The organism is Brevundimonas sp. VNH65 (assembly GCF_049445955.1).
Lineage (GTDB): Bacteria > Pseudomonadota > Alphaproteobacteria > Caulobacterales > Caulobacteraceae > Brevundimonas.
On record NZ_JBMSDX010000002.1, the window covers coordinates 7,501 to 120,896 of the forward strand.

General features: G+C 69.2%; 102 protein-coding genes, 1 tRNA gene and 1 pseudogene (2 of these 104 only partly in view). 56 read left to right on the forward strand and 48 right to left on the reverse strand.

Annotated features, from left to right (window positions below; all coding sequences use genetic code 11):
* Positions 1-4 carry the beginning of a rhomboid family intramembrane serine protease gene (locus ACO2Q1_RS03955; protein ID WP_423328247.1) on the reverse strand. It extends 686 nt beyond the left edge of the window, so 4 of the gene's 690 nt are visible here — the first part of the coding sequence; it begins with the start codon at positions 2-4; the stop codon falls past the left edge of the window.
* Between the two features lie 119 nt (positions 5-123).
* Between ACO2Q1_RS03955 and hfaA the strand changes: the two genes are divergently transcribed.
* The 4 genes from hfaA (at position 124) to ACO2Q1_RS03975 (ending at position 5,778) form a co-directional block, all read left to right on the forward strand.
* Positions 124-573: a holdfast anchoring protein HfaA gene (hfaA, locus tag ACO2Q1_RS03960; RefSeq protein ID WP_423328248.1), complete on the forward strand. Its 450-nt coding sequence runs from the start codon at positions 124-126 to the stop codon at positions 571-573.
* A complete protein-coding gene (gene hfaB / locus ACO2Q1_RS03965; protein ID WP_423328249.1) occupies positions 566-1,576 on the forward strand; it encodes a holdfast anchoring protein HfaB in 1,011 nt (336 codons plus the stop codon). The genes hfaA and hfaB overlap by 8 nt, the downstream gene beginning before the upstream one ends.
* Positions 1,536-2,756, forward strand: a complete 1,221-nt coding sequence (gene hfaD / locus ACO2Q1_RS03970) for a holdfast anchor protein HfaD (protein WP_423328250.1) — start codon at positions 1,536-1,538, stop codon at positions 2,754-2,756. The genes hfaB and hfaD overlap by 41 nt, the downstream gene beginning before the upstream one ends.
* Positions 2,757-2,886: 130 nt before the next feature.
* The gene (locus ACO2Q1_RS03975) at positions 2,887-5,778 is read left to right on the forward strand and encodes a M16 family metallopeptidase (protein WP_423328251.1); all 2,892 of its coding nucleotides are present in this window, start codon (positions 2,887-2,889) and stop codon (positions 5,776-5,778) included.
* A 186-nt stretch (positions 5,779-5,964) separates the two neighbouring features.
* Here the strand turns inward: ACO2Q1_RS03975 and ACO2Q1_RS03980 are convergent, their stop codons facing one another.
* Entirely contained in the window at positions 5,965-7,068 is a 1,104-nt protein-coding gene (locus ACO2Q1_RS03980) for a hypothetical protein (protein ID WP_423328252.1), read from the reverse strand.
* Between the two features lie 158 nt (positions 7,069-7,226).
* Between ACO2Q1_RS03980 and ACO2Q1_RS03985 the strand changes: the two genes are divergently transcribed.
* Positions 7,227-7,757, forward strand: a complete 531-nt coding sequence (locus tag ACO2Q1_RS03985) for a PAS domain-containing protein (RefSeq protein ID WP_423328253.1) — start codon at positions 7,227-7,229, stop codon at positions 7,755-7,757.
* Positions 7,758-7,902: 145 nt separating this feature from the next.
* Here ACO2Q1_RS03985 and ACO2Q1_RS03990 read toward each other — a convergent pair.
* Positions 7,903-8,295: pseudogene (locus tag ACO2Q1_RS03990) on the reverse strand (gamma carbonic anhydrase family protein); the annotation flags it as partial.
* Between the two features lie 377 nt (positions 8,296-8,672).
* Here ACO2Q1_RS03990 and ACO2Q1_RS03995 point away from each other — a divergent pair.
* The gene (locus ACO2Q1_RS03995; RefSeq protein ID WP_423328254.1) at positions 8,673-9,437 is read left to right on the forward strand and encodes a PhoH family protein; all 765 of its coding nucleotides are present in this window, start codon (positions 8,673-8,675) and stop codon (positions 9,435-9,437) included.
* A gap of 56 nt (positions 9,438-9,493) precedes the next feature.
* On the opposite strand, the gene ACO2Q1_RS04000 is transcribed toward ACO2Q1_RS03995, so the two are convergent.
* The 3 genes from ACO2Q1_RS04000 to gyrA form a co-directional block, all read right to left on the reverse strand.
* Positions 9,494-10,735: a cation:proton antiporter gene (locus ACO2Q1_RS04000; RefSeq protein WP_423328255.1), complete on the reverse strand. Its 1,242-nt coding sequence runs from the start codon at positions 10,733-10,735 to the stop codon at positions 9,494-9,496.
* A gap of 114 nt (positions 10,736-10,849) precedes the next feature.
* Positions 10,850-11,644, reverse strand: coding sequence for an aminotransferase class IV (locus ACO2Q1_RS04005; protein WP_423328256.1), 795 nt, complete (start codon positions 11,642-11,644; stop codon positions 10,850-10,852).
* Between the two features lie 4 nt (positions 11,645-11,648).
* On the reverse strand, positions 11,649-14,429 hold the full coding sequence (gene gyrA / locus ACO2Q1_RS04010; protein WP_423328257.1) for a DNA gyrase subunit A: 2,781 nt from the start codon (positions 14,427-14,429) through the stop codon (positions 11,649-11,651).
* Positions 14,430-14,592: 163 nt separating this feature from the next.
* Between gyrA and ACO2Q1_RS04015 the strand changes: the two genes are divergently transcribed.
* The gene (locus tag ACO2Q1_RS04015) at positions 14,593-15,105 is read left to right on the forward strand and encodes a superoxide dismutase family protein (RefSeq protein ID WP_423328751.1); all 513 of its coding nucleotides are present in this window, start codon (positions 14,593-14,595) and stop codon (positions 15,103-15,105) included.
* A 94-nt stretch (positions 15,106-15,199) separates the two neighbouring features.
* Here ACO2Q1_RS04015 and ACO2Q1_RS04020 read toward each other — a convergent pair whose 3' ends face one another.
* On the reverse strand, positions 15,200-16,123 hold the full coding sequence (locus ACO2Q1_RS04020) for a DMT family transporter (protein WP_423328258.1): 924 nt from the start codon (positions 16,121-16,123) through the stop codon (positions 15,200-15,202).
* Positions 16,124-16,243: 120 nt separating this feature from the next.
* On the opposite strand from ACO2Q1_RS04020, the gene ACO2Q1_RS04025 reads away from it, so the two are divergent.
* Positions 16,244-16,507, forward strand: coding sequence for a hypothetical protein (locus ACO2Q1_RS04025; RefSeq protein WP_423328259.1), 264 nt, complete (start codon positions 16,244-16,246; stop codon positions 16,505-16,507).
* Positions 16,504-16,887, forward strand: coding sequence for a type II toxin-antitoxin system VapC family toxin (locus ACO2Q1_RS04030; protein WP_423328260.1), 384 nt, complete (start codon positions 16,504-16,506; stop codon positions 16,885-16,887). Before ACO2Q1_RS04025 ends, ACO2Q1_RS04030 begins: the two co-directional genes overlap by 4 nt.
* Positions 16,888-16,933: 46 nt before the next feature.
* Here the strand turns inward: ACO2Q1_RS04030 and ssb are convergent, their stop codons facing one another.
* The 16 genes from ssb to ACO2Q1_RS04110 form a co-directional block, all read right to left on the reverse strand.
* Entirely contained in the window at positions 16,934-17,437 is a 504-nt protein-coding gene (ssb, locus tag ACO2Q1_RS04035) for a single-stranded DNA-binding protein (protein ID WP_423328261.1), read from the reverse strand.
* A 151-nt stretch (positions 17,438-17,588) separates the two neighbouring features.
* Complete coding sequence (locus tag ACO2Q1_RS04040; protein ID WP_423328262.1) at positions 17,589-18,011, reverse strand: hypothetical protein; 423 nt, start codon at positions 18,009-18,011, stop codon at positions 17,589-17,591.
* 3 nt (positions 18,012-18,014) lie between these two features.
* Positions 18,015-18,698 carry a hypothetical protein gene (locus tag ACO2Q1_RS04045; protein WP_423328263.1) on the reverse strand — a complete coding sequence of 228 codons (684 nt, stop codon included), beginning with the start codon at positions 18,696-18,698 and terminating at the stop codon, positions 18,015-18,017.
* 109 nt (positions 18,699-18,807) lie between these two features.
* Complete coding sequence (locus ACO2Q1_RS04050; protein WP_423328264.1) at positions 18,808-21,537, reverse strand: transcriptional regulator; 2,730 nt, start codon at positions 21,535-21,537, stop codon at positions 18,808-18,810.
* Between the two features lie 83 nt (positions 21,538-21,620).
* The gene (locus tag ACO2Q1_RS04055; RefSeq protein WP_423328265.1) at positions 21,621-22,445 is read right to left on the reverse strand and encodes a flagellin; all 825 of its coding nucleotides are present in this window, start codon (positions 22,443-22,445) and stop codon (positions 21,621-21,623) included.
* 161 nt (positions 22,446-22,606) lie between these two features.
* On the reverse strand, positions 22,607-22,897 hold the full coding sequence (locus ACO2Q1_RS04060; RefSeq protein ID WP_423328266.1) for a hypothetical protein: 291 nt from the start codon (positions 22,895-22,897) through the stop codon (positions 22,607-22,609).
* Between the two features lie 84 nt (positions 22,898-22,981).
* Positions 22,982-23,677: a flagellin gene (locus ACO2Q1_RS04065; RefSeq protein ID WP_423328267.1), complete on the reverse strand. Its 696-nt coding sequence runs from the start codon at positions 23,675-23,677 to the stop codon at positions 22,982-22,984.
* A 111-nt stretch (positions 23,678-23,788) separates the two neighbouring features.
* The gene (locus ACO2Q1_RS04070; protein ID WP_423328268.1) at positions 23,789-24,493 is read right to left on the reverse strand and encodes a flagellin; all 705 of its coding nucleotides are present in this window, start codon (positions 24,491-24,493) and stop codon (positions 23,789-23,791) included.
* A 111-nt stretch (positions 24,494-24,604) separates the two neighbouring features.
* Positions 24,605-25,330, reverse strand: a complete 726-nt coding sequence (locus tag ACO2Q1_RS04075) for a flagellin (protein ID WP_423328269.1) — start codon at positions 25,328-25,330, stop codon at positions 24,605-24,607.
* A 389-nt stretch (positions 25,331-25,719) separates the two neighbouring features.
* Positions 25,720-26,202, reverse strand: coding sequence for a hypothetical protein (locus ACO2Q1_RS04080; protein WP_423328270.1), 483 nt, complete (start codon positions 26,200-26,202; stop codon positions 25,720-25,722).
* Complete coding sequence (locus tag ACO2Q1_RS04085) at positions 26,199-26,582, reverse strand: M15 family metallopeptidase (RefSeq protein ID WP_423328271.1); 384 nt, start codon at positions 26,580-26,582, stop codon at positions 26,199-26,201. The genes ACO2Q1_RS04080 and ACO2Q1_RS04085 overlap by 4 nt, the downstream gene beginning before the upstream one ends.
* On the reverse strand, positions 26,579-26,860 hold the full coding sequence (locus ACO2Q1_RS04090) for a hypothetical protein (protein ID WP_423328272.1): 282 nt from the start codon (positions 26,858-26,860) through the stop codon (positions 26,579-26,581). Before ACO2Q1_RS04090 ends, ACO2Q1_RS04085 begins: the two co-directional genes overlap by 4 nt.
* The gene (locus ACO2Q1_RS04095; protein ID WP_423328273.1) at positions 26,857-27,018 is read right to left on the reverse strand and encodes a hypothetical protein; all 162 of its coding nucleotides are present in this window, start codon (positions 27,016-27,018) and stop codon (positions 26,857-26,859) included. Before ACO2Q1_RS04095 ends, ACO2Q1_RS04090 begins: the two co-directional genes overlap by 4 nt.
* Positions 27,019-27,021: 3 nt before the next feature.
* Positions 27,022-28,287, reverse strand: a complete 1,266-nt coding sequence (locus ACO2Q1_RS04100) for a hypothetical protein (RefSeq protein ID WP_423328274.1) — start codon at positions 28,285-28,287, stop codon at positions 27,022-27,024.
* Complete coding sequence (locus ACO2Q1_RS04105) at positions 28,176-28,484, reverse strand: DUF2793 domain-containing protein (protein ID WP_423328275.1); 309 nt, start codon at positions 28,482-28,484, stop codon at positions 28,176-28,178. Before ACO2Q1_RS04105 ends, ACO2Q1_RS04100 begins: the two co-directional genes overlap by 112 nt.
* A gap of 122 nt (positions 28,485-28,606) precedes the next feature.
* Complete coding sequence (locus ACO2Q1_RS04110) at positions 28,607-29,080, reverse strand: DUF4112 domain-containing protein (protein ID WP_423328276.1); 474 nt, start codon at positions 29,078-29,080, stop codon at positions 28,607-28,609.
* Between the two features lie 100 nt (positions 29,081-29,180).
* On the opposite strand from ACO2Q1_RS04110, the gene ACO2Q1_RS04115 reads away from it, so the two are divergent.
* Positions 29,181-30,140 carry an endonuclease/exonuclease/phosphatase family protein gene (locus ACO2Q1_RS04115; RefSeq protein ID WP_423328277.1) on the forward strand — a complete coding sequence of 320 codons (960 nt, stop codon included), beginning with the start codon at positions 29,181-29,183 and terminating at the stop codon, positions 30,138-30,140.
* Here ACO2Q1_RS04115 and ACO2Q1_RS04120 read toward each other — a convergent pair.
* The 3 genes from ACO2Q1_RS04120 to ACO2Q1_RS04130 are packed head-to-tail and all read right to left on the reverse strand — an operon-like array spanning position 30,121 to position 32,590.
* Positions 30,121-31,350: a CCA tRNA nucleotidyltransferase gene (locus ACO2Q1_RS04120; RefSeq protein WP_423328278.1), complete on the reverse strand. Its 1,230-nt coding sequence runs from the start codon at positions 31,348-31,350 to the stop codon at positions 30,121-30,123. The two genes, ACO2Q1_RS04115 and ACO2Q1_RS04120, sit on opposite strands and share 20 nt — an antisense overlap.
* Positions 31,347-31,991, reverse strand: a complete 645-nt coding sequence (locus ACO2Q1_RS04125; RefSeq protein ID WP_423328279.1) for a CoA pyrophosphatase — start codon at positions 31,989-31,991, stop codon at positions 31,347-31,349. The genes ACO2Q1_RS04120 and ACO2Q1_RS04125 overlap by 4 nt, the downstream gene beginning before the upstream one ends.
* Positions 31,988-32,590 (reverse strand): DUF1285 domain-containing protein, encoded by a 603-nt coding sequence (locus ACO2Q1_RS04130; RefSeq protein WP_423328280.1) that lies wholly within the window; start codon positions 32,588-32,590, stop codon positions 31,988-31,990. Before ACO2Q1_RS04130 ends, ACO2Q1_RS04125 begins: the two co-directional genes overlap by 4 nt.
* A 66-nt stretch (positions 32,591-32,656) precedes the next feature.
* Between ACO2Q1_RS04130 and ACO2Q1_RS04135 the strand changes: the two genes are divergently transcribed.
* Both ACO2Q1_RS04135 and ACO2Q1_RS04140 read left to right on the forward strand, forming a co-directional pair.
* Positions 32,657-32,968 carry a type II toxin-antitoxin system RelE/ParE family toxin gene (locus ACO2Q1_RS04135; RefSeq protein ID WP_423328281.1) on the forward strand — a complete coding sequence of 104 codons (312 nt, stop codon included), beginning with the start codon at positions 32,657-32,659 and terminating at the stop codon, positions 32,966-32,968.
* Positions 32,968-33,264, forward strand: a complete 297-nt coding sequence (locus ACO2Q1_RS04140) for a HigA family addiction module antitoxin (RefSeq protein WP_423328282.1) — start codon at positions 32,968-32,970, stop codon at positions 33,262-33,264. Before ACO2Q1_RS04135 ends, ACO2Q1_RS04140 begins: the two co-directional genes overlap by 1 nt.
* A 27-nt stretch (positions 33,265-33,291) precedes the next feature.
* Here the strand turns inward: ACO2Q1_RS04140 and ACO2Q1_RS04145 are convergent, their stop codons facing one another.
* From ACO2Q1_RS04145 to ACO2Q1_RS04155, 3 genes are all read right to left on the reverse strand, one after another.
* A complete protein-coding gene (locus ACO2Q1_RS04145; protein WP_423328283.1) occupies positions 33,292-33,789 on the reverse strand; it encodes a GNAT family N-acetyltransferase in 498 nt (165 codons plus the stop codon).
* A gap of 117 nt (positions 33,790-33,906) precedes the next feature.
* Complete coding sequence (locus tag ACO2Q1_RS04150; protein ID WP_423328284.1) at positions 33,907-34,674, reverse strand: enoyl-CoA hydratase; 768 nt, start codon at positions 34,672-34,674, stop codon at positions 33,907-33,909.
* The gene (locus tag ACO2Q1_RS04155; RefSeq protein ID WP_423328285.1) at positions 34,671-35,789 is read right to left on the reverse strand and encodes an MBL fold metallo-hydrolase; all 1,119 of its coding nucleotides are present in this window, start codon (positions 35,787-35,789) and stop codon (positions 34,671-34,673) included. Before ACO2Q1_RS04155 ends, ACO2Q1_RS04150 begins: the two co-directional genes overlap by 4 nt.
* A 154-nt stretch (positions 35,790-35,943) precedes the next feature.
* Here ACO2Q1_RS04155 and ACO2Q1_RS04160 point away from each other — a divergent pair, with 154 nt between their 5' ends.
* The 8 genes from ACO2Q1_RS04160 to ACO2Q1_RS04195 all read left to right on the forward strand — a co-directional run bounded on the left by ACO2Q1_RS04160 (position 35,944) and on the right by ACO2Q1_RS04195 (position 45,696).
* Complete coding sequence (locus ACO2Q1_RS04160) at positions 35,944-36,921, forward strand: hypothetical protein (protein ID WP_423328286.1); 978 nt, start codon at positions 35,944-35,946, stop codon at positions 36,919-36,921.
* A gap of 88 nt (positions 36,922-37,009) precedes the next feature.
* Positions 37,010-37,816: an exodeoxyribonuclease III gene (xth, locus tag ACO2Q1_RS04165; RefSeq protein ID WP_423328287.1), complete on the forward strand. Its 807-nt coding sequence runs from the start codon at positions 37,010-37,012 to the stop codon at positions 37,814-37,816.
* Between the two features lie 16 nt (positions 37,817-37,832).
* Positions 37,833-38,357, forward strand: coding sequence for a hypothetical protein (locus ACO2Q1_RS04170; protein ID WP_423328288.1), 525 nt, complete (start codon positions 37,833-37,835; stop codon positions 38,355-38,357).
* 234 nt (positions 38,358-38,591) lie between these two features.
* On the forward strand, positions 38,592-39,500 hold the full coding sequence (locus ACO2Q1_RS04175) for a cobalamin biosynthesis protein CbiG (protein ID WP_423328289.1): 909 nt from the start codon (positions 38,592-38,594) through the stop codon (positions 39,498-39,500).
* A 59-nt stretch (positions 39,501-39,559) separates the two neighbouring features.
* On the forward strand, positions 39,560-40,267 hold the full coding sequence (locus ACO2Q1_RS04180; protein ID WP_423328290.1) for a DUF969 domain-containing protein: 708 nt from the start codon (positions 39,560-39,562) through the stop codon (positions 40,265-40,267).
* Positions 40,264-41,232 carry a DUF979 domain-containing protein gene (locus ACO2Q1_RS04185; protein ID WP_423328291.1) on the forward strand — a complete coding sequence of 323 codons (969 nt, stop codon included), beginning with the start codon at positions 40,264-40,266 and terminating at the stop codon, positions 41,230-41,232. Before ACO2Q1_RS04180 ends, ACO2Q1_RS04185 begins: the two co-directional genes overlap by 4 nt.
* The gene (locus tag ACO2Q1_RS04190; RefSeq protein ID WP_423328292.1) at positions 41,232-42,248 is read left to right on the forward strand and encodes a DUF2891 domain-containing protein; all 1,017 of its coding nucleotides are present in this window, start codon (positions 41,232-41,234) and stop codon (positions 42,246-42,248) included. The genes ACO2Q1_RS04185 and ACO2Q1_RS04190 overlap by 1 nt, the downstream gene beginning before the upstream one ends.
* A gap of 76 nt (positions 42,249-42,324) precedes the next feature.
* Complete coding sequence (locus ACO2Q1_RS04195; RefSeq protein ID WP_423328293.1) at positions 42,325-45,696, forward strand: amidohydrolase family protein; 3,372 nt, start codon at positions 42,325-42,327, stop codon at positions 45,694-45,696.
* 21 nt (positions 45,697-45,717) lie between these two features.
* Here the strand turns inward: ACO2Q1_RS04195 and ACO2Q1_RS04200 are convergent, their stop codons facing one another.
* Genes ACO2Q1_RS04200 through ACO2Q1_RS04210 form a run of 3 tightly spaced genes read right to left on the reverse strand, consistent with a single transcriptional unit; the run spans position 45,718 to position 48,810 of the window.
* Positions 45,718-46,470 carry a LytR/AlgR family response regulator transcription factor gene (locus tag ACO2Q1_RS04200; RefSeq protein WP_423328294.1) on the reverse strand — a complete coding sequence of 251 codons (753 nt, stop codon included), beginning with the start codon at positions 46,468-46,470 and terminating at the stop codon, positions 45,718-45,720.
* Positions 46,467-47,657, reverse strand: a complete 1,191-nt coding sequence (locus ACO2Q1_RS04205) for a sensor histidine kinase (RefSeq protein ID WP_423328295.1) — start codon at positions 47,655-47,657, stop codon at positions 46,467-46,469. Before ACO2Q1_RS04205 ends, ACO2Q1_RS04200 begins: the two co-directional genes overlap by 4 nt.
* Complete coding sequence (locus tag ACO2Q1_RS04210) at positions 47,650-48,810, reverse strand: sensor histidine kinase (RefSeq protein ID WP_423328296.1); 1,161 nt, start codon at positions 48,808-48,810, stop codon at positions 47,650-47,652. Before ACO2Q1_RS04210 ends, ACO2Q1_RS04205 begins: the two co-directional genes overlap by 8 nt.
* Before the next feature lie 217 nt (positions 48,811-49,027).
* On the opposite strand from ACO2Q1_RS04210, the gene ACO2Q1_RS04215 reads away from it, so the two are divergent.
* The gene (locus ACO2Q1_RS04215; protein WP_423328297.1) at positions 49,028-49,468 is read left to right on the forward strand and encodes a DUF3592 domain-containing protein; all 441 of its coding nucleotides are present in this window, start codon (positions 49,028-49,030) and stop codon (positions 49,466-49,468) included.
* Positions 49,469-49,486: 18 nt separating this feature from the next.
* Positions 49,487-50,005, forward strand: coding sequence for a hypothetical protein (locus ACO2Q1_RS04220; RefSeq protein ID WP_423328298.1), 519 nt, complete (start codon positions 49,487-49,489; stop codon positions 50,003-50,005).
* Here the strand turns inward: ACO2Q1_RS04220 and ACO2Q1_RS04225 are convergent.
* Positions 49,948-50,874 (reverse strand): WecB/TagA/CpsF family glycosyltransferase, encoded by a 927-nt coding sequence (locus ACO2Q1_RS04225; RefSeq protein ID WP_423328299.1) that lies wholly within the window; start codon positions 50,872-50,874, stop codon positions 49,948-49,950. The genes ACO2Q1_RS04220 and ACO2Q1_RS04225 overlap by 58 nt on opposite strands.
* Positions 50,875-50,999: 125 nt before the next feature.
* Between ACO2Q1_RS04225 and ACO2Q1_RS04230 the strand changes: the two genes are divergently transcribed.
* Both ACO2Q1_RS04230 and ACO2Q1_RS04235 read left to right on the forward strand, forming a co-directional pair.
* A complete protein-coding gene (locus tag ACO2Q1_RS04230) occupies positions 51,000-51,749 on the forward strand; it encodes a glutamine amidotransferase-related protein (protein ID WP_423328300.1) in 750 nt (249 codons plus the stop codon).
* 30 nt (positions 51,750-51,779) lie between these two features.
* Positions 51,780-52,256: a hypothetical protein gene (locus ACO2Q1_RS04235; protein ID WP_423328301.1), complete on the forward strand. Its 477-nt coding sequence runs from the start codon at positions 51,780-51,782 to the stop codon at positions 52,254-52,256.
* 18 nt (positions 52,257-52,274) lie between these two features.
* Here ACO2Q1_RS04235 and hemF read toward each other — a convergent pair whose 3' ends face one another.
* Positions 52,275-53,153, reverse strand: coding sequence for an oxygen-dependent coproporphyrinogen oxidase (gene hemF / locus ACO2Q1_RS04240; RefSeq protein ID WP_423328302.1), 879 nt, complete (start codon positions 53,151-53,153; stop codon positions 52,275-52,277).
* A 68-nt stretch (positions 53,154-53,221) separates the two neighbouring features.
* Here hemF and ACO2Q1_RS04245 point away from each other — a divergent pair, with 68 nt between their 5' ends.
* From ACO2Q1_RS04245 to argF, 5 genes are all read left to right on the forward strand, one after another.
* A complete protein-coding gene (locus ACO2Q1_RS04245; RefSeq protein ID WP_423328303.1) occupies positions 53,222-54,523 on the forward strand; it encodes a M20/M25/M40 family metallo-hydrolase in 1,302 nt (433 codons plus the stop codon).
* 24 nt (positions 54,524-54,547) lie between these two features.
* Entirely contained in the window at positions 54,548-55,792 is a 1,245-nt protein-coding gene (locus ACO2Q1_RS04250; protein ID WP_423328304.1) for a dipeptidase, read from the forward strand.
* Positions 55,793-56,041: 249 nt separating this feature from the next.
* Entirely contained in the window at positions 56,042-57,235 is a 1,194-nt protein-coding gene (locus ACO2Q1_RS04255; RefSeq protein ID WP_423328305.1) for an aspartate aminotransferase family protein, read from the forward strand.
* Positions 57,236-57,262: 27 nt separating this feature from the next.
* Positions 57,263-57,670: a GxxExxY protein gene (locus tag ACO2Q1_RS04260; RefSeq protein ID WP_423328306.1), complete on the forward strand. Its 408-nt coding sequence runs from the start codon at positions 57,263-57,265 to the stop codon at positions 57,668-57,670.
* An 88-nt stretch (positions 57,671-57,758) separates the two neighbouring features.
* On the forward strand, positions 57,759-58,673 hold the full coding sequence (gene argF / locus ACO2Q1_RS04265; protein WP_423328307.1) for an ornithine carbamoyltransferase: 915 nt from the start codon (positions 57,759-57,761) through the stop codon (positions 58,671-58,673).
* A gap of 3 nt (positions 58,674-58,676) precedes the next feature.
* On the opposite strand, the gene ACO2Q1_RS04270 is transcribed toward argF, so the two are convergent.
* From ACO2Q1_RS04270 to ACO2Q1_RS04280, 3 genes are all read right to left on the reverse strand, one after another.
* On the reverse strand, positions 58,677-59,402 hold the full coding sequence (locus ACO2Q1_RS04270; protein WP_423328308.1) for a hypothetical protein: 726 nt from the start codon (positions 59,400-59,402) through the stop codon (positions 58,677-58,679).
* 157 nt (positions 59,403-59,559) lie between these two features.
* Positions 59,560-60,069 carry a pyridoxamine 5'-phosphate oxidase family protein gene (locus ACO2Q1_RS04275; protein ID WP_423328309.1) on the reverse strand — a complete coding sequence of 170 codons (510 nt, stop codon included), beginning with the start codon at positions 60,067-60,069 and terminating at the stop codon, positions 59,560-59,562.
* A gap of 74 nt (positions 60,070-60,143) precedes the next feature.
* On the reverse strand, positions 60,144-60,353 hold the full coding sequence (locus ACO2Q1_RS04280; protein ID WP_423328310.1) for a hypothetical protein: 210 nt from the start codon (positions 60,351-60,353) through the stop codon (positions 60,144-60,146).
* Between the two features lie 223 nt (positions 60,354-60,576).
* On the opposite strand from ACO2Q1_RS04280, the gene ACO2Q1_RS04285 reads away from it, so the two are divergent.
* The 3 genes from ACO2Q1_RS04285 to ACO2Q1_RS04295 all read left to right on the forward strand — a co-directional run bounded on the left by ACO2Q1_RS04285 (position 60,577) and on the right by ACO2Q1_RS04295 (position 65,274).
* Positions 60,577-63,438, forward strand: coding sequence for a hypothetical protein (locus tag ACO2Q1_RS04285; protein ID WP_423328311.1), 2,862 nt, complete (start codon positions 60,577-60,579; stop codon positions 63,436-63,438).
* A 97-nt stretch (positions 63,439-63,535) separates the two neighbouring features.
* Positions 63,536-64,459, forward strand: a complete 924-nt coding sequence (locus tag ACO2Q1_RS04290; protein WP_423328312.1) for a sulfite exporter TauE/SafE family protein — start codon at positions 63,536-63,538, stop codon at positions 64,457-64,459.
* Positions 64,459-65,274 carry a TIGR02186 family protein gene (locus ACO2Q1_RS04295; RefSeq protein ID WP_423328313.1) on the forward strand — a complete coding sequence of 272 codons (816 nt, stop codon included), beginning with the start codon at positions 64,459-64,461 and terminating at the stop codon, positions 65,272-65,274. The genes ACO2Q1_RS04290 and ACO2Q1_RS04295 overlap by 1 nt, the downstream gene beginning before the upstream one ends.
* A 217-nt stretch (positions 65,275-65,491) precedes the next feature.
* Here ACO2Q1_RS04295 and ACO2Q1_RS04300 read toward each other — a convergent pair whose 3' ends face one another.
* On the reverse strand, positions 65,492-66,781 hold the full coding sequence (locus ACO2Q1_RS04300) for a PQQ-dependent sugar dehydrogenase (RefSeq protein WP_423328314.1): 1,290 nt from the start codon (positions 66,779-66,781) through the stop codon (positions 65,492-65,494).
* Between the two features lie 120 nt (positions 66,782-66,901).
* Here ACO2Q1_RS04300 and ACO2Q1_RS04305 point away from each other — a divergent pair.
* Positions 66,902-66,978 (forward strand) — tRNA-Met (locus ACO2Q1_RS04305).
* A 27-nt stretch (positions 66,979-67,005) separates the two neighbouring features.
* On the opposite strand, the gene ACO2Q1_RS04310 is transcribed toward ACO2Q1_RS04305, so the two are convergent.
* The 3 genes from ACO2Q1_RS04310 to ACO2Q1_RS04320 all read right to left on the reverse strand — a co-directional run bounded on the left by ACO2Q1_RS04310 (position 67,006) and on the right by ACO2Q1_RS04320 (position 73,597).
* The gene (locus tag ACO2Q1_RS04310; RefSeq protein WP_423328315.1) at positions 67,006-67,548 is read right to left on the reverse strand and encodes a hypothetical protein; all 543 of its coding nucleotides are present in this window, start codon (positions 67,546-67,548) and stop codon (positions 67,006-67,008) included.
* An 83-nt stretch (positions 67,549-67,631) separates the two neighbouring features.
* A complete protein-coding gene (gene gltB / locus ACO2Q1_RS04315) occupies positions 67,632-72,158 on the reverse strand; it encodes a glutamate synthase large subunit (RefSeq protein ID WP_423328316.1) in 4,527 nt (1,508 codons plus the stop codon).
* Complete coding sequence (locus ACO2Q1_RS04320) at positions 72,155-73,597, reverse strand: NAD(P)-dependent oxidoreductase (protein WP_423328317.1); 1,443 nt, start codon at positions 73,595-73,597, stop codon at positions 72,155-72,157. Before ACO2Q1_RS04320 ends, gltB begins: the two co-directional genes overlap by 4 nt.
* A 265-nt stretch (positions 73,598-73,862) precedes the next feature.
* Here ACO2Q1_RS04320 and ACO2Q1_RS04325 point away from each other — a divergent pair, with 265 nt between their 5' ends.
* Positions 73,863-76,682 (forward strand): M16 family metallopeptidase, encoded by a 2,820-nt coding sequence (locus ACO2Q1_RS04325; protein WP_423328318.1) that lies wholly within the window; start codon positions 73,863-73,865, stop codon positions 76,680-76,682.
* Between the two features lie 73 nt (positions 76,683-76,755).
* Here ACO2Q1_RS04325 and ACO2Q1_RS04330 read toward each other — a convergent pair whose 3' ends face one another.
* Genes ACO2Q1_RS04330 through ACO2Q1_RS04340 form a run of 3 tightly spaced genes read right to left on the reverse strand, consistent with a single transcriptional unit; the run spans position 76,756 to position 82,698 of the window.
* On the reverse strand, positions 76,756-78,201 hold the full coding sequence (locus tag ACO2Q1_RS04330; protein ID WP_423328319.1) for an efflux transporter outer membrane subunit: 1,446 nt from the start codon (positions 78,199-78,201) through the stop codon (positions 76,756-76,758).
* Positions 78,201-81,476 carry an efflux RND transporter permease subunit gene (locus tag ACO2Q1_RS04335; RefSeq protein ID WP_423328320.1) on the reverse strand — a complete coding sequence of 1,092 codons (3,276 nt, stop codon included), beginning with the start codon at positions 81,474-81,476 and terminating at the stop codon, positions 78,201-78,203. Before ACO2Q1_RS04335 ends, ACO2Q1_RS04330 begins: the two co-directional genes overlap by 1 nt.
* 4 nt (positions 81,477-81,480) lie before the next feature.
* Positions 81,481-82,698, reverse strand: coding sequence for an efflux RND transporter periplasmic adaptor subunit (locus tag ACO2Q1_RS04340; RefSeq protein WP_423328321.1), 1,218 nt, complete (start codon positions 82,696-82,698; stop codon positions 81,481-81,483).
* Between the two features lie 162 nt (positions 82,699-82,860).
* On the opposite strand from ACO2Q1_RS04340, the gene ACO2Q1_RS04345 reads away from it, so the two are divergent.
* The 11 genes from ACO2Q1_RS04345 to ACO2Q1_RS04395 all read left to right on the forward strand — a co-directional run bounded on the left by ACO2Q1_RS04345 (position 82,861) and on the right by ACO2Q1_RS04395 (position 94,508).
* Positions 82,861-83,430 (forward strand): TetR family transcriptional regulator, encoded by a 570-nt coding sequence (locus ACO2Q1_RS04345; RefSeq protein ID WP_423328752.1) that lies wholly within the window; start codon positions 82,861-82,863, stop codon positions 83,428-83,430.
* A 193-nt stretch (positions 83,431-83,623) separates the two neighbouring features.
* Positions 83,624-83,785, forward strand: a complete 162-nt coding sequence (locus tag ACO2Q1_RS04350; protein ID WP_423328322.1) for a hypothetical protein — start codon at positions 83,624-83,626, stop codon at positions 83,783-83,785.
* A gap of 94 nt (positions 83,786-83,879) precedes the next feature.
* The gene (locus tag ACO2Q1_RS04355) at positions 83,880-85,649 is read left to right on the forward strand and encodes a dihydroxy-acid dehydratase (protein ID WP_423328323.1); all 1,770 of its coding nucleotides are present in this window, start codon (positions 83,880-83,882) and stop codon (positions 85,647-85,649) included.
* Positions 85,650-85,652: 3 nt separating this feature from the next.
* On the forward strand, positions 85,653-86,660 hold the full coding sequence (gene ilvC / locus ACO2Q1_RS04360; protein WP_423328324.1) for a ketol-acid reductoisomerase: 1,008 nt from the start codon (positions 85,653-85,655) through the stop codon (positions 86,658-86,660).
* Between the two features lie 21 nt (positions 86,661-86,681).
* The gene (gene ilvG, locus ACO2Q1_RS04365; RefSeq protein ID WP_423328325.1) at positions 86,682-88,397 is read left to right on the forward strand and encodes an acetolactate synthase 2 catalytic subunit; all 1,716 of its coding nucleotides are present in this window, start codon (positions 86,682-86,684) and stop codon (positions 88,395-88,397) included.
* Positions 88,394-88,648 (forward strand): ACT domain-containing protein, encoded by a 255-nt coding sequence (locus ACO2Q1_RS04370; RefSeq protein ID WP_423328326.1) that lies wholly within the window; start codon positions 88,394-88,396, stop codon positions 88,646-88,648. The genes ilvG and ACO2Q1_RS04370 overlap by 4 nt, the downstream gene beginning before the upstream one ends.
* Before the next feature lie 144 nt (positions 88,649-88,792).
* Positions 88,793-90,196 (forward strand): 3-isopropylmalate dehydratase large subunit, encoded by a 1,404-nt coding sequence (gene leuC, locus ACO2Q1_RS04375; protein WP_423328327.1) that lies wholly within the window; start codon positions 88,793-88,795, stop codon positions 90,194-90,196.
* A gap of 149 nt (positions 90,197-90,345) precedes the next feature.
* A complete protein-coding gene (gene leuD / locus ACO2Q1_RS04380; protein ID WP_423328328.1) occupies positions 90,346-90,951 on the forward strand; it encodes a 3-isopropylmalate dehydratase small subunit in 606 nt (201 codons plus the stop codon).
* Complete coding sequence (leuB, locus tag ACO2Q1_RS04385) at positions 90,951-92,054, forward strand: 3-isopropylmalate dehydrogenase (protein WP_423328329.1); 1,104 nt, start codon at positions 90,951-90,953, stop codon at positions 92,052-92,054. Before leuD ends, leuB begins: the two co-directional genes overlap by 1 nt.
* 349 nt (positions 92,055-92,403) lie before the next feature.
* The gene (locus tag ACO2Q1_RS04390; protein ID WP_423328330.1) at positions 92,404-93,732 is read left to right on the forward strand and encodes an ammonium transporter; all 1,329 of its coding nucleotides are present in this window, start codon (positions 92,404-92,406) and stop codon (positions 93,730-93,732) included.
* 89 nt (positions 93,733-93,821) lie between these two features.
* Positions 93,822-94,508, forward strand: coding sequence for a TorF family putative porin (locus tag ACO2Q1_RS04395; RefSeq protein ID WP_423328331.1), 687 nt, complete (start codon positions 93,822-93,824; stop codon positions 94,506-94,508).
* Between the two features lie 83 nt (positions 94,509-94,591).
* Here ACO2Q1_RS04395 and ACO2Q1_RS04400 read toward each other — a convergent pair whose 3' ends face one another.
* Genes ACO2Q1_RS04400 through ACO2Q1_RS04410 form a run of 3 tightly spaced genes read right to left on the reverse strand, consistent with a single transcriptional unit; the run spans position 94,592 to position 96,346 of the window.
* The gene (locus tag ACO2Q1_RS04400; protein ID WP_423328332.1) at positions 94,592-95,224 is read right to left on the reverse strand and encodes a DUF1190 domain-containing protein; all 633 of its coding nucleotides are present in this window, start codon (positions 95,222-95,224) and stop codon (positions 94,592-94,594) included.
* Between the two features lie 2 nt (positions 95,225-95,226).
* Positions 95,227-95,640 (reverse strand): DUF350 domain-containing protein, encoded by a 414-nt coding sequence (locus tag ACO2Q1_RS04405; protein ID WP_423328333.1) that lies wholly within the window; start codon positions 95,638-95,640, stop codon positions 95,227-95,229.
* Between the two features lie 46 nt (positions 95,641-95,686).
* Positions 95,687-96,346, reverse strand: coding sequence for a YjfK family protein (locus ACO2Q1_RS04410; RefSeq protein ID WP_423328334.1), 660 nt, complete (start codon positions 96,344-96,346; stop codon positions 95,687-95,689).
* A gap of 143 nt (positions 96,347-96,489) precedes the next feature.
* On the opposite strand from ACO2Q1_RS04410, the gene ACO2Q1_RS04415 reads away from it, so the two are divergent.
* From ACO2Q1_RS04415 to ACO2Q1_RS04435, 5 genes are all read left to right on the forward strand, one after another.
* Complete coding sequence (locus ACO2Q1_RS04415) at positions 96,490-97,164, forward strand: YjfI family protein (RefSeq protein WP_423328335.1); 675 nt, start codon at positions 96,490-96,492, stop codon at positions 97,162-97,164.
* Positions 97,165-97,178: 14 nt separating this feature from the next.
* Positions 97,179-97,919, forward strand: coding sequence for a PspA/IM30 family protein (locus ACO2Q1_RS04420; RefSeq protein WP_423328336.1), 741 nt, complete (start codon positions 97,179-97,181; stop codon positions 97,917-97,919).
* Between the two features lie 155 nt (positions 97,920-98,074).
* Positions 98,075-99,238 carry a glutathionylspermidine synthase family protein gene (locus ACO2Q1_RS04425; RefSeq protein ID WP_423328337.1) on the forward strand — a complete coding sequence of 388 codons (1,164 nt, stop codon included), beginning with the start codon at positions 98,075-98,077 and terminating at the stop codon, positions 99,236-99,238.
* Positions 99,239-99,389: 151 nt separating this feature from the next.
* Positions 99,390-101,714 carry a beta-glucosidase BglX gene (bglX, locus tag ACO2Q1_RS04430; RefSeq protein ID WP_423328338.1) on the forward strand — a complete coding sequence of 775 codons (2,325 nt, stop codon included), beginning with the start codon at positions 99,390-99,392 and terminating at the stop codon, positions 101,712-101,714.
* A gap of 80 nt (positions 101,715-101,794) precedes the next feature.
* On the forward strand, positions 101,795-105,583 hold the full coding sequence (locus ACO2Q1_RS04435) for a hydantoinase B/oxoprolinase family protein (RefSeq protein WP_423328339.1): 3,789 nt from the start codon (positions 101,795-101,797) through the stop codon (positions 105,581-105,583).
* On the opposite strand, the gene ACO2Q1_RS04440 is transcribed toward ACO2Q1_RS04435, so the two are convergent.
* Positions 105,528-105,977 (reverse strand): tRNA (cytidine(34)-2'-O)-methyltransferase, encoded by a 450-nt coding sequence (locus tag ACO2Q1_RS04440; protein ID WP_423328340.1) that lies wholly within the window; start codon positions 105,975-105,977, stop codon positions 105,528-105,530. The two genes, ACO2Q1_RS04435 and ACO2Q1_RS04440, sit on opposite strands and share 56 nt — an antisense overlap.
* Before the next feature lie 194 nt (positions 105,978-106,171).
* On the opposite strand from ACO2Q1_RS04440, the gene petA reads away from it, so the two are divergent.
* The 6 genes from petA to murJ all read left to right on the forward strand — a co-directional run.
* Positions 106,172-106,726 carry a ubiquinol-cytochrome c reductase iron-sulfur subunit gene (gene petA / locus ACO2Q1_RS04445; RefSeq protein ID WP_423328341.1) on the forward strand — a complete coding sequence of 185 codons (555 nt, stop codon included), beginning with the start codon at positions 106,172-106,174 and terminating at the stop codon, positions 106,724-106,726.
* A 14-nt stretch (positions 106,727-106,740) separates the two neighbouring features.
* Positions 106,741-108,045 carry a cytochrome b gene (locus ACO2Q1_RS04450; protein WP_423328342.1) on the forward strand — a complete coding sequence of 435 codons (1,305 nt, stop codon included), beginning with the start codon at positions 106,741-106,743 and terminating at the stop codon, positions 108,043-108,045.
* 5 nt (positions 108,046-108,050) lie between these two features.
* Entirely contained in the window at positions 108,051-108,911 is an 861-nt protein-coding gene (locus tag ACO2Q1_RS04455) for a cytochrome c1 (protein ID WP_423328753.1), read from the forward strand.
* A 114-nt stretch (positions 108,912-109,025) separates the two neighbouring features.
* Positions 109,026-109,610: a DUF1579 domain-containing protein gene (locus tag ACO2Q1_RS04460; protein ID WP_423328343.1), complete on the forward strand. Its 585-nt coding sequence runs from the start codon at positions 109,026-109,028 to the stop codon at positions 109,608-109,610.
* A gap of 97 nt (positions 109,611-109,707) precedes the next feature.
* The gene (locus ACO2Q1_RS04465; protein WP_423328344.1) at positions 109,708-111,393 is read left to right on the forward strand and encodes a M28 family metallopeptidase; all 1,686 of its coding nucleotides are present in this window, start codon (positions 109,708-109,710) and stop codon (positions 111,391-111,393) included.
* A gap of 997 nt (positions 111,394-112,390) precedes the next feature.
* Positions 112,391-113,396, forward strand: the 5' portion of a protein-coding gene (murJ, locus tag ACO2Q1_RS04470; protein WP_423328345.1) for a murein biosynthesis integral membrane protein MurJ. Its footprint extends 587 nt past the window's final position; 1,006 of the gene's 1,593 nt are visible here — the first part of the coding sequence; it begins with the start codon at positions 112,391-112,393; its stop codon lies off the right edge, out of view.

Sequence of the window (113,396 nt, forward strand, 5' to 3'; positions counted from 1 at the left end):
TCATCACCGGCCCGAAATGAGGGGACAGCCGCACAATCTCAAGCGGTTCTTAATAACCCTATCCCATTTTGGCACGCGGGTTGCTTGCCGACCCTCGACCGGTTCGGAGTGCGGAGTCCCGCCATGACGTGTGCCAGAAGTTTCCATATCGCCCTTGCGACGGGCGCAGCGGTCGCCCTGACCGGCGGCGCGGCCGTCGCCCAGACGTCCGGCTCGAACAGCGCCGCCCAGTTCCAGTCGGGCTGGGGCAACTCCCGCTACAGCACGGCCCAGAGCCAGACCGGCTCGACCCGTGACGCCAACGGCAACCGCCTGATCGTCGACGGCATCATCCAGACGGGCGCCTCCAGCTACGCCAGCCGCAGCTCGGGCGTCTCCACCTCGGGAACCTGGTCCGGCTCCGGCTCCAACGGCTCCGGAACGACCATCGGCGGCGCGACCGCCATCGGCAACAGCCTGAACGTGGTGGTTCAGGGCAACCACAACACCGTCATCGTCAACTCGCGACAGACCAACAACGGCAATGTCACGGCGGGAACGGTCCTGAACGGGACGCTGAAACTCAATGACTAGGATCACATCCATCGGCCGCCTCGGCGCCGTCGCGGCCCTGGCCGTCTCCACCGTCCTGGCCGGATGCGGCGGAACGGGCGTGGCGGGCCGCAACGGCCTCTACGCCACCCCGATCGGCAACGCCCCGGTGACGTCGAACCCGACGCCCTATTCCCAGGCCCTCTACTGCATGGCGGACTACGCCCGGCGCTACAACCTGCCGTCGCCCCGCATCGCCATCGGCCGGGTCAGCGACTACACCGGCACCATCGCCGCCGACGGCGGCCGCCAAATCACCCAGGGCGGTTCGCTGATGGCCTATTCGGCCCTGGCCAAGGCCGGCGCCCGCATGGTCGAGCGGTACGACACCTCGATCTCGGAGCTGGAGCTCCGCTACGCCAACAACAAGCTGATCGGCGACGAGAGCCCGGATCCCAACGACCCCGGCTACCGCCGCATCCTGGCCGGCCAGGTGCCGGGCTCCGACTTCTACATCGTCGGCGGCATCACCGAGGTGAACTACAATATCCGGTCGGGCGGCTTCGACATCGGCCAGGGCGAGACCGATTCCGCCCGCCCCGGCTCGGCCCTGCTCCAGCGCAAGGTGTTCGTCATGAACATCGCCCTGGACCTGCGCCTGGTCCAGACCACGACGATGGAGGTGGTCGACGTCATCTCCTACCAGAAGCAGGTCATCGGCAAGGAGATTTCGGCCGGCGTCTTCGACTTCCTGGACGGCAACGTCTTCGACATTTCGGCCGGCACCGGCGGGATGGAGCCGGTCCAGCTGGCGGTGCGCGCCCTGATCGAGCGCGCGACACTCGAGATGATGGCCAACCTCTATGGCGCCCCCGGGCCCCAGATCTGCCTGGACGCCTCCCGTGACCCGCTGGGCCCTGTCGGCCCGACCGGCGGCTACTACCCCGCCTACGCCAATACGGATCAGAACAATGGCCAGACGCGCGCGGACCCGAACCGCTGGAATGCTAATCGCGATCGCGACGTGCGCCGCAGCCGCTACTGAGGCTTCCAGCCAGGACCGTTCGCTGGTCCTGAACAACCAGCTTCAGCTGGGCGACGTCATCGCCGGCCAGACCCTCGTCGTCGAGGGCGCGGACGAACAGGTCACGGTCTCCAACGCCGCGACCGGCAACAGCGTCGCCGGCGCGGTCGTGGGCGGCGGCATCGAATTCCGCAACGTCCAGCACCTGAACGCCAACGTCCGGGCGGTCACCACGCCCGCGCCGGGCGGCGGAGAGATCGGCGGCGTTGTCAACGCCACGACCCAGGCCAACGGCAACTACGCCTCGGCCGCCGGCTACGGCGCCGATGTCGCCGTCGATTCGGACCAGCGCGTCGGCCCCTACGAGATAGAGGCCGCCACCAGCATCACTGGCGGAACCTCCCGCCTGTTGTCCGGCGCCTATGTCAACGCTGCGGCCACGGCAAACACCATGGCTCTGGGCGGCGAGAACACGCATGTTTCGGGCGCCGTGCATCAGTTGAACGAAGCCTCCGTCCGCGCCTCGAACCTGGCCGAGACCCAGTACATCCCGGCCGAAGCCGTGTTCCAGAGCCAGGCCGTCGGCAATTCCACCACTTCGAACGGCACCGGCGCCTCCAGCGCCTATCTCTATGTCGGTCAGCGGTCGACCGGCGACGTCATCATCGCCGACACCAGCGCCAACGCCGGCAACGCCTGGGATCTGAGCGGCGCCGCCGCCGCCACCGCCAACCAGGCCGTCCTGTCCAGCGCCGGCGGTTCGGTCGTGGCTCGCACCCAGCAGGAAAACGCCAGTCAGGTCGTCTCCCAGGCCGTGGTCACCAGCTACGACTACGGCGTGGCCCGCTCGGCCGCGCGCGGCGCCGCCAACGCCGTCTCGATCGGCAACCAGGACCTGCATCTGGAAATCGACAACAGCCAGATCAACACCGGCGGGGTCGAGGTCCGCGCCAGCTTCGCCGGGACCAACGGCTATGACGCCTATGTCTCGGCCGAGGCCGTCGGCAACACCGTCACCGGCTACGCCTGCGCCGAATGCCAGGCGACGATGACCGTGAACAACAGCCAGATCAACGAAGGCGCCGTCTCCGCCACCGCCAACGCGGTCATCAATGCGCCGGGCCGCGCCGTCATCGTCGGCACCAACGCGGTCGGCAACGCCGCCAACTTCTACGTCAGCCGCCCCAACGGCGGAAACTGACCCCGGCACGCAACCTGACCTCGAATTCATTGGAGCGGGGTCGGGCCTGTCTCTAGGCTCGCGCCGGGCCGCGCTGGGGCGGCCCGCAGTTTCCGGCCCGGGCGTCGCGCGGGTCCGCGCGGAGTCCGTCATGAGATCGAATCGCCACCTGTTCGCCGCCGCCTCCGGCGCGGCCCTTCTGCTCGCCACCGGACTGGCCGGAACGGCCCAGGCCTTCGCCCCGCCGAGCGCGGCCCCGGCGGCGACCGCTATTCAAGCCTCGGACGCCCCGGCGCCCTGGGCCCAGGACGCCAGCGACATCCCGGCGGACGCGGCCGTCCGCTACGGCCGCCTGTCGAACGGCATGCGCTACGCCCTGATCCGTAACGCCACCCCTCCCGGGGCCGCCTCGATCCGGCTGCGCATCGCCGCCGGCTCGCTGATGGAAGAGGACAACCAGCTCGGTCTCGCCCACTTCATGGAGCATATGGCCTTCAACGGCACGACCAATGTGCCCGAGAACGAAATGCTGCGCATTCTCGAGCGCCTCGGCCTGGCCTTCGGCGCCGACACCAACGCCTCCACCGGCCTGGACCAGACGGTCTATATGCTGGAACTCCCGAACACCCGCGACGAGACCGTCGATCCCAGCCTGAACATCCTTCGTGAAATGATGTCCGCGGCCCTGATGGAGCCCAGCGCCATCGACGAGGAGCGCGGCGTCATCGAGGGCGAGCTGCGGACGCGCGACACCCCCGGCCTGCGAGTGGCCAAGGCCCAGTTCGCCCTTCTGGCGCCTGGCCAGCGCATGGCCAATCGCCTGCCGGGCGGTGATCTGAACATCATCCGCACCGCCCCGCGCGACCGGTTCGTCTCGTTCTACCAGGCCTACTACCGTCCCTCGCGCGCCACGATCATCGTCGCCGGCGACTTCGACATCGAGGCGATGGAAGCCAAGATTCGGCAGAATTTCGAAAGCTGGGCCCCGGCGGCGCCGAACGGACCGGAGCCGGACCTGGGAACCGTCGCGCCGCGCGAGCCGGAAACCCGGATCTTGGTCGAGCCGGGCATTCCGTCCTCGATCCAGATCAACTGGATCAAGGCCCCCGATCTGTCGCCCGACACCGTCGAACGCCGCACCCGCGCGATCAAGCGCAACATCGGCCTCTCGATTCTCAACCGGCGGCTCGGCGAAATCAGCCGCCAGGACAACGCCCCCTTCATCGGCGCCGGCGGCGGGTATCAATCCCTGTTCGACAGCCTTGACCTCGGCGTCCTGTCCGTCTCGTTCAACCCCGGCGCCTGGAAGCCGGCGCTCGAGGCGGCCGAACGCGAACAGCGTCGCCTCGTGCAGTTCGGCGTGACCGACCAGGAGCTGCAGCGCGCCATCACCGACACCCGCACCTCGCTGCAGAACGCCGTGGCGGCCGCCGCCACGCGCTCGACCCCGGCCCTGGCCAGCGGTCTGGTCAATGCGATCAACAACGACTCGGTGTTCACCTCGCCCCGGACCAATCTCGACATCTTCAACCAGGCCGTCGAAGGCCTGACACCCGCTGCGGTGCTGGCCGAAACCGCCAGGGTGTTCGACGGCCAGGGCCCTCTGGTGCTGTTTGTCAGCCCCGTCCCGGTCGAGGGGGGCGAGGCGGCCGTGACGGAGGCCTTGACGGCCTCGCGCGCCACCGCCGTTACGGCCCGCGCCGCCGACGCCGAACTGACCTGGCCCTACACGGACTTCGGAACGCCGGGCGTGCCGTCGTCTCCGGTCCAGATCGCCGACCTGGGCCTGACCACCGTCGCCTTCCCCAACGGCGTGCGCCTGAACATCAAGCCGACGGACTTCCGCGACGACCAGATCCTGATCAGCGTCCGGACCGGGATCGGTGAACTGGGCCTGCCCACCGACCGGTTCTCGCCGATGGCCCTCGCGTCATCGGTGATGGGGCCGGGCGGTCTGGGCAAGCTGTCGGTCGATGAGCTGAACCGCGTGTTGTCGGGCCGGACCTATTCGGTCAACGCGGGCATGACGACGGACGGCTTCACCTTGTCGGGCGCCACCAAGCCCGAGGACCTGCAGCTGCAGATGCAGATTCTCGCCGCCTCCCTGACCGACCCCGGCCTGCGCGCTGCGCCGCTGGAACAGCTCAAGGGCTTCTTCCCGCAGATTCTCGCCCAACTGGCGGCCACCCCCGGCGGCGCTTTCCAGCGCGATTCGGGCGTTCTGCTCGCAGGCGGTGATCAGCGCGAGGTGACGCCGACGGCGGAACAGGTGGCCGCCGTCACCATCGACCAGATCCGCGAAGGCGTGCGCGCCGGGCGCGCTTCCGGCCCGATCGACATCACCATCGTCGGAGACGTGACCGTGGACGCCGCCGTCGCCGCTGTGGCCTCGACCTTCGGCGCCCTGCCGGCGCGCGGCGAGGCCCCGTCGCCGGCGCCGGGTTCGGACCAACGGCGCTTCCCGGCGGCGACATCCGAACCGGTGAAGATCTTCCACACCGGCCCGGCCGAACAGGCCATGGCCTATGTCGCCTGGCCGACCACGGACCAGATCGGAGACCGCACGACGGCGCGCCGCCTGTCTATCCTCGCCGACGTGCTGCAACTGCGGGTCAACGAGGAGATTCGCGAGAAGCTCAGCATCGCCTATTCGCCCGGCGCCGGCGCCTCGTCGTCCGATGTGTTCGAGGGCTACGGCTCCATCTATGCGGCGGCGGAGACCGCGCCGAACAACATCGGCGCCTTCTTCGAGGCCATGGACCGCATCGCCGCCGACCTGCGCGACAATCCGATCAGCGAGGACGAACTGAACCGCGCCCGTCGCCCGGCCGTCGAGCAGTTGAAGAAGAGCATGGCCGACAACGGCTACTGGCTGCTTCAGGTTGCGGACGCCCAGCGGGATCCGACGTCCCTCGACCAGACCCGCAACCATGTCGCCACGCTCGAAGCGATCACGGCGGCCGATCTCCAGGCCCTGGCTCAGCTGTACCTGCGCCCCGACCGCGCCTGGCGCGCCGAGGTGATCAAACAGCCTGGGACCTGACCAGAAAAAGACCCCGGAGGTGAAACCTCCGGGGTCAGTCGTTCCTCAGGATCGCCGGCGATGAACCGACGCTCGCAATCTGCATCAGCGCGCCTGACGGCAGGCTGAACGACGCAATTCGGCGATTGTCAGCTTTCGCGCGCCAGAGCTCAGGACTGGACGACGTCCAGCCCGACCGATTTTGCTCTAGAACGCCCGGCCGCCCACCCCGCCGTCCAGCGTCAGGCTGTAGCTGGTCGCCGCCGCCGCCGCGGCCTGAACCACCTGCTGCTGGTATTCGGTGTAGTATTCCTCGCGCCACAGCGTCAGCACCTTGATCCCGGCGCCGTAGCGACGCAGCAGCGACCGCTCGTTGCAGTCGCGTTCCGGCTTCTGGGGCGCACAGACCATGACGCCGCCGCCATGGCCGCCGTAGCCGTATCCGCCGGCCATCTCGACGCCGTGGCCGCCTTCCGTGCGAACCGTGACCTGACCGGGCATTCCGCCCTGGCCGGCGTACATCTGGCCATAGGCCTCGGCGTACATCTGGCTGTACTGCTCGGCCGAATAGCTGGCGGCCTGCTGGGCCATGTGGCCGCCGCCGCGCCGATACCAGAGGCTCTCGCCCTTGGCGCACATCATGGTCTCGCCGCGATCGAAGTTGATCGCCGCCTCGTTCACATAGTCAGCCCACGACACCTGCAGCCGCGTTCCCGCGAGGCAGCGGTACAGTTCGCCTTCATAGCCGTCGGCGACGTCGCGGCCCGGCTGCACCTGGCTGGCCGGATGCGGCACGTTGCGGTCGTCGATGCAGACGGCGCGGATCACGACCCGGGCGGCGACCCAACGGGCCATCGTCACGGGAGTCTGAATGACCTGGGCGGCCGCGGCGGCCGCGCCCTCGACGTTCAGACCCTGGATCACCGTCGGATAGGGCTGGTCGACGTTGAAATAGGCGCCGCCGCCTCCGCCGTAGCTGCCCGACAGGCTTGAGAAGCCCCGCGCGCGCAACAGGTTCTCGTTGCTGTTCGCGTTCGCATTGGCGTTCGCATTGACGTTGACGTTCAGATTGAAATTGCCGCCGCCGCTCGGATAGTCCGGCGCGGGCGGCGGGCGGCAGCAGGCCGACGGCGGCTCCGGCGGCGACGGCGGCGCGGGCGGAGGCTGGCAGCAGGCCGGGGAGGGAGGCGGCGGTGGCGGCGGAGTCGGGGTTCCACAGCCCGAGCCGCACTGGGCCAGCGCCTCGCCGCCGGTCGCCAGGGCGGCCAGGCCGATCGCCGCCGGCAGCCATGTCGTGGTCCTGAGCTTCATGCGCCCGGCTCCAGTCTGCGTCATGCGGTCGCCAAACGCGGACCGCTCCAGTGGATCAACCTGGGTCAAAACCCTTGAAAATCTGTTGCCGAGAGGGTGAACGCGACCCGATTCGGGGCGGCGCCGCGCTTGCGGGTCGGGCCGGGAAAGGCGACCCCATGTTCCATCCCGGCACATCCGCCCTGATCGACGCCTGGCGCGCGCTTCCCGACGCCGAGCGCGTGCCGGCGCGCGCCGCCTTCGACCCCATGGTCCTGGGCCCGCAGTTGCCGCGCGTGTGGAGCGCCGGCCGAGCCGACGGCGACCGTTGGCCGCTTCGCCTGGCCGGCGGGTGGATGGAGCAGCTGCACGGAGCGGCGCTTGTCAACGTCGACTGGCTCGACCTCTGGCGTGCGGACAGCCGCCCCCTGATCCTGGCGACGATCCAGAGGGCCGTGCGCGAGGCGCGCCCCTATGTCGTGGTGGCCGATTCGCCGCTGCTGGCCGGACCGATCGAGGTGGCCCTGGCGCCGTTCCGCGATCGAACCGGCGCCGCCGACCGGCTGATCGGCTGCTACCAGCCGGTGCACGCTTCGGATCTGGCGGCCGAATCGATCGGCGCCCTTTCGGCCCGGTTGGCCACGGCGACGGGGGATGTCCGCCGCGCCCCCCTTGCCCTGGCCACGCTCGACGGCCGCCGCATCGCCTGAAGGGGCGCCGTCAGAGCGGTTTCAGCCCAGCCGCGAAGCGTTTCCAGTTCTGGACATAGTGTTCGGCGCTCGCCGTCAGGGCGGCGATCTGACCGTCCGTCAGTTCACGGATCACCTTGCCCGGCTGACCCATGACCAGGCTGCCGTCCGGGATCTCCTTGCCCTCGGGAATCAGGGCGTTGGCGCCGATCAGACAATTCCTGCCGATCCGCGCCCCGTTCAGAATCACCGCCCCGATGCCGATCAGGCTGTTGTCGCCGATGGTGCAGCCGTGCAGCATCGCTTTGTGGCCCACGGTGACGTCGCGCCCGATCGTCAGCGGCACGCCCGCGTCGGCATGCAGGACGCTGAGATCCTGGATGTTCGAGTTCTCGCCGACCGTCAGACGATCGGTGTCGCCACGCAGAACCGCGCCGAACCAGACGCTGGCGTTGCGGCCCAGCACCACATCGCCCAGCACCACGGCGGTCGGCGCCACCCAATATTCGCCTTCGGGAGGCAGGCTCGGGCTCTGGTCGCCGAGGGTGTAGAGGGTCATCGCCGTGTCTCCTGATCGCTTCACGAGGCCGTGTGAAATCGGACCTTTAAGCCTTCATAAACCACGATAGCATCTGATTGTCGGGTGATTCGGGGGCGCTGAATCCGCGCTGTCGTCTCACTCGCCGGACCGATTCCGGTCCGGGTTGCCAGGAGGACGTGAGTGGCGCGTTCGATTCGGCGGCGGGATCTCCCGCTCATCGCAGTGTCGCCGGGCGGCTTCGCCCCCGATGCACCGCCCGCCGATCCCGGTCGCGCCGTCGTCGGCCTCCTCCTCTCCTCCCCCGCCGCCCGAGGCGATGTCGTTCCGGCATCGCCTTTTTTCTTGTCCGACGACCGCCGCACCGCCCGGCCGTCGTCACCTCTTCGGAGATCGTCATGACCAAGCGTTCCGCCCTGAAGCGCCAGGCTCGCGAAGGCGTTCTGGATTCGCGTGAGTTTTCCCAGGACGCCAAGGTGCGGCGCCTGCCGACCCACACCGGCTGGTCGCCCTATCCGTCCAATGACGATCGTGACCAGGCCTATCTGAAGACGCTCAAGCCCAAGTCCGAGGGCCAGGCCGCATTGCTGAACGCCATCGACACCGCCAGCCTGTGTCTCGCGCTTGGCCCGGCCGGAACCGGCAAGACCTATCTGGCCGTCGCCAAGGCGGTCGAAGCCCTGGAGGCCGGCCGCGTGGGCCGCATCGTCCTCAGCCGGCCGGCGGTCGAGGCCGGCGAATCGATCGGCTTCCTGCCCGGCGCCATGGAGGACAAGCTCGCCCCCTATCTGCGCCCCCTCTACGACGCCCTGTCAGATCGGCTGTCCATGAAACGGGTCGGCGCCCTGATGGCCGAGGGTCTGATCGAGATCGCCCCGATCGGCTACATGCGCGGCCGGACGCTGAACAACGCCTTCGTCGTCGTCGATGAAGCCCAGAACTGCACCTACACCCAGCTGAAGATGCTGCTGACCCGGCTGGGCTGGCATTCGACCATGGTGGTGACCGGCGATCCGCACCAGTCGGACCTGCTGCCGGGTGTTTCCGGCCTGGCCGATATCGCCGAGCGACTGGAGGCCGTGCCCGAGATCGCGGTCGTCCGTCTGGCGGAGCGCGACATCGTCCGCCACCCGCTGGTCGCCAGCATGATCGGCGTCCTCTGACACCATCGACGGCCGACTGAAACGACGAAGGGGCGGGATTTCATCCCGCCCCTTCTTCACATCACCTCGGCCAGGGCGGCCGGCTTGTCCTCGATCTTGGGCGGCGGCGGCGCAGGCGGTCGCGCGCCCATCCTGTCCATGAAGCGGAACACGAAGGGATTGAGCGAGATCGACAACAGGGCGGCGGCCAGGACCAGATCATGCGTCTGCTGGCTCATGGCGCCCAGCGACACGCCCAGCGCTGCCAGGATGAACGAGAATTCCCCAATCTGGGCCAGACTGGCCCCGACCGTCAGGCTGGTGGCCCGATCCAGCTTGAACGTCGTCGTGATGGCCAGGGCCGCGACGGTCTTGCCGACGATGATGATGGCCAGGACGCCCAGCACCGCCAGCGGCTGCTCGACCAGGATCATCGGATCGAACAGCATGCCGACCGAGACGAAGAACAGCACCGCGAAGGCGTCGCGCAACGGCAGGGACCGCTCCGCCGCATTGTGCCCCAGGGGCGTGCCATTCAGCACCAGCCCGGCCAGGAAGGCGCCCAAGGCGAATGAGTGGAAGAGCCGGTAGGCGATCCAGGCGATCCCGAGGGCGATCGCCAATACACCCAGGGTGAACAGTTCGCGCGACTTGGTGTGGGCGATCCGAACCAGCACCCAGGGCAACACCTTGCCCCCGATGAACAGCATGGCGGCGACGAATCCCGCCACCTTCAGCAGGGTGACGCCGACGCTCAGCCCCAGGGCCCCCGCGTCCGTCTCGCCACCGGCCGGCGAGAGCAGCATCGGAAGCATGACCAGGGCGATGACGATCACCAGGTCTTCGACGATCAGCCAGCCGACCGCGATCCGTCCGACCTCGCCCTTGTTCTGTTTCCGCTCCTCCAGCGCCCGCATCAGGACCACGGTCGACGCCACCGACAGGGCGAAGCCCATCATCAGGGCCTCGACGTCCGACTGACCCAGCAGGAAACGCCCCAGGGCCCAGCCCAGGATCGTCGCCGAGGCGATCTGCACCAGGGCGCCGGGCACGGCGACCTTTCGGACCTTCATCAGGTCCTGGGGCGAAAAGTGCAGCCCCACCCCGAACATCAACAGGATGACGCCAATCTCCGCCAGCTGCGGCGCCAGTTCGACGTCGGCCACATAGCCGGCGGTATGCGGCCCAACCACCACGCCGGCGACCAGATATCCGACGAGGGGCGATAGCTTCAGCCGATTGGCCAACATGCCGAACACAAAGGCGAGGACGAAGCCCCCGACCAGGGTGGTGATCAGGCTGCTGTCGGCATGCGGCATCGGCGCTCCTTGCGTCGGGCGTCAGGACTTTCGTTCGGGCAGACTGCGGAACTGGGGCTCGGCTCAACGAAAATCAAGGCGACTCAATGCCTCGCCTCGCTGAAACTTGGCCGTTCAGGGTTTTTCCGGCGGCTCGGCGGCCCAGGCGGACTGAAGCCGCGCGATCCGGATCGGATCGACGGCCCAACTCACGCCGTCGATCGCACAAACCCCGGCCGCCGGGGTGGCGCTGTTGCAGATGAAGGCGCCGTCGAACCCGCCGAGATCATCCAGGCGCACCGGCCGTCGCGCTTCGGACATGTCGACGCTCGCCAGATGTCGCCGGATCAGGGCCTGGGCGACGCCGTCCAGCATCGGCGCCTGGGGCCAGACCACATGATCGCCCTTCAGGAAGCCGATGTTCCAGACGCTGCCTTCCGAGATCAGGCCCGACGAATCCGCGAACAGGGCGTCGTCATGACCGGCCGCCCTCGCCTGGCGTCGCGCGCCCATCAGGCCGAAGGTCGCCACGTGCTTGAGATGCGGCGTCTCCCGCTCATGAACCTGCGCCTGGAGGGAGAGTTCGCCGGCCAGGGGCGGCGGCGCATCAAAGACGCCGACCATGACGCTGGGCGCGCCGACGAAATCGGCGTTCCGCATCCGGATTTCCCGTGAGAACAGACTGACCCGCAGCCAGGCGTCGCCGCTGTCCGGCGCAGCCTGACGGATCAGCGTCCGCAGGCGACGCGCATCGACCGGCTCCCCGAACAGGTCGCGGGCGGACGCCTCCAGGCGCGACAGATGCAGGTCCAGGCCCCGAACCGCCCCCTCCTCGACGCGAAATGAGGTGAAGGCGCCATAGGGATGCAGCAGTTGATGGATCAGATCGGCTTCGACAGCCGGTTCACCGTCGATCCAGAGGCGCTGCAAGACCCTAGTCCTCGCCGCCCCCGGCCTCGCCGTCGCCCGCATCGTCGTCGCCGCTTTCCGGCAGGCGCTCGACCGACACCACCTTCTCGCCGTCCGCGGTGCGGAAGATGGTCACGCCCTGGCTGGCGCGGCCGACGATGCGAACCTGCTCCATCCGGGTACGGATCATCTGGCCGCCCGAGGTGACCAGCAGGAGATCGTCCGTCTCCTCGACCGGGAAGGCGGCGGCCAGACGTGCGCCCGCACGCCCGCCCAGGCCGTGGGCTGTCAGCCCCTTCCCGCCCCGTCCGGTGCGACGATATTCATAGGCCGAGGACCGCTTGCCGAAGCCGGTCTCGGTGACCGTCAGAATGAACTGCTCGGCGGCCCCCAGTTCAGCGATACGCTCGACGGACAGGGCCGTTTCGGCCACGACCTCATCGTCGCTCTCGACGCCGACCGGCTCCTCGTCGCCGCCCTCGCCCTGATCCAGCGCGGCGCGCCGCATGGCGTTGGCGTGCTTCACATAGGCGGCGCGTTCTTCCGGCGTGGCGTCGACGCGGCCCAGGATGGCCATGGAGATGACCGCGTCGCCCTCGGCGAGACGCACGCCGCGCACCCCGGTCGAATCGCGGCCCTTGAACACCCGCACGTCGTCGGCCTTGAAGCGGATCGCCTGACCGAGGGCCGTGGTCAGCAGCACATCGTCCTCGCCCGTGCACAGGGCGACGCCGACCATGCTGTCGCCGTCCTCCAGCTTCATGGCGATCTTGCCGGCGCGATTGACCGTGGCGAAGTCGCTCAGCTTGTTGCGACGCACGTCGCCCGAGCGGGTGGCGAACATGATGTCGTAGTCGCCCCAGGTCGCCTCGTCCTCCGGCAGGGGCAGAACGTTCATGATCGAATCGCCGGGCTCGATCGGCAGCAGGTTCACGAACGCCTTGCCGCGCGAGTTCGGCGCCCCCAGCGGCAGGCGCCAGGTCTTCAGCTTGTAGGCCTTGCCGTTGGTGGCGAAGAACAGAACCGGCGTGTGGGTCGAGGCCGAGAACACGCCGACCACGGCGTCCTCGTCCTTCATCGCCATGCCGGACTTGCCCTTGCCGCCGCGATGCTGGGTCCGATAGGCGTCCAGGGCCACCCGCTTGACGTAGCCCCCGTGGGTCACGGTGACGACCATGTCCTCGCGCGGGATCAGGTCCTCGTCTTCCATCTCGGCGTCGCCTTCGCCGATCAGGGTGCGACGCGGCACGGCGAACTGGTCTTTCACCGCGATCAGGTCCTCGCGGATGATGGCCAGGATATTGGCCCGGTCCGACAGGATGGTCAGATGTCCCTGGATCGTCTCGGCCAGCGTCCGGGCCTCGCCGAAGATGTCGTCACGGCCCAGGCCCGTCAGGCGGCTGAGGGTCAGGGCCAGGATGGCGCGGGCCTGTTCGTCCGTCAGGTTCAGCTTGTCGCCGTCGATCAGCATGGAGCGCGGATCGGCGATCAGCTCGACCAGGGCGATCATGTCGCCCACCGGCCAGCTCTTGGCTTGCAGCCGTTCGCGCGCCTCGGCCGGATCGGCCGACGAGCGGATGATGTGGATGACCTCGTCGATATTGGCCACCGCCACGGCCAGGCCGACCAGGACGTGGCCGCGATCGCGGGCCTTGGCCAGCTCGTACTTGGTGCGCCGGACCACGACTTCCTCGCGGAAGTCGAGGAAGGCCTCCAGCAGGGCGCGCAGGCCCATCTGTTCCGGCCGGCCATGGTTCAGCGCCAGCATGTTGACGCCGAACGACGACTGCAGCGCCGTATAGCGATACAGCTGGTTCAGGATCACGTCGCCGGACGCGTCGCGCTTCAGCTCGATGACGATCCGCATGCCCTGACGATCGGATTCGTCCCGGACGTCCGCGATGCCCTCCAGACGCTTCTCACGCACCATCTCGGCGATGCGCTCGATCAGGGTCTGCTTGTTCACCTGGAACGGCAGTTCCGTGATGATGATGGCGTCGCGGTCCTTGCGGATCTCTTCCACCGAGGCCTTGCCGCGCACGATCACCGATCCGCGCCCGTCGCGCAGGGCGTTGCGCGGCGCCGTCCGGCCCATGATTTCGCCGCCCGTCGGGAAATCTGGTCCCGGCACGATGTCCAGCAGGGCGTCGTCCGAGATGTCCGGCGCGTCCAGCAAGGCCACCGCCGCGTCGATCACCTCGCCCAGGTTGTGAGGCGGAATGTTGGTGGCCATGCCCACGGCGATGCCGCCGGCGCCGTTGACCAGCAGGTTCGGAATGCGCGTCGGCAGGACCGACGGCTCCAGCTCCTTCTCGTCATAGTTCGCCTGGAAATCGACCGTATCCTTGTCGATGTCGGCCATCAGGGCGACGGCCGCCGGGGCCATCCGCGCCTCGGTGTATCGCATCGAGGCCGGCATATCGCCGTCGACCGAGCCGAAGTTGCCCTGACCGTCGACCAGCATCAGCCCCATGGAGAACGGCTGGGCCATACGCACCAGGGCCATATAGACCGAGGCGTCGCCGTGCGGGTGAAACCGGCCCAGCACGTCGCCGACCACGCGCGCGCACTTGGAATAGGACTTCTCGGGCGACATGCCGAGGTCGTGCATCGAATACAGGATCCGCCGATGCACCGGCTTCAGACCGTCGCGCGCATCCGGCAGGGCGCGGCTGACGATCACGCTCATGGCGTAGTCGAGATAGGAGCGTTTCAGCTCCGTCTCGATCGTGATGGTCGAAATGTCTGATCCGCCGCCCGCGCCCGAAGGAGGGAATGCGGCGTTGTCGTAGCTGTCGTCGGTCAAGGAAATCGGGCTTTGAATGGCCGGAATCGGAACGTGATCCGCTGCTTCGGTTTCTATCAGCTACAACCGATTCAGGCAAAATCGCCGGGCCGGATCGCGCCCTCCCCATACGGAACGAAAAGGACACCCCATGCGCACCCTCGCTTTCGCCGCCGCCGCCGCCCTGATCGCCGGTTGCGCGGTCGCCCAGACCGGCGGCCATGCCGGCCATGCGCCCGCGCCGGCCGCAGCCACGGCGGCGACGCCCACGCCTGTCGCCACGGCGGCGCTCAAGACGGCCGAGGGCGGCGACGCCGGGACCGTCACCGCCTATGCCGGTCCCAAGGGCACGCTGTTCGTCGTCGAGGGCAAGGGTTGGCCGAGCGGCTGGCACGGCGTCCACCTGCATGCCGTCGGCAAGTGCGAAGGACCGGGCTTCACCTCCGCCGGCGCCCACGCCAACCATGCCGAGGGCCCGAGCCCGCACGGCTTGCTGAACCCGTCAGGCCCTGACCTGGGCGACCTTCAGAACGTGCATGCGGCCGCCGACGGATCGGCCCATGCCGAGGTCTACGCCGCCAATCCTGGGCAGACGATCACCGGCCTGTCCTTCCTGGTCCACGCCAGTCGCGACGACCACGCCAGCCAGCCCATCGGCGGCGCCGGCGCCCGTATCGCCTGCGGCGTGTTCGAATAACGCCTAGGTCCATCTCTCGGCTGACAGCGCGGCGAATCCACAAGGCCGCGTCGGGTCGGGAGGTCCCGAAGGGCCGACGATCGCGGCCCAATCATCAGGCCTTCGCGCCGCCGGCGCGGAGGCCGCGCTCGGCCAGGGCCACCACCGCCACGCCTGCCAGGGCGATCGCCGAGCCGGTCAGGATCTGCGGCGTCAGCACATCCCCCATCCAGGCCCAGCCGATGAACATGGACACGACCGGCGTGGCCAGCAGATAGGGCGTCACCCGTCCGGCCTCGCGCCTTTGCACCAGCCAGAACATCAGGGTGGTGGCCACGACCGACGACACTACGCCCGCCCAGATCAGGGCCAGCCACACCAGCGGCGGCGCAGTGGTGAGCGCCTCGACCTGACCGTGCTCGAACACCGCCGAGCCGAAGGCCAGCATCGGCAGAGTGCCCGCCGCCAGCAGACCCTGCATCTTCACCGGCGGGATCGACGTCGTGCGCCGCGCCACCACCGTCGTCAGGGCCCAGGCCGCGCCGGCCGCGATCCCCACCAGGATCGCCCGCCAGTCCTCCAGCGCATGGGCGTCCAGCATCATCCAGCCGATGCCGACGAAGGCCACCCCCATCCCGACCAGGGCGCCGCGCTTCAACCGCTCGCCCAGGATCAGGAAGGCGAACAGGGCGGTGAACGGAATCCACAGCTGGTTGGCCACCGTCACCGGGCTGACGTCCTGCGCCAGCCAGTAGGCGACGTACAGCAGACCATACTGCAAGGCGCCGCCCACCAGGACGATGATGGTCAGGCTGCGCCAGTCGGGAAAAGGCGGCCGGATGAACGGCGCCAGGCAAAGGGTGGCGATCAGAAACCGCAGCGCCCCGACCAGCAGCGGCGACAGATGCTCTGTCGCCACCTTGGCCGCCGCATTGTTGATCCCCCAGATGAGGATGATCGCGACGATCGCCGCGATCTCCAGCGGCGCCAGCGGCTGGGGACGGGAAACGTCGGACGTTGGCGCAGCGGGAGGGGTCACAGGCCGTTCATGCCACGAACCCGAAGCCGCTGCGCGTCAAGGTCGGTGACGAGGTGTTTCATTGACACGTACGCTTTTCAGAGCGACCATGTACATATGAATGAATGGACCATCACCGAGATGCGCAAGGACCTGTTTCGCATCATCGACCAGATGATCGAAGACGGGGAAACGATCCGCATCCGTCGCGGCAAGCTATCCGTCGAGTTGACTCCCAAGATCGTGGCCGGCCCGGCCAATCAGCAGACGCGGGCGGAACGGTTCGACAGGATGATGGCTGAAGGCCCTCGAGCGGGTTCCGGGATCTTGGATTATGATCCGGCCGATGACAGCCACTGGGAATGGGATCCCGAAGCCAAGTTCAAGGATCTCGCCGGGCAGTGATCCATCTCGACACCCATGTCGTTGTCTGGCTGTACCTTCGCCTGAACACGAAACTGTCCGCCGCCGCGCGCCGAGAGATTCGTCAGGCGGACGACATCCGGATTTCGCCCATGGTGATGATCGAGCTCGAGGACCTCATCTCCATTGGCCGAATAAGAGTCCCTTCGCCTGAAGCCGTTCTGGGCTATCTGGACGAAGCGTTGAACGGCGTGACGCTCTCCCGGACATCCTTCGCCGACGTCGCACATCACGCGCGCACCATAGGATGGACCCGCGATCCGTTTGACCGACTGATCGTCGCCAATGCAGTCGTCGATCAGGCCCGGCTGGTGACCGCCGACGCGCGGATAAACGAACATTTCCGAAAGGCTGTCTGGTAAGGGCGGCGCCCGTCGAGCCCGACCTTGCCGCCGAGTTCGGGCGCCGTCAGAACGGAATGTCGTCGTTCAGGTCGTAGCTTTCCTTCGGGCCGCTCGGCTTGTTGGCGCCGCCGGTGGAGAAGCCGGACGAATAGTCGTCGTCACGACCGCCGCCATAGCCGCCGCCCGATCCGCCGCCCTGCGAGGCGCCGCCGCCGTCGCGGCCGCCCAGCATGGTCAGCTGGCCGTTGAAGCGCCCGATCACCACCTCGGTCGAATATTTCTCGACGCCCTGCTGATCGGTCCACTTCCGGGTCTGCAGCTGGCCCTCGACATAGATGGTCGAGCCCTTCTTCAGATAGTTCTCGACCACCTTGACGATGTTGTCGTTGAACACGACCACGCGGTGCCACTCGGTCTTTTCCTTGCGTTCGCCCGACTGGCGGTCGCGCCAGGTCTCGGACGTGGCCAGCGACAGATTGGCGATCCGGTCGCCGTTGGGCATGGACCGAATCTCCGGGTCCCGGCCCAGATTGCCGACCAGAATGACCTTGTTGACGCTGCCCGCCATGACGACCTCTCGAAAAATCCGGGCGCGGATCGACGCCGCGCCGTGCGGAACGGGCCTAGCGCGCCCCGTCCCCGTTGGAACCCTGTTTAACGCAATCTAAACGAAAGCCTGTGGATGTTCCAGTTTTGTTCCTGGCGTGCGGCCGCCGGCCCTATTCGGCTGGAGGCGTCGCAGGCGCCTCGGGCGTGGCCTCTCGCTGGATCGCGCCCGGCACCGCCAGCCGCCCGTCGCCGGTGCGCGCCAAGGCGAAGAAGCGCGTGCCTTCCAGCGACTGACCGAAATAGACGCCGGCGCGGTCGATGAAGATGAAGCGACCCTGATAGGCGCCGACCAGATCACGGCGCGACCCGCCCATCCGCAGGAAACGCAGACGCATCTGCTCCAGCTGCGCCGCGCAATGTTCGATCTGAGGCTGGTCGCGCGCCACGACGTGAAACTCCGGTTCGCCCTTCGCCCCGGCCTCAGGCAGGGTCACGCTGTAGCAGACGCCCGCATCGGTCGGCGCCTTGGTGCGGCTGGAGCAGGCGGCCAGGGCGGCCGCCGCGACGGTCACGGCGATAAGGGTTCCACGCATGGCTTAAAGTCCCGGGAAATGGCAGCTGCGATCCTGTTCGGCCAGGACGCGGAAGCGGTTGTTGTCGTTCGACTGTTCGACGCGGCGCGGCACCAGACGCAGGGTGGTGTCGCCCCACCGTCCGTACTGGGCGTCGCCCGGCCGTTGCACGCAATAGCCGTCGTACAGGGCCTTGACGCAGGCCGCCTGGCTGGTCGAGCCGGACACTGTCCGCCATTCCGAACCGGTGTAGCGCAGGCAGGGCGATCCGGCGGGCGCCGGCGCCGCCGCAGGACCGGCGCGATCGGTCTCGACGATGGTCGGTTCGGCGCTCGCCCCGTCGGCGGGCTTGTCCATCGGCAGGGTCGGGGGCGGCGCAAAGGCGGCCGTCGGGGCCGCGGCCAGGGCTCCGGTTTCATCCAGACCCACGTCCAGGGCGTCGGTGGCCAGGCCGTTGCGCTGGGCGCAATCCGCCAGGGTGGCCAGCCCCACGAACTGTCCGTCCACGAAACAGCGCAATTGCCGCGTCGGCTCCAGGCTCGGCGCCTCGGCCAGATCGATGTTCAGCCCGCCCATGGCGGCCGGAGGCGGCTCCGTCGGTTCCTGACGGCGTCCGCCGCCGAAGATCAGGGCCAGCACGACGGCCGCGACGACCGCGAGCACGGCGCCGCCCGCCAGAATGATCCGATTGTCCGTCGGCAGTCGCATTCAGATCTCGCACAGACTTTCAGACGTCTTCCGACCCGGGAACAGGCGCGTCCGCCCCCAATAACCCCGGCCGGGCCTCGCCCGTCAACCGCCCTGCGCCGGACAGCGATCAGCCGACGAGACGATCCAGCGCCGCCTGATAGTTGGCGATCTGGGCGGAAATATAGGCGGGCGCCGCTCCGCCGACCGTCTTGGGCAGGTTGGGGTTCATCGCCGCATAGACGCTGCGCACCGTACGGAGCGCGGCCGCAAGCTTTTCCCTGGCCGTCGCCACCGAGCCCGCGTCGTTCAGATTCAGATTGGCCGGCAGGTTCAGCCCATAGGTGGTGCGGATGTCGTCGCCGCTCTTGGCCCCGATATACCCCGGCGTCAGGCCCAGCCCCGCCAGGGCGTCGCGCCCGGTCTCTCCGGAACTCAGCACCGCGCCGCGCTCGGGATTGCGTGGCGTGATGCTCAGGCGCGAAAAGCCTCCGGCCGTCGCCGCTTCGTGTCCGGCCAGATCCTTGTCGTGAGATTCGGTGGTCACCTTGACCACAAGCCGCCCGCCGGACGCCGCCTGGATCTTGCGCGCCAGACTGGTCAGGGTCTCCCCGGCCGCGATCGACACGGCCACCTTGCGCCCGCCTTCGCCGGACGAGACATACAGGCGATCGCCGGTCCGCAGCGAAGTCGCCGCCGTCAGGGCCTCGGAATCGCTCTGATCGATCTCGCCCTGGGGCAGACCCAGCCGATCCAGCACGCTGGCCCCGCCCGAGGCCACCGCCAGGGTCGAGGCCCGGGCCTGATCGCCGGTCCCGAACCACTGCCGCTCGTATTCCACCGCCCCGCTGAGCGGATCCAGCCGGGCCAGATAGGCGCGCGTGGCGTCCGTCTCCTTGGCGCCGATCGCGCGATCGGCGACGCCGGTGATCCAGACCTTGCCGTCGTGGACCTTGACGTCGGCCGCCGTGTCGTCGCCCTCTCCGCCGTACCACGTCAGACGATCGTCGCCGGACGCCGCCAGATCGGCGCCCAGGGCGGCGACAAAGACGTCCGATCCCCCGGCGTGGGCGCCGTTGGTCGTCATGCCGGACGCCAGTTCGGCGTTCCTCGACGTCCCGGTGACGATCACCCGGCCGTCGGCCACCGCCACGCCCGAGATTTCCCCGCTCAGCGGCCCCAGATCGCGGGTCTCGGCCAGACTCGGCGCCCCGGCGCCGTCCAGGGTGAAGCGCCGGATCACCGCACGGCCGTTCTCGACGCCGGCCGTATAGAGGTTCGATCCGTCCACCGTCATGGCGTCGACCTGGTCCGCGCCCGTCGTGCCGAACTGGCTGACCCCGATCTGGGTCACCAGGGTCTTGGCGCCCTCATAGGGGGTGTAGGTGGAGAACGCCTGGACGTAGGAATCCCAACCCCCGACGCCGAACGTGCCGCTCATCGCCGACTGCGACCGACCGGCCACATAGACCTTGCCGTCCGCGCCGAAGTTGACCGACGTCGCCTCATCGGCCGCCTTGGCCCCGCGGCGCTGGGTCCACATCTCCTCGCCCTGGGCATCGAACACGGTCACGAAACTGTCGGCCAGCACCGGCGACGCCACCGTGGCGCCGGGCTCCAGGGCCCCGGTCACCGAGCCGGCCACCGCCACACGCCCGTCGTCGGACACGGCCAGGGCGTAGCCGCTGGCGCTGTCTGCGGCGCCGAGCGTGCGCGTCATCAGCAGCCGCCCGGCGCTGTCGAACTTCATCAGGGCGACGTCCTGGACCCCCTTGATCGGCTGATTGTCGACCGCCGCCACATCAGCGACCATCCACACCGATCCGTCCGGGCCGACGGCGCTGGCGCGAACCGTCTTCACGCCTTCGGGCAGGGCGCCCTGGGACACCCGGCCCTCGACCCAGATCGATTCGCCGGGCGCGGCGCCGGTCGGGGGCGCCGCCGTTCCGCCGTCGCTCTGGAACTTCAGCAACTCCGTCGACGCCGCATCCTTGCCGGTCTGCTGCACCACATAGACGGCGTCCGACACGGCGGGCGCGGAGAAGCCGACGGTCTCCGACGACGCCCCCTTGATCGCCAGCGACCACTGGTCGGGACCCGCGGGCAGGGTGGTGGTCCGGCCGTTGGCTGTCACCGTCTTGGGCTCGGGCTTGACCAGTTGCTTCTCGAGGCGGGTCGCGACGTTCTGGGCTTCCAGCTTGCCGTTGATATGGGTCACGACGGCGTCCATCGTCCGCGCCGCGCCGCCCATTTCCGACAGGTCTATGGCCACGGTCTTGGTCGTCGTGGTCGATCCGATCTTCGTCTTGATCGTGATGTCGAACCGCACATCGCCGTCAAAGGCCGCCACCGCCGTCGACAGATCGCCTTCGTGGACAGCTCCTGTCACGGAGGTGGTGCTCTCTCGTGCCACGCCCGCCGTCGTCTTGCTGGTGGCGCTGGTTCCGCCCTGCACGACCCGCACGTCCTTGAGGTTCGTCGAGGTCAGATAGGCCCCGATTTCGGACATGCCGGCGGCGAACCGCCTGGCCAGATTGGCCTGTTCGCTGGCTGACAGATTCTTGACCGACGCCCGGTCCGCCACGGCGCTCAGCGTCTCCAGACCGCTGTAGAGGGCGAACAGCTTCTTGTAGTCGGCGGACACTCCGCCCAGGTCGATCTTGACCCCGGACTCGTTGATGAACTTGCGCCCCGCCAAGGCGGCCGTGACCAGACTGTTGGTCGAGGGCTTGGCGTCTGCGGCCAGGGCCCAGGGCGCGGTCGGCTGTCGGCGGATCGCCGTGGCCGCAGAGCCGCTCGAGCCCGTCGAGAACGTCGACGTACCTCCGAACAGGCCGAGCAGATGGCTCTGGTTGATCACGGTCGCCTCCGCGCGTCAGCCTAGACCGCAAACGGCGCCGAAACCTTAAGAGGCCTTCACGGCGACGCGCCGGGCCCGTCCGATCAGTTCTGGAACAGCGACAGGATCATCTGCGGCGCCTGGTTGGCGATGGACAGCGACTGCACGCTCAGTTGCTGCTGCACCTGCAGGGCCTGCAGACGCGCGCTTTCCTTGGCCATGTCCGCATCCACCAGATTGCCGACGCCGACTTCCAGCGAATCCATCAGCCTGGAGACGAAGATGGTGTGATTGTCGATCCGGGTCGCCTCGGCGCCCAGCTCCGCCAGTCCGGCGTTGACGGTTCCGAGAGCGGCCGTCACGGCCGTCAGGGCGGCCGTCGCTCCCGCAACCGTCGTCAGGTCGGGCGCCGGATCGAGACCCAGGCCGTCGAGGGTGAAGTCCTGACGGTTCAGGTCGATCGTCGAACTGGCGTCGGCGTTGGCGAGGAATTGCAGCGCCGTGGCCGATGAGCCGTCGAGAATGTTCTGGCCGTCGAAGGTGGCATTGGCGGCGAATCCGGCGATCGACTGCAGCAGGGCCTGAAACTCGTTGTTGTAGGCGGTGCGCGTCTCCAGCGTGCCGCCCGGATCCGCGGCGGCGGTGGCCTTCTGCTTCAGCTGGGTCACCAGATCGGAGATCTGCTCGCCCGCCGCGATGCTGACATCGGCGATGGAGGTGGCGCGGTTCAGGCTGTTGCTGACGGCCTCATAGGCCTTCATGTCGGCGCGCTGGTTCTGGGCCACGGCCCAGACGGCGGCGTTGTCCTTGGCGCCCTGCACCTTCAGACCGGTCGACACGCGGTTCTGCGTCAGGGTCAGGCGCTCCCCGATCGCATTCATGTTCTGAAGCGCGACCTGGGCGGCGGCGTTGGTGTTGATGCTGGGCATACGGGATTCTACCCCTCGACGATTCGATTCGAGACTAGGGTTAAAACCGTATCCTTATGGTTAACAGCCGATAACCATGATCGCCGCGCCGGGATGACCCGCGCGGTTCATATCGAGCTCAGGCCCCTTCGCAGGTTTCGCGAGGGCGCTGTTTTCGTCGCTCAGGCGCGGGTGGAGGTCACCTGGCCGGCGACATAGCCGGGGTCGCCGCTGAGCTTGACCAGTTCCTCCCGAGGAAACTGGCGGATGGTCTCGCCGGTGGAGCGGTCCACGGTCTTGTAGACGAAGACTCCCGGACGCGGCCCTTCCTCGATCACCAGGCGATAGTCGGGCGCCTGTGGAATCGCGGTCTGCGATCCGGCGTTTCGCCCACCGGGATTCTGGGGCGCGCTTCCAAAGGAGGCCAGGGATGCGGCCGATACGGCGCTTACGGCGTTCGTGTCGTTTGGCATGTCTCCTTACGTCCCGCAGGACGTCTCCTGATGAAGACCGGACGTCCGGGCGGGGCCTTTCGACCCCGCCCTCGCGTTTCGGTCTTAGCGGAACAGGCTGAGCAGGATGCTGCTCGACGAGTTCGCGATGGACAGGGCCTGCACACCCAGCTGTTGCTTGGTCTGCAGGGCCGTCAGTTTGGCGCTTTCCTTGGCCAGGTCGGCGTCGACCAGATTGCCCGCGCCGGCTTCCAGGGAGTCCTGGAGCTTGGAGTTGAAGGCGATCTGACGTTCGTACGACTTGGCGTTGGTGCCGATGGTCTGCAGCGCGCCGGCCCAGGTGTCGATCGTCGTCTGGACGGCGGCGGCCGTCTGACCCGGAGCGGTCCAGGTGGTCGAGAAGGCGGCCGTGCCGTCAAAGCTGGCGGCGGTGACCGCATTGCCGATTTCGGTCGCCAGAGCCGTGAAGTCGGCCTGATACGAAGCGACACCCGTGCCGCCCGCCTCGATGGCGGCCGCCAGGGTCTTCATCTCGGTCAGGGCGGCCATGATCGATTCGCCGGCCGCAAGGCCGACTTCCGCCACGGACTGCTGACGCTGCAGGTTGTTGATCGTCGCGTCTAGGGCCTTGGCGTTGGCCTTCTGGGTCGTGGCGATGGCCCAGACGGCGCCGTTGTCCTTGGCCGAGGCGACCTTCAGACCGGTGGTGACGCGGTTCTGGGTCTTGTCCAGTTCGCGGCTCGTGGCCGACAGCGACTGGGCGGCGACCATGGCGCCGTAGTTCGTGTTGATGCTGGCCATTTTGGCCTCCTTGTCTTCGACATTCAAACCGCCGTTTTGGCGGCCGTGAGCGTTTTGCTCGGGGTTTCGGGATCAGGCGACGGCCGCAGCCGCCGCCCTCAGCCGATGGGGTTAGCGGAACAGGCTGAGCAGGATGCTGCTCGACGAGTTCGCGATGGACAGGGCCTGCACGCCCAGCTGTTGCTTGGTTTGCAGGGCCGTCAGCTTGGCGCTTTCCTTGGCCAGGTCGGCGTCGACCAGATTGCCCGCGCCGGCTTCCAGGGAGTCCTGGAGCTTGCCGTTGAAGGCGATCTGACGCTCGTACGACTTGGCGTTGGTGCCGATCGTCTGCAGCGTGCCCGACCAGGCGTCGATGGCGTCCTGAACGCCGCCGGCCGCCACCGTCGCCGGCGGAATGCCGTCGGTCGGGGTGGTCAGGGCGTTGGTGCCGTCGAACACGGCGGCGGTGACGGCGGCCGTGATTTCCGCGGACAGGGCGTCATAGTCGGCCTGATACGAGGCGGTGCCCGTTCCGCCGGCCAGGATGGCGGCTTCCAGGGACTTCATCTCGGTCAGGGCGGCCATGATGGTGTCGCCGGCCGCAAGGCCGACTTCCGCCACGGACTGCTGACGCTGCAGGTTGTTGATCGTCGCGTCTAGGGCCTTGGCGTTGGCCTTCTGGGTCGTGGCGATCGCCCATATGGCGCCGTTGTCCTTGGCGGACGACACCTTCAGGCCGGTGGTGACGCGGTTCTGGGTCTTGTCCAGTTCACGGCTCGTGGCCGACAGCGACTGGGCGGCGACCATGGCGCCGTAGTTCGTATTGATGCTGGCCATTTTGGCCTCCTTGTCTTCGACATTCAAACCGCCCTTTTGGCGGCCGTGAGCGTTTTGCTCGGAGTTTCGGGATCAGGCGACGGCCGCAGCCCCCGCCCTCAGCCGATGGGGTTAGCGGAACAGGCTGAGCAGGATGCTGCTCGACTGGTTCGCGATGGACAGGGCCTGCACGCCCAGCTGTTGCTTGGTCTGCAGGGCCGTCAGCTTGGCGCTTTCCTTGGCCAGATCGGCGTCCACCAGATTGCCCGCACCGGCTTCCAGCGAATCCTGGAGCTTGCCGTTGAAGGCGATCTGACGTTCGTACGACTTGGCGTTGGTGCCGATCGTCTGCAGACGGCCGGCCCAGGCGTCGATTTCGGTCTGGACGTCGGCGGCCGTCAGGGTGGTCCAGGTCGGCGCCGCCGTCGGCTGCGCCGGCGGGGTGCCGCCGAAGGCGTTCGTCCCGTCGAACACCGCAGCCGTGATGGCCGCGCCGATCTCATTGGCCAGAGCCGTGTAGTCGGACTGATAGGCCGTGGTGCCCGCGCCGCCGTCGCCGGCGTCGATGGCGGCCGCCAGGGTCTTCATCTCGGACAGGGCGGCCATGATGGTGTCGCCGGCCGCAAGGCCGACTTCCGCCACGGACTGCTGGCGCTGAAGATTGTTGATCGTCGAGTCCAGGGCCTTGGCGTTGGCCTTCTGGGTCGTGGCGATCGCCCAGATGGCGCCGTTGTCCTTGGCGGACGACACCTTCAGGCCGGTGGTGACGCGGTTTTGGGTTTTGTCCAGTTCGCGGCTTGTGGCCGACAGCGACTGGGCGGCGACCATGGCGCCGTAGTTCGTGTTGATGCTGGCCATTTTGGCAGCGTCTCCTTCACTTCGCGATGTCCGACGCCGTTTTGGCGGTCGGGAGCCTTTTGCTCGGGCGCTGCCCTGCATGGGCCGAGCCACGGGCGCCACGATCGGGAAATGTTCAAGACACTGATTTTTATATGTTACCTTTGATTCACCTTGCGGAGACGCTCGGCAGATTTTGCCGGTCTGCCCGACAGGCGGGCAGATAATGCCGGGCGCCCGGTCATTCCTGCCGGGTCAAGCGCCGCCAGAGACGCCCGAGGGGATCTGTTTCCGGGCGCTTCGACATCAGGCCGTCCTGCAGGGTCCGCTCCGCCAGAAAAGTCTCCACGGCGAGGCGACGCGCTCCGTCGCATGACACGATCTCGCTCCCCCGCGCCGCATAGGCGATCTCAAGGTCGGATCGCGTCGGCTCCGGCGGCAGGGTCGTCAGCAAGCAGGGCCGAAGCGCCGCTTCCGGCAGGTCCAGACGCGGCGACGCAACCGCCGAGCCCGGGCGAGATGCGGCACAGCTCACGATCATGGGCGTGCAAGCGATCAGCACGATCAGCCTCCAGGGGAAGATGGGCGTCATCGGCGTCTTCGGCTCCTTTGCGGACGATCCCGGTCGCGCGCTCCGCGCTCGCCGCCGTCGTCAGATGTCGTTCAAGTCGGGCCGCCTGGTCGCGCCCGGCCCCCGCCTCGGCGGCGCGGGCGGCGGCCTCCGCCTCGGCGCGGTCCGCCCGCGCCTCGGCCTGTTCCAGCCGTCGCCGGTCCCAGCCGAACGGATCCCACCGGACCCCCAGCCGCCCCGCCGCCAACACCAGGATCCCGATCGTGACCGCGACGATCACCACCGGGCCGATCTTCCGCGCCAGCTCGGTCGCGGCGATCATCGGTAGACCTTTCGATCCAGCTCGAAGTGCGGCCCGTCGCGCAACGTCTTCCAGTCTCCGCCCCAGACGATCGGCGTCCCCAGCGACCCGGCCGCCGCCTTGAACGCCTCGGCGATACGGGGATACAGCGGCCAGTCCCATCGCACCCGCCCCTCGACCAGCGCCGCCACATCGACGGCGTGACCGGTCAGGTGCCGCGAGTTCAGCGTCCGGCTGGCGCCCGCCTTCACCAGGGCCCGCTGGCGCTCCGGGCTGCGACGCCCCTCCGTCACCACGAAGTCCACGGCCGTGCGCCGGATCGCCGCCTCGACCACGGCGACCAGATCAGGATGGACGCCGGTCAACCGCGCCCGCGATCGCTGCGAAAGACGAAAACTCACGACCGGCCCCCTTTCGTTTCGGCGACGCGCCCGGCTTCCAGTCGAAGGCGCAGATTGGCCGTCAGGGCGACCAGCTGCTGCGCCGTCGGGGCCACCAGATAGATCGTCAACAACAGGGCCATCAGCCCCATCAGCCCGCGCGCCAGCGGCAGCAGGGCGGCCGGGGGCACGATCTCCACCGTCCGGGCCAGCAGCGCCCAAAGGCCCAGCGACGCCGCGAAGACATAGAGGCGACGCCACAACCAGCGCCCCTCAGCCAGACTCGTCTCGACCGTCATGCCGCCCAATCCTCCTCTTCCCGCTCCCGCAACGGCCCGTTCTCCCTGCAGTCGCCGACCTGCAGCCTCGCCTCGTCCACGCTCAACAGCTCCGGCGCCTCCCACAGCTCCGGATCCGGCGTCTCGATCAGGTCTCCCTCCCGCATGATCCGGCGCATGGGTCACCCCACCACCGTCAGGATCACGCAGCCGTCGCCGCCACGACCGCCGGTTCCGGCTCCGGCGACGCCGGCTCCTCCGCCCCCGCCCCCGGCTCCGGAACCGCCGTCTCCCCCATCGTGACCGACACCGGACCCGACGGCGCCGCCGCCCCCGCCGCCTCCACCGGCCCAGGGCCAGAGATCATCCGCCGCTGCGCCGTCGCTCCCGCTCGCCAGAACGCCGCCCGCGCCGCCGATTACGGCCGCGCCCACACTGGCCCCCGCGCCGCCGCCGGCTCCGGCGCCCGCCTCGCCCCCTGCGGTCAGGCCGCCGCCGCCGGCGCCGCCGCCAGGCCCCTCGGCGCACTCCCTCTCCGCTCCGGCTTCGGCCGAGCCTTCGGCCCCGCCCTCGCCCCCGCCGTTCGCCGGAATCTGGCCCAGACCTCCGGCGCCGCCCTCGCCGTCCGCCTTCCCGCCACCACCGCCCAGGACGCGAATCCGGGTCATCCCGTCGACCAGCAGGCGGGTCTGTCCGCCGTCCGCCCCGTCCGATCCGTCCGGCTCGTCGGCCACGCCTCCGGCGCCGCCCTGTCCGATTTCGGCGGCCAGACCGCCCGTCAGCTCCGCCGCGTCCCACACGGCGGTCGCCATGCCGCCGGCGCCGCCCCCGCCGCCGCCCGGGCGCACGCCCGCCGGACCGTAGGCGCCCGAAGCCCCGCCTCCGCCGCCGCCGGTGACTCGCACCTCGACCCGCCGCGCCCAGGCCGGGGGCGTCCAGACGCCGTCTTCCGTCAGGAGCACCGTCTCCAACCTCCCCGCGCCGGCGGCGAACACCGCCCCCGCCGTGCCCCGATCCACCCGCAGCGCCTCGCGCCAGATCCCGGCGTCATCGGCGACCTTCAGCACCAGGTCGTCGTCGCCGACCAGTCCGATCTCGGCCCGCCCCTGCCACCCGCTCTGAAACAGCAGGGACCCCACGTCGGACGCGCCGTCCTTGTTCAGCACCAGCCTCAGGTCCCCGCCGTCCGCGCCGCCGGGCGCGGTGAACAGCGCCCTGGCCAGACGCGCCGCCAGGGGATTCGCCGCATCCGCCTCTGTGTTCAGGCCCAGACGCGCCAGACCCTGAACCTCGCCCAGTCGCTCCCCCAGCCGACGCCAGACCTCCCCGTGACGGATCAGGACGCAGCCCTCGTCGGCCACCAGCACGACCAGGCCGTCGGGCGCGACTTCCCTGGCCCAGCCGCCGGGCTCGGCCCTGACCAGGTCGCCCGCCGCGAACCGGACCACTCGCCCGTCGTCGCGCCCTCGGCGACGATATGCAGTTCGCCCCCTTCCGCCTCCGTCGGCGGAGCCTCTGCGCCGCGGCTCGCCACACGGCACTGGACCAGAACGTCCAGCCGGGTCAGGGCCTCGTTGACGGTGATGTGTTTCTGCAGCTGGCCCGCGGCGAGATAGGGCAGGCCCAGGCGGTCGGTGGCGTCCATGGTGATCTCCGTGTCTTCGGAGACCAGTCTGTCGCGTCGCGCCTGTTCGCCCGGATCAGCGGCCTGTCCGCCCGTGAATCACCAGGAATTTCAGCGCCCGACGGCCACGATCCGTCGCAGGATCAGTCGTGCAGATAGACGATCCGACGCAGCCCCTTGTCGTCCCGCACCCGCGCCAGATGACCTTCGTGGGCGCCCGAGGCGCGCGCGGCGGCCTCGCTGTCCTCGACCCAGTGGGTCGATTCGATATCCCGCTGCAGCGCCTTGGCCGCCAGCAGGTGGCCCGGAAACAGCACGTCCACGACATCCGCCGGCAGAAAGAAGGCCTCGCCCGTCAGGGTGGTCACCGTGTCGATGCCCAGCCAGGCCGCCATCTGGGCGATCGTCGCCGGGGTCGCCTTGGCCGCCACCGCCTGCTTCAGCAGCCAGGCCGCCGCCCCCACGGTGTAGACCGCGCCGACACCGGGCACGAAGGCCAGCAGGCCGTCCAGCCCGATGCCGAACGGGCCGATGCCGACCGCCCGGTCCGAGAGTTTCTTGATCCCCTCGACATTCGACCAGATTTTCTCGATATCCGCGATTGACCGTCTGGCCATGCGTCCCTCCCCAGGGCCCTGCAACGCTGTCCATCTGCACACGTTCCGCGCGAGAATGACAAGGGTCTCTGAGCAGGGGGCTCGCGAGAGGTCGGCGACCATGGGAATTCCTGCGGACAACCTCGGACGGCTGTTGCTCAACCTGCTGCTGATCGGACTGACGGGCGCCCCGCTGGCCGTCGCCGCGGCGGCCCTCAGCGGCCTCGGCCATCGCTGGGTCGACATCCTGGCCCAGTTTCCGGCCCCGGCCCTGTGGGCGGCTCTGGCCCTCATGATCGGCGCGCTTGTCCTGCGCCTGTGGCCGGCGGCGACGGTCGCCGCGATCGCGAGCCTGGCCTGCCTGATCGCCGTCTGGCCGCAATGGCGGCCTGACGCGCCCCGGCCCGACCCCGCCGCGCCGGCCGTGACCCTGTATTTCGCCAATCTCTACATGGGCAATGAGGACGCGACCTCGGTCGCCCGCTCGATCACCGCGTCCCAGGCCGACGTGGTGGTGCTGGTGGAGATGTCCGACGCCCTGGCCGACCAGGCGGACCAGGTCCTCGCCGACTATCCGCACCGCCTGCTGGACCGCCGCGCGCGCGGCCCACGGGGCGACCGGATCGTCGTCGCCTCACGAACGCCCCTGACGCCGCATCGTGTGACCGGGTCCGAGCTGATCGCCGCCACCGCCACGGTCCAGACGGCGCTCGGCCCGATCGACGTCTTCGGCGCCCATCTGACCCGGCCCTGGCCGTATCAATTCCAGTGGGCCCAGATCATCCAGACGATGCAGCTTACCGACAATGTCCGGCGCGCCGCTCACCCGGCGGTCGTCGCCGGGGATTTCAACAGCGTGTCCAGCGCCCGCATCGGCCGACAGGTCCAGGCCGACATGGGTCTGGTCGCCGCGCCCGGCTGGCCCGGAACCTGGCCGGCGCGCGCGCCCGCTCCGATCGGCCTGACCATCGATCAGGTCTATCATGACCGGCGGCTGGCCGTGGTCGATCGCCGCCTCGGCCTGCCGACCGGATCGGACCATCGGCCGGTGATCGTGCGTCTCAGCCGCGCCCTGCCCTGACAGCCTCGACCGCTTCGGCCAGCCGGGCGGCGTGGCCGTCCATCGGGAAATCGTCGGCGACCCAGCTGTCCTCGAACCGTTTCAGCGCCTGGCCCACCTCCGGTCCCGCCGTCGCTCCGGCCGCCGCCGCGTCACGCCCCCCCACCGGCAGACGCGGCCTTTTCCAGCGTTCGGCCACGGAAACCAGATGTTCGACCATGGCGGCGTCGATCCGACCCTCGGCCCCGGCGCGACGCGCCTGATCCGTCGCCGCGATCAGCCCGTCTCGCCAGACGCGGATACGCATTCCCCGCGCTTCGATCGCCGCATCGACCCCGCCGGAGGCGGCGACGGAAAGGCGATCCGACACAGCGTTGGGCGCTCTCAAGCGCCGCGCCGCCGCCTCGGCGACCTCGGGCCGCTCCGGCAGCAGGGCTGACAGCCGTAACACCGGATCGGCGACCGCGCCCGCCATCCGGTCGAACGCCGACAGGTCGTCGCGCGCCTCGGGCAAAACGACCGCCAGCACCCCGGAAGCGGCCATGACCCGCACGGCCGGTCGCGGATCAGGCGCCGCCAGCAGCTTCATCAGTTCCTTGTAGATGCGCTCGACCGACAGCCGCGCGACGCCGTCCTTCAGTTCGACCGAAGCCGCCAACCCGTCCGCATCCGGCTCACCCGACCCGTACCAGGCGTGAAAGCGGAAAAATCGAAGGATGCGCAGATAGTCCTCGCGGATCCGCGTGCGCGCCTCGCCGACGAACACGATCCGCCGCGCCTCGAGATCCGCCAGCCCCCAGCCGGTGGGATCGAAAACGCGTCCGTCGCCGTCGGCGTAGAGGGCGTTCAGTCGAAAATCGCGTCGCGCGGCGTCCTCCGCCCAGTCCTCGGTGAAGGCCACCACGGCGCGGCGCCCATCCGTCTCCACATCGCGTCTCAGGGTGGTGACCTCATAGGGCCGTCCGCCCGACACCGCCGTCACCGTGCCGTGGTCCACACCCGTCGGCACGACCTTCAGCCCGGCGGCCCGCAACGCCGCCATCACGGCCTCGGGCTTAAGCGGGGTCGCCAGATCGAGGTCGTCGACCGGCGCTCCCAGCAGGGCGTTGCGCACGCAGCCCCCGACGAAACGCGCCGCGCCCGGCCCGCCCGCCGCCTCGAGCGCCGCCAGAACCCGCCGGGTCTCGGGAGAGGTCAACCACGGCTCCGACGCCAGGTCGCGCCCGCTCACGCCGCCGCTCCCTCGCTGTCGCCTTCGGCCAGACGGGCGCACAGCGAACGGATGATTCCCGCCGTCGCGCCCCAGATGTAGCGATCCTCCCACGGCATGGCCCAGAACCACCGCCGGTCGCCGCTCGGCATGTCCAGGAAGTCCCTCCGATGGTTGGCGGCGTCCATCAGGAAGTCCCAGGGCGTCTCGAAGATCTCGGCCACCTCGGCCTCGCTGGGGGCCACCACCGGCGGCGCCGAAAGCCAGCCGACGACCGGCGTCACCAGGAACCCAGTGCCGGTCTCATACGGGTCTCCCAGGCCCAGCACCTCGACCGTCGAGGCGTCGAGGGCGATCTCCTCGCGCGCCTCTCGAAGGGCCGCCTCAACCGCCGTCTCGCCGGGATCCAGCCTGCCGCCGGGAAAGGCGATCTGGCCGCTGTGCTTGGTCAGGGTGTCCGCCCGACGGGTCAGCAGCGCCGAAACCCCTTCCATCCGGTCGATCAGGGGCACCAGGACCGCCGCCGGCCGCAACTCCCGCTCGCCGAAGCTCACGCCGGGGTTCAGATCCAGGTCGGACCGGACGGCCGCGCCGTCCGCCCTCCAGTCCTCGATCGGCGTCAGTCGGGCCGTCAACCGCGCTTTCAGGACCGCGCCGTTCACGCCACCCCCTCGCCGGGGCCGCCCAGTGGAAACTCCACGCCGTTCGACCGGACGCACAGCCGCCCGTCGACCACCCGCGCCCGCTCGACCAGTTCATAGAAGACGGGACGCGCGATCCGCGCCTCCAGTCCCCGCCGCACATGCAGTCGCGGCGCCGGTTCGCCGGTGACGCCATCGGTCTCGACCATGACAGCATGCTCCGGTCCGGCCTCGACCATGTCCCCGACGTCGGTGGTGAAACTCAGCACCGGCTCGCCGTCGCGCACGACGGCCTCGACCGCGACGGCCCGGAACGGCAGGTCCTCGACCCTGATCTTCAGCTTCTCGACGGGCGTCACCAGATGGTGGCCGTCCGGGTCCAGCCTCAGCACCGTGGAGAACAGCCGGACCAGCTCCCGCCGCCCGATCGGCGACCCTTCATGCATCCAGGTCCCGTCGGCGCGAATGACGATGTCGATCTCGCCGCAATGGGGCGGATTCCACAGATGCACCGGCGGCAGGCCGCGCCCGGTCGCGTCCCGGGGCGCCTGCTTCGCCGCCGCCGTCACGCCGGCCAGTCCGCCGCTGCGCCTGCTTTCCGATGTCGTGGGTTCGACCATGCGTCAGAGTAACCGTGCCAACGGCAGGAATAAACTGACAAGCGTCAAGTTGCAGTTGACAATCTCTTGGCTCTGCTTCATTCTGTTGCCGTGGAAATCGCGTCCATTCGGCACAAGGCGCTGCGTCGATTCGCGGAGACTGGCGATCCGCGCGGACTGTCGGCCGATCTCGCGCCGCGATTGCGGAGCATGCTGGCCTATATCGTCGCTATTTCCAGCCCTGAAGAGTTGAAGGCTCCACCCAACTTCGGCGCCCACCTTCTGACCGGCGACCGGAAAGGCGTCTGGTCGCTGACGGTGACGCGCAACTGGCGTCTGACCTTTCGCGTGAATGAGGCCTTGGCTGTCGAGGACATGGATCTGGAGGATTATCACTGATGTCGATCAAGCTTCACGCCGATTTCGCCGTCCATCCGGGGCTCTGGCTGAAGGCGGAGATCATCGGCCCTCGCGATCTCAGCGTGACGGCAGCGGCTGAGGGTCTGGGCGTGACGCGCCAGGCGATGAGCAGCCTTCTGAATGGCCATGCCGGCGTGTCCGCCGAAATGGCGATCCGTTTCGAGAAGGCCTTTGGGTTGAGCGCCGACACTCTTTTGCGGATGCAGGCGGCCCACGATCTGGCTCAAGCGCGCGCCCGTTCAGACGAGATAAAGGTATCCCCGCTGGCCGCCTGAGCACTGGCCGCCTGAGACGCAGAACCCTCAGTCGATGACCGCGGGTCCGTTTACGGCGACGACCGTGTTCGCCAGCCACAGCACGCGCCGACGATCCACCGGTCCCGGCAGGACGACATCCGGCGCGGCGACGAACCCGAACCGGTCGAAATAGGCTGTATCCCCCACCAGCAGTACGCCGCCGGTGTCCGACACGCGGGCGAAGTCGATGCAGGCCGCGACCAGTTCCGCCCCCAGTCCCGCGCTGCGTCGGTTCGCATCGACGGCGATCGGCCCCAGGAACAGGGCCGGCGTCTCGCCGACCCGGATCGGCCACAGCCTGACCGACCCCACGACCTCTCCCGCCTCATGCGCCACGAAGCCGGCCGCCGGGACCGAACCTTCGCGCAGACGCTCGGCCGTCTTGGCGAACCGACCCGGCCCGAAGGCGGCCAGCACCAGGGCCTCGACCGCCGCCTCGTCCTCGGGACGTTCCGGCGCGATCGCGGTCGCGAGAGTCTGGGCGGTGGTCAGAATGTCGGTCATTGCGGCGCGGCCATAGAGCGAAATCGGTTCGATTGCGATCGCGTTCGATCTCAGACTTCGCTCAAAATGATGGCCTGCCGCCTTTCAAAGCACCTGCGGACCACGACCCGACCGAATTCAGCTGAAGTTGGGGGCGCGCTTCTGGGTGAAGGCCATGAAGGCCTCCATCGCCTCCGGGCTGGTCAGTTGCGACCCGAACGCCTCGCCCTCGCGGAGCATCTGCGCCCATAGGGCCTCGGCGTCACGCATCAGTCGCTTGGTCTTCTTCAGCGAATTGGGAGCTCGCGCCGCAAGCTTGCCCGCCAGTTCGGCCGCCGTCGCCTCCACCTGGTCGGCGGCGACCGCCCGATTGGCCAGACCCCAGGCCAGGGCCGTGCGCCCGTCGATCGGCTCTCCCAGGGCGAACAGTTCGTAGGCCCTCTGATGGCCGATCGCCATCGGCAACAGGATCGACGACGCCGCCTCCGGCGCCAGGGCCAGGTTGACGAAGGGCGCGGACAGCAGGGCGTCCTCGGCGACCACCACCAGGTCGCAATGGACCAGCAGCGTCAGGCCGATGCCCACCGCCCGGCCGCGCACCGCCGCCACCGCAGGCTTGTCGAGGTCGGCCAGCGCCCTCAGGAAGCGGAACACCGGCGCGTCGGCCATCTGACGTCCGCCCTGCTGGCCGATGGCGATGAAATCGGCGATGTCGTTGCCGGCCGAGAAACTGTCGCCCTCGCCCCGGAACAGCACCACGCGCACCGCGTCGTCCGTGCGCGCCCGCTCGGTGGCCTCGGCCAGAGCCGTATACATGGCCTGGGTAATGGCGTTCTTCTTGTCGGCCCGGTTCAGGGCGACGCTCAGGACGCCGTTCGCCAGCTCGACCGCGACATGCTCGCTCATGAGGCCTTCTCCAAATCTTCCTCGCCGCCCTCGACAGGGCCGGTCGCCGTCCACCAGACCACGCCGCTCGCGTCCGTCTCGCGACGCGCGCGCCCCTGCCCGGCCAGATAGTTCAGATGCGCCACGCTTTCGCCGGTGGCCATGCCCAGAATCCCGTCGCCGACCGGTCGGGCGAACAGGCTGGAAAACACGTCGATCGCGCGGCGCGGCTCGGCCAGCCGTCGCTCCAGCCGCTTCAGCGAGACCTCATGGCCCCGCCTCAGGGCTCCCAGCCGCTCCCGGACGCCATAGAAGGGTTCGCCGTGCGACGGCAGGACGAAGGTCGTCTCGGGCAACAGGGCTTCCAGCCGATCCAGCGACCGCATCCAGTCGTCCAGCGGGTCCTGCAGGGGCTCCGTCGGCCAGACCGAGACATTGGACGAGATGCGCGGCAGGATCTGGTCCCCCGCGATGAAGACGTCGTCCGACCGGCGCCACAGACACACATGCTCCGGGCTGTGACCGCTGCCGACGACCACCGTCCAGTCGTCCGCGCCGATCGTCAGCACATCGCCGTCCGCCAGCCGCGTATAGGCCTGCGGCAGGGGCGACACCGCCCTGCCGAACCGCCCGAACTCCGCGCGATACCGCTCGATCTGTTCGTCGCTCCATCCCGTCGAACGGAAGAAATCGATCCCCTCCTGCGGCGCCGGGCGACCGGTGTCGGCCACCAGCATGCGGCCGGTGACATATTCGAGCCGCGACATCAGCAGCGGCGCCTTGAACCGCTCGCACAGCCACCCCACCAGGCCCAGATGATCGGGATGCATGTGGGTGCAGATCACCCGAGTGACCGGCCGCCCTTCCAGCGGCCCCGCCAGGGCCGCCTCCCAGGCGTCGCGCGACGGCGGCGTGTCCAGGCCCGTATCGACGACCGCCCAGCCCTCGCCGTCGCGGATGGCGTAGAGATTGACGTGGTTCAGCGCCATCGGCAGCGGCAGCCGCAACCACAGCACGCCCCGCGCCGCCTCGACCGCCTCGCCCGGCGCCGGCGGCTCGCCCAACGGATAGGTCAGACCACGCGCGCCCGCGCCCGCCGACGTCTCCGGGACTGCTCCTCCAGCGCCTTCCGCCAAGTCGGTCTCCTATCAAAACTCGCGCGAGATAAGCCGATTGGACCACAGGCGTCCAGCATCAACCGGCGCCGATCGCTGCGCCAGAGCTTGACCCCGCCGCGCCATTGCCGGATTTGGCGATCACCAATCAGGTCCTTCGACCGGGAGACCCTACGTGTTCAAACGCCTCACCACTCTCGTCGCGGGCCTTGCGCTCGCCTCGGCCCTGCCCGCCGTCGCCCAGCAGGCGCCGTCCACCACCACCAATCCGCCGGTGGAGCGGATCGTCCCGGGCCGCACCGCCGACCGGGAAGCGCGCGCCGCCCGCACCACCCGCGGCCGCAGCAACGCCCGGCCTCAACGTCAGGCTTCGCCCGAGCAGATCAAGGCGGCCGCCGTCGCCCTGGCCGCCGAACTGGAGCCCGGCTGTCAGGTCGTGGACGCCAACCTGCGCGGCAACAGCGCCCAGGGCCAGTCGATCTACGAGGCCTCCTGCGTCACCGGCCCCGGCTACATCCTGATCACGGCCGTCGAGGCCAAGGGCGACGTCGCCGCCATCGCCGCCACCTCGGCCGACTGCGTCGATCTGTTCGGACAGGCCGATCTGGCGCGCCAGCGCGACCCGGCCGCCGACGTCGGTCTGCAGTGCGAAATGCCGGCTAATCAGGACGTCCTCAAGGTCGTCACCGGCTACGCCAAGGCCGCCGGTGTCGAATGCGCGGTCGACCAGGGCTCGGCGACGGGCGTGCGCAACAACCTCACCGTCTATGAAGTCGGCTGCCCCGGCGTTGACGGCTACTGGGTCGAACGCGACGGCCAGGGCTGGAAGGCCACGCCCTGCATCGAGATCCGCTCGATGAGCGGCGCCTGCCGCTACACCACCGCCATGGAACAGGCCGCCACCTTCAAGGCCTGGCTCACCGGCAGCGAAGCCGCCTCGTGCGACGTCGCCGAGGTCCGCTACATGGGCGCCAACGCCAACGGCGCCTTCTACGAAGCCAAGTGCAACGGCGCCGACGGCGCCATCATCCGCATGGACAACGCCAAGGCCGTGCAACAGGTCTATCCCTGCGCCACCGCCCAACGCATCGGCGGCGGCTGCACCCTGACGCCGGCTCCGGCCGCCGCTCCGGCCCCCAGCTCGCGCCGCTAACGCTCGCACGAGACTACAGATCGACGGCCCGGATGCTCTCGCGTCCGGGCCGTTTTCTTTGACCCAAAATCCCTCTAGCGTCCGCCCCATGCGTATCGCCACCTGGAACGTGAACTCCGTCAACGCCCGCCTGCCGACCGTCCTGGCCTGGCTGGAGGCGGCGGCCCCGGACGTCGTCTGTTTCCAGGAGATCAAGACCGTCGACGAAAAGTTCCCGCGCGAGGCCTTCGAGAGCCTCGGCTACAACGTCGAGACCCACGGCCAGAAGACCTACAACGGCGTGGCCATTCTCTCGAAACACCCGCTGTCGGATGTCCGGCGCGGCCTCCCCGGCGGCGAGACTTCAGGACTGAACGGGGAGCCAGACGACCAGGCCCGCTATATCGAGGCCCTGGTCGAGGCGCCCGTGCCGGTGCGCGTCGGCGGCCTGTATCTTCCGAACGGCAATCCGGTGGGCACGGAGAAGTTTCCGTACAAGCTGGCCTGGTTCGAGCGCCTGCGCGCCCACGCCGCGACCCTTCTGGCCTGGGAAGAGCCGTTCGTCCTCTGCGGCGACTACAACGTCATCCCCGAGCCCGAGGACGCCCGCCATCCCGAGAACTGGCTGGGCGACGCCCTGTTCCAGCCCGAGAGCCGCGCCGCCTTCCGGGCGATGAAGACTCTGGGCCTGGCCGAGGCCGGCGAACTGGGCGGCCAGGCGCCGGGAACCTACACCTTCTGGGACTATCAGGCCGGCGCCTGGCAGAAGAACAACGGCATCCGCATCGACTTCCACCTGCTGTCGCCCCAGGCGGCCGACCGCTTCGTCGCCGTCGAGACGCATCGCGACGCCCGCGACATGGACAAGCCGTCCGATCACGTGCCGGTCGTCGTCGAACTCGACCTCGCCGCATGATCGGGCGTTCCGGCTGATGGGCGAGGCGTTCCGCGTCATCCTGCTGATCGGCCTGTCGGCGGCCGCCCTGACCACCGGCGCCCTGCTGCTCAACTGGTGGATGGAGCCGGACCGGCGGCTGCGCCGCGCCATGCTCAAGTCCCTGGGCCGGCCCGCCGAGACCGAGGCCTTTTCGCCGCTCGAGGGCCGCGCGGCCGGTCTCGACTTCTCCGGCGGCCAGCTGGCGGTGCTGTGGGACCGCGGCGCCGACGGCCTTGTCTTCGCCTTCGACGAGATCGAGGGCGCCGAAATGATCGTCGACGGGCACGTCGTCGCCCGGGTCCGACGCGGCGAGGCGCGCAAGTCGCTGGACGTCATGGCGCCGGAGGCCTCGGAGGTGACCCTGCGCCTGATGTTCCTCGATCCGCGTTGGCCCGAGTTCGAACTGTCCCTGTGGAACGCGCGCATGGCCGCACAGGGCGCCGGCTCCGCCGCCTCGCCGGCCGAGGCCCTGCGTCTGGGCCGGCGCTGGCTGTCCCATGTCGAAGCGCTGTTGAGGTAAGGCGTTGACACACCGCGCTACGTTCGGCTCGCGGAGCCTCACGACCTGAGCGCGATGCACCCGCAGCATTTCCCGCGTACCGCCGCTCGACTGAGGGGATCTGCGCTCAAGAAGTGAGCGACCGCGTCGCGAACGTAGCGCGGCGCGCCGGCGCCCAGCATCATACTGGCGCGCCCCCGCCTCAGGGGGTAGAAGCCCCCGTTCCTGTATTTTCGCCTTTCAAGGGAGGCCGTCGTGGCCCGCCTTTTCGACGCCTATGTCATCGCCGATTGGACCGCCGCCGAGGGCAAGAAGCTCGGCGAGGGGTCGCTGTGGATCGGCGTGGCCAAGCGCGACGTCCGCTTCCGCCTCTATACCGAGACCCACAACGCCGCCACCCGCGCCGAGGGCGAGGCCCTGCTCGCCGACCTGCTGGCCGAGCATCGCAAGCGCGGCGACCGCGTCCTGCTCGGCTTCGACTTCGCCTTCGGCTATCCGGCGGGCACGGCGGCGAAGCTTGACCTCAAGGGCGCGCCCGCCTGGTCGGCGATGTGGAAATTCATCGACGACAATCTCAAGGACAAGCCGGACAACACCAACAACCGCTACCAGGTGGCGGCCAAGATGAACCGGCTGATGACCGATCAGGCCTGGCCGTTCTGGGGCGCTCCGGCCAGCCAGGCGCAGCGGTGGCTGACCTCGACCAAGCCGCCGGTCGACGCCGACGCCGGCGTGCCCGAACTGCGCGCGACCGACGCCCGCGCCGCGACCGGCAAGCTGGCGCCCAAGACCCTGTGGCAGATGCACGGCGCCGGGGCGATGGGCGGCCAGACGCTCGTCGGCGTCCCCGTGGTGCGTCGCCTGCTGGACGCGCTCGGCCCGTCGGCCGCCGTCTGGCCGTTCGGAACCGGCTGGCGCAAGCTCGACGCCGACGATCTGGAGCCGTTGTCCGTTCTCGTGACCGAGGTCTGGCCGGCGCTCTACGCCGCCAAGCCCCAGACGGGCGAATTCAAGGACCAGGCCAAGGTCCGTCTGACCGCCGAACACTTCGCCGGGATGGACGACCGGGGCGACCTCGCCGCCGCCTTCGCCCCGCCCAAAGACGCCGACGACGCCCTGATCGCGCGCGTTCAGGACGAGGAAGGCTGGATCCTCGGGGTGTGAATCTTCCCCCTTGCGCCCTGTCGATCAGGCTCTAGCGTCAGGCGCGAGCGGAGATTTTCATGCTTGTGCTTCTGGGGATCGCGGTTCTGGTCGCGGGCTTTCTTCTGCGGCTCAACCCCTTGATGGTCATCCTGGCGGCCGCGCTGGTCACCGGGGTCAGCGGCGGCCTGTCCCTGCCCGAAACGATCGCCGCCTTCGGCAAGGCGTTCAACGACAACCGTTACATCTCCATCGTCTGGCTGGTCCTGCCCGTGATCGGCCTGCTGGAACGCTATGGCCTGCAGGAACAGGCGCGACGCCTGATCTCCAACCTGAGGACGGTCACCACCGGCCGCCTGCTGACCGGCTACCTTCTGGTGCGCCAGATCACGGCGGCGCTGGGCCAGACCAAGCTCGGCGGCCACCCGCAGATGGTTCGCCCCCTGATCGCGCCCATGGCCGAGGCCGCCGCCGAGGCGCGCCACCCGGGCATGCCCGACAAGACCCGGTTCCTTATCCGGTCCCATGCGGCGGGCGCCGACAACATCGGCCTGTTCTTCGGCGAGGACATCTTCATCGCCATCGCCTCGATCCTGCTGATCAAGGGCTTCCTGGAACAGAACGGCATCATCGTTCAGCCGCTGCATCTGTCGGTCTGGGCCATCCCTACCGCCATCGTCGCCTTCGCCATCCATGGAACCCGGCTGATCCTGCTGGACCGCCGTATCGCCCGCGAGGCCGCCGAGGCGCCGCCCGTTCAGACCGGCGAGACGGAGGCCGGTCGATGATCTCCCTCGTCTGGGTCTACATCCTGGCCGGCCTGACCTTCGCGGCCTTCTCGGTGTTCAGCGTCACCGACGCGGAAAACCCCAAACGCCTGCGCAACGCCGCCTTCTGGGGCCTGCTGTCGATCAGCTTCCTGTTCGGCCAGTGGCTGGGCGATCTCGGCAACGGCCTGCTGCTGATCGCCCTGGTGGCCATCGCCGGGATCGGCGGTCTCGGTCAGGGCAAGCCGCCGACCACCCCGCCCGAGGAACGCCAGGCCTACGCCGAAAGGTTCGGCTCACGCCTGTTCATTCCGGCGCTGATCATCCCGGCGACGGCCCTGCTCGGCACCCTGGTTCTGGCCAAGATCCGGATCGGGGACACGCCCCTGTTCGATCCGAAGGACCCGACCCTGATCGCTCTGGGCCTCGGCGCCGTCCTGGCCATCTCGACCGCCGTCGCCATGTTCCGGCCGCCCCTGACCGCCCCGCTCCAGGAGGGCCGTCGCCTGATGGATTCCGTGGGCTGGGCCGCCATCCTGCCCCAGATGCTGGCCGCCCTCGGCGCCGTCTTCGCCCTGGCCGGCGTCGGACAGGTGGTCGGCGGCACGATCTCGGACGTCGTGCCCATGACCGGTCCCCTGATCGCCGTCGTCGCCTACAGCCTGGGCATGGCCCTGTTCACCATCGTCATGGGCAACGCCTTCGCGGCCTTCCCCGTCATGACCGCCGCCATCGGCCTGCCGTTCGTCATCCACCAGTTCGGCGGCGATCCGGCCATCGTCTGCGCCATCGGCATGCTGTCCGGCTTCTGCGGCACTCTGCTGACGCCCATGGCGGCCAACTTCAACGTCGTCCCCGCCAACCTGCTGGACCTGCCGGATCGCAACGCCGCCTTCAACGGCGTCATCCGCGCCCAGGCTCCCACCGCCCTGGCCCTGCTCGTCGCCAACATGGCCCTGATGTACTTCCTCGCCTTCCGGTTCTGATGACCCGCCTCACCGCCGAAACCGCCGCCCTCTACGCCCGCACGGCCCTGGGTCATGTCACCCGTCCCTGGCCCTACAAGATGGATCACGTCCTCACCGGGCCGGAGGACGTAATCAGCCCGCAGCAAGCCCATCCGATCTTCTTCGGCAGTTTCGACTGGCACTCCTGCGTCCACGGCTGGTGGACCCTGCTGACCACGCTTCGGCTGCACCCGGACATGGCCGAGGCGCCGCGGATCATCGCCCTGGCCGACGCCAGCTTCACGGCGGAAAAGGTCGCCGGCGAGACCGCCTATCTGGCCCGTCCCTCCAGCCGGGGCTTCGAGCGCCCCTATGGCTGGGCCTGGCTCCTGATGCTGGCGGCGGAACTCAAACGCCACGACACCGACCATGGCCGCCGCTGGTCCGCCGCCCTGCGCCCGCTCGCCGACGCCTTCGCCGACCGGTTCAGGGCCTATCTCCCCTTGGCCACCTATCCCGTCCGCGTCGGGACCCATTTCAACACCGCCTTCGCCCTGCGCCTGACGCTCGACTATGCCGAACGGGTCGGCGATGCTCCCCTCGCCGGCCTCTGTCGGGGTCGCGCCCGCTCCTGGCATTTTAGCGACCAGGCCTGCCAAGCGTGGGAGCCTTCACAGGACGAGTTCCTGTCACCGGCCTTGATGGAAGCGTCACTCATGCGCCAGGTCTTGGCTCCAGAAAGGTTCGCCGCCTGGTTCGACGCCTTCCTGCCGCACGTCGCCGACCGCCGACCCGCGACCCTCTTCACACCCGCCTCCGTCAGCGACCGCACCGACGGCAAGATCGCCCACCTCGACGGCCTGAACCTCAGCCGCGCCTGGTGCTGGCGCGAGATCGCCTCGGGCCTGCCCGCCGATCACCCCGCCCGACCCGTCGCCCAGGCCTCCGCCGAGACCCATCTCGACGCCGCCCTGCCCCAGGTCACGGGCGACTATATGGGCGAACACTGGCTGGCCAGCTTCGCCCTGCTGGCGCTTCTGGCGGCCGACGACTGATCCGTCCGTCGCCGGACTGGCCAAGGCGCTCCCGAACCGGCTAGACCTTCGCCTCCACAGTTTGGGGGATGGCGTGATGAAGCGTTTCTGGCTGGCCACTGTCGCGGCTCTGGCGATCGGAGGCGGCGCCGTCGCCCAGACGCCCCCTCAACCCCAGCCGGCGCCCCCGGCCCCCACGCCGGACCAGCCGGCGCCCGAGCCGGTGCCCCAGGCCGGCCCGGCCACCACGCCCACGCCGCCCGCCACCCCGGAAAAGCCGAAGTGGGACGTTCAGAAACCCGCCGGCCCGACCGAGACGATCAACCTCGACGTGACCGAGGGCACCTGGATGTCGCTGGACGTCAGCCCGGACGGCCGTCAGATCGTCTTCGACCTGATGGGCGACATCTACGTCATGCCGATCGGCGGCGGCGAGGCGCGTAACATCGCCGCGGGCGTGGCCTGGGACATGCAGCCCAAATGGTCGCCGGACGGAACGAAGATCGCCTTCACCTCTGATCGGGGCGGCGGCGACAACATCTGGGTCATGGACGCCGACGGGTCCAATCCCACCCAGGTGTCCAAGGAAACCTTCCGGCTGGTCACCCAGCCCGACTGGTCCCCGGACGGCGAGTTCATCGTCGGGCGTAAGCACTTCACCTCGTCCCGCTCTCTCGGCGCCGGCGAGATGTGGCTGTGGCACCGTTCGGGCGGTTCCGGCGTACAGCTGACCGAACGTCGCACCCAACAGAAGGACACGGGCGAACCCGCCTTCTCACCGGACGGCCGCTACCTCTATTTCTCTGACGACGCCACGCCGGGCGGGACCTTCGAATACTCCAAGGACCCGAACACCCAGATCTATGTCATCCAGCGCCTCGACCGTCAGACCGGCGAGACCGAGACCTTCCTCTCCGGCCCCGGCGGCTCGATCCGGCCGCAGCCGTCGCCGGACGGCAAGTCCGTCGCCTTCATCCGGCGCGTCCGCTACAAGTCCGTCCTCTACGTCATGGACATCGCCTCGGGACGCGAGACCCCGATCTATGACGGCCTGGACCGCGATCTTCAGGAAACCTGGGCGATTCACGGCGTCTATCCGGCCTTCAGCTGGACGCCCGACAACTCGGCCATCGTCTTCTGGGCCGGCGGCGAGATCCGCCGCATCGACGTGGCGTCGAAAGCGGTGTCGAACATCCCCTTCCATGTGACGGACACCCGCACGATCCAGCCGGCGGTGCGCTTCCCGGTCGAGGTCGCCCCCGAGCGGTTCGACGTCAAGATGATCCGCTGGGCCCAGGCCTCGCCCGACGGTTCCAGGGTGGTCTTCGAGGCCCTCGGCAATCTGTGGATCCGCGACCTCAACGGGGACGGAGAGCCCGGCGCCGCACGCCGCCTGACCCGCCAATCCGACCATTTCGAACTTTATCCTTCCTGGTCGCGCGACAGTCGTTCGATCGTCTATACGACCTGGTCGGACGAAAACCTCGGCGCCGTCCGCGTCGTGCCCGCGACGGGCGGCGAGGGACGGGTCGTCACCCGCAACCCCGGCCACTATGTCGAGCCGACCTTCAGCCCCGACGGCCGCACCATCGTCTATCGCGCGACCTCGGACGGCTATCTGACCACCGGCCTGTGGGGCCGCGAGACCGGCCTCTACCGCGTGCCGGCCGCCGGCGGCGAACCGGTGCTGATCACCGAAAGCGGCGGCTCGCCCCGCTTCGGCGCCTCGAACGACCGCATCTTCTTCGTGGGCCGCGAGGGCGAGGAGCGGGCGCTCAAGTCGGTCGACCTGAACGGTCATGAGGAGCGCGTCCACCTGAAGGGCGAGAACGTCGCCGAATTCGCGGTCAGCCCCGACGAGAAGTGGGTCGCCTGGACCGAACGGTTCAACGCCTATGTCGCCCCCTTCGTGGCCACCGGCCGACCGATCACCGTCTCGGCCAAGGGCGAGGACATTCCCCAGGCCCGCGTCACCCGCGACGCGGGCGAATGGCTGAACTGGTCCGGCGACAGCCGCCGTCTGAACTGGTCGCTCGGGCCGGAGTTCTTCAGCCGCGACCTGAACCAGTCGTTCAAGTTCGTCGACGGCGCTCCCGCCGAACTGCCCAAGCCGGCCGAGCGCGGCGTCGCCATCGGCATCTCGGCCGAGACCGCCCGTCCGACCGGCCGCATCGTCCTGACCGGCGCGCGCATCGTCACCATGAAGGGGGACGAGGTGATCGAGAACGGGGTCATCATCGTCAACGGGAACCGCATCGAATCCGTCGGCCCCTGGGGTTCGGTCGCCATTCCGGCCGGCGCCGTCCAGATGGACATGACCGGCAAGACCATCATCCCCGGCCTGATCGACGCCCACTGGCACGGCTCCATGGGCTCGGAGGAGATCATCCCGCAGCAGAGCTGGGTGAACTACGCCTCCCTCGCCTTCGGGGTGACGACCATCCACGATCCGTCCAACGACTCGTCGGAAATCTTCGCCCACTCCGAATACGCCCGCGCCGGCCGGGTGGTGGCGCCGCGCATCTACTCCACCGGCACCATCCTGTACGGCGCCTCCACCCCCTTCACCGCCCAGGTCGACAGCCTGGAGGACGCCCTGTCCAACCTGCGCCGCATGAAGGCTGTCGGGGCCATCTCGGTGAAGAGCTACAACCAGCCGAGACGCGACCAGCGCCAGCAGATCATCGAAGCCGGGCGTGAACTCGGCATCATGATCGTGCCCGAGGGCGGCTCCCTCTATCAGCACAACATGTCGATGATCGTGGACGGCCACACCACGATCGAACACTCGATCCCCCTGGCCAACCTCTACGCCGACGTCCACCAGCTCTGGCGCCAGACCGAGGTGGCCTACACCCCGACCCTGGTCGTGGCCTACGGCGGCAACTGGGGCGAAAACTACTGGTACCAGGAGAGCAAGGTCTGGGATCAGCCGATCCTGCGCCAGTATGTGCCGCGCCGCATCCTCGACGCCCGCGCCCGTCGTCCGGTCCACGTCGAACCTGAGGAACTGAACCACATCTCCATCGCCCGCGAGGCGCGCCGCCTCAACGACATCGGCGTCCTGACCAACATCGGCGCCCACGGCCAGCGCGAGGGTCTGGGTTCGCACTGGGACATGTGGGCCTTCGCCCAGGGCGGCATGACGCCGATCCAGGCGCTGCGGACCGGCACCATCAACCCGGCCCGCTCGCTGGGCATGGACAAGGACCTGGGCTCTCTGGAGCCCGGCAAGCTGGCCGACCTGGTCGTGCTGGACCGCAATCCTCTGGAGAACATCCGCGACACGACCTCGATCAGCTACACCATGATCAACGGCCGCATCTACGACAGCGGCATGAACGAGGTGGGCCGTCGGGAACTGCCCAGAAAGCCCTTCTGGCATCAGTCGGCCGACGGCGAGGCCATGCCGTCCGGCGCTGCGGCGGCGGCGGCCGAGGGCCACAGCCACGCCCATGGCCACGACTGAGGCGAGGGCTGGCGCGCCAGTTCAGGTCGGGACCGCCGCCCGTCCGATCCAGGCCCGCAACTGACTGCGATAGGCGGGGCCGACCGGCAGGTCGGTCCCGTCGTCCAGCCTCAGCCGCACCGCCTTGCCGGACTGGCTGACCGCCGCGATGCGTTCCGGCCTCACCAGCACCGACCTATGCACCCGCGCCAGACCGAAGGGCGCGGCGACGGCCTCGATCCTCGCCATCGTCATCCGCACCATATAGGGCCGCCCATTCAGGTGCAGGAACACGTGGTCCTTGTCGGCGACCACGTGGCTGACCTCGGCCAGCGGCACCCGCACCTGTCCCTGACGCGTCGGCGCCCAGATGGCGTCCAGCGTCAGATCCGGACACGCCTCGTCCACGCCCTGACCTGCGGCCGCCATGCGCCGCCGCACCCGTTCCAGCGCCTCGTCCAGTCGCTCCCGACGGATGGGCTTCATCAGATAGTCGGCGGCGTCCAGACCGAAGGCGTCCAGCGCCCGGTCGCTGTGGGCCGTGGCGAAGATCACCGCCGGCCGACCCCCGTGCCCGTCCGGACGCCCGCGCAGCAGCTCCGCCGCCGCCATCCCGTCCCGGCCCGGCATCTCTATGTCGAGGATCAGCAGGTCGGGATCCAGCGCCGCGACCTGGTCCATCGTCTCTAGCCCGTCGCCCGCCTCGCCCACCACCTCGACATCGGCGATGTCGGCCAGCAGGGCCCGCAACAGGTCCCGCGCCAGGGGCTCGTCGTCGGCCAGCACGACCTTCATGATCTCCTCCTCGGCGACGTCGGCGATCCCTTCGCCCGGGATCCGGGTTCGGGGGCGGCCCGAGCAAAACTCAGCGGCAGGCCGATCTCGGCCCGATGGCCGTCGTCCAGCGGCAGAACCGTCAGCCAGGCCGCCTCGCCATACGCCAGGGCCAGGCGCTGCCGGGTGTTGGCCAGGCCGATGCCGTGCCGAAGCTGCTGCTCCGTCGGCGCCGCCGACTGCCCCGCCCGTCCGGCCTCGGCCGTGAGGCGATTCTCGACGCTCAGCAGCAGGACGCCGTCCCTCTGGCTGGCCCTGACCTGGATCGTCACCGGCCGTCGCGACGGGGCCACGCCGTATTTCACCGCGTTCTCGGCCAGCGGCTGAAGGATGAAGTTGGGCGTCAGGGCGCGCTCCAGCGCCTTGGGAATCCGCGTTTCGACCGTCATCCGGTCGCCGAAACGTGCGGCTTCGATCCGCAGATAGGCCAGGGTCGTCGCCGTCTCGTCCTTCAGGGTGATCTCGCTGGCCGGATCCGATGCGATCGACGACCGCAGGAAGTCGGCCAGCAGATTGATCATCTCCTCCGCCGCCGCCTTGCGGCCCGTGACCGTCAGGCTGGCGATGCCGTTCAGGGTGTTGAACAGGAAGTGCGGGTTCAGCTGCAGCCGCAACGCATTGGCTTCGGCCTTCAGCGTCGCGGCCTCGAAGGCGGCCGCTCTTGCGGCGTTCATCCGCGCGCTGTCATTGGCCCGCATCGCCCAGATCAGCAGGACGGAAAAGGCGAAGGTCCACATGTAGAGGATCAGCGCGAAGGCGAAGCGGGCATTGGTCAGCTCAACTGCCCAGTCACGCCAGACCGGCGCCACCGTCAGGGCCAGCATGCGGTTGTAGATCATGTCCATCGTCGTCTGGACGGCGCTGACCGCCAGCACGGCCGCCGCCATCAGCAGCAGGCGCAGCGGCAGGGCCAATCGTTGCGACCACCCCATCAGCGAGATCAGGGCCAGACTCCAGCCGATGCTGGTCAGCATCGGCGGAATGTAGTTCAGCAGATAGAAGTTGAACGGGTCGTTGCCCTGCATGGCGTGTCCGGTCGCCGCCATCAGCACCGCGAACACCCACACCAGGATGACCAGTCTCACCGTCGCCGGCGTGACCGCCGGCTCCGGTCCCAGGCGCACGACGGGACCGGCCGCCCTAGACATCGCCCGTTCCTCCGACGTCCGGTCCCGGCGCGGCGACGAACGGCAGGTCGATCTCTGTCCGGAAGCCGTCTTCCAGCCGCCGCGCCGTCAACCACGCCGCCTCTCCATAGGCCACCGCCAGACGCTGGCGGGTGTTGGCCAGGCCGACGCCCGGACCCTTCACCCGATCGCCGACGGCGCGGATCTGGGGTTCCTGCGCCGGATCACGCGATTGCGCCGGGCGATCGGCCGTTTCCGCCGCCCGGTTCTCGACCGTCACCAGCAGCCGATCCCCGACGCGCTCGGCGGCCACCCGCAGCACCACGGGCCGACGCGCCGGGGCGATCCCGTGCTTCACGGCGTTCTCCGCCAACGGCTGCAGGATGAAGCCGGGAACCCGCGCTTCGTCTGCCTCGGGGGCGATCTCCATCCGCAACTGCATGCGCCGCCCGAACCGAATCTCCTCGATCCGCAGATAGGCGCGCAGGGTCGCGGCCTCCTCCGCGAGCGACACGTCGCGCGCCGGATCGGCGTTCAGCGAGGCGCGCAGGAAGTCTGCGAGATAGCCGATCATCCGCTCGGCCTCGCGCTCTCGCCCCGTGACGACCAGGCTGGCCACGCTGTTCAGCGCATTGAACATGAAGTGGGGGTTCAACTGCATGCGCAGAGCCGAGGCCTCGGCCTTGCGGTTGGCCGCCTCCAGGGCCGCGGCCCGCGCCTCCACCTCCCGCGCATGGTCGTTGGCCTGGATGGTCAGGCGCGCCGCCACGATCAGGCTGAACGTCCAGACATACAGGATCAGGACCTGACCCACCCGGCCCAGATAGACCGCGCCCTCCCACTCGGTCCACGACCGCCAGTCGGGGATCAGGGTCCGGGCCCAGGCCATCAGCACGGCGAGATCGAACACCGACTGCAACAGTCCGGCGACCAGAACCGACACAGCGACCGCCGGCCAACGCAGCAGCACCGGCCAGCGGTCCGTCCACGCCAGCACCATCAGCAGCAGGGCCGAAAAGGCCAGGCCTGACGCCAGTTGCGGCAGACAGGCCAGGAACATCAGCCCCGGCGGCCCCTTGCCCTGAAGCGTCGCGGTGACGTCGACCAGGGCGTAGCCGAAAATCCACAGGGTCACGACCAGACGCCAGATCGGCCCGACGGCACGTCCCCACATCGCCTTCCCCCAGACTCCCCGCTTGATCCCGCCCTATCCCGCGCGGCTCAGCTTGATTGCGACAGTGACGGTCCCTGACACGCCCGCCAAGCCCGTTCGTCGCGCGGGCGGCGCTCTTGGTCGCAACCGCCTTTCCGGATCCGCTGGGCGTCGCATCGTTGCATCGAGGCTTCGTCCGGGGGACGTCGCCGAGGGGCGCCGGACGGAAGGGAACCGGATGACGTGGATCCTGCTGATCGCCGTGCCGGGCGTGCTGGCGCCCCTCCTGACCTTCTGGGCCGCCGCGCGCGCGGAGGCCCGCATCCGTGAGGCCCGCCATTGGCCGATCGCCCGCGCCCGCGTGGTTCAGTCCAGGATCAACCGCAACGCCAAGGGCGGGCGCTGGGCGACGGTCCGCTACGCCTATGAAGTGCGCGGCGCCCGCCATGAATCCTCACGGCTGTCGTTCGTTCAGACCAATCTGACCGGCGACCAGGCCGACGCCGTCCTCGCCCGCTATCCGTCCGGGGCGGAAGTCGAGGTTCGCTATGATCCCGATCATCCCGCCTACGCCGTCCTCGAACCTACCGGGGACGTGCGCGCGCTGAGGCTGTCCGGCGTCCTCATCGGCGCCTCCTTCCTGCTGGTCGCCGTCGTCCTGTTCGCCTCGAACCGCTGATCGTTGAGGAAGAAAGCCATGCCTCGCGTCCCCCTGACCGTTTCGGCCCTGATCGCCCTCTGTTCGGCGTTCCCCGTCGCAGCCCAGGACGTTCCGCCGCCGACGCCCCCGGCCGTTCCGTCGGTGGTCGCTCCGCCGCCCGCCGCGCCGACCCTCTCGCCCTATGACAGGGTCGAGGTCGAAGACCCCGTCGACAAGGGCCACTGGGACCCTTGCACCGTTCTGGAGGTGTTCCAGGGCGCCTATGCCGTCAGCTGCAACTACGAGCGGTCGATCCGGCGCGACATCCACGTCCGCCCGATCGGCGGCCAGCCTCCGGCCCAGTCCGCCGCCCGTCCCGCGACCGGCGAACCCTGGCCGCGCGGCGCGATCGTCCTGGCCTCCGTCATGGGGCTTCCCGACGACTGGCGGCTGTGCGTGATCCGCCGCAATGAGGTGGCGACGTCCAACAGCTATGTCACGAACTGCGGGGCGTCCGACTACAATGTGCTGCCGCGCTGGATCCGCGCCGATCCCGCCGCTCCGCCCGCGACCTGAAGCGCCTTTGCGCGCCGACGCGCCGCGCGAATATCGGCCCAGAACAGGTCGATCAGACCGAACGGCTCGATGCAGTACCGGCGGAACAGGCGTCGGGGATCGGCGACCAGGCGATACAGCCACTCCACCCCCAGCCGACCCATCCAGCGCGGCGCCGACTTCTGGGCGCCGGCCTCATAGTCGAAGGCGGCCCCGACGGAGAAGATCGCGGCGGGCGGCAGGGCGTCCAGGTTGTCGATGATCCATTCCTCCTGCCGCGGCATGCCCATGCCCACGAACAGGATCTGCGGCCGGAATTCAGCCACACGGGCGACCGTCGCGGCGTTGCCGTCGGCGCCGGGCGTCGCGTCGAAATAGCCGTCCGTGGCCGCGATCACCGCACGGGGATAGCGGGCGCTCAGCCGCTCGACGGCGATCCGGCACACCTCGGCCGTGCCTCCGACGTACATCACGCGCCAGCCGTTGCGGTTGGCCTGGCTCCAGAAGGCGTCACGCCAGTCCAGATAGGTGCAGCGGTGAAAGCCCCGGCTGTTCAGGCCGATCATCCGCGCGAAGGCCATCAGCGGCGTGGAGTCCAGCTCGATCAGATCGGCGCGGTCATAGAAGGCCTGCATCCGGGGCGACCGCCGCACCAGATAGAGGCTGTGCAGATTGTGATTGGCCACGACGGCCTTGCGGCCCTCGCCGATCCAGCGGTTCAGATGATGCAGAACCTCTTCGGGCCGGACCAGGTCGATGACCTGACCCAGCAGGCGCACGCGCTCGGTCGCCCGGCGTTCCCGTCGAAAGGCCGTACGGACCCGGCGCCGGCGATTGTCGCGGGCGTGCGCCGGACGCGGCGGGCTCTCTGTATGGGCGATGTCGGCCATGCCCCGACCCTAGCCCGACGCGCCTCAAGGTTGTGTGATCGGACGCGGTTAACGGGCGACGAACCGGGCGCCCTTTCCCCGACCGAAGGGAGCGGCCATACATTGAGCCCCTTCCGGAGCCCGACGTGAAGCCCATCGCCATTCTGGAGACCGGCCACCCGCCGCCGGAACTCCGTGACTCCTTCGACGACTATCCGGCCCGCTTCCGCGCCCTGCTGGGCGAGGGCGTGGCCACCGTCCGCTACGACGTCCAGTCCGGACGTCTGCCCAACGATCCCACGACCTACCAGGGCGCGATCGTCACCGGCTCGGCGGCCGGCGTCTATGACGACCTGCCCTGGATCCCGCAGTTGCTGGACTGGCTGCGGGCCGCGCGCGGCCGGACCCGGCTGGTCGGCATCTGTTTCGGCCATCAGGCGATGGCCCAGGCCTTCGGCGGACAGGTCGAGAAGTCCGATCGGGGATGGGGCGTCGGCCTGCACCGCTATGATGTCTCGACGCACGAACCGTGGATGTATCCGCGCGCCTCGGCCATCTCCATCGCCGTCTCGCACCAGGATCAGGTGATCGCCCGGCCGCCGGACGCCAGGGTCGTCGCCGCCTGCGACTTCACCCCTTTCGCCGCCCTCGCCTATGACGATCCGACCGGCGGGCCGAACGGCGCCGTCTCCTTCCAGTGCCATCCGGAGTTCCAGCCGGAATACGCCGCCGCCCTGGTCGAGGCCCGGCGCGGCCACCGCATCGATCATGACCTGGCGGATCGGGCCGTCGCCAGCCTCAGGGGCCCCAACGACCGCGCCGTCCTGACCGCCTGGATCCGCGCCTTCCTGATGCTGACCCCGCCGCCCGCCGAGGATCAGGGCAGCGGCATCTGAATTGCAGTGCATGACCCGAGAGGTCTCGACATGAAACACGCCGCTTCCATCGCCCGGCCTGGCTTCGCCGCCCTCGGCCTGGCCGCCCTTCTGGCCGGCTGCGCCATGACCGGCTCGACCGACCCGACGACCGATCGCCATGCGAACGCCCGCCCGGCCTCGGCCGAGGACTGCGCCGTCGTAGGCATCACGCTCGAGCTCTTCTCGCGGCCGATCGACGGGTCGCCGCTCAAGGTGTCGGATGTGGCCCTGGTCCAGTCGCCGCCGTTCCGCCCCCTGGCGGCGCATCAGACGGCGCGCGAGCCTCTGTCCCTCAGAAACTGCCGCGCCATCCAGGCCGAGTTCGTCCCGTCCGGCGCGACCGTGACCCTGAACCGCCCGGAGGTGCACGAACGCACCGTCCTGGTCCGCTATCGGGAAGGAACCCAGCCGGCCGTCTACGCCGAACTGGAGCGCACCCCGACCGGCTCGTGGCGCCATATCGGCGCCTATATCGCCCCGAACTGATCCGGCCTCACCGAACCGTCACGGCCACTTCACCTCCGGCGGCATGGAGCTGAGGATCGACTCGACGTTGCCGCCGGTCTTCAGGCCGAACGTCGTGCCCCGGTCGTAGAGCAGGTTGAACTCCACATACCGCCCGCGGCGGATCAGCTGTTCCTCGCGTTGCTGCGGCGTCCAGGCCTCGCCCATGCGCCGCGCCACGATGGCCGGATAGATCTCGGCGAAGGCCGTCCCCACATCCCGCGTGAAGGCGAAATCGGCGTCGTGGTCGCCCGTATCGTGGTGGTCATAGAAGATGCCGCCGGTGCCGCGCGGCTCCTTGCGGTGCGGCAGGTAGAAATATTCGTCGCACCAGGCCTTGAACCGGTCGTGGAAATCCGCGCCGTGCGGATCGCAGGCCGCCTTCATCGCCGCATGGAAATCCACTGTGTCCGGATGATCGTCGCGCCGATCCCGGTCCAGCACCGGCGTCAGGTCCGCCCCGCCGCCGAACCAGCTTTTCGTCGTGGCGATGAAGCGGGTGTTCATGTGCACCGCCGGCACATTGGGATTGCGCGGATGGCAGATCAGGCTGATCCCGGTGGCGAAGAACCGGGGATCTTCGGCCGCCCCCGGAACCTGTTTCGCATAGTCGGCCGGGAAGGTTCCGTGCACCGTCGAACAATGCACCCCGACCTTTTCGAACAGCCGCCCGTGCATCATCCCCATCACCCCGCCGCCGCCTTCCGGTCGCTCCCAGGGCGTGCGGATGAACCGGCCGGGCTCGCCGGGATACAGGTTGGACGGCGCCGCATCCTCCAGCGCCTCGAACGCGGCGTGGATGCGATCGCGCAGGGCCTCGAACCAGGCGCGCGTCTCGACCTTCTTCAGGGCCAGGGGGTCAAGGGTGATGTCGCTCATGCGCGCCTTCTAGACCCCCGCCGTCCGCCGGGCCATGATCCAGATCAATCCTTTTGCCGGAGCCTGCCATGCGGCTGACCGCCCTCCTCTTCTGCGCCGCCCTGCTGGCCGGTCCGGCCCTCGCCCAAACCCCGGCCCTCGCCCCGGCCGAACAGACCATGGCCCGCACGGTGGTCGCGGAACATGACCGCCACATCGCCCTGCTCGAGCGGCTGGTGAATCAGAACTCCGGCACCCTGAACCTGCCCGGCGTTCGGGCCGTGGCCGACATGCTGCGTCCCGAATTCGAAGCCTTGGGCTTCGATGTCCGCTGGATCGACATGGCCGAGACCGGCCGCGCCGGCCATCTGGTCGCCACCCACGCCGGGCCGGGCCGCAATGTGCTGCTGATCGGCCACCTCGACACGGTGTTCGAGGCCGACAGTCCGTTCCAGACCTTCGTCCGCGACGGCGACACGGCCGTCGGTCCGGGCGTCGGTGACGACAAGGGCGGCGTCGTGGTCATCCTGTCCGCCCTGCGCGCCATGCAGGCGGCGGGGACATTGAGAGATGCAAGCGTCACCGTCTTCCTCACCGGCGACGAGGAGCGCACCGGCGCGCCCCTGTCCGTCTCTCGCAAGGACCTGATCGACGCGGGCAAGGCCGCCGACTTCGCCCTGGAGTTCGAGGGTCTGGCGATCGAGAACGGCCGCGACTTCGGCACCGTGGCCCGGCGCAGCTCGACCAACTGGACCCTGCGGACCACCGGCCGCACCGGCCATTCCAGCGGCGTCTTCAACGACGCCCTCGGTTATGGCGCGATCTACGAACTGGCGCGCATTCTCGACGCCTTCCGTCGCGAATTGCCGGAGCCCAACCTCACCTACAACGTCGGCGTCCTGGCCGGCGGCACGCCCGCGACGCTGGACGCCGACGGCTTCCGGGTCGCCGCCTCCGGCAAGACCAACATCGTCGCCGAGACCGCCGTGGCCCGCGGCGACCTGCGCGCCCTGACCCCCGAGCAGGAGGCCCGCGCCCGCGACCGCATGCAGACCATCGTCGCCGAACACCTGCCGCGCACGGGCGCCGAACTGGTCTTCGGCGACACCGGCTATCCGCCCATGGCCCCGACCGAGGGCAATCGCGACCTGCTCAACCGGCTGAATGCGGTCAACCGTGACCTGGGCCTGCCCGAAATGGCCGAGTTCGATCCCGCCCGACGCGGCGCGGCCGACAGCGGCTTCGTCGCCGCCGACGTCCCGACTCTCGGCGGTCTGGGCATGGCTGGCTCCGGCGCCCACGCCGAGGGCGAATCGGTGGATCTGAACAGTCTGGTGCGCCAGGCCCAGCGTGCCGCCGTCCTCATCTCTCGCCTCAGCCTGCAACCCTGATCGCCGTCCGACCCGGAGACCGCCATGATCCGCACGACCCTGCTCGCCGCCGCCCTGCTGACGCTCGCCGCCCCGGCCCTCGCCCAGACGACGCCGACCGCCGACGAGGTCCGTGTCCGCCGCCTGCTGGACCGCACGCCCCTGATCGACGGCCACAACGACCTGCCCTGGGCCCTGCGCCAGAACTTCCGCAATGATCCCCACGCCCTGGATCTGACGACCAACCAGTCGGCCAACCGACTGCATACCGACATCCCGCGCCTGCGCGCCGGCGGCGTCGGGGCGCAGTTCTGGTCGGTCTATGTTCCGGCCTCCATGACCCCTCTGGAGGCCGCCCGCGCCACCTTCGAACAGATCGACACGGTCAAGCGTCTGGTCGCCGCCCACCCCGATGTCTTCGAACTGGCGACCACGGCCGACGACATCGCCCGCATCCATCGCGCCGGAAAGATCGCCAGCCTGATCGGCATGGAGGGCGGCTATTCCATCGCCGATTCCCTCGGCCTGCTGCGCGAGTTCCACGACGCCGGCGCCCGCTACATGACCCTGACCCACTCCACGACGACCACCTGGGCCGACAGCGCCACGGACGCGCCGAAGTGGGGCGGCCTGTCTCCCTTCGGCGAACAGGTGGTCAAGGAGATGAACCGGCTCGGCATGATGGTCGATCTCAGCCACGTGTCGGAGGAAACCATGCTGGACGCCCTCCGCGTTTCCGACGCCCCCGTCATCTTCTCCCACTCCTCGGCCCGCGCCGTCACCGACCACCCGCGCGACGTGCCCGACAGCGTCCTGCGCCTGATGGCGGAGGACGGCGGCGTCGTCATGGTCACCTTCGTTCCCGCCTTCGTCTCGGAAAAGGTGCGCCAGTGGGGCGCGAACCGCGCGGGCGAAGAGGCCCGGCTGAGGTCGCTCAACCCCGGCGCGCCCCAGGCGGTGACCGAGGGCCTGCGCGCCTGGGTCCAGGCCAATCCCCAGCCGACCGCCTCGATCGCCGACGTCGCCGACCACGTCGACCATGTCCGCCGCATCGCCGGGATCGATCACGTGGGCCTGGGCGGCGACTTCGACGGCGTCGGCTCCCTGCCCGTCGGCCTGGAAGGGGTGGACGCCTATCCCGCCCTGCTGGCCGAACTGGCCCGTCGCGGCTGGTCCGACGCCGACCTCCGCAAACTCGCCGGCGAGAACATGCTGCGCGTCATGCGCGCGGTCGAGGCCGTGGCGAAGGCCAAGGCCGCCGAACGTCCGAACCTGGCGACGATCGGCTGAACCAATCCTCCCCCACCGGGGGAGGGGGAGCGCGCAGCGGTGGAGGGGGCCGGCGACACACCCGCGTCTGGATCAGGCCCTCCGCACGGCGCAGGGCCGGGCCGCGCCACCTCTTCCAACGGACGGGGGGTTGAGCGCGAGCCGCATCCCCCGGTGTTGACTAACACCCCTATCCGCCCGACAAGACCGCCCTCTTGTCCGGCTCCGTCGTTCCACGGCGGGGCCTCTTGCTTTTGGAGGTCTGGTCCCGTGTCCGTAAACCATCTGATGGGCGTCTATAATCGTGCTCCGCTGGAAGTGGATCGCGGCCGAGGCGTGCGTCTTTGGGCCAAGGACGGCACGGAGTATCTGGACTGCGTCTCCGGCATCTCGACCAACGCCCTGGGCCACGCCCATCCGGTCCTCGTCGAGGCGGTGAAGACCCAGGCCGAGAAGCTGTGGCACGTCTCAAACATCTTCCGCATCCCGGACCAGGAGGCCCTGGCCGACCTGCTGTGCGAACACTCCTTCGCCGACCGGGTCTTCTTCGCCAACTCCGGCACGGAAGCCGTCGAATGCGCGCTGAAGACCGCCCGCCGCTATCACTGGGCCAACGGCGCGCCCGAGCGGATCGACATCTACGGCTTCGACGGCTCCTTCCACGGCCGCACCTACGGGGCGATCAACGCCGCCGCCAACCCCGCCTATGTCGAGGGCTTCGGCCCCCGGCTGGAAGGCTTCCATCAGCTGGTCTGGGGCGACCGCGAGGCGCTGGAGGCCGCCTTCCGCAACCCCACGACCTGCGCCATCGTACTGGAGCCGGTGCAGGGCGAGGGCGGCTGCCGCGTCACGCCCGAGGAAGACCTGCGCTGGATGCGCCAGATGGCTGACGAGACCGGCGTCCTGCTGATCTTTGACGAGGTCCAGTGCGGCATGGGCCGTTCGGGCAAGCTGTGGGCCCACGAATGGGCGGGCATCGCGCCCGACATCATGGCCATCGCCAAGGCCCTGGGCGGCGGCTTCCCCATCGGCGCCTGCCTGGCCACGGAAAAGGCGGCGTCCGGCATGGTCGCCGGCGTTCACGGCACCACCTTCGGCGGCAACCCCCTGGCGATGGCCGTCGGCCTCGCCGCCTTCGGCGAAATGGTAAAGCCCGAGCTGATCCAGAACGTCAACGAGGTCGCCGGCTATCTGAAGCAGCAGCTCGCCGGGCTTCAGGAACGCTTCCCGGACGTCATCGTCGACGTGCGCGGCAAGGGCCTGCTGATCGGCGTGAAACTGGTCCCGAACAACCGCGACTTCATGGCCCTGGCGCGGGACACGCAGCAACTGCTGATCGCCGGCGGCGGCGACAACTGCTGCCGCATCCTGCCCCCCCTCAACATGACCCTCGACGAGGCCCGCGAGGCGATCCAACGCTTCGAAGGCGCCTGCGAAACCGCCCGCGCGCAGATGGCGGCCTGATCGGGTTCATCACAACGGGCACAGCGGATGCACGACGGACACGACGGGAACACGCCTGTTTCGCCGGAAGTGAATCAGATCGGTCGTGCCGTCATGGACGCGGCTTTCGCGGTGCATCGCGAACTCGGACCGGGCTTGCTCGAGTCTGTATATGAGCACTGCCTTGCGGGCGACCTGTCGCGAGCCGGACTGACGGTAGAACGGCAGGTCGCTATCCCTGTCCAGTATCGTGACGAACGACTGGACGTCGGCTTTCGCCTGGACATTCTCGTAGAGCGTCGGGTGATCGTCGAGGTGAAATCGATCGACGCCCTGGCGTCGATCCACACAGCCCAGATTCTCACCTATCTGCGGTTCTCGCAGGTTCGACTGGGCTATCTGATCAATTTCAACGCCCCTAGACTCAAGGACGGCTTTCGCCGTCTGGTGCTATGACTGTCCTTTCGCCGCATTCCCGTCGTGCTCGCCGTGACGTCGTTGTGCTCTTTGTGATGAACTTCCTTTCGACCCGGCCAGATCACCCATGACCCGTCACTTCCTCGACATCCACCGCCTGGACGCCGCCGATCTGCGGGCCATCCTCGATGACGCCCACGTTCGCAAGACGGCCCGCAAGGGCTGGCCCCAGGGCCGTCCCGACGCCGACGCGCCGGGCCGGGACCGCGTCCTCGCCATGATCTTCGAGAAGAACTCGACCCGCACCCGCTTCAGCTTCGACGCGGCCATCCGCCAGCTGGGCGGCTCGTCGATCATCGCCAACTCCACCGACATGCAGCTGGGTCGCGGCGAACCGGTCGAGGACACGGCCCGGGTCCTGTCGCGCATGGTCGACGCCGTGATGATCCGCGCCAACAACCACGAGGACGTCGAACGCTTCGCCCGGGTCGCGACCGTGCCGGTGATCAACGGCCTGACCGACCGCTCCCACCCCTGCCAGATCCTGGCCGACCTGCTCACGATCGAGGAGCATCGCGGCCCGATCGCCGGCAAGACGGTGGCCTGGGTCGGCGACGGCAACAACGTCTGCCACAGCTTCATGCACGCGGCGGCCAAATTCGACTTCCACCTCTCAGTCGCCTGCCCGGCCGAATACCACCCCGACCTGCGCGATCTGGCCCTGGGCGGCAATTCGGTCAGCCTGACCTCGGATCCGCGTGATGCGGTGAAGGGCGCCGACGTCGTCGTCACCGACACCTGGGTCTCGATGGGCGACCAGGACTATGAGGCGCGCCTGGCCGCCTTCGAATCCTACGGCGTGGACGAGGCCCTGATGGATCAGGCCGATCCCGACGCCGTCTTCCTCCACTGCCTCCCCGCCCACCGGGGCGAGGAGGTCACCGACGCCGTCATCGACGGCCCGAAATCCCTGGTCTGGGACGAGGCCGAGAACCGCATCCACGCCCAGAAGGCGGTTCTGGCCTGGTGCTTCGGCGGCTGACGATCAATCTGCCTCATCGATGGGCGGCGAGGCGGACCAGACGCCCAGAGCCAGCACGCCATCATAGGCGCCGTCCTCGCTCGGCTTGAAAATGACGCCTCTGGCCTCGGGGTCGTATCTCTCGAGAACCGGCCCCGCACCGCATTCTGTGTCGCCGCAGGTCCAGGCCGATCCGCCTTGCTGGGCGATGGTCAGGGAGAAAGTCTCCCCCGCCGGAAGGTGGCCAGCTGCGGGAACACCCCCTGCCGGGAAGACATGGAAGGGGGTCTTCCGGGCGTGGAAGTTTCCCATCAGCGCCATAACACGCGCGTCTGGCCGCTGGTGCCGCGCCTGGGCCAGCGCAAACGCCATGTTCAACTCGTACCAGGACTGATCGAGAGTCTCGCCGCGTGGCAGACTCTGCGGCTGGAAGGCATGAATCGAAACATCGAAACCTTCCGTCTTCAACCGCCGCAGCCGCTCGATCAGATTCAGCATCGCCTGGCTGGAACGACCGTCCTGATACTTCCGGTTTAGCAGACTGGAGCCGGTCAGGACCGCCCTTGCGCTCATGGCGTCCGGCGCCGCCAAGAAGGCGTCAAGCGTCGGCTGGAGCGTGTCCTCCAACTCCAGCGCCACGATCACCGGCTCGTTCTGTACGGCCACGCAAGCCATCTCGCCGATCGCTGCCGGAGCCTCGGCCGTTCCATGGATTTCACCAACGACGATGACGCGCTCGGGGCGGGCCAACAGAATATCGAGGGCGGGAAACGGTGCGCACGCAGCCGTCAACGTTCCCGCCATGGCTAGACCGAACAACATTGCGCCCCTCCAATCATTCCCCGATGGTCGGAAGAAAGGAGAGGCGCAATGTCGGAATTGGGGCCAAAGACGGTTTGGGCCTGGCCTATTGCAGCTTCACGTCCGCCACGCCGCCGGCGTCCGGCAGGGTCTTGGTGACATTGGCCTTGGCGATCTCATAGGCGAACCGGAACACCCCGCCCTCGCTGACCCAGACCCGCCCCTCGTCGGCGGCGAAGCGCAGGATCGTCAGGTGCGGATCGTCCTTGCCCTCCGGGTACCAGGCGGCCAGCACCGGGTTCCAGTAGCGGTCGATCACCGCCCGGTCCGGGCCATGCGCCGACAGTTCGCCGTGGATGCAGGCCCAGACCTTCTGGTCCTTCGAGCCATAGTGGAACATGGCGCTCTGCCCGCCGCCGATCGCCGCGTCGCGGGCCAGATCGGTGTCGTCCCGGCTGAAGAACCAGATCGTGCTGGTCGCCTCGTCACGGAACGCGGTCATGGGCTGGGCGTGATAGCCCGGCTGGTCCAGGCCCAGCAGGCCGGTGTTGGACGACTTCAGCGCGTCCCAGAAATGATCTTCGGCTTCGGCGGCGGTGAGGGTCTTGTCGCCCATGGCGGCTCTCCTGTCTGAGGGTTTCAGAAGGAATGACCGGCGGGGCGGCCTTGTTCCGCCACACCCGCGCGCCTTCAGACGGGCGAGCGCATCGGCGCGCCCAGCAGGGCGGCCAGGTGGATGCCCAGCAGGAACACCATCATCGCCCCCAGCAGCATGATGAACCGCCAGGGCGTCATCCTCGGCCCCTTCGTCAGGTCCGGCGGCCGCGCGCCGCGCCATCCGGCGAAGGCCGTCACGGCCAGGGCCGTCGCAAGCAGGATCAGGGTCGTCGTCAGGGTCATGACCGCCTCCCTGCGCCGCGTCCCGGTCCGACGCAACCGCGCCGAGTCCTTGCCGCTTCGTTAATCTTCATCGGTCGTTAACCATATCCGGGCGATAGGCCCCATGTGGGGACGGTCATTTCCACAGGAAGCTGCCCGGCCCCTACATCTTGGGGTTAACCACAGATTTACACCCCGAATCTTGCCCGTTAGCGTGATCCGTCATGGGTCGGGGAGCGAATCAGTGAGCGCTGCGCCTTGGAGCGTCAAAGGGATCGACCCCAAGGCCCGGGAAGTCGCCAAGGACCTCGCGCGCCGCTCCGGCATGACGCTGGGCGAGTGGCTCAACACCATGATCATGGACGACGGCGACGAGGACGACGGCGTCGTGCCGCTCAGCCGCCGCGCCCACGCTTCGGACGCCTTTGAACGTCGGGGTCGGTCGCGCCGCATGGACGACCTGTACGGCGGGTCCGAGGACATCCTCCAGCGGGTGGCGGCCTCGGTCGACGCCCTTGCCGGACGCCTCGAGGCCGCCGAGCGCCGCTCGACCGTCGCCATCCAGGGCATCGACCAGGCCGTCGCCGGCCTCGTCCGCCGGCTGGATGGACAGGAGACGGTCGGCCGCACCTACGGCCGTCGCCTGGACGACATCTCCGAGGAACTGCGCGAGGGTCATCGTCGCCTGCGCGACTTCGAACGCGAGACCGGGCCCAAGACCGCCGAGACCTTCGGCAAGGTCGAGACGGGCCTCGGCGCGCTCGCCTCGCGTCTCTACGACATCGAGGAGCGCCAGCGCACCAGCTTCAATGAACTGCGCCAGCGGATGGAGACGGCCGAGAAGGCGGTCGGCCCCGGCCACGGCTCCGACGCCCTGGCCCGCACCGCCCATCGCCTGGACCAGGCCCAGGCCCAGACCACGGCGGCGCTCAAGGGTCTGGAACGATCCTTCGCCGATCTCGACCGCCGCTTGCGCGACGCCGAAGGCCGGGTCGAACCCCAGGGCCAGCGCGAGGCGGCCCGGTTCGAGAAGCTGGCCGAGGCCCTGTCCCGCCAGGTCGAGGCCAACCGCAGCGAGATGATCCGCAGGCTCGATACGGCCGAGCAGGAAAGCCGCCTTTCCCGCATCGAGGCCGCCGTCGCCGCCGCCCAGGAACAGGTGCGCGCCGCCGAGCAGCGCGGCGCCCAGGGCATCGAGTCCATGGGGCGCGAGGTGCTGCGCATCGCCCAGCACATGGATGGACGCATGCGCGGGCTGGACGCCCGGATCGACCGGTCTGAAACGGCCGTCAACGACAGGATCGCCACCGTCGGCCAGGCGCTCGCGGCCGAACTGAACCAGACGCTCGGCGACAAGCTGGATCGCGAGATGTCCCGCCACGCGCAGCAGGTCGAGCATCGCCTCACCCGCGCCGAGGACCAGCAGGCCCTGGCCATCGAGAAGCTGGGCGCCGAGATCACCCGCATCTCCGATCGGCTGGCGGACCGCATCGCCCAGTCCGAACGCAAATCCGCCCAGGCCCTGGACGACATCAGCCGTCGCCTCGGCGACAATTTCGAGCGGATCGAACGCGCCCAGGACCGCGCCTCCGGCGAACTCAGCGAGCGCCTGCGCCAGAGCGAGGAACGCACCGCCGCCCTGATCGAGCAGGCCCGGACGGCCCGCGAACGCCGCATTGAGGCGCCCGAGCCGTCGCCGGGCGCTGATCGTCGCGAACTCGACCTCGGAGCGATCGACGCCGCCGACTTCCGCCAGCCCGACTGGCGCGCCGCCGCCTTCCCTGAAGAAGCCTTCGACGACGCCGCGCCGAAGAGTGATGCGGCCTCCGGCCCCGCTCCCTTCCCTGCCGCCTTCCCGGCGCAGGAAGCACCCGCCGCGCCGGGCCGGGCGCTGGCGGCGGCCGATCCCGTCGATCGGCTGATCGCCGAAATGGCGGCGGACTGGCCCGGCGCCGAAGAGCGGCCATCGTCGCCCGGCTTCGGCGGCGCTGATGTGACCGACGCCCTCGCCGCGACTGGCCCCTCGGCGGCCCTCGATCACGCCGCTCCGACCTCGAGCGCGCCGTTCGCGACCCAGGCGCCGGCCTTCGGCGCTGTCGCCGTGGAGCCGGACCCGCTGGGTTACGAGCCGGAGCCGATCCCGGCCGCGTCCGACTTCATCGACGCCCAGGCCATGCGCGCCGGTCTGGCCGCCGGGGCCGCCAACGCCCGCGCCGGCGGCGCGCAATCGGCCATCGACGCGGCCCGCGCCGCCATGGCCGCGCCTCCGGTCGAAGAGCCGTCCCCTCGCGGCGCCTTCGGCCTCAAGCGCGGCGGCAAGTCCCGCCTGCAGGAACGTCTCGACAAACAGGCCCAGCGCGAGGGATCGACGGCGCGCAAGGCGCTGCTGGCCTCCGTCACCGCCACGGCCCTCGTCGGGGCTGTCTATGTGACGGGACGCCTGACGGGCATGGACGCCCTGACCATCCCCGGCCTGGATCGCATTCTCGGTCTGGACGCCGCCGCCACCTCGCCGGCCGAGGCTGATGTCCCGCTGGCCGCGGTGGCCCTGACGCCCGAAATCGCCTCGCCCGAGGCCCAGGCCCTGTACGACAAGGCGCTGGAGCAGATCGACGCCGGCGACAAGGCGGGCGTCGACACCCTGACCCAGGCGGCCAATCTCGGCATGGCGGCGGCCCAGTTGAAACTGGTGGACCTCTATCAGAGCGGCGTCGGCGGTGCGGCGCAGAACCTGACCGAAGCCCGCACCTGGGCCCGGCGCGCGGCCGAGGGCGGCGACCCGCGCGGCATGCACGCCTACGCCATGTTCCTGTTCGACGGCGTCGGCGGACAGCGCAATCCGGCCGAGGCCCTGGCCTGGCTCGAAAAGGCGGCGGACCGCGGCTGGGTCGACAGCCAGTTCAACGCCGGCAAGATCTACGAGATCGGAGGCGGCGGCGTCGCCGCCAATCCTACCGAAGCGTTGAAATGGTACCTCATCGCCGCCAAGGCCGGCGACCAGCAGGCGCGTGAATCGGCCGATCGCCTCACCCGCGCCGTTCCCTCAGCCGGCGTTCGCGCCGCCCGCGAGGCCGCCGCCGCCTTCGTCGTTTCCGGCGAATCCTGACGCCTGACGGGCGCAAGGGGTGGCCCCGCGTCGGGACCGCGTCTAAGACCTGACACGCCCCCAGGGGCATGTCGCATCCCAGCCGAAGGCCGGCCCTTTGGACATCTACCTGCCGATCGCCGAGGTTTCGGTGAACTGGCCGCTCCTGGTCTTGCTGGGTGCGGTGGTCGGCTTCGTGTCCGGTCTGTTCGGCATCGGCGGCGGCTTCCTGATGGCCCCGGTGCTGGTCTTCCTCGGCATCCCCCCCACCGTGGCCGTGGCCAGCCAGGCCAGCCACGTCGTGGCCTCCTCCACATCCGGGGTCATCCGCTACTCGGGCCAGGGCGCGGTCGACTTCCGCATGGGCGGCATCATGGCCCTCGGCGGCGCCCTGGGCGCCCTCGCCGGGGTCGAGGTGTTTCGCTACCTGCGCCTCCTCGGCCAGGCCGACCTGGTGGTGGCCCTTTCCTATCTGGTCTTCCTCGGCGCCATCGGCGGGCTGATGCTGTACGAAAGCGTCACCGAGATCCTGCGTCGCCAGCGGGGCGAGCCGGCGCCGCACCGGGACCGCCGCCGGCCGCTGTTCCTCTACGGCCTGCCGTTCCGCATGCGCTTCCCCAAGTCCGGGCTCTACATCAGCGCCATCCCGCCGCTGGCGCTTGGGGTCTTCGCCGGGGTCCTGTCGGCCATCATGGGCGTGGGCGGCGGCTTCATCCTTGTCCCCGCCATGCTCTATGTCCTTCGCATGCGGGCCGGCGTGGTCGTCGGCACCAGCCTGTTCCAGATCATCATCACCACCGCCATCACCACCGTGCTGCAGGCGGGCCGCAACCAGACGGTCGACATCGTCCTGTCCTCGCTTCTGCTGTTCGGCGGCGTCGTGGGGGCCCAGGCGGGGGCACGCTTCGCGGGCCGGTTCCGCGCCGAGGAACTGCGCGCCCTGCTCGGCGTCATCGTGCTGGCCGTGGGCATCCATATGGGGCTGGAGCTGTTCGTCCGTCCCTCGGAAATCTTCCTCCTGGCGCCGGGGGTGGCGGACTGATGTTCCAGGCCGAGCTCCCCCCGCCCCCCGCCGTCAGCGCCCCGGCTCCCGCCCCGGCCCAGTCGGTCTCGACCGTGACCGACCTGCGCGTCGTCGCCGCCCTGACCGACGCGCAGGTTCGGGTCGACTCCAGCTTCCGCGGCGCGTCGATCGTCCTGTACGGCGCGGTCTTCAACCCCACGCCCGATCCCGCCGATGTCGTGGTGGTGGTGCGCGGACCTGACGCCCCGGTCCGCCTGGTGAAGAAGACTCGGCACATGGGCGTCTGGCTCAACAGCCGCCCGGTCCTGTTCGAGGGCGCGCCCGGCTTCTACATGGCGGCCTCAACCCGGCCGCTGAACCAGATTTCCGACTTCGGCCAGTTGCGTCGCCTGGGGCTGGGCGTCGATCATCTGCGCATCGACGCCCCGGAGGAGGCGCGCAGCGTGACCCGCTATGGCGTCCGCGACGTCGTCGTCAGCCAGCTGGGCTCGGACTATCTAGATTGGCGCCGCGCGGTCATCCGCCTGAAGGAGGCCGCCGCCCTCTACGACACCGACCCCCAGGGCGTCCGCTTCGTCGATCAGGGCCTGTTCCGCGCCGAACTCAAGCTCCCGGCCGTCGCCCCGACCGGCCGCTACTACGCCGAGGTCTGGCTGTTCCAGCAGGGCGAGCCCCGCTCGGTCTCCAACCTGACCCTCACCGTCGACAAGGTCGGGGTGGAGCGCGACATCTACGAATTCGCCCACCGCCGGCCCTGGACCTACGGCCTGGTCTGCGTGCTCCTGGCGGCGGTCACCGGCTATGCCGCATCCTGGGTGTTCCGGCGAAGGTAACGGCCTGTAAAATCAGGGCTTGCCCCCAAGGCCGCAACCCTTTGTTCAGACTCCGCCGCTAGATCTGCGACATCCTGTCACAGGGTCGCGCGTCCGCGCGACCCCGACGTCCGAACGGACACGGCCTGGTGGCGGAGTGGATACGCAGCGGGTCCGCAAACCCGATCACCCTCCGTTCGACTCGGAGGCCAGGCCTCCAGGACGCTCGCCGTCGCCGTCACCCGGCTCGGGCCAGCCGCACCAGCTTGCCGTCGTCCTCGTCCGTGATGGCCCAGACGGCGCCGTCCGGTCCTACCGCGACGTCGCGCACGCGCTCGCCCAGGTCCGTCAGCAGCCGCTCCTCGCCCACGACCCGGTCATTCTCGATCACCAGGCGCGCGATATGCTTCTCCCTCAGGGCCGCGACCAGCAGATTGCCGTTCCAGCCGGGGAACATGGCGCCCGAATACAGGGTCATCCCGCCCGGCGCGATCACCGGATCCCAGTAATAGACCGGCTGTTCGGTGCCGTCCTTCTGCGTCGCCCCGGCCCCGATCGGCCCGCCGGCGTATTCGATGCCATAGGCGGCGTCGGGCCAGCCATAGTTCCGGCTGGCCTGGGTCAGGTTCAGTTCGTCGCCGCCCCGGGCCCCGTGTTCGACCGTCCAGACCTGCCCCTGGGGCGTGACCACCACCCCCTGCGGACTGCGGTGACCCAGGCTCCAGATCTCGGGCAGGGCGCCCGCGCGGCCGACGAAGGGATTGTCCTGCGGCGCCGATCCGTCGGCGTTGATGCGGATGATCTTGCCCATGTGCGACCCCAGGTCCTGCGCCTGCGGCCGCATCGGCCGGTCGGACCGTTCGCCCAGGGTCAGGAACAGCTTGCCGTCGGGCGCGAAGGTCAGGGCGCCGCCGAAATGCTTGTCCCCGTCATAGGTCGGCATGGCGCGGAAGATCACCTTCACCTGCTCCACCCGCGTCCCGTCATCCGCCAGACGCCCGCTGGCGATCGAGGTGGCGTTGCCGCCGTCGCGCGGCTCGGAATAGGCCCAGAAGATCATCCGGTCCGTGGCGAACGACGGGCTCAGCGCCACGTCCAGCAGACCGCCCTGCCCGCGCGCGGCCACGGCGGGCAGGCCCGCGATCGGCTCGCCCTTGGCCCCGTCGGCGCCGATGATCCGCAGGGTTCCGGCGCGTTCCGTCACCAGCCAGCGCCCGTCCGGCAGCAGGGCCAGGCCCCAGGGATGGTTCAGCCCGGACGCCACCACCGTATGGGCCAGCGCCGCCTCGGTGCGCACGGCGGGGGCCCGCGTCTGTCCGGCGAAGGCCGGCTGCTGGCTGGGGGCGTTGGCCGGGCGAGTCTCCAGGGGCGTCCCCGGCTCGCCGCCCGCCCCGCTCTGGCCGCTCGCCCCACACGCCGCCGCCAGCGACAGGCCGGCCGCGGCCCCGGCGATCAGGAGAGACTTGCGGGACAGGGTCTGGCGGAAAAGGCGCATCGGGGTCTCCGTGGGGCGCAGGCGATGGAACATGACGATTCCTCTTATGGGCCTCCGTTCCCGCCGCAAGCGGAAACGGCGGTCTTGAACCGCGTCGAGGTCCACTATATAGCGACCCCTCTTCCGCGTGCGGCGGCGTTTTGACGCCCCTACGGTTGGGTAGCTCAGATGGTTAGAGCGGTGGATTCATAACCCACAGGTCGGCGGTTCGATCCCGCCTCCAACCACCACGCGGAAGCCTCTCCAGACCTCGGCTCTCAGCCCCGCGCACAACGGCGTTGCAGCGCCACGCCCTTCAGGAAGCCTCGACGGACCAGTCCCGCCCGGATGGCCGCCTGAACTTCGCGGTCATGCGCCGCCGCGCCCGACAGGCGGCGCACCCAGCTTCTCAGCGGAATGAAGTCCGTGGCCGTGTCGCGCACCACGTCCAGGGCGACATTGGCGGCCTGTTCTCCCGTGCCCTGGGCGGCCTGCGGCTGATCGACGTCGGGGCCCAGAGCCTCGTCCAGATCGTCGATCTGGGCGATCACGGCGGCGCACCGACGCAGGCCGTCGGTGGCGTAGGGCGCGCGCCGGGCGGCGATCAGCACCTCCGGCACCTCTTGCCGCCGCAGGTTCAGATCATCCAGCGGCGCGGTCGCCGCCGTCGCGACGCCGTCGCGGAACGTCGCCCCACCCTGGTTCGCCTGCTCGCGGTTCAGTTCCACTCCCGACATGCCGGGGATGGAGGCGCAGGCGCCCAGCGTGCTCGCACCAACCGCCATCAGGGCGGCGAGGATCGCAGGGCGAAAGGATGTCATGGGCGGGCTCCGGCAAGCGTGACTGTAACCGCAACAGCGCACGGGTCGCCGTCCGGTTCCAGACCCGAGCCGAAGCCTTGGCCTCAGGCGGGCTCCGCCAGGGCCTGGGCGTCGCTCCGTTCCGCCGCCTCGGCCCGGGCCACGGTCGACGGCGTGATCCGCACGAACCGCGCCGACGCCTCCGCCCAGTTGGACAGCAGGCGACGGGCCAGGGGCGAACCCGTCGCCGCCGCATGGGCCTGGACCAGGGCGCGCAGCCGCTCGTCCGACGCTGGAGTGGTCGGCGTGATCTCGGCCATGTCGCCGTTCAGCGCCAGCTTCACCCGATCGACGTCATCCATGACGAACAGCTCGCCGCCCGACATGCCCGCCGCCAGGTTCCATCCGGTGGAGCCCAGCACCACCACCCGACCGCCGGTCATATATTCACAGCCGTGGGCGCCCAGCCCCTCGACGACCGCCTCGGCGCCGGAGTTGCGCACCCCGAACCGTTCGCCGCCCGATCCGGCCACGAACAGCCGCCCCGACGTCGCGCCGTACAGGGTGGTGTTGCCGACCATCGGCTGGCGCTCGCGCCACTCCACCGGACGCACCACGATCTCGGCGCCCGACAGGCCCTTGCCGACATAGTCGTTGGCCTCGCCGGTCAGCTCCAGCTTCAGGCCCCTGGCCGCGAAGGCGCCGAACGACTGGCCGGCCGATCCGGTCAGCTTCAGGGTCAGCACCCCCGCCGGACCGGCCGGTCCCCAGCGCCGCACGATGGCCGAAGACACGCCCGCGCCGATCGTGCGCATGACGTTGGAGATCGGATAGCTCAGCTCCGACGTCTGGCCCCGGTCGAGGAAGGCCCAGGCGTCGTTCAGCACCCGCTCGTCCAGGGTCGGCGGAATCTCGGCCCGCCCCTTTTCGGCCCAGGCCTTGCGCTCGCCCGGATCGACCTGAACCAGCAGCGGATTCAGGTCCAGGTCGTCCAGATGCGACCCCCCGCGCCGCACCTGACGCAGCAGATCGGTCCGGCCGACGATCTCGTCCAGGGTCCGCGCCCCCAGCTGGGCCAGGATCTCGCGCACCTCCTCGGCGATGAAGCTGAACAGGTTGACCACCTTGTCGGCCGTTCCGGTGAACTTCTCGCGCAGACGCGGGTCCTGCGAACAGACGCCGACCGGACAGGTGTTCGAATGGCACTGGCGCACCATCAGACAGCCCATGGCGATCAGGCTGGCGGTGCCGATATTGAACTCCTCGGCGCCCAGGATCGCGGCGATGACGATGTCGCGCCCGGTGCGCATCCCGCCGTCGGCCCGCACCACGACGTGGCTGCGCAGATTGTTCAGGCTCAGCACCTGATGGGTCTCGGCCAGACCGATCTCCCAGGGCAGGCCCGCGTGCTTGATGGACGACTGGGGCGAGGCGCCGGTGCCGCCATTGTGGCCCGCGATCAGGATGGCGTCGGCCTTCGCCTTGGCCACGCCCGAGGCGATCGCCCCGATGCCCGACGCCGAGACCAGCTTCACCGTCACCCGCGCCTGCGGGTTGATCGACTTCAGGTCGTAGATCAGCTGCGCCAGATCCTCGATCGAATAGATGTCGTGGTGCGGCGGCGGGCTGATCAGGGTCGTGCCCGGCACGGCGTGCCGCATCCGCCCGATGAACTCGGTCACCTTGAAGCCGGGCAGCTGGCCGCCCTCGCCGGGCTTGGCGCCCTGGGCCACCTTGATCTCGATCTCGCGGCACTGGTTCAGATATTCGGCCGTGACGCCGAACCGGCCCGAGGCGATCTGCTTGACCGCCGAGTTCATGTTGTCGCCGTCCGGCCGCGTGGCGTAACGCTCCGGATCCTCGCCGCCCTCGCCCGACACCGAGCGGGCGCCGATCCGGTTCATGGCGACGTTCAGCACGCCGTGGGCTTCGGGGCTCAGCGCGCCCAGCGACATGCCGGGCGTCAGGAACCGCTTGCGGATGTCCGAAACGCTCTCGACCTCATAGACCGGAACCGGGGTCAGCCCCTCGCGCCAGTCCAGCAGGTCGCGCGGCGCATTGTCCGGCTGGGCCCGCACCGCCTCGGAATACTGCTTGAAGCGGCGATAGTCCCCCCGATTGCAGGCGTCCTGCAGCAGGTGGATCGTGCGCGCGTCATGGGCGTGGCTCTCGCCGCCCGTCCGTATGCGGAAGAATCCGCCGATCGACGGAACCGGCGTCGCCTCGGTCCAGGCCGCCGCGTGCCGCTTCAGCGACGCCTGCTCCAGCCCGGCCATGCCGATGCCCGAGATGCGCGACGGGGCGCCGGGGAAGAACTCGGCCGTCAGGGCCCGGCTCAGGCCCAGCACCTCGAATTCGCATCCGCCGCGATAGGCGGAGATCACGCTGATGCCCTTGCGCGCCAGGGTCTTCAGCAGGCCCGTCTCGATCCCGGCCTTGTAGTTCAGGCAGGCCTCGCGCAGCGACAGGCCCGGATAGACGCCCCGGTCCATGCGTTCCTGGAACATCTCCTGCGCCAGCCAGGGATTGACCGCCGTGGCCCCGACCCCGACCAGCACCGCGAAACCGTGCGGGTCCAGCACTTCGGACGACCGCACCACGATCGAGACGAAGGACCTCAGTCCCTTGTCGGTCAGCCGCCCATGCACCGCCGCCGTGGCCAGGATCATCGGCGTCGACAGCCGGTCCTCCGACGCCCGCTCGTCAGTCAGGACGATCAGGCTGGATCCGCCGCGCGCCGCCGCCTCCGCTTCGTCGCGGATGCGGTCGATGGCCGCCCTCAGGCTCGCGCCCGAGATCGCGCCCGGCTCCGGCAAGGCATAGGAACAGTCGACGACCGTCGTCGAACCCGCCCCGACCACATCCAGCATCCGCTCGTACATGCCCGTGGTCAGCACCGGGCTGTCCAGCACGAAGACATTGGTCTGGGCCTCTTCTTCGGCCAGGATGTTGCCCAGGTTCTTGAACCGGGTCTTCAGGCTCATCGCCCCGGCTTCGCGCAGCGGGTCGATCGGCGGGTTGGTGACCTGCGAGAAGTTCTGGCGGAAATAGTGGGCCAACGGACGCGGCAGGGCCGACAGCACCGCCGGCGGTGTGTCATCGCCCATCGAGCCGATGGCCTCCTTGCCGTCCAGGATCAGCGGATCCAGCAGCATCTCCAGATCTTCTCGGCTGTATCCGGCGGCGATCTGGCGGCGGGTCAGGGCCTCGCCGGTGGCCGCGCGCGGTTCCGGTCCGGGGCCGATCACCGGCTCCAGATCGACCATGTTGTCCAGCCACTCGCGGTACGGATGGGCCTCGGCCAGGGCGTCGATCGCCTGGGTTTCGTCCAGCACCGTCCCGGCCTTCAGATCGATGACGATCATCCGCCCCGGCCCGATGGGCAGGCGACGGTCGATCCGCGCCTCCGGCACGCCCGCCAGGCCCGCCTCCGATCCCGCCAGCAGCAGGCCGTCATGCGTCGTCATCGCCCGCAGCGGCCTCAGTCCGTTGCGATCCTTGCCGCAGACGATGTAGCGGCCGTCGGTGGCGCAGATGGCGGCCGGCCCGTCCCACGGCTCCATCACCGCATTGCAATAGGCGTAGAGCGCCTGATGCTCGACCTTCATGAGGCCCGCATCCTTCGACCAGGCCTCGGGGATCAGCAGGGCCTTGGCCATCGGCGCCGGACGCCCGGCGCGCACCAGCACCTCGAACACATTGTCCAGCGCCGCCGAATCCGACCCCCCCGCCTGGACCACCGGCTTCACATCGTCGCCATGCTCGCCGAAAGCCTGGGCGGCCATGCGGATCTCATGGCTCTTCATCCAGTTGAGATTGCCCTTCAGCGTGTTGATCTCGCCGTTGTGGGCCAGCATCCGGAACGGCTGGGCCAGCCGCCACTCGGGGAAGGTGTTGGTCGAATACCGCTGGTGGAAGATGGCGTAGGCGGCCTCGAACGTCGGGTCCAGCAGATCAGGATACAGCCGGTCCAGCAGTTCGGCCCGCACCATCCCCTTGTAGATCAGCGACCGCGCCGACAGGGAGCAGATATAGAAGCCCGGCACGGCCTCGGCCTGGACCGCGCGCTCGATCCGGCGGCGCACCAGATACAGTTCCCGCTCCAGCGCCTCGCCGTCGTCCTCGCCCGCCAGATGGGCCGGAACCGCCAGCATGATCTGTTCGATCTCCGGGCGCGTGGCCCCCGCCTTCTCGCCGACCACCGACAGGTCAATGGGCGTCTGGCGCCAGCCGTAGATATAGAAGCCGGCGCGCAGCACCTCGGTCTCGACGATGGCGCGGGCGCGGTCCTGGGCGCCCAGGTCGGTGCGCGGCAGGAAGATCTGGCCGATGGCGATCGGTCCGGGACGCAGGGCCTGGCCGATCACCCGCACCTGCTCGGCGAAGAAGCCCTGCGGCGCCTCGACCATCAGGCCGGCGCCGTCCCCTGACAGGCCGTCGGGATCGACCGCGCCGCGGTGGGCGACGTTCTTCAGCGACTTGACCGCCAACTCCACCACGTCGCGGCGCGCCTTGCCGTCGATGGCGCACACCATGCCGACGCCGCAGGCGTCCTTCTCCGACGACGGCTCATAGGCGCCGGCCTCGATCAGTCGCTGCCGATCCGTGTTGTATTGTTCCAGCCAGGTCATGCGGCCTGTTCCTCGGTACGCGTACGCAGATAGCGGTCGATTTCGGCGGCGGCGTCCTGACCGTCGCGGACGGCCCAGACCACCAGAGACGCGCCGCGCACGGCGTCCCCGGCGGCGAACACCCCAGGCAGGCTGGTGGCGAAGCCGGTGGTGTTGATCGACTGCGAGGTGACGATCGTCCCCCATTCCGTCAGGCCCAGATCGGGATGATGCTCGCCGAACGCCTCGGGCTCGAACCCCAGGGCTTCGATGACCAGATCGGCCGACAGGTCGAAATCGCCGCCGGGCACGGGGATGATCTCGCGGCGCTTGCCGAACTCCGGCTCGGTCAGGGCCATCCGCGCGGCGCGAACGGCCGAGACGGCGCCGTCCCGCGACATCAGCGCCTTGGGCGCGCCCAGCCATTCGAAGACCACGCCTTCTTCCTCGGCGTTCTGAACCTCGCGGGCCGAGCCGGGCATATTGGCCTTGTCGCGACGATACAGGCAGACGACCGACTCGGCGCCCTGGCGAACGGCGGTGCGAACGCAGTCCATGGCGGTGTCGCCGCCGCCCACGACCACAACCCGACGGCCCTTCGCATGGGTCCAGCCCTCGCCCTCGGCGTCGCCTAGATCGCGCCGGTTCTGCTGGATCAGATAGTCGAGCGCCGGAAGCGTATCCCCCGGCCCCGCCCCCGGAACCGACAGGGCCCGTGCATTATAGACGCCCATCGCCAGCAGCACGGCGTCATGCCGTTCGCGCAATTCCTCCAGCGACACGTCCTTGCCGACCTCGCAGCCGGTCACGAACGTCACCCCGCCCTCGGCCAGACGGTCCAGGCGCCGCTGAACGATCCGCTTTTCCAGCTTGAAGCCGGGAATGCCGTACATCAGCAGTCCGCCGGCCCGGTCGTGCCGGTCATAGACGGTGACCTGATAGCCGGCCGAGCGCAGCCGGTCCGCCGCCGCCATCCCGGCCGGACCCGCGCCGACGATCCCCACCGACTGGCCGCGCTCATACAGGGGCCGGATCGGCTCGACCCAGCCGTTGTCGAAGGCGGTGTCGGCGATGAAGGCCTCGACCGAGCCGATGGTCACCGCCTCCCAACCCGAGACGTTCAGGGTGCAGGCCCCCTCGCACAGTCGGTCCTGCGGACAGATCCGGCCGCAGATCTCCGGCAGGGTCGAGGTCTCCGACGACGCGCGCCACGCCTCGCGCATCTCGTCCTGCGAGGCCAGATTCAGCCAGTCCGGGATATTGTTCTGCAGCGGACAGGCGTCCTGGCAGAAGGGCACGCCGCACGAGGTGCAACGACCGGCCTGGACCTCGACATTGGCCGTTGTCGGCTTGACGATGATCTCGCCGAAATCCTGCACGCGTTTCTCCGCAGCCGCCTTGGGCAGGCGGCGCGGTTCTACGACGAAGCCCTTGGCGGGCGAGGATCCGGTCTTTTGCATGTGCGGCATAAAGCGCAAATCGACCCATTTGCGCAAATGGATTCCGATAAATCGATGTTTCAACGTCACAGACGCAATTCAATTGCGCCTGAGTGTTGCAATGCGACCGTTTCATTCCATCGCGCCGCATCCGAGCTGCGAGTCGCTCTCGCATCTGCGGCGCAACCATGACGAAAAGTTAAGGCGCTGCGCCTTTGCGGCGGCGTCGGCCAGCCTTTACCGAGGGGTCGCGGTCACAGGATCGCCACACTCACCCGAGGTTTCCATGCGTTCGTCCGTCCGTCGACTTGCCTTGATGGGAGGCGTCGCCGCCTCCGTCCTCCTCTCCGCCCCCGCCCTGGCCCAGGACGCCGCGAGCGCCCTCGTCGCCGCGCCCGCCGTGACGGCCCAGGCCCGCGGCGAACGCCTGGCGCCCCTGCCGGCGCTCGACATTCCCTATACGAAGTTCGTTCTGGACAACGGCCTGACGCTGATCGTCCACGAGGACCACAAGACGCCGGTCGTGGCGGTCAACATCTGGTACCACGTCGGCTCCAAGAACGAGCCGACCGGCCGGTCCGGCTTCGCCCACCTGTTCGAGCACCTGATGTTCAACGGGTCGGAGAACTACAACAACGACTTCTTCAAGGGCACGGAGCTGCTGGGCGCCACCGACCAGAACGGCACCACCAACACCGACCGCACCAACTATTTCCAGAACGTCCCGACCTCGGCGCTCGACGCCATGCTGTGGCTCGAGAGCGACCGGATGGGCCACCTGCTCGGCGCCATTGACCAGGCGCGCCTCGATGAGCAGCGCGGCGTGGTCCAGAACGAGAAGCGCCAGGGCGAGAACCAGCCCTACGGCCGCGTCTGGGACGCCATCACCGCCGCCACCTATCCGTCCGACCACCCCTACGGCCACACCGTCATCGGTTCGATGGACGACCTGAACGCCGCCGACCTGGCCACGGTGCAGCAGTGGTTCAAGGACTACTACGGCGCCGCCAACGCCGTGATCGTCCTGGCCGGCGACATCACGCCGGAAGAGGCCAAGGCCAAGGTCGAGAAATACTTCGGCGACATCCCCTCGGGTCCCCCGGTCACCCACGCCGAGTCGATGATCGCCAAGATGACCGGCTACAAGACCGAGACCATGTACGACCGCGTCGGCCAGCCGCGCATGTACAAGGTCTGGAACACGCCCGAGACCGGCGCCGCCGACAGCGACTATCTGGGCCTGCTGGCCCAGGTCCTGACCTCGGGCCGCAACTCGCGCCTCTACAAGCGCCTGGTGTTCGACGAGCAGATCGCCACCCAGACCGCCGCCTTCAACGCCGAGGCCGAGATCGGCAGCCAGTTCCTGATCATGGTCACCGCCAAACCGGGTCAGGACATGGCCCGGATCGAGGCCATCGTCGATGAGGAACTGGCCAGACTGCTCCGCGACGGTCCGACGGCCGAGGAACTGGAGCGCGCCCGCACGAACGTCGGCGCCGGCATGGTGCGCGGCCTGGAGCGGATCGGCGGCTTCGGCGGCAAGTCCGACCTGCTGGCCGAGAGCCAAGTCTATCACGGTGATCCGGGCGCCTGGAAAGTCAGCTATGACCGGCTCCAGGCCGCGACGGCCGCCAATCTGACCGCCGCCGGCCGCGCCTGGCTGACGGACGGCAGCTATCGCCTGAACGTCCTGCCCTTCCCGGAATATTCGGCGGCTCCGACCGGGGTCGATCGCTCGGCGGGCGTGCCCGCCACCGGCGAGGTGCCGGCGGCGGTCTTCCCTGACGTCCAGCACGCGACACTGTCGAACGGGCTGAAGGTCGTGCTGGCCTCGCGCTCGGGCGTGCCCACGGTCAGCATGAACCTGATCGTCGGCGCCGGCTCGGCGGTCGACAGCGACGCCAAGCTGGGCCTGGCCAATCTGGCCCCCTCGGTCATGACCAACGGCACGGATGAACTCGACGCGCTCGAGATTTCCGATCGTCTGCAACTGCTGGGCGCGACCCTCGGCGCCGGCTCGGCGACCGACTACACCTCGGTCAGCATGACGGCCCTGTCGTCGCGCCTGGCTCCGTCGCTCGACCTCTACGCCGACGTGATCCAGAACCCGGCCTTCCGCGCCGAGGACTTCAACCGCGCCCGCGCCCAGCAGGTCGCCGGCATCCAGCAGACGAACCGCAGCCCCGGCGCCGTCGCCAACCGCGTCCTGGCCGCCTCGACCTTCGGGCCGGGCAACCCCTACGGCCGCCCCGGTTCGGGCACCGAGGAAACGGTCGCCGGTCTGACCCCGGCCGACGCCGAGGCCTTCCACGCCGCCTGGTTCCGCCCCGACAACGCCACCCTGGTCGTCGTCGGCGACGTCCAGCTGGCCGATCTGACCGCGCAGCTCGAACGCGCCCTGCGCGGCTGGAAGGCTCCCGCCTCCCCGCTGCCGGCGCGTCCTGAACGGCCGACCCCGTCCGCCGGCGCGCCGAGCCGCGTCCTGGTCGTCAACCGTCCGGGACCGCAGACGGTGATCATGGCCGGCCGCCTGACCGCGCCGTTCGACGCCGCGACCGAAGCCGAGCAGGACGTGTTCAACACGGCCCTGGGCGGCGCCTTCACCAGCCGCATCAACATGAACCTGCGTGAGGACAAGCACTGGTCCTACGGCGCCGGTTCGGGCGTGCGCGCCGCCAACGGCCCCCGCCTGTTCGCGGCCTCGGCGGCGGTCCAGTCGGACAAGGCCATCGAAAGCGTCGGCGAGATCCGCAAGGAGTTGTCCGAGGTCACCGGCTCGCGTCCGCTGACCGAGACCGAACTCAATGCGGTCAAGGCCAACATCATTCAGGGCATGGCCGGCGGCTGGGAAACCAACGGCGCGGTCATGGGCGAACTGACCTCGATGGTCGTCTATGGCCGGCCCGAGAACTACTATGACACCTACGCCCAGATGGTCAGGGCCACGACGACCCGCGACGCCGCCGAGGCGGCCCGCACCGTCGTCGGCTCCGGTCCCACGACCTGGGTCGTGGTCGGCGACGCCGCCGCCGTCACCGAGCGCCTCAAGGGGCTTAACCTCGGCGAGGTCACGGTGGTCGACACCTGGGGCAAGCCGGTCCAGTAGGACCGCGCCCGTCCTCGAACGGAAAAGGCCCGGGATCGCTCCCGGGCCTTTTTTTCATTGTGATCAAGCCGGCTCAGCCGACCTGACGCCAGCCCCCGCCCAGGGCCTTGAACACGGTGATCTGGTAGCTGGTCACCAGGGCGTCCGACGCCGCCAGGGCCGCATCGGCGGTCGCCAGGGTGCGTTCGGCGTCCAGCACGGCCAGGAAGCTGTCGGCCCCGGCCTGGAAGCGCTGGCGCGACAGACGCGCCGCCGTCGCCGCCTGGTCCCGCGCCTCGGTCAGGGCGGTGCGGCGGTCGAGCTCGTTCGCATAGGCCGACAGCGCCGTCTCGGTTTCCTGCAAGGCCGTCAGCACGGTCTGGTCGAAGGTCGCCAGCGCCGCCTCGGACAGGGCCCCGGTCTGGGCGATCCTGGCCCGCGCCACGGCGATGTTCGGGAACGACCAGGAAATCAGGGGACCGAAGCTGAACCGGATGTTTCCGTCCTCGCCCAGGTCGCCGCCCTCCAGCGCCGTCGACCCGATAGAGCCGCCCAGGCTGATGGTCGGAAACAGCGAGGCCGTGGCCACATTGACCCGCGCCGCCGCCGCCGCCAGGTCGCGCTCGGCCCGGCGCACGTCCGGACGACGCGCCAGCAGGCCGGCCCCGTCGCCGACGGGGATAGGCTGGCTCAGCTGCGGCGGCCGCACGCAACGACGCGCGTCTTCAGAAGCTTCCGCCGGTGTTCGTCCGGTCAGGATGGCCAGGCGAAACAGGGCTGCGTCGCGCTGGGCCGTCAGTCCGGGCAGATTGGCCCGCGTCGAGGCCAGGGCCGACCGGGCCCGCGCCACGTCCAGCCCGGTGCCGGCGCCGTTGTCCAGCAGCGTCTGGGTCAGACGCGCCGTGTCGGCCTGCAGTTCTATGGTGCGCTCCGCCACGGCGATCTGGGCGTTGGCCGAACAGGCGTCGGCATAGGCCCGCGCCGTCTCGGCCGCGACGGTGATCCGCACCAGATCGCGCGCGGCGGCGGCGGCGTCCGCATCGGCGCGTGCGGCGCGGATGGCCGACCCGACCCGACCGAACAGGTCGATCTCGTAACCGACGTCCAGGCCGACGTCATAGGTGTCGATCTCGTCCTGGGTCGCGCCGTTCGAGCCCGGCACGGTCGCGGCCGAGGCGCGGCTGCGCTGGGCCGTTCCCGACAGGTTCGTGGTCGGCAGACGCCCCGCCCGGCTTTCGGACAGGGAGGCCCGGACGGCGCGCAGATTGGCCTCGGCCGCCTCCAGCTCGTTATTCTCGGCGAACGCCTGGGCGATCAGGCCGTCCAGCACGGCGTCGTCATACAGCCGCCACCAGTCCTCGCGCGCCTCGGCGGTCGAAACCGCCGGGGATGCGGAGCCGATGAGGGCGCCCGAAGCCTGGGGGGGAAGGGCGGCTTCAGGCGCCCTCGGTCCAACCGCACAGGCCGTCAGCAGAGCGGCGGCCGAGACGGCGGTCAGAACGGGGAGAAGTCGGGATCGGGTTTCGATGTTTGCGGACATCAGGCATCTCCCGCGCGGGTCGCCGGCGCCAGGCCGTCGTCGTCGCGCGTCGAATAGGTGGTGGGCGTCGGGCTGGGCTTCCTGGGCTCGTGCGGGATGCGCGCGGCCAGGCCGCGGCACAGCACATAGAAGACCGGCGTGAAGATCAGGCCGAAGAAGGTCACCCCGATCATGCCCGACACCACGGAGGTGCCCAGGGACTGACGCATCTCCGCCCCTGGTCCCGTCGCCAGCATCAGGGGCAGCACCCCGAAGATGAAGGCGAAGGAGGTCATCAGGATCGGACGCAGACGGGTGCGCGCGGCCTGGACGGCGGCGTCCCAGCGGTTCAGCCCCTCGTTCTCCTCGCCCTGTTTGGCGAACTCGACGATCAGGATGGCGTTCTTGGCCGCCAGGGCGATCAGAACCACCAGTCCGACTTGGACCAGGATGTTGTTGTCCAGTCCGCGCAGATTGACCCCGATCAGGGCCGCCAGCACGCACATCGGCACGATCAGGATGACCGCCAGCGGCAGGGTGAAGGCCTCGTACTGGGCCGCCAGCACCAGGAAGACCAGCAGCACGGCCATGGCGAAGATCAGCGAGGCGCCGCCCGAGGCCTGCTTCTCCTGCAGGGCCAGGCCGGTCCATTCATAGGAGAAGCCCTCAGGCAGGACCTGGCTCGCCATCTGCTCCATGGTCGCCAGCGCCTGGCCGGACGACACGCCGGGCGCGGGCGAACCCTGCAACTCGGCCGCCGGGAACAGGTTGTAGCGGACGATCCGCGCCGGACCGGAATCCTCGCGCAGATTGGCCACCGAGCCGATCGGCACCATGGCGCCGGTGTTGGACGGCACCTTCAGATTGGCGATGTCCGCCAGGTCGTCGCGATAGGCGGGCTCGGCCTGGGCCGTCACGCGGAAGGTCCGGCCCAGCAGGTTGAAGTCGTTGATGTAGGACGACCCCAGATAGATGCCGAGGGTGTCGAACACCGCCGACGGCTGGACCCCCATCATCAGCGCCTTGTCGCGATCGACGTCGGCCGAGATGCGCGGCGAGCCGGTGTTGTAGATCGAAAACACCTGCTGCACCTGATCGGGCGCCTGGGCGGCCGCGCCCATCATGCCGAAGGTGGCCCCTTCCAGCGCGCGATAGCCGGCGCCGGAACGGTCCTGAATCATCATGTTGAAGCCGTTGCCGTTGCCCAGACCCTGGACCGCCGGCGGGGCGATGACGAAGATCGACGCCTCCTCGATGCCGCCCGTGGCCTGGGTGATGGCCCCGGCCAGCGCCGTCGCCGCCTGTTCCTTGGTGCGCTTGTCGAACGCGTCCAGACGCACGAACAGGGTCGCGGCGTTGGAGCCGAACGAGAAGCTGGAGCCGTCCAGGCCCGCGAAGGCCACAGTGCCGTCCACCCCCTCGGTGCCCTCGATGATGGTGCGGGCGCGCTGCATCACCGCGTCGGTGCGCTCCAGCGAGGCGCCGGCCGGAAGCTGGACCACGCCGATCAGGAAGCCCTGATCCTGCTCGGGGATGAAGCCCTGCGGCGTGGCCACCAGACGCCAGCCGGTGATGGCCAGCAGACCGGCGTAGACCACCAGCACAACCACCGTCAGCCGCACCAGCTTGGCGGTCAGCTTGCCGTAGCGGTCCGACAGCCAGTCGAAGCCCTCGTTGAACTTCCGGCCCGCCCAGCCGACGTAGTGGAAGGCGCGACGCACGTACCAGACGATCGTCCCCCACAGGCCCGGCTTGCGCGCCATGACGGCGTTGGCGTCGTGTTCCTTGTGCGGCTTCAGCAGCAGGGCGGCCATGGCCGGCGACAGGGTCAGGGACACGAACAGCGAGATCACCGTCGCCGCCGCGATGGTCACGGCGAACTGGCGATAGAAGATGCCCGGAATGCCCGGCACGAACATGGTCGGGATGAACACCGAGACCAGCACCAGACCGATGGCGACCAGGGCCCCCGACACCTCCTGCATGGACTTGTAGGCGGCGTCGCGGGGGGTCAGCCCCTCCCGCACATATCGCTCGACGTTCTCGACCACGACGATGGCGTCGTCGACCACGATCCCGACCGCCAGCACCAGGGCGAACAGCGACAGGGAGTTGATCGAATAGCCCAGCGCCAGCAGCACGGCGAAGGTGCCGACTAGGGCGATCGGGATGGCGATGATCGGAATGATCGCCGCGCGCCAGGTCTGGAGGAAGACCATGACCACCAGCATGACCAGGATGACCGCCTCGAACAGGGTGTGCTCGACCGCCGTCACCGAGGCCTCGACGAACTCGGTCGGATTGTAGGGGATGGAGATGGCCATGCCCTGCGGCAGTTCCGCCCTGACCGCCTCGACTTCATTGAGGACGCGCGTGGCGGTCGCCAGGGCGTTGGCCCCCGGCTGCTGGACGATGGCGACCCCGACGCCGCGCTGGCCGTCGAAATAGCCGCGTATGCCGTAGTCCTGGGCGCCCAGCTCGACGCGGGCGATGTCGCCGACGCGCGTCACCCGGCCCTCGGCGTCGGTCTTGATGACTACCTGGGCGAACTGTTCCGGATCGGTCAGACGGCCCTGCACCTGAACCGGCTGGGCGAAGGCGGCGCTGTTGGTGGCGAACGGCGGCTGGCCGATCGAACCGGCCGCGGCCTGGATGTTCTGGGCCTGCAGCGCCGAGACGATCTGGCTGGCCGAAAGGCCGCGCTCGGCCGCCTTGGCCGGGTCGATCCAGATGCGCATGGCGTAGTTGCCGCCGCCGAAGACGCTGACCTGCCCCACGCCCTTGATCCGCAGCAGGCGATCCCGCAGGGTCGAGTTGGCGTAGTTGCCGACATAGTCGTTGTCCAGTTGCTCGCCGGGCGACGTCAGGCCCAGGATCATCAGGAAGCCGGTCTCGGCCTTGTTGACCACGACCCCAACCTGACGCACGGCGGCGGGCAGGCGCGGTTCGGCCAGGGCGACGCGGTTCTGGACCAGCACCTGGGCCGCATCCAGGTCGGTGCCCGGCTGGAAGGTGACGGTGATGGACACCGCCCCGTCCGCCGTCGAGGACGAGGTGATGTAGAGCATCCCCTCGACGCCGTTCACCTCCTGCTCGATCGGCGCGGCGACAGTCTCGGCCAGGGTCTCGGCCGAGGCGCCCGCATAGGCGGTGTTGATGGTGATCGTCGGCGGGGCGATCTCCGGATACTGCGACAGCGGCAGCAGCGGATAGGCGAAGGCGCCGATCAGGGTGATGAACACCGCCAGCACGGCCGCGAAGATCGGCCGGTCGATGAAGAAACGAGAGATGTTCATGGGATCAGTCGCCGCTGGCCAGCGACGCGGTCGCGGCCGGGGTGGAATAGGTCACCGGCGCCTGGTCCTCGGCCGGGGTGCGGGTGATCGTCCCGTTCACCGCATTGACCTTCTGACCCGGCATCTGCACGCGCTGGGCGCCGTTGATGATGATGCGGTCCTGCGGACCCACGCCCGAGCGGATCACCCGCAGGCCGTCGACCAGCGGGCCGAGCACGACCGGCTTCTTGGACACCGTGCCGTCGGCGGCCACGACCGACACCACCCGGCGGGCGGCGTCGGTGCCGATGGCGGCGTCCGGCACCAGCAGGGCGTCATAGGCGGCCGCCCCGGCCACGCGGGCCTGGCCGAACATCCCCGGCTTCAGGAAGCCGTCGCCGTTCGGCACCAGGGCGCGCAGGCGGATGGCGCCCGAGGCCGTGTCGATGGCGTTGTCAGTGAAATCCAGCGTCGCGGTGCGGCTGAACTCGCTCTCGTCCTGCAGGCGGATGCGCACCGGCGCGGCCGACCCGGCGCGGACCTGACGCTGATACTTCAGCAGGGTCGCTTCCGAGGCGTCGAACACGAAATGGATCGGCGAGGACGACACCACCGTGGTCAGCAGATCGCCGGCCGAGGAGCCTCCGGCCACCACATTGCCGGGATCGACGCGGCGGTCGGACACCCGGCCCGAAACCGGGGCGGTCACCCGCGTGAACTCCAGATCCAGCTGGCGGGCGCGCACCGACGCCTGGGCGGCGGCGATGTTGGCCTCGGCGGTGCGCAGGGCGCCGACATTCGCGTCGTGCTCCGCCTGCGATACGGCCTGGCTGGCCAGCAGGGCCTCCGACCGCTTGGCGTTGGCGCGGGCCAGTGCGGCCTGGGCTTCGACCTGGGTCAGGCTGGCGCGAGCGCTGGCCAGGGCGGCCTGGGCCGGACGCGGATCCAGGGTGAACAGCAGCTGGCCGCGCTGGACGAACTGGCCGTCCTTGAAGTGGACCGCCTGGATATAGCCGCCGACGCGGGCGCGGACCTCGGCGGTCTGGGTGGCCTCGAACCGGCCGGTGAAGTCGTCCCAGTCGACGACGCGCTGCGCCAGCGGAACGGACACGGTCACCTGGGCCGGCGGCGGCGCGCCCTGGGCCTCGCCGCTGGAGCAACCGTACAGTCCCCCCGTCGTGACGAGGGCGAGGGCGAGGGCGGACACAACGGTCCGGGGTGCGGCGAACTTCAGCCTGCGCATGCGCGCGTCTCCAGGAAATCGGAATTGCAATTCGGCCTGGGCGGGAGGGGGAGGACTCGCGCAGGTCAACGCCTGATGACATGAACCTTGCCGCGACGCTTGTCAACAGGCGTTGACATAGCCATATAGGACGTGGGGGAATTAACGGGAGACACCGAGGTGGTGCTGGCGCCATGCCAAAGGCCGCGTAATGCGGCCGCGACGCGAGAAGCGATCCTGAAGGCCGCGAACGAAAGATTCGCCGCCGAAAGCTATGAACAGGTCGGCATGCGCGACATCGCGCGCGACGTCGGCGTCGATCCGGCCCTGATCTCGCGTTACTTCGGATCGAAGGAAGAGCTGTTCGGCGCCGTGCTGAACTCCTGCGGCGACGCCTCGGAACTGCTGTCCATTCCCCGGGCCGAATTCGGCCGCCACATCGCCGAAGACCTGGTCTATGGCGAGAAGAACGAGCAGAAGCTGCGCTGGCTGTTCATCATGCTGCGCTCGATCAGTTCGTCGTCGGTCGCCTGCGAGGCGGTGAAGTGCGCGTCGCAGACCAACTTCTACCGGCCCTTCACCGACTGGATCGGGGGCGAGGACGCCGAGGTGAAGGTCCGCCTCGCCGCCGGGCTGATGATGGGCCTCAAGATCAGCCGCGAGATGAACGGCGGCTTCGACCTGTCGCCGGAAGACAGCCGCAAGCTGTGTGGTCGCATCGCGGTCGTGCTTCAGGGCATCATCGACGCCTGACGCTCGCCGCAGGTGCGAACAGATGTCGCGCCCAACGCCCATCCCAAGACACACGAACCTCCCGATTCGGCATATCCGGGTGAAATGTTTCTCCCTGACCGCAAATTCGCGGCAGATGTGAAATATCTTGCCTCGCCACCTTGTGCGACGCGGTCATCTCTGGCTTTATGTCGGCAGAAGACAGGAGCGGGCCGTGCCGCAGGCGTATCGTCACATTCAGAGGAACCGACCGGCGCGCGCCGTCGCGGCGACCCGTGACCGAACGCCCGCCGTCGCACCGGCGGCCGTCCTGACCACCCTCATTCTCAGCGTACTTCTTGTCCTCGCCCAGGCGGGATGGATGCCGCTGACCTGAACCCAAGCCTCAGGATCAAGACGCACCCACCCGCTCCCGCCCCGGAAGCGGGTTTTTTCTTGCCTTCACGACCCATCGAAAAGCCCAGACCCCAGTGACCGACGAAGCCCCCTCCCCCACCACGCCAGACGGCGATCCCGGCCCGGCCAACCGCCGCAGCCGCACGATCACCGCCGGCCCCAACCGGGCGGCGGCGCGCTCCTATCTGCGCGCGGCGGGGATGCAGGACGCCGATTTCGACAAGCCGATGATCGGCGTCGTCAACACCTGGTCGACCGTCACCCCCTGCAACATGCATCTGGACCGGCTGGCGAAGGACGTCCGCGCGGGCGTCATCGCCGCCGGCGGCTGGCCGGTCGACTTCAACACCATCGTGGTCACCGACGGCATCTCCATGGGCTCGCCGGGCATGAAGGCCTCGCTGATCTCACGTGAGGTCGTCGCCGACTCCATCGAGCTGGCCGTCGAGGGCCACCAGCTGGACGGCGTCGTCTGCATCGTCGGCTGCGACAAGACCATCCCCGCCGCCGCCATGGCCCTGGCCCGCATGGATATCCCCGGCCTGGTCTATTACGGCGGCACCATCCTGCCCGGCGTCCTGCCCACGGCCCAGGGCGACAAGGAGGTCTCGGTCCAGGAGGTGTTCGAGGCCATCGGCGCCCACTCCGCCGGAACCCTGGACGACGCCGGCCTGAAGGCGGTCGAGAGCGCGGTCTGCCCCGGCGCCGGCGCCTGCGGCGGCCAGTTCACGGCCAACACCATGGCCATGGCCCTGTCGGTCATGGGCATCTCCCCCATGGGCGCCAACGACGTCCCCGCCGTCGATCCGGCCAAGGCGGCCGAAGGCGAACGCTGCGGTCGGCTGATCGTCGAACGCACCCTCGCCGGCGACAACGCCCGGAAATACATTACCCGCGACAGCCTGATGAACGCCGCCGTCGCCGTCTCGGCTTCGGGCGGCTCGACCAACGCGGTCATGCACCTGACGGCCATCGCGGCCGAGGCGGGCGTCGATTTCGGCGTCGAGGACTGCCACCGGGCCTGCGTCGAGGCCCCGGTCATCTGCGACCTGAAGCCGGGCGGCCGCTTCCTGGCCTCCCACCTCTATGCGTCGGGCGGCACGCGCCTGGTGACCCAACGCATGGCCGAGGCCGGCAAGATCGTCGACGCCCCCACCGTCACCGGCCGCAGCCTGTTCGCCGAAGCCGCCGAGGCCGAGGAGACCCCCGGCCAGATCGTCGTCACGACCTTCAACGCCCCGGTCATGGAACGCGGCTCCTACGCCGTCATCTACGGCGACGTGGCCCCCGAGGGCGCCGTCATCAAGCTGACCGGCCACAAGGTCGATCGCTTCGAGGGCCCGGCCTGCGTCTTCGATTCGGAAGAGGACGCCTTCCACGCCGTCCAGGACGGCTCGGTCGGCGAGGGGGACGTCATCATCATCCGCTACGAGGGCCCCAAGGGCGGCCCCGGCATGCGCGAAATGCTGCAGGTCACCGCCGCCCTGAAAGGCCGCAAGATCGAGAACGTCGCCCTGCTGACCGACGGCCGTTTCTCGGGCGCCTCCTACGGCTTCGTCGCCGGCCACCTGTCGCCGGAAGCGGCGGCCGGGGGCCCCGTCGCCCTGATCCGCGACGGCGACCGCATCACGATCGACGTCACCAACCGCCGCATCGACGTGGACGCCGACCTGTCAGCGCGCCGCGCCGGTCATGTCGCCCCGGCGCTGAAGCCGGCCTCGGGCGTCTTCGCCAAATACCGCGCCTCGGTGGCCTCGGCCGCCCAGGGCGCCGTCACCATTCCCAACCCTCCCCCGGCCCAGACTCCCAAGTCGGTCGCCGCCAAAGCTCACGAGAAGGCCTGACCCATGCAGATCTATACCAATGACGACATCCGTCCCGGCGCCATCGCGGGCCAGCGCATCGCCATCATCGGCTACGGCTCGCAGGGCCGGGCCCACGCCCAGAACCTGCGCGACTCGGGCCACGACGTCGTCGCCGGCGTCCGCGAGGGCGGCAAGGGCTGGAAGAACGCCCAGGCCGACGGCATCCCGACCGCCGAACCGGCCGAGGCGGTCAAGGGCGCCGACATCATCGCCATCCTGACCCCCGACATGGCCCAGGCCGAGGTCTACAAGACCGTTGTCGAGCCCAACGCCAAACAGGGCTCGGCCCTGCTGTTCGCCCACGGCTTCTCGATCATCTACGAGCGGATCGTCCCGCGTGACGACATGGACGTCATCCTGGTCGCGCCCAAGGGTCCGGGCGACCTGGTCCGCCGCGAGTTCCAGCGCGGCCGCGGCGTCCCCTCCCTGTTCGCCATCGAGAAGGACGTCACCGGCAAGGCCCGCGACCGGGCCATGGGCTACGCCAAGGGCAACGGCGGCGCGACCGGCGGCCTGTTGGAAACCACCTTCCGCGAAGAGACCGAGACCGACCTGTTCGGCGAACAGGCGGTCCTGTGCGGCGGCGCCAAGGAGCTGGTCATCTCGGGCTTCAACACCCTGACCGAGGCCGGCTACCAGCCCGAGATCGCCTATTTCGAATGCCTGCACGAGCTGAAGCTGATCGTCGACCTGTTCTACGAGGGCGGCATCACCAAGATGAACGAGTTCATCTCCGAGACCGCTAAATGGGGCTCGGTCGTCTCCGGCCCGCGCGTCATCAACGCCGAGACCCGCGCGCGGATGAAGGAGATCCTGTCCGAGATCCAGTCGGGTCAGTTCGCCCGTGAATGGATCGCCGAGAACGAAGCCGGCAAGGGCGCCTATGACGCCCTGGTCAAGGCCGACAGCGACCAGACCATCGAGGCGGTCGGCGCCTCCCTGCGCGAGCGGATGGCCTGGCTGCAGACGCCCAAGTCCGAAGCCGCCTGAGCCGGACGAACCAGAGCCAGCATGATGAGCGTCGCCGCCACCGCCCTGAAGCCCTCCACCGAGACCGCGCCCCAGTCGGGCGCGCGTCTGGTGGTCTCCACGCTGGAAAAGCTGGGGGTCGAGGTGCTGTTCGGCTATCCCGGCGGCGCCATCATGCCCATCTATGACGCCCTGGCCGGGTCGTCGCTGCGCCACTACCTGTGCCGCCACGAACAGGGCGCCGCCTTCGCGGCCGACAGCTACGCCCGTGTCTCCGGCAAGGTCGGGGTCTGCATGGCCACCTCCGGGCCGGGCGCCACCAACCTGGTCACCGGCATCGCCAACGCCATGCTGGATTCCGTCCCCATGGTCTGCATCACCGGCAACGTCGCCCAGGGCGTCATGGGCATGGACGCCTTCCAGGAGGTCGACATCCTGGGCGTCACCCTGCCGATCGTGAAACACTCCTATCTGGTGCGCCGCGCCGCCGACATCCCGGCGGTGATCGAGGAGGCCTTCCACATCGCCCGCTCGGGCCGCCCCGGCCCGGTCCTGATCGACCTGCCCAAGGACGTCCAGTTCGAGATGACGACCGAGGCGCGCGGCCTGCACCTGTCGAACGAGATCTCCACGGCCGACGCCTCGGTCATCGCCGACGCCGAGGCCGCCATCCGCGCGGCGAAGAAGCCGATCCTCTACATCGGCGGCGGGGCCAAGATCTCCGGCGCCGTCCAGGCCGTTCGCGACTTCGCCCGCATCACCGGCATCCCCCAGGTCTCGACCCTGAACGCCCTGGGCACGATCGCCACGGGCCAGGACAACTTCCTGGGCATGCTGGGCATGCACGGCACGCGCGCGGCCAATGAGGCGGTCCAGGACAGCGACCTGCTGATCGTCGTCGGCGCCCGTTTCGACGACCGCGCCACCGGCAAGCTCGCCGAGTTCGCCCCGCATGCCGGGGTCGTCCATTTCGACATCGACCCGTCGGAGATCGGCAAGCTGCGCCCGGTCGCGGTCGGGGTGACCGGCGATCTGAGACCCAATCTGGAGGCGCTGAACGCCCGCCTTTCGTCCGGCCCGGCCATCGACGTCGCCGACTGGGCCGATCGCTGGCGCGTCCAGTCCCGGGCCCAGGCCTTCGATTACAACGCCCCCGGCGAGGGCGTCTTCGCGCCCCAGCTGCTGAACGAACTGTCGAAGAAGGCCGGGCCGAACTTCATCGCCGCCTGCGACGTCGGCCAGCACCAGATGTGGGTCGCCCAGTACTGTGAATTCTCGCGGCCCCAGGCCCACATCACCTCGGGCGGCCTGGGCTCGATGGGCTTCGGCCTGCCCGCCGGCATCGGCGCAAAACTGGCCGAGCCGGACGCCTGCGTCGTCACCGTCACCGGCGACGGCGGGGTGATGATGAACATTCAGGAACTGGCCACCGTCAACCGGTTCAAGATCCCGCTGAAGATCATCCTGCTGGACAACTCGCGCCTGGGCATGGTCCGCCAGTGGCAGGAGTTCTTCTTCGAGCGGAACTTCTCCGAGGTCGACCTGTCCGACAACCCCGATTTCGTGAAGGTCGCGGAGGCCTTCGGCATACCGGCCTTCCGCATCGACCGCCGCGACCAGGTCTCGGCCGGCATCGACCGGCTGCTGGCCGCCGAGGGGCCGATCCTGGCCCACGTCATCATCGATCCCGAAGACAACGTCTGGCCGCTGGTGCCGCCGGGCAAGAACAACGCCGAAATGCTGGAGGGCTCACGATGAGCGCCGTCATCCATCTGCAAGTCGATCACGCCGACGGCGCCCTGCAGCGCCTGATCGGTCTGGTGGAGCGTCGCGGCTTCCACATCGACGGCATCGACATGGCCACCGAGGGCGCCGCCTTCCGCATCGCCCTGACGGTGCGCGGCCGCGATGCGGGTCGCTCGATCGACAATCTGGGCCTGCAGATCGACCGCCTGGTCGGCGCCCGTCGCATCTCCAACGACGCCGTCTTCCAGTCCGAGGCCGCCTGATGTCGATGTATTCCTCCCCCATCGGGGGAGGGGGACCGCGAAGCGGTGGAGGGGGCCGGCCCCAGACACCGAATCTGGATCGAGCCCCCTCCGTCACGTCGCGAAGGCGCGCCGCGCCACCTCCCCCGATAGGGGAGGAATAAGATGCCGAAAACCCTGTACGAGAAGGTCTGGGAACGTCACCTGGCGGTGGACGAGACCGAGGCTGCGCCCGCCGTCCTCTACATCGACCTGCATCTGGTCCATGAGGTCACCAGCCCCCAGGCCTTCAGCGAGATCGAATCCCGCGGCCTGAAGGTCCGCCGCCCGGACCGCACTTTTGCGACCCTGGACCACTCCACCCCCACCCTGCCCGCCGTCGACGGCGAGCGCCCCTATGTATCGGCCGAGGCCCGCAAGCAGGTGGCGACGCTCGAGGCCAACTGCGCCCGCCACGGCGTCGAACTGGCCGGATGGGACTCCGACCAGCGCGGGGTCGTGCACGTCATGGGGCCGGAACTGGGCCTGACCCAGCCCGGCATGACCGTCGTCTGCGGCGACAGCCACACCGCCACCCACGGCGCCTTCGGAGCCCTGGCCTTCGGCATCGGCACCTCCGAGGTCGGCCACGTCCTGGCCACCCAGTGCCTGCTGCAACGCAAGGCCAGGACCCTGCGCGTCACCATCGACGGACAACTGCAACCCGGCGTCTCGGGCAAGGACGTGGCCCTGGCCGTCATCGCCGCCCTCGGCTTCGGCGGCGGCACCGGCCATGTCATCGAATATGCGGGCGAGGCCGTCCGCTCGCTGGACATGGAAGGGCGGATGACCCTGTGCAACATGTCCATCGAGGCGGGCGCCCGGGCGGGCATGATCGCCCCGGACCAGACCACCATCGACTGGCTGCGCGGCCGTCGTCACGTCCCGGCCGACTACGAGGCCGCCGCCGCCGACTGGCTGACCCTGGCCACCGATCCCGGCGCCGTCTTCGACACCGAGGTCCGACTGGACGGCGCCGCCATCCGCCCCATGGCGACCTGGGGCACCACCCCCGACGCGGGGGCGCCGATCGGCCAGGCCGTGCCCCAGCCGCAGAGCGACAACGACCGCAAGGCCCTCGCCTATATGGGGTTCGAGGCCGGCCGCCCGACGACGGATCAGGCCGTCGACGTCGTCTTCATCGGCTCCTGCACCAACGGCCGCCTGCCCGACCTGCGCGCCGCCGCCGAGGTCCTGCGCGGGCGCCGGATCAAGCCGGGCGTCCGCATGCTGGTGGTCCCGGGCTCCGAGGCCGTCCGTCGCGACGCCGAGGCCGAGGGTCTGGATCAGGTCTTCATCGCCGCCGGGGCCGAGTGGCGTCTGCCCGGCTGCTCCATGTGCATCGCCATGAACGGCGACGTCGTCGGGCCGGGCCAGCTGGCGGTCTCCACCTCCAACCGCAATTTCGAGGGCCGTCAGGGCAAGGGCGCCCGCACCATCCTGGCCAGCCCCGCCACGGCGGCGGCCTCTGCCGTCGCCGGCGTCCTCACCGACCCCCGCGCCTTCCTGAAGGAGGCGGCCGATGCCTGAACTCTCCTCTTCCCGCTCATCCCGGCGAAGGCCCGGACCCAGTCCCTTGGGCGACAGGTTTCAACGCTCGGACTCGACCATCAACCCCATGCCTCTTCCACTACAAGAGAACTGGGCCCCGGCCTTCGCCGGGATGAGCGGAGGTGAAAATGTCTGATACCGCCCGCCCCGAACCTTTTACCGTTCTCACCTCAAAGACCGTGATCCTCAGCCAGTCGAACATCGACACCGACCAGATCATCCCGGCGCGCTTCCTGACCACCACCACGCGCGACGGTCTGGGCAAGGCCGCCTTCTACGACTGGCGCTATGAGGCGGACGGATCGATCAAGCCCGAGGCCGTGCTGAACCGCATCGATCCGGCCGAGCACCGCATCCTGCTGGCGGGACACAATTTCGGCTGCGGCTCCTCGCGCGAACACGCTCCCTGGGCCCTGGCCGACTACGGCTTCCGCGCCGTCGTCTCGACCGAGATCGCCGACATCTTCACCTCCAACGCCCTGAAGAACGGGGTCCTGCCCATCGTGGTCGACCAGGCCGTCTGGGACGATCTGGCGGCCCAGCCCGACCAGCCCGTGACGATTGATCTGGAGAAAAACGAGATCCGGCGCGGCAACGCCCATCCTGTGCCGTTCAAGGTCGAACCCTTCGCCCGCCAATGCCTGCTGAACGGGGTCGACACCCTGGGCTGGCTGCAATCGAAACTGCCTGACATCGAAGCCTTCGAGGCTTCCAGAGAATCGGAACCCGCCTGATGGTCGACCCGCGCACCTACAACATCGTCCTGCTGCCCGGCGACGGCGTCGGCCCCGAGGTCACCGCCGCCGCCAAGGCCGTGCTCCAGTGCATCGGCGACTTCTACGGGCACCGTTTCGACTTCTCCGAACATCTGATCGGCGGCGCCGGCATCGACGCCGTCGGCGACCCCCTGCCGCCCGAAACCACCGAGGCGTGTCTGGCCGCCGACGCCGTCCTGCTGGGCGCGGTGGGCGGTCCGAAATGGGACGGTGGTCCCCGTCGGCCCGAGGAGGGTCTGCTGGCGATCCGCAAGGCCATGGGGCTGTTCGCCAACCTGCGCCCGCTGCAGGTCTCGCCGGTCCTGGCCCACCGCTCGCCCCTGAAGAAGGAGATCGTCGAGGGCGTCGATCTGATCGTCTTCCGCGAACTGACCGGCGGCGTCTATTTCGGCGACAAGGGCCGCAAGGACGACGGCTCGGCCTATGACGTCTGCGCCTATTCGGTCGAGGAGATCGAGCGCATCGCCCGCGCCGGCTTCAGGACCGCCCTGCAACGCCGCGGCAAGGTCACCTCGGTCGACAAGGCCAATGTCATGGAGACCAGCCGCCTGTGGCGCGAGGTCGTGACCCGCATCCACGCCGAGGAGTTCCCCCAGGTCGAGCTGAAGCACGCCCTGGTCGACTCCATGGCCATGCACCTGATCCAGAAGCCGCGCGACTACGACGTCATCCTGACCGAGAACATGTTCGGCGACATTCTTTCGGACGAGATTTCGGTCCTGGGCGGTTCGATCGGCCTGTTGCCCTCCGCCTCTCTGGGATCGGGCGGCCCCGGCCTGTTCGAGCCGATCCACGGCTCGGCGCCGGACATCGCCGGCCATGACCTGGCCAATCCGGCGGGCGCCATCCTGTCCGCCGCCATGCTGCTGCGTCATGGCCTGGGGCTGGACGACGAGGCCTCCTCGATCGAGGCCGCCGTCGCCGCGGTCCTGGCCGCCGGGGCCACCACCGCCGACCTCGGCGGCGACCTGGGCACGCGCGGCGCCGCCGACGCCATCATCGACGCGATTCGCGCCATCCACTGGGCCGCGGCCCACCGGGTCCAGATGCACTGGGGCTGATCCCGGCGCGATACCGGCCGCATCGCCAGCCGATCGACAGGGCGTCCGTTCCACGGACGCCCTTTTCGATTCCGGACCGATCGGCCGCCGCAAGAAGTGTGGCGCCGCGCCGTGTCCTGAACGGCACGCAGGAATGTTGCGACGCCGTCCATTTCATGAATCGGTGATTTTAACCTCTCGAAAATGTGATCCTGCCGCCTTGCCAGAGATTCCGGTCATTAATCGCCCATTGACCGATCACGAATGGCGACAGACGCACGAAAATTGCGCCGGATGCGGCTCAGCCTCTTGCGCGTCGCAAAAACGTGATGCCCTATTTCGCACATGCGAGATCGCATGAGGGGATAACATGTCACATATTTCAAAAAGGGTGGTCGGACTCGGCGCCCTCGCCGCCGGCCTCCTTTTCGCCGGGGGCGCCGTCGCCCAGGAACCCGCGCTTCTGGCCCACCAGGCCGCACTCGAACTCGACAGCGCCGGCACGTCCTGGCTGGGCACCTCCACCGCCCTGGTCCTGCTGATGACCCTGCCGGGTCTGGCCCTGTTCTACGGCGGCATGGTGCGCCGCAAGAACGTCATCGCCACCATCACCCAGTCGGTCGGCGTCTTCGCCGTGGTCAGCCTGGTCTGGTTCATCGCCGGCTATTCGATCGCCTTCGGCGCCAACCCCAACGAGGCGCTGCAACCCTACGTCGGCAGCCTTGAGATGCTGTTCCTCAACGGCGTCACCAAGGAGACGGCCAACAGCCTGCTGCCCGGCATTCCCGAGTTCCTGTTCATCTCCTTCCAGATGACCTTCGCGATCATCACGCCCGCGCTGATCACCGGCGCCTTCGCCGAACGGTTCAAATATTCGGCCCTGCTGCTGTTCACCGCCCTGTGGTCTCTGCTGGTCTATGCGCCGATCTGTCACTGGGTCTGGGGCGGCGGCTTCCTGGGTTCGGACGGCGTTCTGGACTTCGCCGGCGGCACGGTGGTGCACATCAACTCCGGCGTCGCCGGTCTGGTCTGCGCCCTCTTCCTCGGCCGTCGCAAGGGCTATGGCGTTGAAGCCATCACGGCCCACAACCCCGTCCTGACCATGATCGGCGCCTCCCTGCTGCTCGTGGGCTGGATCGGCTTCAACGCCGGCTCCGCCGGCGCCGCTGACGGTCTGATGGGCGTGGCCCTGGTCAACACCATCCTGGCGGCGGCTGCGGCTGCGCTGAGCTGGAAGGTCGTCGAGGTCATCGAGCGCAAGAAGGTCTCGCTGATCGGGATGCTGTCCGGCGTCGTCGCGGGCCTGGTGGCCATCACCCCCGCCGCCGGCTTCGTCGATCCCAAGGGCGCCGTCATCATCGGCCTGCTCGCCGGCCCGGTCTGCTACTTCTCGTCGATCTGGCTGAAGAAGCTGCTGCGCTACGACGACTCGCTGGACGCCTTCGGCCTGCACGGGGTCGGCGGTCTGGTCGGCGCCCTGCTGACCGGCGTGTTCGCCAGCACGGCGATCAACGGCCTGTCGGAAGGCGCCAACGTCGGCGCCCAGGCCCTCGGCGTGGTCTGGACCATCGTCTACTCGGCGGTCGGCACCCTGATCATCCTGGTGATCTGCAAGTTCACCACCGGGCTGCGGGTCTCCGAGGCCGAAGAAGCCGAAGGCCTCGACACCGTCCTGCACGGCGAGACGGTCGAGCACTGATCCGACGACGCCTCAAAGGGCCGGGCGCGGCCTCCCCCGCGCCCGGCTCTCCTCCTCCCAGAACACGAACAACCATCGGGGATACCAAGATGAAACTCACCACCGCCTGCGCCTCGGCCGCCCTCGCCCTCGGCCTCGCCGGTCTCGCCTCCCAGGCCTCGGCCCAGGACGTCGACATCGCTTTCAACGCCGCCGTGACCTCGGACTATGTCTATCGCGGCTTCTCCCAGACCGACGAGGAGCCGGCGATCCAGGGCGGCGTCGATCTGACCATCGGCAGCTTCTACGCCGGCGCCTGGGCCTCCAACGTCGACTTCGGCGACAACACCGACGCGGAGATCGACGTCTACGGCGGCGTCCGCTGGGAAGCCGCCGGCTTCGCCTGGGACGCCGGGGCGATCATCTACGCCTATGCGCCGGGCGCGAACTCCGACTATGACTTCGTGGAGTTCAAGGTCGCCGCCTCGCGCGCCTTCGGTCCGGTCACCGCCGGCGCCGCCGTCTACTACTCGCCGGACTTTTTCGGCGCTGATGACGAGGCCACCTACGCCGAGGTCAACGCCGCCTTCTCGCCGGTCGAGAACCTCACCCTGAACGCGGTGCTGGGCAAGCAGTGGCTGAACCTCACCGACGACTATGTGACCTGGAACGCCGGCGCCACCTACGCATTCCCCGGCACGCCGGTGGCCCTGGACCTGCGCTACCACGACACCGACGTTGACAACGCCGCCCTGGCCGACGGCCGCGTGGTCGCGACGCTCAAGGTCGCCTTCTGAAGCCTGACATCTCTTCCTCAGAGAGACAGACGCCGCCCGGATCGCTCCGGGCGGCGTTTTTCATGTCAGAAGGGGGCAGCGGCCTATCCGCCGTAGCCGCGCCCGCCGCCGCCGAAGCCGCCGCGCGAGACCACCGTGGTGCGGCTCTGCACCCGGGCCGGCGCCTCGCGCACCACGCCCTCGTTCCGCCGCGACAGGGTCGTCTGGCCCGTCCGCCAGTCGCGACCGATGTAGCCGCCTCCGGCCCCGCCGTTGACATAGCGGTCGTCCCGATCCCGATACATCGGCCCGCCGCCGCGATAACCGCCGCCGTTCAGCAGCTGGCCCACGATGAATCCGGCCATCAGGGGGGTGAAGAACGATCCGCCGTCGGATCCCGTGCCCGTGTTGCACTGGCCGGGGCCCCAGGTCTGTTCGCACAGTTCGCGCGTGGCGTAGCGCGGCGAGGTCGTCGACGCCTCGGTCTGGGCCGAGGCGAAGGCCGTGTCGCAGGTCGTGTCGGGCACCTCGTCCGCCGTCTTGCAGGCCTCCAGCGACGTATAGGCCAGCACCGGCTGCGCGGCCTCGACCGGCGCGGGCGGCGGCGACGGCCCGTCACAGGCCGACAGGGTGAAGGCCGCGGTGGCCATCAGGCTGGACACATGCAGGCTGCGCGACCGCTTCAGCCGGCGCATGACCGGGGCGGGCGCGTCGTCGGTGTTCAGGGTCTCGCTCATGGTCAGGCCGTCATGCAGGCGGCGTTCAACAGGCCGGCGCAGATCGAGATCGACGCCAGGTACAGGGCGGCCGCCATCTCGCCCGCCTCGATCCGCGCCTTCAGATCCCGCATGACCAGACGGCTGACCACGGTGAAGACCGCGATCTGCACCACCCCGGCCAGCAGGGCCCAGGCCGCGAACTCCATCAGGCTGAGCGTGTTCGACAGCGCCGACGCCAGCGGCAGGACATAGCCGATCAACGCCCCGCCCAGGGTCACGGCCGCCGCCAGGTTCCCCTCCCGGATCAGGGTCCGCTCATGATAGGGCGTCACCCACTGATAGATGACCTTGAACGCCAGGGTGAACACGCCCGCCGCCGTGAAGGCGATCAGAAAGGCGCTCGCGCCGTATTGGAATCCCTGCCAGTCGAACATCGCCTCGTCCTCCGGCGCGCACGGCGCCGCCTCCCTTGCAGCGCCCTCAGGCGCGGAATTCGGCCATTTCCAGAGGAATGCCGATCATGATCTCGTGGCTGACGTCGCCCGGCTTCCCGTTCGCGTCCTCCGGCTGCATCTCCAGCGCCAGCATCAGTTCGCGCCCGGCCTCCAGCTCCCGCGCATACAGCATGCAGGTCTGGAAGATGCGCGACCACGGCCGGGTCGCCGTCCGGTCGTCCCAGACGTCTTCCCACAGGGTGACCGGCGGCTGGCGCGCGTCGCTCTCGGCGAACCAGTAGCGCGGATAATCCGGCAGTTCCTCCGCCGCGCCATGGAACACCGGTTCGGACAGCCGGTCGCGCCACATCCGCTTCTCCCGTTCGCCCGGCGGATAGGCCGAGGTCCAGGGCATGAACAGGCTGAAGTCATAGCTCTCGCGCCCTTCGGCGTCGTCACTCATGGCCTGCATCATCAGGTGGTCGTCGGTATAGAAGCGATGCACGAACTGACCGCTGTCCAGGGCGATCGACCCCTGCGCCGATATGTCCAGCACGTCGCGGTCCAGGCTGAACACCGTCTCGGCGCCCAGTCGCCGCCAGGCCAGGGGATCGAGGGCCACCGTGCGGCCGATGGTGATGTTGCGCACCTCGGCCAGCCTGGACACCGGCGCAGCTTCGTTTCCGCCGAACAGGCGCTTGAACATGGCGCCAGCCTAGCGCGCGGCGCGCGACGCCGCGAGCGTCGCCGTCGCTATGGCGCAAAACGAATGTCGCAGATCGCCCATAGGCTCACCCTCACATGCCGCTTGCGGCCGGTCAAGCGTTCATGTTACGCGTTACATGTAACATGACGACGACCGACGACACCTCGCCGACGTCCGGCTCGGACCGCATCCGGGCCTGGCGAAAGGCGCGCCGCGAGGCGGGCATGGTCAAGCTGGAGTTCTGGGCGCCCCAGGCGCTTCGGGACGACATCCGCGCCGCCGTCCGCGCCATCGTCACCGACTCCACGCGCGGTCCCGCATTGCCCCACCGGCCGCGCCGCCCCACTTCCGTTTCCATCCCCTCTGGAGAACCCCATCCGATGGACGCCGTGATCGAAACCGCCTGGACCGTCGCCGCCGTGCGCGACGCCCTGGACGCCTCGCCCCTGGTCCGCGAGGGCGAGATGACCCTGCGCGTGCTGGAGGCCGCCGAGCCGGTCCTGCTGGCGACCATGCACGAATACGGCGACCTGCCCATCTATCTGTCGGTCGGCGGCGCCCAGATCGTCTGCTCGGTCCTGCTGTGGCCGGTCGCGGAGCAGGAAAACGCCGCCGCCTTCAACGAATTCCTGCTCAAGGCCCAGCGGGTCGTCCCCCTGTCCAACTTCGCCATCACCACCGTCGGCGACCAGGACGTCTATGAACTGATGGGCGAGCTCTCGTCCAAGACGACCCTCCAGACTATTCTCATCGAACTGCGCACCCTGGCCGAGAACGCCATCGACGCCACGGCGCTGCGCGAAACCTTCGCCGCCTGATCCGGAGACCAGACATGTCCATGCTCGCCAAACTCTCCGCCCTGTTCCGCGGCACCGCCCACGAGGCCGGCCAGTCCCTGGTCGACGCCAATGCGCTGAAGATCCTCGATCAGGAAATCCGCGACGCCGACACCGCCCAGGGCAAGGCCCGCGACGACCTGTCCGGCCTCGTCGCGCGTCGCCGCATGGCCGAGAACGAACTGCAGAGCTTTTCCGAGCAGATCGCCAAGTACGAGTCCTCGGCCCGCGCCGCCCTGTCCCAGGGCAAGACCGACCTGGCCCGCGAGGTCGCCGTCCGCATCGCCGAGCTGGAAACCGAAATCGGCACGCGCGGCCCCCTGATCGAAGGCATGAAACAGGCCGAGGCCCGTCTGCGCCAGGCCATCGCCGCCACTGACCAGAAGATCGAGACGCTCAAGCGCGAGGTCGACATCGTCAAGGTCAACGACTCCGTCCAGCGCGCCCAGACCTCCGTCGCCCTCCAGTCCCAGGGCGCCCATTCCCGCATCGGCTCCGCCGCTGACAGCCTGCAGCGCATTAAGCACAAACAGGCCGTTCAGGAAGAAAAGCTACGCGCCGGCCAGGAGCTGGAGGACCGCCGCACCGGCGCCGACCTCGACGCCAAGCTCAAGGAGGCCGGCATCCTGCCCGGCCACGCCACGGCCGACGACATCCTGGCCCGACTGTCGGCGCCGACGGTCACCGTCGTCACGCCCCAGATCGAACTGAAGTCCGCCGACAAGGACCCGGCCTAGGGCTTCGATGCTCCATTCCTCCCCCTTCGGGGGAGGTGGCGCGGCGCGCCTTCGCGCCGTGACGGAGGGGGCCTGATCCAGACTCCAGCGTGCGCGGTTGCCCCCCTCCACCGCGACGCGGTCCCCCTCCCCCGGCGGGGGAGGAATGAAGGCTGATGCAACGCATTCCCCTCACCCCCCGTCCCGACTGGCAGGCGACCGCCGAACGCCTCGGCTTCACCTGGCACCACGATTCCGGGGCCGCCTATTGGGACGAGAGCGCGGCCTACGCCTTCACGCTCGACCAGATCGAACGCGACATCGAGGCGCCGACCGCCGAACTCCACGCCCTGTGCCTGGATCTGGTCGAGGAGGCCGTCCAGTCCGAACGGCTGATGGCGCAACTCGATATCCCCGAGGCCTCGCGCGACTATGTCGCCGACAGCTGGAAGCGCGGCGATCCCAGCCTCTACGGCCGCTTCGACTTCGCCTACGACGGCATGTCCCCGGCCAAACTCTACGAGTACAACGCCGACACCCCGACCAGCGTCTATGAAAGCGCCGTCTTCCAGTGGCTCTGGCTGGAAGAGCGGATCGCCTCGGGCGACCTTCCGGCCGGGGCCGACCAGTTCAACAGCCTGCATGAGCAGCTGATCGACCGCTTCCGCGCCATCTTCCCTGACGGCGGCTTCGTCCACTTCGCCTCCGATCCCGATTTCGTCGAGGATCGCCAGACCGTCCGCTTTCTCGAGGACCTGGCCCGGCAGGCGGGCCTCGATCCCCAGTTCGTGGCCATCGGCGACATCGGGCTGAACGCCGACGGTCGTTTCGTCGATCATGAGAACTGGCTGATCGGCGCCCTGTTCAAGCTCTACCCCTGGGAGGACATGCTGCGCGACGACTACGCCCGCCCCCTGCCCGACGCCCAGGTCACGGTGCTGGAGCCGGCTTGGAAGGCGATCCTGTCGAACAAGGCGCTTCTGCCCCTTTTGTGGGAACGCCACCCCGGCCACCCGAACCTGCTGGAGTCCTGGTTCGACGACGATCCGGCCGCCTCGGCGCTCGGCGCCTCCTATGTCCGCAAACCCCTGTTTTCGCGCGAGGGCGCCAATGTCGAGTTCACCGTCGACGGCCGCGCCCAGCCGATGCTGGACGGCGGCTATGGCGAGGGACGCTGGATCCGCCAGGCCCTGCTCGCCCCGCCGGTTTTTGACGCCAACCATGTGATCGTGGGGTCCTGGGTGGTGGGCGACGCCCCGGCCGGCATCGGCCTGCGCGAGGACTCCAGCCCGATCACCCGCAACACCTCTCGCTTCCTGCCGCATTTCATCCGCGACTGAGGCCGCGGCCCGTCGCCCGTCCAGGCGCTGGTCTGATCGCTCATCTCGGCGCCCATCTGCGGCTTTTCGCCCATCTGCGGATTGCACGTCTGGCGTAACCGGTTACATTCCGGCTACTCGTTCCGTCATGATGATCGCCACGACCGCCGCCATGACGTATTCGTCCCCCCTGATGTCTCGCCGGTCCGCCATGTCCAAGATCGCCTCCCTCGCCGCCCTGGGCGCCGGACTGTTTTCGGTTCCGAAGGCGGCGAAGGCCGATCAGGCGGCCCGCCCCGTCGCCCCCGGCGGCATGGACCACGCCCAGCGCATCGAATGGCTGATCGGCCAGATGACCCTGGTCGAGAAGGCCGGCCAGCTGAATCTGCTGAACGATCCGTTCCGCTTCCGGCCCCAGAGCGTCAATCCCACCGACGGCCTGGGCGACCCGGCGCGCGTCTCGCGCATGATCCGCGCGGGCGAACTGGGCGCCCTGTTCAACGGCGTCGGCGCCGAGGCCGGCCGCCGCATCCAGCGCATCGCGGTCGAGGAGACGCGGCTGGGCGTCCCCCTGCTGTTCGCAGCCGACATCATCCACGGCCTCTACACCGTCTTCCCGGTACCGCTGGCCGAGGCCGCCGCCTTCGACGCCGACCTGGCCCGCCGCACCGCCCGCGCCGCCGCGCTCGAGGGCGCCGTCTCCGGCATCCACCAGAACTACGCCCCCATGATCGACGTGGCCCGCGACCAGCGCTGGGGCCGGGTGGTCGAGGGCGCGGGCGAGGACGTCCTGCTCAACCAGATCCTGGCCGAGGCCCGGGTGCGCGGCATCCAGGGCGACCACGGCCTGAACCATCCCGACGCCCTCGTGGCCACGCCCAAGCACTTCATCGCCTATTCGGCGGCCCAGGGCGGCATGGACTACAACACCACCGATATGTCCGAGGCGACGCTGCGCGGGACGTTCCTGCCGCCGTTCCAGTCGGCCATCGACGCGGGCGCCCTGTCGGTGATGAGCGCCTTCAACGACCTGAACGGCGTGCCGACCTCCGGCAATCACCGCATGCTGACCGAGGTCCTGCGCGACGAACTGGACTTCGCCGGCTTCGTGGTCTCCGACTACACCTCCGAGCAGGAGCTGATCGCCCACGGCTTCGCCGAGGACGGTCGCGACGCCGCCCGCATCGCCATGCTGGCGGGCGTGGACATGAGCATGGTCTCCGGCCTCTACCTCCAGCACCTGCCCGACCTGGTCGAAAAGGGCGAGGTGCCGATGGCGCGTCTGGACGAGGCCGTGCGCCGCGTCCTGACGGTCAAGGCGGCCCTGGGCCTGTTCGACGATCCCTATCGCGGCATGGACCCGGTGCGGGAAAAGGCCGTCTGCGGTTCGCGCGAACACTATCAGCTGGCGCGCGAGGCCGGCGCCCAGTCCATCGTCCTCCTGAAGAACGACGGCGACCTGCTGCCGCTCAAGCCTTCGGGCCAGAAGATCGCCCTGATCGGCCCCTTCGCCGACGACGTCGACAATGTCTTCGGCCCCTGGACCATCTGGGGCGACGAAAAGCACCGCATCTCGCTCGAGGCCGGCTTCCGCGCCGCCATGGCCGACCCCCAGGGCCTGACGATCGCCCGCGGCTCAGGGATCGAGACCCCGCTGGAGGGCGGGATCGCCGCCGCAGTTCAGGCCGCCGAGCGCGCCGATGTGGTCGTCCTGGCCGTCGGCGAGGGCGCCCGCATGTCCGGCGAGGCCCAGTCGCGCACCGATCTGCGCCTGCCCGAGCCGCAACTGGCCCTGGCCCAGGCCGTCATGGCGACCGGCAAGCCGGTGGTCGTCCTGCTGCGCAACGGCCGCGCGATGGAGCTCTCCGGCGCCGTCAGGGACGCCCCCGCGATCGTCGTCTCCTGGTTCCTCGGCTCGGAAATGGGCCACAGCGTCGCCGACGTCCTGTTCGGCGCCCGCTCTCCGTCCGGCCGCCTGCCGGTCAGCTTCCCGCACAAGTCGGGCCAGCAGCCCTTTTCCTACGACCACAAGACCACCGGTCGGCCGGCCGACCCGAACAAGGCCGTCGAGGAATACACCGCCCGCTATCGCGAAACGACCAACACCGCCCTCTACCCCTTCGGCCACGGCCTGACCTACGGCCGGATCGCCTATTCGACCCCGACCCTGTCGTCGGCGATCATGCCCTGGAACGAGGCGATCGAGGTCTCGGTCGCCGTCACCAACTCCGGCCCGGTCGATGTCGTCGAAACGGTCCAGCTCTACATCCGCGACCGCGTCGCCAGCCTGACCCAGCCCGGCCAGCGCCTGCGCGACTTCCGCAAGGTGGCGATCCCGGCGGGCGAGACCGTCACCGTCAGCTTCACCCTGAAGCGCAGCCAGCTGGAGTTCATCGGCGCGAACGGCCGGATGACCGTCGAACCCGGCGCCTTCGACCTCTGGCTGGCCCCCTCGGCCCAGACCGGCGCGCCCGTCCGGTTCACCCTGGCGCGATAGGCGACGCCGGACCGACGCTCGCCCCCGCTCTTCCTGCATCCTCCTCTTGCGAGCGCCGCAGGCCTCCGTCTAATCCGAGGATGGCCGACGCACCTCTCACCGCCCCCGAAGCCGCCCCCCTCGCGGCTTGCGGCTGGCGCTTCTGGATTGACCGGGGCGGCACCTTTACCGACATCGTGGCGCGCGATCCGGCGGGGACGGTCCGCACGGCCAAGCTGCTGTCGAACAATCCCGAACAATATGCCGACGCCGCCGTCGAGGGCGTGCGCCGCCTGACCGGGGCGGGCCCCGGCCCCCTCCCCGCCGGGCTGGTCGATGAGGTGCGCATGGGCACCACCGTGGCCACCAACGCCCTGCTGGAACGCAAGGGCGAACCGACCCTTCTGACCATCACCTCGGGCTTCGCCGACGCCCTTCGCATCGGCTGGCAGAGCCGACCGGAGCTGCTCGCCCGCCATGTCAAACCCATCCCGCCCCTGCACGGCGAGGTCATCGAGATCGAGGAACGTCTGGGCGTCGAGGGCGAGGTCGTCCGCCCGCTGGACCCGGCCCGAACCCGCGCCGATCTTCAGGCCGCCTTCGACCGGGGATATCGCGCCGTGGCCGTGGTCCTGATGCACGGCTGGCGTTTCCCCGACCATGAAACGCGCGTCGCCGACATCGCCGCCGAGATCGGTTTCACCCAGATCTCGATCAGCCACGAGGTCGCCGGCCTGATCAAACTGGTCGGACGCGGCGACACCACCGTGGCCGACGCCTATCTCTCGCCGGTGCTGCGCGCCTATGTGGACCGGGTCGGGGCCGACCTCGGCGAGGCCACGCCGCTGCTGTTCATGCAGTCGAACGGGGGCCTGACCTCGGCCCAGGCCTTCCGGGGCAAGGACGCCATCCTGTCCGGTCCGGCCGGGGGCGTCGTCGGCATGGCGGCCACGGCACGTGACGCCGGCTTCGATCATGTCATCGGCTTCGACATGGGCGGTACCTCCACCGACGTCTCCCACTTCGCGGGCGAGTACGAACGCACTTCCGACAGCGTGGTGGCGGGGGTCCGCCTGCGCGCCCCCATGCTGGCCATCGAGACGGTGGCGGCGGGCGGCGGCTCCATCTGCCGCTTCGACGGATCGCGCCTGCGCGTCGGCCCCGAAAGCGCCGGCGCCGTGCCGGGTCCGGCCGCCTATCGGCGCGGCGGCCCCCTGACGGTGACCGACTGCAACGTCCGCCTCGGCAAGCTCAGCCCGGATCACTTCCCCCCGGTCTTCGGCCCGAACGCGGACCAGCCGCTGGATGCGGAGGCGGTCCACGCCGCCTTCGACGCCCTGGCCGCCGAGGTCTCGGCCGCCACCGGCCGCCCCGCCGATCCGCTCGACCTGGCCGAGGGCTTCATCGCCATCGCCGTCCAGCACATGGCCGAGGCGATCAAGACCATCTCCATCCAGCGCGGCCACGACGTGACCCGCCATGTGCTGAACGCCTTCGGCGGCGCGGGGGGCCAGCACGCCTGTCTGGTGGCCGACGCCCTGGGCATGACCACAGTCATGCTGCATCCGTTGGCCGGGGTCCTGTCCGCCTACGGCATGGGTCTGGCCGATGTCCGCAGCCTGAAGCAGGAGACGGTCAACGTCCCGCTGGAGCCGCAAGCCGTCGCGGCCCTCGCCGACCGCATCACCGCCCTGACCGAGGCCGCCCTGGCGGGTCTCAGCGGCCAACGTCCGGACGACCACGTCGCCACCGTCGCCCGCGTCGAGATCAAATACGCCGGCTCCGACACCGCCCTGACCGTGCCCTTCGGCGCGGCGGAGGCCATGCATCGGGACTTCCAGACCAGTCACCGCCAGCGATTCGGCTTCGTCGCCGACCGGCCGCTGGTCGTCGACACCCTCCAGGTCGAGGCCGTCGCCTCTCCTTCTCCCACCCCCTTGTGGGGAGGGACGACGGCGCAGCCGTCAGGGTGGGGAAGTCCAGAAAAGGCGCCGGCTTCGACACCTCCACGCCCGGCCTCACCTGAGGGCTCGGCGCCCCGCCCCACTTCGGGGGAGGGAGAAGCCAAGGTCCGCGTCCGCATGGGCGGCGCCGACCGCGACGCCCCGGTCTTCCGCCGCGAACACCTGTCGCCCGGCGCCCGCATCGACGGCCCGGCCCTGATCTTCGAGGGCGTCGGCGCCGTGTCCGTCGAGCCCGGCTGGCGCGCCGAGGTCGACGCGGCCGAAACCCTGATCCTCACCCGCGCCCTGCCCCTGGCCCCACGCAAGGCCATCGGAACCGAAGCCGATCCGATCCTGCTGGAGGTGTTCAACGCCCGCTTCATGGCCGCCGCCGAACAGATGGGCGAGGCCCTTCGCGCCACCGCCTATTCGGTCAACATCAAGGAGCGGCTCGACTTCTCCTGCGCCGTCTTCGATGCGACCGGCGCCCTGATCGCCAACGCCCCGCACATCCCGGTCCACCTGGGCTCCATGGGCGAGAGCATCGCCGCCGTGGTGCGATCGCGCGGCGACAACAGGGACGGTCGCGGCCTGCGTCGCGGCGACGTCTATATGCTGAACGCCCCCTACAACGGCGGCACCCATCTGCCCGACATCACCGTCATCCTGCCGGTCTTCCTCGACGACGCCGACGCCGCCCCGGCCTTCTTCGTCGCCGCGCGCGGCCACCACGCCGACGTGGGCGGCCTCACCCCCGGCTCCATGCCCGCGACCTCCCGAACGGTCGAGGACGAGGGCGTCCTGATCGACGACGTCCTTCTGGTCGACGAAGGCCGCCTGCTGGAAGACCAGACCCGCGCCCTGTTCGCCTCCGGGCGATATCCCGCCCGCAACATCGACATGAACCTGGCCGACCTGAAGGCCCAGGTCGCCGCCTGCACACGGGGCGCCGAAGAGCTTCAGTCCATGGTCGCCGAATTCGGCCGCCCGGTCGTCGAGGCCTATATGGGCCACGTCCAGACCAATGCCGAAGAGGCCGTCCGCCGGGCCATCTCGGCCCTCAGGCCCGGCGCCTTCGCCTATGAGATGGATTCCGGCGCCGTCATCCGCGTCCGGATCGACGTCGACCCCGACGCCCGCACCGCCGTCGTGGATTTCACGGGAACGAGCGCCCAGCTCGACAGCAATTTCAACGCTCCGCTGTCGATCACACGCGCGGCCACCCTCTATGTCTTCCGCACCCTGGTCGACGACGCCATCCCGCTGAACGAGGGCTGTCTCAAACCGATCACCCTCATCGTGCCCGAGGGGTCGATGCTCAACCCCCGCTATCCCGCCGCCGTCGTCGCCGGCAACGTCGAGACCTCTCAGGCGGTGGTCGATGCCCTGTACGGCGCCCTCGGCGTCCTGGCCGCCAGCCAGGGCACGATGAACAACTTCACCTTCGGCGACGCCACCCGCCAGTATTACGAGACCATCGCCGGCGGATCAGGCGCCGGCCCCGGCTTCGACGGCGGCTCGGCCGTCCAGACCCACATGACCAACAGCCGCCTGACCGATCCCGAGGTGCTGGAGACCCGCTTCCCCGTCCGGCTGGAGGAATTCTCGATCCGTCGCGGCTCGGGCGGCGCCGGACGCTGGACCGGCGGCGACGGAACCGTCCGCCGCATGCGCTTCCTAGAGCCGATGACCGCCGCCATCCTGTCCAACCGCCGCCGTATCCCGTCCTTCGGCGTGGACGGGGGCAAACCGGGCGCCCTGGGGCGGAACAGCATCGAACGACTGGACGGCGCGACTGAGGTTCTCGCCTCCACCGCCGAGGCTGCTCTCGAACCCGGCGATGTCTTCGTCATCGAGACGCCGGGCGGCGGCGGATTCGGCCCGGCCGGAGTCAGGGCAGGCCCTGAACCTGCCTCAACCCTTCCCACAGGGCGATTCCCGCGCTGACCGACAGGTTCAGCGACCGCGCCTCCGGGCGAATCGGTATGAAAACCCGCGCATCGGCCGCCGCATGGACGAAGTCGGGCGCCCCGGCGCTCTCGCGACCGAACAGCAGGGTGTCGTCCGCCTCGAACCGGAAGTCGCTCAGGGTCCCGGCCGCCCTGGTGGTGAAAAGCACCAGCCGCCCGACCGGCCGATCGCGCTGAAACGCGTCCCAGTCGGCGTGCCGCAGCATATGGCCCAGCGGGCCGTAGTCCAGCGCCGCCCGCTTCATCGCCCGGTCGTCGAAGCGAAAGCCGACCGGCTCGATGACGTGCAGTTCCACGCCGAAACATGCGCTCAGGCGGATACAGGCGCCGACGTTCTGAGGAATGTCCGGTTGAAAAAGGGCGAGCCGCATTCTAAGGCCCTCCATACGCGCGGCCTGGGGGTTTGTCGCGGCCTTTTCTGCGATCGTTTCGCAAGTAGCGTCAGTTGCTTGCGGGGATTTCGACAGATCCGGCCGGACGCCGTCCTCGTCGCCGGAATCGAGACCCAATCGACGCCACGGCCCGGTCCTTCCGGCGTCGCAGCGCGGACATTCAGAGGTGAGACGTGGCCGAACCGGTCGTGACTGCAAACGGCGCCCATCCAGGGCCAGAGGGTGACGCCACCCGCCGCGACTTCATCCACATCGCCGCCGGCGCCGCCGCCGCCGGCGCGGGCGTCATGGTCGCCTGGCCGCTCATCAACCAGATGAACCCGGCCGCCGACACCCTGGCGCTCTCCACGATCGAATTCGACACCTCCAAGGTCCAGGAAGGCCAGCAGGTCGTCATCACCTGGCAGGGCAAGCCGGTGTTCGTGCGCAACCGCACCGCTGCCGAGGTCGCCAAGGCCAAGGCCGATGACACCGCCAGCCTGAAAGAGCCCCAGACCGACGCCGAACGCACCAAGCCGGGGCACGAGCCCATGCTGGTGGTGATCGGCTCCTGCACCCACCTGGGCTGCATCCCGACCTTCGGCACCGGCGACTACGGCGGCTGGTTCTGCCCCTGCCACGGCTCGCACTACGACGTTTCGGGCCGCATTCGTAAGGGCCCGGCCCCGGCGAACCTGGTCGTGCCGACCTATGAGTTCACCTCCGGCTCCACCATCAAGATCGGCTGAGGGGGACGAAACCGATGAGCGAACACGAATCCACCTACGTCCCCAAGACCGGCATCGAGAAGTGGCTGGACAGCCGCCTGCCGATCATCCGTTTCGGCGCCGACTACATGTCGCTGCCGACGCCGCGCAACCTCAACTACTGGTGGACCTTCGGCGGCATCCTGATGCTGTGCCTGATGACGCAGATCATCACCGGCATCGTCCTGGCCATGCACTACACGCCGAACACCGCCCTGGCCTTCGCCTCGGTCGAGCGCATCATGCGTGACGTCAACGGCGGCTGGCTGATCCGCTACGTCCACGCCAACGGGGCCTCGATGTTCTTCATCGCGGTCTATGTCCACATGCTGCGCGGCCTCTACTACGGCTCGTACAAGGCCCCGCGCGAGATGATCTGGATCCTGGGCTGCGTGATCTTCTTCCTGATGATCGCCACCGCCTTCCTCGGCTACGTCCTGCCGTGGGGCCAGATGTCCTACTGGGGCGCCGAGGTCATCACCAACCTGATCGGGGCCATCCCGGTCGTCGGCGAGCCGGTGCTGATCTGGCTGCGCGGCGGTCCGGCGATCGACAACGCCACCCTGAACCGGTTCTTCTCGCTGCACTATCTGCTGCCGTTCGTGATCCTCGGCGTGGTGGTGCTGCACCTGTGGGCCCTGCACACCTCCGGCCAGAACAACCCGGTCGGCATCCTGATCCCGAAGGAGCGGACGGCCAAGGACACCCTGCCGTTCCACCCCTATTTCACGGTGAAGGACGGCTTCGCGATCATCCTGTTCCTGATCCTGTTCGCCTATTTCGTCTTCTTCAATCCGAACGCCCTGGGCCACGCCGACAACTACATTCCGGCCAACCCGCTGCAGACCCCGGCGCACATCGTGCCCGAGTGGTACATGCTGCCCTTCTACGCCATCCTGCGGGCCATCCCCGACAAGTTCGGCGGCGTGGTGGCCATGTTCGCGGCCATCGGCGTCCTGTTCGTCCTGCCCTGGCTGGACACCTCCAAGGTCCGGTCGATGCGCTATCGGCCACAGATGAAGATCTTCTTCCTGTTCTTCGTCGCCAACGCCCTGCTGCTGGGCTGGTGCGGCGCCCAGCTGCCGGACGCTCCGGTGGTCGGCGACTTCAAGACCTTCACCCTGATCGACGGCGACCTGAACTCCTACCTGTGGCTGACCCGGTTCGCGACGCTCTACTACTTCGCCTTCTTCCTCGCGATCATGCCGTGGGTGGGGCTGAAGGAGACGCCGCTGCCGATCCCCGCCTCCATCTCCGAACCCGTCCTCACCGACGCCGCCCAAGCCGAACAGAAGGGCTGAACGTGATGCAGTTCTCCATCCGTAAAACCCTCGTCGCCGTGGCCGCCATGGCCGGTCTGGCCCTGGCCGCCTCCCCGGCCCTGGCCGCCGGCGGCGCCGCCCACAAGCTCAAGGACGGCGGCTTCTCGTTCGAGGGCCCGTTCGGAACCTTCGACCAGGCCCAGCTGCAGCGCGGCTACAAGGTCTATCGCGAGGTCTGCGCCGCCTGCCACAGCATGAACCTCATGCACTTCCGCGACCTCGGTCTGAAGGGCGGCCCCTTCTACGACGAGCACGCGGAAAACCCGGCCCAGAACCGCTTCGTCCGCGCCATCGCCGCCGAGTTCCAGATCGCCGACATCGACACCGAGACCGGCGAGGCCATGCAGCGTCCGGGCATCGCGGCGGACAAGTTCCCGTCGCCCTATCCGAACGTGACCGCCGGCGCCGCGGCCAACGGCGGCGCCTATCCGCCGGACCTGTCGGTCATGGCCAAGGCCCGTCACGGCGGCGCCGACTACATCTATTCGCTGCTGACCGGCTACAACACGCCGCCGCCGTATCTGACGATGACGTCGACCCAGCACTACAACGCCTATATGGCCGGCGACCTGACGCCCTTCGTCCCCGAAGGCGCCCACGTCCCGCCGGGCGGCTTCATCGCCATGCCCAACCCGCTGGCCGCCGGTCAGGTCACCTATGACGACGGCACGAACGCCTCGGTCGACCAGATGGCCAAGGACGTCTCGGCCTTCATCGCCTGGGCTTCCGAGCCGCATCAGGTGGAGCGGAAACAGGCCGGCTTCGGCGTGCTGATCTTCCTCTTCCTGTTCGCCGGCGTGACCTACATGAGCTACCGCCGCATCTGGGCCGGCGTCGCCCACTAGGCGACCTGCCCCCTCTGACGATCGCGCCCGCCGGACCTGTCCGGCGGGCGTTTTCGTTGCGTGAACGCCGATCTCGATACAGGATCGAAGCTTCCGCCACGGAGCGCCTGTCCCATGTCCTTCACGCGTCCGTTCAACGCCCGCCTTTTCGCCCTTGTTCTCCTCGCCGCACCGGCGTCCGCCCTGGCCCAGGCCCAGCACCCCATGGGCACGGACGAACAGCGCGAAGCCATGAAGACCCTCGCCTGGATGGATGGCGAATGGCGCGGAACCGCCACCGCCATGACCGGCCCGGGCCAGAGCCGGACCATGCCCCACACCGAGCGGATCGGGACCATGCTGGGCGGCTCCCTGCGGGTCATCGAAGGGCGCAGCCACAATGACGACGGCTCGACCCTGTTCAACGCCTTCGCCGTCATCAGCTGGGACGATCAGGCCGACCGCTTCATGATGCGCTCCTACGCCAACGGTCAGGCCACCGACGTGCCCATCGAGGCTGACGGGCAGGGCTTCAAATGGACGGTGACCACGGCGCGCGGCCAGATCCGCTACGAGATGAAGCTGATCGACGGCCAGTGGATCGAAACCGGCGACTATCTGATGGAAGGACGCCCGCCGATGCGCGTCATCGAGATGAAGCTGGACCGGATCGGCGACACGGGCTGGCCGGCGGCCGGCGCGGTTTCGCCGATCCCGTGAAGGCCCGGACGCCGAACCCGGCTTCGCCGCATCGACAGACGCCGTCGGGCTGAATAGGGTCCGCTCCGCTTACCGTTCGTCCGTCGCCGGAGTCTTCATGCGCATCGTCCCGTCCCTCGCCGTCATCGCCGCCGTTCTGGCCGCCCCGGCCCCGCTGCTGGCCCAGACCGCGCCGCAATTCAGCGCCCAGCGGCTGTCGGACGACATCCGCATCCTCTCGGCCGACGATTTCGAGGGACGCGGCATCGCCACCCCGGCGGAGCAGAAGGTCGTCGACTATCTGTCCAGGGGCTACGCCGAGGCCGGCTTCCAGCCCGGCGGCGACCTCCAGGCCGACGGCACGCGCCTGTGGACCCAGGCCGTGGGCCTCAACCGGTTCCAGGTCTCGAACGCCTCGGGCCGGCTCAAGGTCGGCGATTGGACCCTGCCCCTGGTCCAGGGCGAACAGATCGTCATGTCCACCCGCCTGCCCGCCGCCGGAAACGGCTCGGGCCACGTCATGCTGATGAACAAGCCCCTGGTCTTCGTCGGCTACGGCATCGACGCGCCGGAGCGTTCCTGGGACGACTTCAAGGACGTCGACGTCCGGGGCAAGATCATCGTCGTCCTGGTCAACGACGCCGACTTCGAGGCGCCGGAGCTGGACACCTTCGGCGGCCGGGCCATGACCTATTACGGCCGCTGGACCTACAAGTACGAAGAGGCCGCCCGCCAGGGCGCGGCCGGCGTCCTGATCGTCCATGAGGACCGCCCCGCCTCCTACGGCTGGGGCACGGTCAGGAACTCCTGGACCGCGCCCCAGTTCGACATCGTCCGCGCCGATCCGGCGAAAGAGCGCGTGCCGGTCGAGGCCTGGATCCAGCGCGACGTCGCGGTGCAGCTGTTCCGGCAGGCCGGCCTGGATTTCGAGGCCCTGAAGGTCCAGGCGCGCCAGCGTGACTTCCGTCCCGTCGAACTGCCGGGCGCCAGCTTCAGCGGCATGTACGACCTGGCCTCCAGCAAGATCGAGACCCACAATGTCGTGGCCCGGCTGGAAGGCTCCACCTGGCCGGACGAGACCGTCCTCTACACCGGCCACTGGGACCATATCGGGGTCGGCAGTCCCGACGCCAACGGCGACGCCATCTTCAACGGCGCGGTCGACAACGCCTCGGGCACCGCCGCCCTGCTGGAGCTGGCGCGCCAGTTCGGTCGCGGGCCCCAGCCGAAACGCTCGGTGGTCATGATCTCCTTCACCGCCGAAGAAAGCGGACTGCTGGGCTCCGCCTACTACGCCGCCAACCCCCTCTATCCGCTGGAGACGACGGCGGGCGGGATCAACATCGATTCGGCCAACATCTACGGCCGCACCACGGGCTTCAGCATCGTCGGCCTGGGCCATTCCGATCTGGATGAGCGCACCACCGCCTTGGTCGAGGCCCAGGGCCGCACGGTCCTGCCCGACGGCGGCGCGCCGGCGGGCATCTATTTCCGCTCCGACCACTTCCCCCTGGCCCAGAAGGGCGTGCCCATGGCCTACGGCGCCTCGGCGGGCGACTTCCGCGACGAACCGATCGCCGCGCGCAACGCCGCCCGCGACGACTACCGCGCCCGCCGGTATCACCAGGCCGACGACGAATGGTCGGCCGACTGGGACTACAGCGGCCAGATCGAGGACCTGAACGTCTACTACGAGTTCGGCCGCGCCCTGGCGAACAGCCGCGACTGGCCCGAATGGAAGCCCGGCTCCGAATTCGGCCCCGCCCGCGCCGCCAGCGCCGACCAGCGCCCCAGGTCGCAATAGACGCCCGCGCCCACACAGGGAGCGCCCCCCACTTTCCTTCTCCCTGTTGGGAGAAGGTGGCTCGCGCGAGACGGATGAGGGGACGGTCCAGCCTTCGGCGACAGCCGTCGCACCGCCCGTGACACGGCTCACGCCGACCCCACCGTCCGTCCCCTCACCCTTGAGCGCCAGGACGACGGCTGCGCCGCCGTGCGCTCAATCCCTCTCCCAACCGGGAGAGGGAGACGTGTCGGAACAGGGGTTCCTTCCATCACACTTCAACGCCCGGATTCGCTGATTTCCCTCACCTTTCCACGAAACTTGCGCCCCTCTTCCGGCCACAGGTGAGACCTGCCCCATAATACCCCCACTCCGCCGCACGGGAGGGCCGTCGGCCGGCGACCTGCGGGTGGTGGAGGCGAGACAGCGGGGGCGGGGTTCCAGATCGGAGGCTCGCCGCCTCGACCGCGGAGGGGAACCTTTTCGGAGCCGAGGCTGGGTCGGAGTTGAAATCCCGACCGTTCCGGGGATCGGCCGCGCCGGCCGACCCGCCCGCCGGGGGGCTATTCGACGCCGGCGCCAATCAGCGCCCCCCCGTCGCTCCTCCCGTCCAGGCCTCGCGCGGAGCGACATCAGGCCTTCGTCGAAAACGGTACTTCTATCCCACAGACCGGGCGAGGCCCGGCGCTCCGCCCCTCCCGCACCCTTCAGGCCCCCGCCGTGAAGCCGACCACGCTTGTCTTCTCCTCCCCCGCATGGGGGAGGGGGACCGCCGAAGGCGGTGGAGGGGTCCGATCGCGCAGCGATCGGCGGGCGGTGGAGGGGGCAAATCTCCCCGCCCGGAGAAGGATCGCACGCGATCCGACGACCGGACCGCCAACCCAGGCTCACGCGCCGTCGATCCGTCCCGGGCGTTCCTACTCCCCGGGGCCGGGAGACGATTCCCATCGCGCCACAGCCCCCGGCGCGCTAAGCGGTTTTGGTCGTCCCGGTGGGCGGTCCTGAGGGCGGAATCTGTATGAGTCTGGCGCGCAACACCCTGGTTCAGTCCGGCCTGACGCTGGGCAGTCGCGTCCTGGGGTTTGCGCGGGATCTCGCCCTGTCGGCCAGTTTCGGCCAAGGGGCCCTGATGGACGTCTGGGCCACGGCCCTGATGCTGCCCAACCTGTTCCGGCGCCTGTTCGCCGAGGGCGCCTTCGCCCAGGCCTTCGTGCCCATCTACGGCTCCGTGCGCGAAAAGGAGGGCGAGGCGGCGGCGGCCGAGGTGGCGTCCCAGGCCGTCAGCTTCATCTTCGCCGTGGTGGCGGCCTTCTGTATCGCCATGCAGGCGGCCCTGCCGTGGATCATGCCCTGGCTGTTGTCGGCCTGGCGTGACGACGCCGGCGTGACGCGCACGGCGGTGATCGCGACCCAGCTGGCCATGCCCTATCTGGCCTGTATGACCATCGCCTCCCTGCTGTCGGGGGTGCTGAACACGGGCGGGCGGTTCGCCCTGACGGCGGCGGTGCCGGTGTTCCTGAACATCTGCACCCTGATCCCGCTCGTGGCCGGGCGGTTCGTGACGGACGATGCGACCCTGATCCTGCTGGCGACCAGCGCGGCGGTGACGGCGTCGGGCGTGGTTCAGGCGGGCCTGCTGTGGTGGGGCGTCAGTCGGCTGGGCGTGCGGGTCAGGCTGGGTCTGCCCCGGCTGTCGCCGACGGTGAAGCGGGCCCTGGGCCTGGCCGTGCCCGGCGCCCTGGCGGGCGGGGCGATGCAGATCAATTCGGTCGTGTCCCAGGTGCTGACCGGCTCGGACGAGGGCGCCCGGTCGGTGCTTTACAACGCCGACCGGCTGTACCAGTTGCCGCTGGGCCTGATCGGGGTGGCCATCGGCCTGGCCCTGGTGCCGCGCCTGACCAGGGCCTTCGTGTCGGGCGACGAGGCGGGCGGGCGACGGACGCTGGACGACGGCTTCACCCTGGCGATGGTCTTCACCCTGCCGGCGGCGGCGGCCCTGTTGGTCATTCCCTATTTCATCATCG

Excerpts from the sequence above, each read along its gene's own strand:
- hfaA (WP_423328248.1), top strand. The coding sequence starts at position 124 with ATGACGTGTGCCAGAAGTTTCCATATCGCCCTTGCGACGGGCGCAGCG.
- hfaB (WP_423328249.1), top strand. The coding sequence starts at position 566 with ATGACTAGGATCACATCCATCGGCCGCCTCGGCGCCGTCGCGGCCCTG.
- hfaD (WP_423328250.1), top strand. The coding sequence starts at position 1,536 with ATGCTAATCGCGATCGCGACGTGCGCCGCAGCCGCTACTGAGGCTTCC.
- ACO2Q1_RS03975 (WP_423328251.1), top strand. The coding sequence starts at position 2,887 with ATGAGATCGAATCGCCACCTGTTCGCCGCCGCCTCCGGCGCGGCCCTT.
- ACO2Q1_RS03980 (WP_423328252.1), bottom strand. The coding sequence starts at position 7,068 with ATGAAGCTCAGGACCACGACATGGCTGCCGGCGGCGATCGGCCTGGCC.
- ACO2Q1_RS03985 (WP_423328253.1), top strand. The coding sequence starts at position 7,227 with ATGTTCCATCCCGGCACATCCGCCCTGATCGACGCCTGGCGCGCGCTT.
- ACO2Q1_RS03995 (WP_423328254.1), top strand. The coding sequence starts at position 8,673 with ATGACCAAGCGTTCCGCCCTGAAGCGCCAGGCTCGCGAAGGCGTTCTG.
- ACO2Q1_RS04000 (WP_423328255.1), bottom strand. The coding sequence starts at position 10,735 with ATGCCGCATGCCGACAGCAGCCTGATCACCACCCTGGTCGGGGGCTTC.
- ACO2Q1_RS04025 (WP_423328259.1), top strand. The coding sequence starts at position 16,244 with ATGCGCAAGGACCTGTTTCGCATCATCGACCAGATGATCGAAGACGGG.
- ssb (WP_423328261.1), bottom strand. The coding sequence starts at position 17,437 with ATGGCGGGCAGCGTCAACAAGGTCATTCTGGTCGGCAATCTGGGCCGG.
- ACO2Q1_RS04040 (WP_423328262.1), bottom strand. The coding sequence starts at position 18,011 with ATGCGTGGAACCCTTATCGCCGTGACCGTCGCGGCGGCCGCCCTGGCC.
- ACO2Q1_RS04045 (WP_423328263.1), bottom strand. The coding sequence starts at position 18,698 with ATGCGACTGCCGACGGACAATCGGATCATTCTGGCGGGCGGCGCCGTG.
- ACO2Q1_RS04055 (WP_423328265.1), bottom strand. The coding sequence starts at position 22,445 with ATGCCCAGCATCAACACCAACGCCGCCGCCCAGGTCGCGCTTCAGAAC.
- ACO2Q1_RS04060 (WP_423328266.1), bottom strand. The coding sequence starts at position 22,897 with ATGCCAAACGACACGAACGCCGTAAGCGCCGTATCGGCCGCATCCCTG.
- ACO2Q1_RS04065 (WP_423328267.1), bottom strand. The coding sequence starts at position 23,677 with ATGGCCAGCATCAACACGAACTACGGCGCCATGGTCGCCGCCCAGTCG.
- ACO2Q1_RS04070 (WP_423328268.1), bottom strand. The coding sequence starts at position 24,493 with ATGGCCAGCATCAATACGAACTACGGCGCCATGGTCGCCGCCCAGTCG.
- ACO2Q1_RS04075 (WP_423328269.1), bottom strand. The coding sequence starts at position 25,330 with ATGGCCAGCATCAACACGAACTACGGCGCCATGGTCGCCGCCCAGTCG.
- ACO2Q1_RS04080 (WP_423328270.1), bottom strand. The coding sequence starts at position 26,202 with ATGATCGCCGCGACCGAGCTGGCGCGGAAGATCGGCCCGGTGGTGATC.
- ACO2Q1_RS04090 (WP_423328272.1), bottom strand. The coding sequence starts at position 26,860 with ATGACGGTCGAGACGAGTCTGGCTGAGGGGCGCTGGTTGTGGCGTCGC.
- ACO2Q1_RS04095 (WP_423328273.1), bottom strand. The coding sequence starts at position 27,018 with ATGCGCCGGATCATGCGGGAGGGAGACCTGATCGAGACGCCGGATCCG.
- ACO2Q1_RS04105 (WP_423328275.1), bottom strand. The coding sequence starts at position 28,484 with ATGGACGCCACCGACCGCCTGGGCCTGCCCTATCTCGCCGCGGGCCAG.
- ACO2Q1_RS04110 (WP_423328276.1), bottom strand. The coding sequence starts at position 29,080 with ATGGCCAGACGGTCAATCGCGGATATCGAGAAAATCTGGTCGAATGTC.
- ACO2Q1_RS04115 (WP_423328277.1), top strand. The coding sequence starts at position 29,181 with ATGGGAATTCCTGCGGACAACCTCGGACGGCTGTTGCTCAACCTGCTG.
- ACO2Q1_RS04130 (WP_423328280.1), bottom strand. The coding sequence starts at position 32,590 with ATGGTCGAACCCACGACATCGGAAAGCAGGCGCAGCGGCGGACTGGCC.
- ACO2Q1_RS04140 (WP_423328282.1), top strand. The coding sequence starts at position 32,968 with ATGTCGATCAAGCTTCACGCCGATTTCGCCGTCCATCCGGGGCTCTGG.
- ACO2Q1_RS04145 (WP_423328283.1), bottom strand. The coding sequence starts at position 33,789 with ATGACCGACATTCTGACCACCGCCCAGACTCTCGCGACCGCGATCGCG.
- ACO2Q1_RS04150 (WP_423328284.1), bottom strand. The coding sequence starts at position 34,674 with ATGAGCGAGCATGTCGCGGTCGAGCTGGCGAACGGCGTCCTGAGCGTC.
- xth (WP_423328287.1), top strand. The coding sequence starts at position 37,010 with ATGCGTATCGCCACCTGGAACGTGAACTCCGTCAACGCCCGCCTGCCG.
- ACO2Q1_RS04170 (WP_423328288.1), top strand. The coding sequence starts at position 37,833 with ATGGGCGAGGCGTTCCGCGTCATCCTGCTGATCGGCCTGTCGGCGGCC.
- ACO2Q1_RS04180 (WP_423328290.1), top strand. The coding sequence starts at position 39,560 with ATGCTTGTGCTTCTGGGGATCGCGGTTCTGGTCGCGGGCTTTCTTCTG.
- ACO2Q1_RS04185 (WP_423328291.1), top strand. The coding sequence starts at position 40,264 with ATGATCTCCCTCGTCTGGGTCTACATCCTGGCCGGCCTGACCTTCGCG.
- ACO2Q1_RS04190 (WP_423328292.1), top strand. The coding sequence starts at position 41,232 with ATGACCCGCCTCACCGCCGAAACCGCCGCCCTCTACGCCCGCACGGCC.
- ACO2Q1_RS04195 (WP_423328293.1), top strand. The coding sequence starts at position 42,325 with ATGAAGCGTTTCTGGCTGGCCACTGTCGCGGCTCTGGCGATCGGAGGC.
- ACO2Q1_RS04200 (WP_423328294.1), bottom strand. The coding sequence starts at position 46,470 with ATGAAGGTCGTGCTGGCCGACGACGAGCCCCTGGCGCGGGACCTGTTG.
- ACO2Q1_RS04205 (WP_423328295.1), bottom strand. The coding sequence starts at position 47,657 with ATGTCTAGGGCGGCCGGTCCCGTCGTGCGCCTGGGACCGGAGCCGGCG.
- ACO2Q1_RS04210 (WP_423328296.1), bottom strand. The coding sequence starts at position 48,810 with ATGTGGGGACGTGCCGTCGGGCCGATCTGGCGTCTGGTCGTGACCCTG.
- ACO2Q1_RS04215 (WP_423328297.1), top strand. The coding sequence starts at position 49,028 with ATGACGTGGATCCTGCTGATCGCCGTGCCGGGCGTGCTGGCGCCCCTC.
- ACO2Q1_RS04220 (WP_423328298.1), top strand. The coding sequence starts at position 49,487 with ATGCCTCGCGTCCCCCTGACCGTTTCGGCCCTGATCGCCCTCTGTTCG.
- ACO2Q1_RS04225 (WP_423328299.1), bottom strand. The coding sequence starts at position 50,874 with ATGGCCGACATCGCCCATACAGAGAGCCCGCCGCGTCCGGCGCACGCC.
- ACO2Q1_RS04235 (WP_423328301.1), top strand. The coding sequence starts at position 51,780 with ATGAAACACGCCGCTTCCATCGCCCGGCCTGGCTTCGCCGCCCTCGGC.
- hemF (WP_423328302.1), bottom strand. The coding sequence starts at position 53,153 with ATGAGCGACATCACCCTTGACCCCCTGGCCCTGAAGAAGGTCGAGACG.
- ACO2Q1_RS04245 (WP_423328303.1), top strand. The coding sequence starts at position 53,222 with ATGCGGCTGACCGCCCTCCTCTTCTGCGCCGCCCTGCTGGCCGGTCCG.
- ACO2Q1_RS04250 (WP_423328304.1), top strand. The coding sequence starts at position 54,548 with ATGATCCGCACGACCCTGCTCGCCGCCGCCCTGCTGACGCTCGCCGCC.
- ACO2Q1_RS04260 (WP_423328306.1), top strand. The coding sequence starts at position 57,263 with ATGCACGACGGACACGACGGGAACACGCCTGTTTCGCCGGAAGTGAAT.
- argF (WP_423328307.1), top strand. The coding sequence starts at position 57,759 with ATGACCCGTCACTTCCTCGACATCCACCGCCTGGACGCCGCCGATCTG.
- ACO2Q1_RS04275 (WP_423328309.1), bottom strand. The coding sequence starts at position 60,069 with ATGGGCGACAAGACCCTCACCGCCGCCGAAGCCGAAGATCATTTCTGG.
- ACO2Q1_RS04280 (WP_423328310.1), bottom strand. The coding sequence starts at position 60,353 with ATGACCCTGACGACGACCCTGATCCTGCTTGCGACGGCCCTGGCCGTG.
- ACO2Q1_RS04295 (WP_423328313.1), top strand. The coding sequence starts at position 64,459 with ATGTTCCAGGCCGAGCTCCCCCCGCCCCCCGCCGTCAGCGCCCCGGCT.
- ACO2Q1_RS04300 (WP_423328314.1), bottom strand. The coding sequence starts at position 66,781 with ATGTTCCATCGCCTGCGCCCCACGGAGACCCCGATGCGCCTTTTCCGC.
- ACO2Q1_RS04310 (WP_423328315.1), bottom strand. The coding sequence starts at position 67,548 with ATGACATCCTTTCGCCCTGCGATCCTCGCCGCCCTGATGGCGGTTGGT.
- gltB (WP_423328316.1), bottom strand. The coding sequence starts at position 72,158 with ATGACCTGGCTGGAACAATACAACACGGATCGGCAGCGACTGATCGAG.
- ACO2Q1_RS04320 (WP_423328317.1), bottom strand. The coding sequence starts at position 73,597 with ATGCAAAAGACCGGATCCTCGCCCGCCAAGGGCTTCGTCGTAGAACCG.
- ACO2Q1_RS04325 (WP_423328318.1), top strand. The coding sequence starts at position 73,863 with ATGCGTTCGTCCGTCCGTCGACTTGCCTTGATGGGAGGCGTCGCCGCC.
- ACO2Q1_RS04330 (WP_423328319.1), bottom strand. The coding sequence starts at position 78,201 with ATGTCCGCAAACATCGAAACCCGATCCCGACTTCTCCCCGTTCTGACC.
- ACO2Q1_RS04335 (WP_423328320.1), bottom strand. The coding sequence starts at position 81,476 with ATGAACATCTCTCGTTTCTTCATCGACCGGCCGATCTTCGCGGCCGTG.
- ACO2Q1_RS04340 (WP_423328321.1), bottom strand. The coding sequence starts at position 82,698 with ATGCGCAGGCTGAAGTTCGCCGCACCCCGGACCGTTGTGTCCGCCCTC.
- ilvC (WP_423328324.1), top strand. The coding sequence starts at position 85,653 with ATGCAGATCTATACCAATGACGACATCCGTCCCGGCGCCATCGCGGGC.
- ilvG (WP_423328325.1), top strand. The coding sequence starts at position 86,682 with ATGATGAGCGTCGCCGCCACCGCCCTGAAGCCCTCCACCGAGACCGCG.
- ACO2Q1_RS04370 (WP_423328326.1), top strand. The coding sequence starts at position 88,394 with ATGAGCGCCGTCATCCATCTGCAAGTCGATCACGCCGACGGCGCCCTG.
- leuC (WP_423328327.1), top strand. The coding sequence starts at position 88,793 with ATGCCGAAAACCCTGTACGAGAAGGTCTGGGAACGTCACCTGGCGGTG.
- leuD (WP_423328328.1), top strand. The coding sequence starts at position 90,346 with ATGTCTGATACCGCCCGCCCCGAACCTTTTACCGTTCTCACCTCAAAG.
- leuB (WP_423328329.1), top strand. The coding sequence starts at position 90,951 with ATGGTCGACCCGCGCACCTACAACATCGTCCTGCTGCCCGGCGACGGC.
- ACO2Q1_RS04390 (WP_423328330.1), top strand. The coding sequence starts at position 92,404 with ATGTCACATATTTCAAAAAGGGTGGTCGGACTCGGCGCCCTCGCCGCC.
- ACO2Q1_RS04395 (WP_423328331.1), top strand. The coding sequence starts at position 93,822 with ATGAAACTCACCACCGCCTGCGCCTCGGCCGCCCTCGCCCTCGGCCTC.
- ACO2Q1_RS04400 (WP_423328332.1), bottom strand. The coding sequence starts at position 95,224 with ATGAGCGAGACCCTGAACACCGACGACGCGCCCGCCCCGGTCATGCGC.
- ACO2Q1_RS04405 (WP_423328333.1), bottom strand. The coding sequence starts at position 95,640 with ATGTTCGACTGGCAGGGATTCCAATACGGCGCGAGCGCCTTTCTGATC.
- ACO2Q1_RS04410 (WP_423328334.1), bottom strand. The coding sequence starts at position 96,346 with ATGTTCAAGCGCCTGTTCGGCGGAAACGAAGCTGCGCCGGTGTCCAGG.
- ACO2Q1_RS04415 (WP_423328335.1), top strand. The coding sequence starts at position 96,490 with ATGACGACGACCGACGACACCTCGCCGACGTCCGGCTCGGACCGCATC.
- ACO2Q1_RS04420 (WP_423328336.1), top strand. The coding sequence starts at position 97,179 with ATGTCCATGCTCGCCAAACTCTCCGCCCTGTTCCGCGGCACCGCCCAC.
- ACO2Q1_RS04425 (WP_423328337.1), top strand. The coding sequence starts at position 98,075 with ATGCAACGCATTCCCCTCACCCCCCGTCCCGACTGGCAGGCGACCGCC.
- bglX (WP_423328338.1), top strand. The coding sequence starts at position 99,390 with ATGACGTATTCGTCCCCCCTGATGTCTCGCCGGTCCGCCATGTCCAAG.
- ACO2Q1_RS04435 (WP_423328339.1), top strand. The coding sequence starts at position 101,795 with ATGGCCGACGCACCTCTCACCGCCCCCGAAGCCGCCCCCCTCGCGGCT.
- ACO2Q1_RS04440 (WP_423328340.1), bottom strand. The coding sequence starts at position 105,977 with ATGCGGCTCGCCCTTTTTCAACCGGACATTCCTCAGAACGTCGGCGCC.
- ACO2Q1_RS04450 (WP_423328342.1), top strand. The coding sequence starts at position 106,741 with ATGAGCGAACACGAATCCACCTACGTCCCCAAGACCGGCATCGAGAAG.
- ACO2Q1_RS04455 (WP_423328753.1), top strand. The coding sequence starts at position 108,051 with ATGCAGTTCTCCATCCGTAAAACCCTCGTCGCCGTGGCCGCCATGGCC.
- ACO2Q1_RS04460 (WP_423328343.1), top strand. The coding sequence starts at position 109,026 with ATGTCCTTCACGCGTCCGTTCAACGCCCGCCTTTTCGCCCTTGTTCTC.
- ACO2Q1_RS04465 (WP_423328344.1), top strand. The coding sequence starts at position 109,708 with ATGCGCATCGTCCCGTCCCTCGCCGTCATCGCCGCCGTTCTGGCCGCC.